The sequence below is a fragment of the Enterobacter cloacae complex sp. SHL022 genome, assembly GCF_049237785.1.
Lineage (GTDB): Bacteria > Pseudomonadota > Gammaproteobacteria > Enterobacterales > Enterobacteriaceae > Enterobacter > Enterobacter hormaechei_C.
Window position 1 is genome coordinate 230,021 of sequence record NZ_JBMKJH010000002.1, and the last position, 97,134, is coordinate 327,154.

89 protein-coding genes and 4 tRNA genes (1 of these 93 running past the window's edge) are annotated in these 97,134 nt (G+C 55.2%); 38 read left to right on the top strand and 55 right to left on the bottom strand.

The window, feature by feature from the left end; translation table 11 throughout:
* Together tcdA and mltA are read right to left on the bottom strand one after the other, a co-directional pair.
* Window positions 1-204 carry the 5' portion of a tRNA cyclic N6-threonylcarbamoyladenosine(37) synthase TcdA gene (gene tcdA / locus ACOTZD_RS05290; protein WP_006811804.1) on the bottom strand. It extends 603 nt beyond the left edge of the window, so 204 of the gene's 807 nt are visible here — the first part of the coding sequence; the start codon lies at window positions 202-204; its stop codon lies off the left edge, out of view.
* A 75-nt stretch (window positions 205-279) separates the two neighbouring features.
* Window positions 280-1,377, bottom strand: coding sequence for a murein transglycosylase A (gene mltA / locus ACOTZD_RS05295; RefSeq protein ID WP_003862765.1), 1,098 nt, complete (start codon window positions 1,375-1,377; stop codon window positions 280-282).
* 208 nt (window positions 1,378-1,585) lie between these two features.
* Here mltA and ACOTZD_RS05300 point away from each other — a divergent pair.
* The 3 genes from ACOTZD_RS05300 (at window position 1,586) to ACOTZD_RS05310 (ending at window position 2,031) form a co-directional block, all read left to right on the top strand.
* Window positions 1,586-1,662, top strand: a tRNA-Met gene (locus tag ACOTZD_RS05300).
* Between the two features lie 171 nt (window positions 1,663-1,833).
* Window positions 1,834-1,910, top strand: a tRNA-Met gene (locus ACOTZD_RS05305).
* A gap of 44 nt (window positions 1,911-1,954) precedes the next feature.
* Window positions 1,955-2,031, top strand: a tRNA-Met gene (locus ACOTZD_RS05310).
* 89 nt (window positions 2,032-2,120) lie between these two features.
* On the opposite strand, the gene amiC is transcribed toward ACOTZD_RS05310, so the two are convergent.
* Window positions 2,121-3,374 (bottom strand): N-acetylmuramoyl-L-alanine amidase AmiC, encoded by a 1,254-nt coding sequence (amiC, locus tag ACOTZD_RS05315; protein ID WP_003862766.1) that lies wholly within the window; start codon window positions 3,372-3,374, stop codon window positions 2,121-2,123.
* Between the two features lie 227 nt (window positions 3,375-3,601).
* On the opposite strand from amiC, the gene argA reads away from it, so the two are divergent.
* Window positions 3,602-4,933 carry an amino-acid N-acetyltransferase gene (argA, locus tag ACOTZD_RS05320; protein ID WP_003862767.1) on the top strand — a complete coding sequence of 444 codons (1,332 nt, stop codon included), beginning with the start codon at window positions 3,602-3,604 and terminating at the stop codon, window positions 4,931-4,933.
* Between the two features lie 33 nt (window positions 4,934-4,966).
* Here the strand turns inward: argA and recD are convergent, their stop codons facing one another.
* The 12 genes from recD to rppH all read right to left on the bottom strand — a co-directional run bounded on the left by recD (window position 4,967) and on the right by rppH (window position 23,328).
* Window positions 4,967-6,787 (bottom strand): exodeoxyribonuclease V subunit alpha, encoded by a 1,821-nt coding sequence (gene recD, locus ACOTZD_RS05325; RefSeq protein ID WP_023323692.1) that lies wholly within the window; start codon window positions 6,785-6,787, stop codon window positions 4,967-4,969.
* Window positions 6,784-10,326 carry an exodeoxyribonuclease V subunit beta gene (recB, locus tag ACOTZD_RS05330; protein WP_174401926.1) on the bottom strand — a complete coding sequence of 1,181 codons (3,543 nt, stop codon included), beginning with the start codon at window positions 10,324-10,326 and terminating at the stop codon, window positions 6,784-6,786. Before recB ends, recD begins: the two co-directional genes overlap by 4 nt.
* A complete protein-coding gene (gene ptrA / locus ACOTZD_RS05335) occupies window positions 10,323-13,205 on the bottom strand; it encodes a pitrilysin (protein WP_032610060.1) in 2,883 nt (960 codons plus the stop codon). Before ptrA ends, recB begins: the two co-directional genes overlap by 4 nt.
* A 139-nt stretch (window positions 13,206-13,344) precedes the next feature.
* The gene (gene recC / locus ACOTZD_RS05340; RefSeq protein ID WP_174401927.1) at window positions 13,345-16,719 is read right to left on the bottom strand and encodes an exodeoxyribonuclease V subunit gamma; all 3,375 of its coding nucleotides are present in this window, start codon (window positions 16,717-16,719) and stop codon (window positions 13,345-13,347) included.
* A 12-nt stretch (window positions 16,720-16,731) separates the two neighbouring features.
* Window positions 16,732-17,055: a prepilin-type N-terminal cleavage/methylation domain-containing protein gene (locus ACOTZD_RS05345; RefSeq protein ID WP_174401928.1), complete on the bottom strand. Its 324-nt coding sequence runs from the start codon at window positions 17,053-17,055 to the stop codon at window positions 16,732-16,734.
* Window positions 17,040-17,438: a DUF2509 family protein gene (locus ACOTZD_RS05350; protein WP_174401929.1), complete on the bottom strand. Its 399-nt coding sequence runs from the start codon at window positions 17,436-17,438 to the stop codon at window positions 17,040-17,042. The genes ACOTZD_RS05345 and ACOTZD_RS05350 overlap by 16 nt, the downstream gene beginning before the upstream one ends.
* Window positions 17,435-17,995, bottom strand: coding sequence for a prepilin peptidase-dependent protein (locus ACOTZD_RS05355; RefSeq protein ID WP_003862779.1), 561 nt, complete (start codon window positions 17,993-17,995; stop codon window positions 17,435-17,437). The genes ACOTZD_RS05350 and ACOTZD_RS05355 overlap by 4 nt, the downstream gene beginning before the upstream one ends.
* Window positions 17,986-18,450, bottom strand: a complete 465-nt coding sequence (locus ACOTZD_RS05360) for a prepilin peptidase-dependent protein (RefSeq protein ID WP_003862783.1) — start codon at window positions 18,448-18,450, stop codon at window positions 17,986-17,988. Before ACOTZD_RS05360 ends, ACOTZD_RS05355 begins: the two co-directional genes overlap by 10 nt.
* Window positions 18,451-18,634: 184 nt before the next feature.
* Window positions 18,635-19,429: a thymidylate synthase gene (gene thyA / locus ACOTZD_RS05365; protein ID WP_003862785.1), complete on the bottom strand. Its 795-nt coding sequence runs from the start codon at window positions 19,427-19,429 to the stop codon at window positions 18,635-18,637.
* 6 nt (window positions 19,430-19,435) lie between these two features.
* A complete protein-coding gene (gene lgt, locus ACOTZD_RS05370; protein WP_003862787.1) occupies window positions 19,436-20,311 on the bottom strand; it encodes a prolipoprotein diacylglyceryl transferase in 876 nt (291 codons plus the stop codon).
* A gap of 227 nt (window positions 20,312-20,538) precedes the next feature.
* Entirely contained in the window at window positions 20,539-22,785 is a 2,247-nt protein-coding gene (ptsP, locus tag ACOTZD_RS05375) for a phosphoenolpyruvate--protein phosphotransferase (protein WP_045894997.1), read from the bottom strand.
* Window positions 22,786-22,797: 12 nt separating this feature from the next.
* Window positions 22,798-23,328, bottom strand: coding sequence for an RNA pyrophosphohydrolase (gene rppH / locus ACOTZD_RS05380; RefSeq protein WP_003862791.1), 531 nt, complete (start codon window positions 23,326-23,328; stop codon window positions 22,798-22,800).
* A gap of 683 nt (window positions 23,329-24,011) precedes the next feature.
* Here rppH and mutH point away from each other — a divergent pair.
* The 3 genes from mutH to ACOTZD_RS05395 all read left to right on the top strand — a co-directional run bounded on the left by mutH (window position 24,012) and on the right by ACOTZD_RS05395 (window position 26,224).
* Window positions 24,012-24,704 (top strand): DNA mismatch repair endonuclease MutH, encoded by a 693-nt coding sequence (gene mutH, locus ACOTZD_RS05385; RefSeq protein WP_003862792.1) that lies wholly within the window; start codon window positions 24,012-24,014, stop codon window positions 24,702-24,704.
* 128 nt (window positions 24,705-24,832) lie between these two features.
* Window positions 24,833-25,051, top strand: a complete 219-nt coding sequence (locus ACOTZD_RS05390; RefSeq protein WP_003862794.1) for a YgdI/YgdR family lipoprotein — start codon at window positions 24,833-24,835, stop codon at window positions 25,049-25,051.
* Window positions 25,052-25,183: 132 nt separating this feature from the next.
* A complete protein-coding gene (locus tag ACOTZD_RS05395; RefSeq protein WP_003862795.1) occupies window positions 25,184-26,224 on the top strand; it encodes an NADP(H)-dependent aldo-keto reductase in 1,041 nt (346 codons plus the stop codon).
* 93 nt (window positions 26,225-26,317) lie between these two features.
* On the opposite strand, the gene lplT is transcribed toward ACOTZD_RS05395, so the two are convergent.
* Entirely contained in the window at window positions 26,318-27,511 is a 1,194-nt protein-coding gene (gene lplT, locus ACOTZD_RS05400; RefSeq protein ID WP_003862801.1) for a lysophospholipid transporter LplT, read from the bottom strand.
* A complete protein-coding gene (aas, locus tag ACOTZD_RS05405) occupies window positions 27,504-29,663 on the bottom strand; it encodes a bifunctional acyl-ACP--phospholipid O-acyltransferase/long-chain-fatty-acid--ACP ligase (protein WP_023314771.1) in 2,160 nt (719 codons plus the stop codon). Before aas ends, lplT begins: the two co-directional genes overlap by 8 nt.
* Before the next feature lie 617 nt (window positions 29,664-30,280).
* On the opposite strand from aas, the gene galR reads away from it, so the two are divergent.
* Window positions 30,281-31,303, top strand: a complete 1,023-nt coding sequence (galR, locus tag ACOTZD_RS05410) for an HTH-type transcriptional regulator GalR (protein ID WP_003862806.1) — start codon at window positions 30,281-30,283, stop codon at window positions 31,301-31,303.
* On the opposite strand, the gene ACOTZD_RS05415 is transcribed toward galR, so the two are convergent.
* The 4 genes from ACOTZD_RS05415 to ACOTZD_RS05430 all read right to left on the bottom strand — a co-directional run bounded on the left by ACOTZD_RS05415 (window position 31,258) and on the right by ACOTZD_RS05430 (window position 35,343).
* Entirely contained in the window at window positions 31,258-31,734 is a 477-nt protein-coding gene (locus tag ACOTZD_RS05415; protein ID WP_003862808.1) for a GNAT family N-acetyltransferase, read from the bottom strand. The genes galR and ACOTZD_RS05415 overlap by 46 nt on opposite strands.
* Window positions 31,731-32,504, bottom strand: coding sequence for a GntR family transcriptional regulator (locus ACOTZD_RS05420; protein WP_003862809.1), 774 nt, complete (start codon window positions 32,502-32,504; stop codon window positions 31,731-31,733). Before ACOTZD_RS05420 ends, ACOTZD_RS05415 begins: the two co-directional genes overlap by 4 nt.
* Before the next feature lie 78 nt (window positions 32,505-32,582).
* Window positions 32,583-34,010: a glycoside hydrolase family 1 protein gene (locus ACOTZD_RS05425; RefSeq protein ID WP_063401278.1), complete on the bottom strand. Its 1,428-nt coding sequence runs from the start codon at window positions 34,008-34,010 to the stop codon at window positions 32,583-32,585.
* A gap of 7 nt (window positions 34,011-34,017) precedes the next feature.
* The gene (locus ACOTZD_RS05430; RefSeq protein WP_003862812.1) at window positions 34,018-35,343 is read right to left on the bottom strand and encodes a PTS sugar transporter subunit IIC; all 1,326 of its coding nucleotides are present in this window, start codon (window positions 35,341-35,343) and stop codon (window positions 34,018-34,020) included.
* A gap of 299 nt (window positions 35,344-35,642) precedes the next feature.
* Here ACOTZD_RS05430 and ACOTZD_RS05435 point away from each other — a divergent pair, with 299 nt between their 5' ends.
* A complete protein-coding gene (locus ACOTZD_RS05435) occupies window positions 35,643-36,680 on the top strand; it encodes a LacI family DNA-binding transcriptional regulator (RefSeq protein ID WP_003862814.1) in 1,038 nt (345 codons plus the stop codon).
* Here ACOTZD_RS05435 and lysA read toward each other — a convergent pair.
* Window positions 36,650-37,912, bottom strand: a complete 1,263-nt coding sequence (gene lysA / locus ACOTZD_RS05440) for a diaminopimelate decarboxylase (protein WP_003862815.1) — start codon at window positions 37,910-37,912, stop codon at window positions 36,650-36,652. The two genes, ACOTZD_RS05435 and lysA, sit on opposite strands and share 31 nt — an antisense overlap.
* Before the next feature lie 120 nt (window positions 37,913-38,032).
* Between lysA and ACOTZD_RS05445 the strand changes: the two genes are divergently transcribed.
* Window positions 38,033-38,959, top strand: a complete 927-nt coding sequence (locus tag ACOTZD_RS05445) for a LysR family transcriptional regulator (RefSeq protein WP_023295367.1) — start codon at window positions 38,033-38,035, stop codon at window positions 38,957-38,959.
* Here the strand turns inward: ACOTZD_RS05445 and ACOTZD_RS05450 are convergent.
* Entirely contained in the window at window positions 38,954-39,646 is a 693-nt protein-coding gene (locus ACOTZD_RS05450; RefSeq protein ID WP_129329259.1) for an aspartate/glutamate racemase, read from the bottom strand. The genes ACOTZD_RS05445 and ACOTZD_RS05450 overlap by 6 nt on opposite strands.
* A gap of 135 nt (window positions 39,647-39,781) precedes the next feature.
* On the opposite strand from ACOTZD_RS05450, the gene ACOTZD_RS05455 reads away from it, so the two are divergent.
* Window positions 39,782-40,105, top strand: coding sequence for a cupin domain-containing protein (locus ACOTZD_RS05455; protein ID WP_003862821.1), 324 nt, complete (start codon window positions 39,782-39,784; stop codon window positions 40,103-40,105).
* Between the two features lie 33 nt (window positions 40,106-40,138).
* Here ACOTZD_RS05455 and wzz(fepE) read toward each other — a convergent pair whose 3' ends face one another.
* Window positions 40,139-41,275 (bottom strand): LPS O-antigen length regulator Wzz(fepE), encoded by a 1,137-nt coding sequence (wzz(fepE), locus tag ACOTZD_RS05460; protein ID WP_023314779.1) that lies wholly within the window; start codon window positions 41,273-41,275, stop codon window positions 40,139-40,141.
* 544 nt (window positions 41,276-41,819) lie between these two features.
* Here wzz(fepE) and ACOTZD_RS05465 point away from each other — a divergent pair.
* Genes ACOTZD_RS05465 through ACOTZD_RS05480 form a run of 4 tightly spaced genes read left to right on the top strand, consistent with a single transcriptional unit; the run spans window position 41,820 to window position 46,045 of the window.
* Window positions 41,820-42,710 (top strand): carbohydrate ABC transporter permease, encoded by an 891-nt coding sequence (locus ACOTZD_RS05465; protein ID WP_003862825.1) that lies wholly within the window; start codon window positions 41,820-41,822, stop codon window positions 42,708-42,710.
* Window positions 42,703-43,605, top strand: coding sequence for a carbohydrate ABC transporter permease (locus ACOTZD_RS05470; RefSeq protein WP_003862827.1), 903 nt, complete (start codon window positions 42,703-42,705; stop codon window positions 43,603-43,605). Before ACOTZD_RS05465 ends, ACOTZD_RS05470 begins: the two co-directional genes overlap by 8 nt.
* A 12-nt stretch (window positions 43,606-43,617) precedes the next feature.
* The gene (locus ACOTZD_RS05475) at window positions 43,618-44,745 is read left to right on the top strand and encodes an ABC transporter ATP-binding protein (protein WP_003862829.1); all 1,128 of its coding nucleotides are present in this window, start codon (window positions 43,618-43,620) and stop codon (window positions 44,743-44,745) included.
* A gap of 13 nt (window positions 44,746-44,758) precedes the next feature.
* A complete protein-coding gene (locus ACOTZD_RS05480; protein WP_003862832.1) occupies window positions 44,759-46,045 on the top strand; it encodes an ABC transporter substrate-binding protein in 1,287 nt (428 codons plus the stop codon).
* Window positions 46,046-46,127: 82 nt separating this feature from the next.
* Here the strand turns inward: ACOTZD_RS05480 and ACOTZD_RS05485 are convergent, their stop codons facing one another.
* The 3 genes from ACOTZD_RS05485 to kduI all read right to left on the bottom strand — a co-directional run bounded on the left by ACOTZD_RS05485 (window position 46,128) and on the right by kduI (window position 49,517).
* On the bottom strand, window positions 46,128-47,543 hold the full coding sequence (locus ACOTZD_RS05485; protein WP_003862834.1) for a sugar porter family MFS transporter: 1,416 nt from the start codon (window positions 47,541-47,543) through the stop codon (window positions 46,128-46,130).
* 312 nt (window positions 47,544-47,855) lie between these two features.
* A complete protein-coding gene (gene kduD, locus ACOTZD_RS05490) occupies window positions 47,856-48,617 on the bottom strand; it encodes a 2-dehydro-3-deoxy-D-gluconate 5-dehydrogenase KduD (protein ID WP_003862835.1) in 762 nt (253 codons plus the stop codon).
* 63 nt (window positions 48,618-48,680) lie between these two features.
* Window positions 48,681-49,517, bottom strand: coding sequence for a 5-dehydro-4-deoxy-D-glucuronate isomerase (kduI, locus tag ACOTZD_RS05495; protein WP_003862837.1), 837 nt, complete (start codon window positions 49,515-49,517; stop codon window positions 48,681-48,683).
* 300 nt (window positions 49,518-49,817) lie between these two features.
* On the opposite strand from kduI, the gene ACOTZD_RS05500 reads away from it, so the two are divergent.
* Complete coding sequence (locus ACOTZD_RS05500; protein ID WP_045895014.1) at window positions 49,818-50,993, top strand: oligogalacturonate lyase family protein; 1,176 nt, start codon at window positions 49,818-49,820, stop codon at window positions 50,991-50,993.
* A gap of 187 nt (window positions 50,994-51,180) precedes the next feature.
* Here ACOTZD_RS05500 and ACOTZD_RS05505 read toward each other — a convergent pair whose 3' ends face one another.
* From ACOTZD_RS05505 to ACOTZD_RS05515, 3 genes are all read right to left on the bottom strand, one after another.
* Window positions 51,181-51,864: an oligogalacturonate-specific porin KdgM family protein gene (locus ACOTZD_RS05505; protein WP_003862842.1), complete on the bottom strand. Its 684-nt coding sequence runs from the start codon at window positions 51,862-51,864 to the stop codon at window positions 51,181-51,183.
* 318 nt (window positions 51,865-52,182) lie between these two features.
* Window positions 52,183-53,361: an acetyl-CoA C-acetyltransferase gene (locus tag ACOTZD_RS05510; RefSeq protein ID WP_003862843.1), complete on the bottom strand. Its 1,179-nt coding sequence runs from the start codon at window positions 53,359-53,361 to the stop codon at window positions 52,183-52,185.
* 92 nt (window positions 53,362-53,453) lie between these two features.
* Window positions 53,454-54,320: a LysR family transcriptional regulator gene (locus ACOTZD_RS05515; RefSeq protein WP_032660228.1), complete on the bottom strand. Its 867-nt coding sequence runs from the start codon at window positions 54,318-54,320 to the stop codon at window positions 53,454-53,456.
* Window positions 54,321-54,421: 101 nt separating this feature from the next.
* On the opposite strand from ACOTZD_RS05515, the gene ACOTZD_RS05520 reads away from it, so the two are divergent.
* Window positions 54,422-54,886: a multidrug/biocide efflux PACE transporter gene (locus ACOTZD_RS05520; protein ID WP_022651793.1), complete on the top strand. Its 465-nt coding sequence runs from the start codon at window positions 54,422-54,424 to the stop codon at window positions 54,884-54,886.
* 115 nt (window positions 54,887-55,001) lie between these two features.
* The gene (locus ACOTZD_RS05525; protein ID WP_003862847.1) at window positions 55,002-56,231 is read left to right on the top strand and encodes an amino acid permease; all 1,230 of its coding nucleotides are present in this window, start codon (window positions 55,002-55,004) and stop codon (window positions 56,229-56,231) included.
* Between the two features lie 33 nt (window positions 56,232-56,264).
* On the opposite strand, the gene ACOTZD_RS05530 is transcribed toward ACOTZD_RS05525, so the two are convergent.
* Complete coding sequence (locus ACOTZD_RS05530) at window positions 56,265-56,537, bottom strand: GNAT family N-acetyltransferase (RefSeq protein WP_003862848.1); 273 nt, start codon at window positions 56,535-56,537, stop codon at window positions 56,265-56,267.
* Between the two features lie 10 nt (window positions 56,538-56,547).
* Window positions 56,548-56,778: a 4Fe-4S mono-cluster protein YjdI gene (gene yjdI, locus ACOTZD_RS05535; protein WP_003862849.1), complete on the bottom strand. Its 231-nt coding sequence runs from the start codon at window positions 56,776-56,778 to the stop codon at window positions 56,548-56,550.
* Window positions 56,779-57,231: 453 nt separating this feature from the next.
* Here yjdI and ACOTZD_RS05540 point away from each other — a divergent pair, with 453 nt between their 5' ends.
* The 7 genes from ACOTZD_RS05540 to ACOTZD_RS05570 all read left to right on the top strand — a co-directional run bounded on the left by ACOTZD_RS05540 (window position 57,232) and on the right by ACOTZD_RS05570 (window position 63,585).
* Window positions 57,232-57,420: a general stress protein gene (locus ACOTZD_RS05540; protein WP_022651794.1), complete on the top strand. Its 189-nt coding sequence runs from the start codon at window positions 57,232-57,234 to the stop codon at window positions 57,418-57,420.
* Window positions 57,421-57,510: 90 nt separating this feature from the next.
* Window positions 57,511-58,008, top strand: coding sequence for a ferritin-like domain-containing protein (locus ACOTZD_RS05545; RefSeq protein ID WP_003862851.1), 498 nt, complete (start codon window positions 57,511-57,513; stop codon window positions 58,006-58,008).
* 62 nt (window positions 58,009-58,070) lie between these two features.
* Window positions 58,071-58,577: a ferritin-like domain-containing protein gene (locus tag ACOTZD_RS05550; protein ID WP_003862853.1), complete on the top strand. Its 507-nt coding sequence runs from the start codon at window positions 58,071-58,073 to the stop codon at window positions 58,575-58,577.
* A gap of 17 nt (window positions 58,578-58,594) precedes the next feature.
* Complete coding sequence (locus ACOTZD_RS05555) at window positions 58,595-59,467, top strand: manganese catalase family protein (RefSeq protein ID WP_032610071.1); 873 nt, start codon at window positions 58,595-58,597, stop codon at window positions 59,465-59,467.
* A gap of 70 nt (window positions 59,468-59,537) precedes the next feature.
* Entirely contained in the window at window positions 59,538-60,941 is a 1,404-nt protein-coding gene (locus ACOTZD_RS05560) for a cytochrome ubiquinol oxidase subunit I (protein WP_003862857.1), read from the top strand.
* Window positions 60,941-61,951: a cytochrome d ubiquinol oxidase subunit II gene (gene cydB / locus ACOTZD_RS05565; RefSeq protein ID WP_015571779.1), complete on the top strand. Its 1,011-nt coding sequence runs from the start codon at window positions 60,941-60,943 to the stop codon at window positions 61,949-61,951. Before ACOTZD_RS05560 ends, cydB begins: the two co-directional genes overlap by 1 nt.
* 8 nt (window positions 61,952-61,959) lie before the next feature.
* Complete coding sequence (locus tag ACOTZD_RS05570) at window positions 61,960-63,585, top strand: alpha-amylase family protein (protein ID WP_032610073.1); 1,626 nt, start codon at window positions 61,960-61,962, stop codon at window positions 63,583-63,585.
* Here ACOTZD_RS05570 and ACOTZD_RS05575 read toward each other — a convergent pair whose 3' ends face one another.
* From ACOTZD_RS05575 to ACOTZD_RS05590, 4 genes are read right to left on the bottom strand one after another with little or no spacing between them, the layout of a single operon-like run.
* On the bottom strand, window positions 63,586-64,572 hold the full coding sequence (locus ACOTZD_RS05575; RefSeq protein ID WP_045346658.1) for an SDR family oxidoreductase: 987 nt from the start codon (window positions 64,570-64,572) through the stop codon (window positions 63,586-63,588). It lies immediately after the preceding gene.
* Between the two features lie 16 nt (window positions 64,573-64,588).
* Window positions 64,589-65,107 carry a 2-oxo-tetronate isomerase gene (locus ACOTZD_RS05580; RefSeq protein WP_003862863.1) on the bottom strand — a complete coding sequence of 173 codons (519 nt, stop codon included), beginning with the start codon at window positions 65,105-65,107 and terminating at the stop codon, window positions 64,589-64,591.
* 10 nt (window positions 65,108-65,117) lie between these two features.
* Window positions 65,118-65,564: a DUF421 domain-containing protein gene (locus tag ACOTZD_RS05585; protein ID WP_003862865.1), complete on the bottom strand. Its 447-nt coding sequence runs from the start codon at window positions 65,562-65,564 to the stop codon at window positions 65,118-65,120.
* A gap of 9 nt (window positions 65,565-65,573) precedes the next feature.
* Window positions 65,574-66,077, bottom strand: coding sequence for a hypothetical protein (locus ACOTZD_RS05590; RefSeq protein ID WP_032660240.1), 504 nt, complete (start codon window positions 66,075-66,077; stop codon window positions 65,574-65,576).
* Window positions 66,078-66,216: 139 nt separating this feature from the next.
* Here ACOTZD_RS05590 and ACOTZD_RS05595 point away from each other — a divergent pair, with 139 nt between their 5' ends.
* Both ACOTZD_RS05595 and ACOTZD_RS05600 read left to right on the top strand, forming a co-directional pair.
* Window positions 66,217-66,606 (top strand): YdeI family stress tolerance OB fold protein, encoded by a 390-nt coding sequence (locus ACOTZD_RS05595; RefSeq protein ID WP_003862868.1) that lies wholly within the window; start codon window positions 66,217-66,219, stop codon window positions 66,604-66,606.
* A 61-nt stretch (window positions 66,607-66,667) separates the two neighbouring features.
* On the top strand, window positions 66,668-67,552 hold the full coding sequence (locus tag ACOTZD_RS05600; RefSeq protein WP_003862870.1) for an SDR family oxidoreductase: 885 nt from the start codon (window positions 66,668-66,670) through the stop codon (window positions 67,550-67,552).
* A gap of 33 nt (window positions 67,553-67,585) precedes the next feature.
* Here ACOTZD_RS05600 and ACOTZD_RS05605 read toward each other — a convergent pair whose 3' ends face one another.
* Window positions 67,586-69,568 carry an alkyl/aryl-sulfatase gene (locus ACOTZD_RS05605; RefSeq protein WP_174401931.1) on the bottom strand — a complete coding sequence of 661 codons (1,983 nt, stop codon included), beginning with the start codon at window positions 69,566-69,568 and terminating at the stop codon, window positions 67,586-67,588.
* Window positions 69,569-69,739: 171 nt separating this feature from the next.
* On the opposite strand from ACOTZD_RS05605, the gene ACOTZD_RS05610 reads away from it, so the two are divergent.
* Window positions 69,740-70,138, top strand: a complete 399-nt coding sequence (locus tag ACOTZD_RS05610; RefSeq protein WP_023314790.1) for a hypothetical protein — start codon at window positions 69,740-69,742, stop codon at window positions 70,136-70,138.
* Between the two features lie 59 nt (window positions 70,139-70,197).
* On the opposite strand, the gene ACOTZD_RS05615 is transcribed toward ACOTZD_RS05610, so the two are convergent.
* The 5 genes from ACOTZD_RS05615 to ACOTZD_RS05635 form a co-directional block, all read right to left on the bottom strand.
* The gene (locus ACOTZD_RS05615; protein WP_003862873.1) at window positions 70,198-70,809 is read right to left on the bottom strand and encodes an outer membrane beta-barrel protein; all 612 of its coding nucleotides are present in this window, start codon (window positions 70,807-70,809) and stop codon (window positions 70,198-70,200) included.
* A gap of 100 nt (window positions 70,810-70,909) precedes the next feature.
* Window positions 70,910-71,539, bottom strand: a complete 630-nt coding sequence (locus ACOTZD_RS05620) for a winged helix-turn-helix transcriptional regulator (protein WP_003862875.1) — start codon at window positions 71,537-71,539, stop codon at window positions 70,910-70,912.
* A 63-nt stretch (window positions 71,540-71,602) separates the two neighbouring features.
* Window positions 71,603-72,778, bottom strand: a complete 1,176-nt coding sequence (locus tag ACOTZD_RS05625; RefSeq protein WP_032610079.1) for an OmpP1/FadL family transporter — start codon at window positions 72,776-72,778, stop codon at window positions 71,603-71,605.
* Window positions 72,779-73,001: 223 nt separating this feature from the next.
* Complete coding sequence (locus tag ACOTZD_RS05630) at window positions 73,002-73,670, bottom strand: isochorismatase family protein (RefSeq protein ID WP_032610080.1); 669 nt, start codon at window positions 73,668-73,670, stop codon at window positions 73,002-73,004.
* Window positions 73,671-73,929: 259 nt separating this feature from the next.
* Window positions 73,930-74,073, bottom strand: coding sequence for a hypothetical protein (locus tag ACOTZD_RS05635; RefSeq protein ID WP_015571788.1), 144 nt, complete (start codon window positions 74,071-74,073; stop codon window positions 73,930-73,932).
* Window positions 74,074-74,485: 412 nt separating this feature from the next.
* Here ACOTZD_RS05635 and ACOTZD_RS05640 point away from each other — a divergent pair, with 412 nt between their 5' ends.
* On the top strand, window positions 74,486-75,295 hold the full coding sequence (locus tag ACOTZD_RS05640; RefSeq protein WP_174401932.1) for a DUF4225 domain-containing protein: 810 nt from the start codon (window positions 74,486-74,488) through the stop codon (window positions 75,293-75,295).
* Here the strand turns inward: ACOTZD_RS05640 and ACOTZD_RS05645 are convergent.
* The 3 genes from ACOTZD_RS05645 to actS form a co-directional block, all read right to left on the bottom strand.
* Window positions 75,292-75,606 carry a hypothetical protein gene (locus tag ACOTZD_RS05645; protein ID WP_003862882.1) on the bottom strand — a complete coding sequence of 105 codons (315 nt, stop codon included), beginning with the start codon at window positions 75,604-75,606 and terminating at the stop codon, window positions 75,292-75,294. The genes ACOTZD_RS05640 and ACOTZD_RS05645 overlap by 4 nt on opposite strands.
* Window positions 75,607-76,126: 520 nt before the next feature.
* Window positions 76,127-76,200: transfer RNA gene (locus tag ACOTZD_RS05650), tRNA-Gly, on the bottom strand.
* Window positions 76,201-76,280: 80 nt separating this feature from the next.
* On the bottom strand, window positions 76,281-77,021 hold the full coding sequence (actS, locus tag ACOTZD_RS05655; RefSeq protein WP_174401933.1) for an amidase activator ActS: 741 nt from the start codon (window positions 77,019-77,021) through the stop codon (window positions 76,281-76,283).
* Between the two features lie 163 nt (window positions 77,022-77,184).
* Here actS and idi point away from each other — a divergent pair, with 163 nt between their 5' ends.
* The gene (idi, locus tag ACOTZD_RS05660) at window positions 77,185-77,727 is read left to right on the top strand and encodes an isopentenyl-diphosphate Delta-isomerase (RefSeq protein WP_045342392.1); all 543 of its coding nucleotides are present in this window, start codon (window positions 77,185-77,187) and stop codon (window positions 77,725-77,727) included.
* A gap of 48 nt (window positions 77,728-77,775) precedes the next feature.
* Here the strand turns inward: idi and lysS are convergent, their stop codons facing one another.
* From lysS to xerD, 5 genes are all read right to left on the bottom strand, one after another.
* Window positions 77,776-79,293 (bottom strand): lysine--tRNA ligase, encoded by a 1,518-nt coding sequence (gene lysS / locus ACOTZD_RS05665; protein ID WP_045895027.1) that lies wholly within the window; start codon window positions 79,291-79,293, stop codon window positions 77,776-77,778.
* A gap of 9 nt (window positions 79,294-79,302) precedes the next feature.
* Window positions 79,303-80,401 (bottom strand): peptide chain release factor 2 gene (prfB, locus tag ACOTZD_RS05670; protein WP_096147815.1). Its coding sequence is split into 2 segments (ribosomal slippage): window positions 79,303-80,325 and window positions 80,327-80,401, totalling 1,098 coding nucleotides; the frame shifts between segments, so codons are not numbered across the junction.
* Between the two features lie 90 nt (window positions 80,402-80,491).
* Window positions 80,492-82,225 carry a single-stranded-DNA-specific exonuclease RecJ gene (gene recJ / locus ACOTZD_RS05675; protein ID WP_174401934.1) on the bottom strand — a complete coding sequence of 578 codons (1,734 nt, stop codon included), beginning with the start codon at window positions 82,223-82,225 and terminating at the stop codon, window positions 80,492-80,494.
* Between the two features lie 5 nt (window positions 82,226-82,230).
* Window positions 82,231-82,944: a bifunctional protein-disulfide isomerase/oxidoreductase DsbC gene (dsbC, locus tag ACOTZD_RS05680; RefSeq protein ID WP_003863443.1), complete on the bottom strand. Its 714-nt coding sequence runs from the start codon at window positions 82,942-82,944 to the stop codon at window positions 82,231-82,233.
* 28 nt (window positions 82,945-82,972) lie between these two features.
* Window positions 82,973-83,869, bottom strand: coding sequence for a site-specific tyrosine recombinase XerD (xerD, locus tag ACOTZD_RS05685; RefSeq protein WP_023314794.1), 897 nt, complete (start codon window positions 83,867-83,869; stop codon window positions 82,973-82,975).
* A gap of 101 nt (window positions 83,870-83,970) precedes the next feature.
* Here xerD and fldB point away from each other — a divergent pair, with 101 nt between their 5' ends.
* Window positions 83,971-84,492: a flavodoxin FldB gene (gene fldB, locus ACOTZD_RS05690; protein WP_003863440.1), complete on the top strand. Its 522-nt coding sequence runs from the start codon at window positions 83,971-83,973 to the stop codon at window positions 84,490-84,492.
* Window position 84,493: 1 nt separating this feature from the next.
* Here the strand turns inward: fldB and ACOTZD_RS05695 are convergent, their stop codons facing one another.
* A complete protein-coding gene (locus ACOTZD_RS05695; RefSeq protein WP_022649305.1) occupies window positions 84,494-84,904 on the bottom strand; it encodes a protein YgfX in 411 nt (136 codons plus the stop codon).
* Complete coding sequence (gene sdhE, locus ACOTZD_RS05700) at window positions 84,885-85,151, bottom strand: FAD assembly factor SdhE (protein ID WP_003863437.1); 267 nt, start codon at window positions 85,149-85,151, stop codon at window positions 84,885-84,887. The genes ACOTZD_RS05695 and sdhE overlap by 20 nt, the downstream gene beginning before the upstream one ends.
* 294 nt (window positions 85,152-85,445) lie before the next feature.
* Between sdhE and ygfZ the strand changes: the two genes are divergently transcribed.
* Window positions 85,446-86,426: a tRNA-modifying protein YgfZ gene (gene ygfZ, locus ACOTZD_RS05705; RefSeq protein WP_174401935.1), complete on the top strand. Its 981-nt coding sequence runs from the start codon at window positions 85,446-85,448 to the stop codon at window positions 86,424-86,426.
* Between the two features lie 85 nt (window positions 86,427-86,511).
* On the opposite strand, the gene trhA is transcribed toward ygfZ, so the two are convergent.
* Entirely contained in the window at window positions 86,512-87,171 is a 660-nt protein-coding gene (gene trhA / locus ACOTZD_RS05710; protein ID WP_003863433.1) for a PAQR family membrane homeostasis protein TrhA, read from the bottom strand.
* Between the two features lie 266 nt (window positions 87,172-87,437).
* On the opposite strand from trhA, the gene ACOTZD_RS05715 reads away from it, so the two are divergent.
* The 6 genes from ACOTZD_RS05715 to ACOTZD_RS05740 all read left to right on the top strand — a co-directional run bounded on the left by ACOTZD_RS05715 (window position 87,438) and on the right by ACOTZD_RS05740 (window position 93,355).
* A complete protein-coding gene (locus tag ACOTZD_RS05715) occupies window positions 87,438-88,169 on the top strand; it encodes a MurR/RpiR family transcriptional regulator (RefSeq protein WP_003863431.1) in 732 nt (243 codons plus the stop codon).
* Between the two features lie 116 nt (window positions 88,170-88,285).
* Window positions 88,286-89,719, top strand: a complete 1,434-nt coding sequence (gene bglA / locus ACOTZD_RS05720) for a 6-phospho-beta-glucosidase BglA (RefSeq protein ID WP_174401936.1) — start codon at window positions 88,286-88,288, stop codon at window positions 89,717-89,719.
* Window positions 89,720-89,843: 124 nt separating this feature from the next.
* Window positions 89,844-90,203: a hypothetical protein gene (locus tag ACOTZD_RS05725; protein WP_003863427.1), complete on the top strand. Its 360-nt coding sequence runs from the start codon at window positions 89,844-89,846 to the stop codon at window positions 90,201-90,203.
* A 48-nt stretch (window positions 90,204-90,251) separates the two neighbouring features.
* The gene (locus tag ACOTZD_RS05730; protein ID WP_022651812.1) at window positions 90,252-92,261 is read left to right on the top strand and encodes a protein-disulfide reductase DsbD family protein; all 2,010 of its coding nucleotides are present in this window, start codon (window positions 90,252-90,254) and stop codon (window positions 92,259-92,261) included.
* Between the two features lies 1 nt (window position 92,262).
* A complete protein-coding gene (locus ACOTZD_RS05735; RefSeq protein WP_003863423.1) occupies window positions 92,263-92,865 on the top strand; it encodes a DsbA family protein in 603 nt (200 codons plus the stop codon).
* Entirely contained in the window at window positions 92,855-93,355 is a 501-nt protein-coding gene (locus ACOTZD_RS05740) for a protein disulfide oxidoreductase (RefSeq protein WP_003863422.1), read from the top strand. Before ACOTZD_RS05735 ends, ACOTZD_RS05740 begins: the two co-directional genes overlap by 11 nt.
* A 2-nt stretch (window positions 93,356-93,357) precedes the next feature.
* Here the strand turns inward: ACOTZD_RS05740 and ACOTZD_RS05745 are convergent, their stop codons facing one another.
* On the bottom strand, window positions 93,358-94,101 hold the full coding sequence (locus ACOTZD_RS05745) for an SDR family oxidoreductase (protein ID WP_032610085.1): 744 nt from the start codon (window positions 94,099-94,101) through the stop codon (window positions 93,358-93,360).
* A 70-nt stretch (window positions 94,102-94,171) separates the two neighbouring features.
* Window positions 94,172-97,045: an aminomethyl-transferring glycine dehydrogenase gene (gcvP, locus tag ACOTZD_RS05750; protein ID WP_129329264.1), complete on the bottom strand. Its 2,874-nt coding sequence runs from the start codon at window positions 97,043-97,045 to the stop codon at window positions 94,172-94,174.
* Window positions 97,046-97,134 lie beyond the last annotated feature (89 nt).

Here is a 97,134-nt window from a genome sequence, read left to right on the forward strand (position 1 = left end):
AGTCACGCAGACATCATCCATATCAATCAACGTAATTGCGCCAATGCCGGTTCTCGCCAGCGCTTCTGCCGCCCACGAACCCACGCCACCAATGCCCACCACGCAGACATGCGCATCCGCGAACAGTTGCAGGGCTTTTTCACCATATAACCGTGCCGTGCCGCCGAAACGCTGGCGCCAGGCATCGCTGATTACCACAGACATAAAACCTCAGATATAAAAAGGGTGAGGTATTCCTCACCCTGAACCGTAATCCGTCTTGCGCTCAGAATACCACAATCAGCCGCTGAATACGTTTCCGGTACCCGGCGCTGTCTTCAGCACCCACACGCGTCCGTAGTGGTTATACCAGCCTGCACGATGGCCGGCATCCGGGCCGATGCCCTGATAAATGTCGAAGTGCTGGCCTTTGATCGCCCCACCCACGTCCAGCGCCACCATCAGGCGTAATTCATATTTGCCGTTGAATTTGCCGTTGTTGTCGAGGAGTGGAACTTCCGCCAGCAGCGTGGTACCCGCCGGAATAATCGAACGATCCGATGCCACAGAAGCGCGGCCAATCAGCGGGACGGCGCTCGCCCCTTTCACCGGCGCAAAGTTCTGCGGTTTGAAGAAGACAAACGATGGGTTCTGCTCAAGCAGCTCACGCACTTCCGCTTCGCTGTGCTTTTCGCCCCATTCGCGGATAGCCTGCATCGACATATCTTCTCGTTTCACTTCGCCACGGTCGATCAGCACCTTACCGATGCTGCGATAGGCATGGCCATTTTTACCGGCATAGCTAAAGAAGTTCAGCGGCGAGCCGTCGCCAAAATCAATATAGCCACTGCCCTGCACGTCCATAATGAAGTTGTCCATCAGCGAGTTGCTGTAGGCCAGAACATAATTTTCGCTCAGCGCGCCGGCGTAGATCTCGGCGCGGGACGGCAGACGACCGCGTTTCGGCGGCATACGGTAAATGGGATACTGGAACTCGCCCTGGCGCGTGTGTCGCGCCTGGACAACCGGGGTGTAGTAACCGGTAAACTGGACGTTACCGTAGTTATCCGCCCCCTCCATCTGCCAGGCATCGATACCAAACTGGCGCATATTGCGGGTATCACCGCCTGCACGCAGCCAGTCCTGCACGGCACTATAAACGTTGTTCTGTGCGCCATACAGGCGCGGCGACGCTTTGCGGATCTGGTACACCTGCTCGGAGAAATCCCCGGCATTGATTGGAGCACCCACGGCATCGGGCTGGTTAACTAAAGAGAAAGGCTGGGATAATTTCCCGTCTTTATACTGTTGACCGCGATCGGTCGGTTTGGAAGAGCAGGCCGCAAGAATCGCCACCATTGCGCCTGTCATCAGATACTTCGCCCAACGTCCTTTCATTATATCTCGTCTTTTAGTTGCCCAATTCCGCGAGATGAAGATAACAAACCCACCGTGTTAATGAAATGCAATCGCCTTCCCTTTGGCAAATTCTGCACAAAAAATAGTCCAAAGTGGCTTTTGCCGTTCATTTTGCATACAAAATAATGAATTATGTGAAAAAGGGGTTGCATCACAAACCTATCCGAGTATAGTGCGCTTCCACGGACGCGGGGTGGAGCAGCCTGGTAGCTCGTCGGGCTCATAACCCGAAGGTCGTCGGTTCAAATCCGGCCCCCGCAACCAATTAAAATTTGATGAAGTATCTTCTACGACTGTAGAAGTTTTTGCGAAGTAGTTCGAATCACAGCAAGGCGACGACGCAGTGAATCCTTAGGAGCTTACTCCAGTAAGTGACTGAGGTGAACGAGGAAAGTCAACGCAGATGTGGTTTGAAATACGAAGCAAAAAGACGGACGCGGGGTGGAGCAGCCTGGTAGCTCGTCGGGCTCATAACCCGAAGGTCGTCGGTTCAAATCCGGCCCCCGCAACCAATCAAATTTGAAGAAGTAAGTTTCTACAAGTGTAGAAAGACGGACGCGGGGTGGAGCAGCCTGGTAGCTCGTCGGGCTCATAACCCGAAGGTCGTCGGTTCAAATCCGGCCCCCGCAACCAACACTTCTTAAAACAATAAACACCCTGAAGGGTGTTTTTTTGTATCTGGCGTTTGTGAAAATGCCGGGCATGATACCCGGCTTAATGCCCTACCCCCGCCGCGCCAGCGTTTCCCCGTCTGAGAAGTAGGCCCGGATCCCCGCCAGAATCGACTCCGCCACTTCCTGCTGGAATTTAGCCGTCTTGAGCTTACGTTCCTCTTCCACGTTACTGATAAACGCGGTTTCGACCAGAATGGAAGGAATATCCGGCGCTTTCAGTACCGCAAATCCGGCCTGCTCGACGCTGTTTTTGTGCAGCTTGTTGACCCGGCCCAGTTTGCCCAGCACCGCTTTACCAAACTTCAGGCTGTCGGTAATAGTCAGCGACTGCACCATATCAAACATCGTATGGTCGACGTAACGGTCGCCACTTTTGCTCACACCACCGATTAAATCCGAGGCGTTCTGCGTGTCCGCCAGGTATCTCGCCGCGGTGCTGGTCGCCCCTTTTGTTGACAGGGCAAACACTGAGGATCCGCTCGGCTGGCGGCTGGTGAAGGCATCCGCATGAATAGAGACAAACAGATCCGCGCGCTGCTTTTGCGCTTTTGCCACGCGGACCTTCAGCGGAATAAAGACATCTTCGTTGCGCGTCATATAGGCGCGCATATTGCCCTCTTTGTCGATCAACGCCTTCAGACGACGGGCAATTTGCAGCACCACATCTTTTTCGCGGGTGCGATATTTCCCGACGGCGCCGGAATCTTCTCCGCCGTGGCCAGGATCGAGCATGATCACAATCGGGCGATCGCGCCCCGCCTTGCCAGGCTTTGGACCACTTTGCGCTGGCGGAACCTGGCTGTCGAGATCGCCTTTGTTGTAATCCTCAAGTAATGCCAGGAGCGGATCCTGAATATCCGTCGCATTCGCCGGATAGAGATCCATCACCAGACGCTCCTTAAAGGCGGCAACAGGCGCAAGGGCAAAGAGCTGCGGTTTCACGTTCTGCTTCAGCTCAAACACCATGCGCACGGTTTGCGGATCGAACTGCCCGACGCGCGCCGATTTGATAAACGGATCGTCGCCACGGATTTGTGCTGCCATGCCTTTAAGCACGGAGTTGAGGTTCACACCTTCGAGATCAACCACCACACGTTCAGGATTGCTGAGGGCAAATTGCTTGTATTTCAGCACGCGATTGGATTCGACCGTCACGCGCGTATAGGTCGACGACGGCCAGACGCGCACCGCGACTACCTGGCTTGTGGCGGCAAGACCCACCTGGCTGACGCTAAGCAACCACATCGCCCCGGCCCCTTTTAACAGGCGGCGGCGGCTTATTGCTGAATTGGATCCCGACATGCTTCTCCCGAGCAAGAAATCTGATTGATGAACAAAACGCCCAAATTGACCGAAAACTTTAACGAATGACGCATAAACTGTCATCTATAAAAGGGTAAACAATCATACGTTAACGCACGGATTACTTATTATTTTCTGTGGGTCGCAGAAAATTTAGGCTTGCACACGCGGCCGCGATCGAATAAAAATACATAAATTACGAATAAACATTCACTAAGGGTTGTATCATGGTTAAGGAACGCAGAACCGAACTGGTCCAGGGATTCCGCCATTCTGTTCCCTATATCAACACCCATCGGGGAAAAACGTTTGTCATCATGCTTGGCGGCGAAGCCATTGAGCATGAAAACTTTTCCAGCATCGTCAATGATATCGGCCTGCTGCACAGCCTCGGCATCCGTCTGGTGGTGGTGTATGGCGCACGTCCGCAAATCGAAGCCAACCTGGCCGCCCATCACCATGAGCCGATCTACCACAAACACACGCGCGTGACGGATGCGAAAACCCTCGAACTGGTCAAACAGGCGGCGGGTCTGTTGCAGCTCGATATCACCGCCCGCCTGTCGATGAGCCTGAATAATACGCCGTTGCAGGGCGCGCACATTAACGTGGTGAGCGGCAACTTTATCATCGCTCAGCCGCTCGGCGTGGACGATGGCGTGGATTACTGCCACAGCGGCCGCATCCGCCGTATTGATGAAGACGCCATTCACCGCCAGTTAGACAATGGCGCGATCGTCCTGATGGGGCCCGTTGCCGTCTCCGTAACGGGTGAAAGTTTTAATCTGACCTCAGAAGAGATTGCCACCCAGCTGGCCATCAAGCTGAAAGCGGAAAAAATGATCGGCTTTTGCTCCTCGCAGGGTGTCGTGAACGATGAGGGCGTGATTGTGCCAGAACTTTTTCCGAATGAAGCCCAGGCGCGCGTGGAAGCGCTGGAAGCAGAAGGCGATTACTATTCCGGTACCGTGCGTTTTCTGCGCGGCGCCGTTAAAGCGTGCCGCAGCGGGGTGCGCCGCAGCCACCTGATCAGCTATCAGGAAGACGGTGCGCTGTTGCAGGAACTGTTCTCCCGGGACGGGATCGGTACGCAGATCGTCATGGAGAGCGCCGAGCAGATCCGCCGTGCCACCATCAACGATATCGGCGGCATTCTGGAGCTGATCCGTCCGCTGGAACAACAGGGCATTCTGGTTCGCCGCTCCCGGGAGCAGCTGGAGATGGAGATCGACAAGTTCACCATCATTCAGCGCGATAACCTGACCATTGCCTGTGCGGCGCTTTATCCGTTCCCGGAAGAGCAGATTGGCGAAATGGCGTGCGTTGCCGTGCACCCGGATTACCGTAGCTCCTCGCGGGGGGAACTGCTGCTTGAACGCGTGGCGGCACAGGCGCGCCAGATGGGTCTGAGCAAGCTGTTCGTGCTCACCACGCGCAGCATTCACTGGTTCCAGGAGCGCGGCTTCACGCCGGTGGATATTGATTCCCTGCCGGAAAGTAAGAAAGAGATGTACAACTACCAGCGCCGCTCGAAGGTGTTAATGGCGGACCTGGGATAACAGTCACCCTCTCCTGTTGGAGAGGGCGTTCACTCAGACAGATTCAAATATCGCGCTTAATCCGCTTCTGCGCTCGGTACGGGTGGCAATAGCCTGGCTCAACACGCGCTCATCCGCATATAGCGACAGGCGCTGGCGCGCACGGGTAATGGCTGTGTAGACCAGTTCGCGGGTCACTACCGGCGACAGCTGTGTCGGCAGGATCAGCGCCGCATGGTTGAACTCGGAGCCCTGAGATTTATGTACCGTCATCGCCCATGCCGTTTCATGCTCTGGCAGGCGGCTGGGCTGGACGGACTTCACGCTACCGTCCGGTAGCTGGAACCAGACGCGCAGACCGTTACCGCGATCGAGCGCAATGCCGATATCCCCGTTGAACAGCCCCAGCGCACTATCGTTGCGGGAGATCATCACTGGCCGGCCTTCATACCATCGCGAATGCAGCTGACGGTTAATTTTGCGTTTCTGCACCAGCAACTGCTCCAGCCTGTCGTTCAGGCCCGTGACGCCAAACGGCCCTTCCCGCAATGCGCACAGAAGCTGGTATTCGCCAAATGCGGCGATGACCTGTCCGGGCTGACTGCGCTGCTGCACGCAGCTCAGAAAATGCTGGTATCCCTGGAGAGCCTCCTCAAGCATAGCCTGATACTCTTCCCCGCTTTGCAGCGATTTCTTTTCAATGTCAGTGAAGGTACCGTCAAACACCGTGCGCGTGGCGTGCCTGTCGCCACGGTTGACCGCCGCAGCCAGCTGGCCGATGCCGGAGTCGCTACCGAAACGGTAGCTTTTTTGCAGCAGGCACAGGCTGTCACGCAGTGCGCCCGCGATCGGCGTGTGATCGGGTTCAAGCGAGCAGCCGGTCAGACGGGCGAGCTCCTGCGCCCGCGCGGCGGTATAACCGTAACTGGCGTAGGTACAGATATCTCCCAGCACCGCCCCGGCTTCTACAGAGGCGAGCTGGTCGCGATCGCCCAGGAAAACCACCCGCGCATGGGGTGGCAGAGCATCAATCAGGCGCGACATCATGGTCAGGTCGATCATGGAGGCTTCATCCACCACCAGCACGTCCAGATGCAGCGGATTACCCGCATGGTAGCGCAGCCGCTGGCTACCCGGCTGCGCGCCGAGCAGACGGTGCAGAGTACTTGCTTCACCCGGGAAAAGCGCAAGCTGCTCCTGAGTGAGCGGCAGCTGTTGCATCGCGCCGCCCAGTGATTCGGTCAGACGCGCCGCAGCCTTCCCGGTGGGCGCCGCCAGACGAATACGGCATCGCTGCTCTCCTGAAAGCTGTATCAGGGCTGCCAGCAGCTTTGCGACGGTCGTTGTTTTCCCCGTTCCCGGGCCGCCGGATATCACCGAGATCCGCCGCGTCAGGGCGACGGCCGCCGCCACTTTCTGCCAGTCTGTGTCCTCACCGGAGTCAAACAGCCTGTCCAGCGTCTGGCGAAGCTGTGCTTCGTCGCAGGGAAGCGGCGCATTGGTCTCACTAAAGAAACGCGCTACCGTCAGTTCATTTCGCCACAGGCGGTTCAGGTATAAGCGCTCCCCCGTCAGGATCAGCGGTGCCTGGTTGTCTCCCGGCCCAACGGCTGACGATTCCCGCAAGATTTTCTGCCAGTCCACCTTATCTCCCAGCAGCGCAAAGCAGGACTGGAGGACAGGCGGCATTTTCTCGTCAACCACCAGACGCGAGAGCGGCAGACACACATGCCCCTCTCCGGCATCTTTACTCAACAGGGCAGCGGCAAGCATCACGGCGGGCTGGTCAGCGGCAATCATCATGGCAAACTGCACGTCCAGCTGACGCAGCACGCGTTGCTCTACCGCATCCAGCAATAAGTCCTGCATCGTCATGCCATCTCCTCCGTGTTTGCTGCAAACAGGTTATCCATTTTATTAATCAATTCCGCATCCGGACGAGTGCTGAAGATCCCGGAGCGCGGATCGGCAGCGTCAACCCCGCGCAGGAACAGGTAGATGACGCCGCCAAAATGATCGTCGTAGCGGTAATCCGCAATACGGTGGCGCAAATAGCGGTGCAGCGCCAGGGTATAGAGCTGATATTGCAGATCGTAGCGATGCATTTGCATGGCGGCCGCCATCGCCTGCTGGGTATAGGCTGCGCTGTTCTCGCCCAGCCAGTTTGATTTGTAATCCAGCAGGTAGTACCGTCCTTCGTGACGGAAGACCAGGTCGATAAACCCTTTCAGCATGCCCTGCACCTGACGGAAGTTCAGCGGCGGGCAACCGGCTGACAGCGGATCGTACTGACGGATAAGCGCATCGAGCGCGTCGGCCTTAAGCGGGCCTGCGACGGGCAGATAAAACTCCATCTCAACCTGCTTATTTTTGGCCGTTAACTGGCGAAGAGAGAAGCCCTGCGCCGTCAGCGGCGCTTGCAAAATGGCGTTGATCCAGTCAGTGAGAACGGGCTGCCAGTGCGCGTCATAGCCTCCGCTCTGCAACATCTTCAGCACCCACTCCTCACTGACAGGCTGGGTGAAATCAAGCTCTTCAAAAAGGCTGTGCAAAAAGGTGCCCGGCGACGCGCCGCGTGGGAACTGATGCGGAGTTAACGTCGGTTCAACCGGAACATCGCCTACCCCTGCGGCATCCACGTCCAGCTTCGGCATGAGATCCTGCGCAATACTTTGCCCTTGCTGTTGCAGGCCAGAATAGCTGGTGACGCGCCAGTCGTCGGCAAGCACCCGTGTGATCTGGCGCGCGTTAAGATCGGTCACGGGCTCTTGCGCCATTTCCCAGCGGCTGTTGTCTGGCAGAGAAGGGATATGCAGGGCGATATCGTCTCCGCAAAGCGACTCAATACAGAGGCGCAACCCCGCCGCATCTTTCGGCTCACCACGCTGAATAAGCCGCCCTAAGGCGCTTAAATGGAAATCGCTCTCCCCTGTTTTCTCCCCGCGACGGCGGAAAACCGGCGCGACGCCCAGGCTGCAATGCCAGACAGAACGGGTCAGCGCCACGTAAAGCAGGCGCAAATCCTCCGCCAGACGCTCCGCTTCCGCCAGCTCAACGCTGGTTTCCGCCTTGCTGAGATCGAGCACCGCATCGAAAGTCTCGCGGTCATGATAATAGGCCTGATCCTGAACGCGGTAGTTGGCGATAAAGGGCAGCCAGACCAGCGGATACTCGAGACCTTTCGATTTGTGAATGGTGACGATTTGCACCAGATGCTTATCGCTCTCAAGACGCATCTGCTGGCTTGAGGCGTTACTGTTTGGATCCGCGATTTGCTGCGCCAGCCAGCGCACGAGGGCATGTTCACTTTCAAGCTGGGTGCCGGCTTCCTGCAACAGTTCGCTAATGTGTAAAATATCGGTAAGACGCCTTTCACCGCCGGATGACGCCAGCATATTTTCGGCAATCTGACGCCGCGTCATCAATTCGCGCAGCATCGCCATGACGCCGCGTTTTTGCCAGCGTTCACGGTAATGGACAAACTCTTCAACCACCGCATCCCATGCGTTTTCGTCATGGTTGAGCTCATCAATATCGCGCGCGTTCAACCCCAGCATAGAGCTGGCCAGCGCGCTTCGAAGCGTATTTTCGCGCTCCGGCGCCAGTACCGCCTGAAGCAGCCAGAGCATTTCCTGGGCTTCCAGCGTGTCGAACACGCTGTCACGGTTAGAGAGATACACTGACGGAATATCCAGCAATGTTAGCGCATCGCGGATTAACGCCGCTTCCTGACGACTGCGCACCAGCACGGTAATATCAGAGGCTTTAACAGGATTTGCCTGTTCCCCCTTCCACAGCAGCGCCTCGCCGCGGTTGCCTGCGCTCAGCCAGTCACGGATTTGCGCGGCGCAGTGCTGGGCCATCGCCGCCTGATAATCAGCAACGCCATAGCCTTCCCCTTCAAGCAGCCAGAAGGTCATGGCGGGCTGCTCCGCGCCACTGACTTCGAAGCGCAGGAATGCGTTTTTTGGGGCGGATTTCACCGGCAGAAAAGGGATTTCCTTGAACATGAACGCCGTCTCCATACGGCTGAACAGCGCATTGACGCTCTCAACCATCCCCGGAGCGGAACGCCAGTTGGTGTCTAACGTGTAATGCGCGACAACTTCACTACGGGCTTTCATATAGGTGAAGATATCTGCCCCACGGAAGGCGTAAATCGCCTGTTTAGGGTCGCCAATCAACAACAGGGCAGTGTCGGGCTGCTGTCGCCAGATGCGGCGAAAAATGCGGTACTGCTGGGGGTCGGTGTCCTGAAATTCGTCAATCATCGCCACCGGAAAACGGGTACGGATCGCGCTGGCGAGCGCTTCACCATTCTCGCTGGACAGGGCTTCGTCCAGGCGGCTCAGCATGTCATCAAACCCCAGCTCGCCCCGGCGACGTTTTTCGCGCGCGACGGCCTGGCGGATCTCCGTCATGGCGCGGGTGATCATCAGGTCATTGAGCGTTAATGGCTCCGCAAGCAGCGCTTCAATCGCCACAAACAGGGGATGCTCAGGCACAATACCGTCGGCTTTGGTTCGCTCGGTCAAAAAGCGTTGCGAAAATTTTTCCAGTGCGTCCGGAAGCTGGTAGCCCCGCGTCTCCTCCTGGGCCCAGGCGCTGATCTTTTCGATCCACTTCCCCTGGTTCCCACGGTTGAACTTGCGTCTGTCGATGCCTGAGTTTTCGATGATTGCATCAATTTCACCGACCGACTCATTCCACTTCTGCTTAAGCGCGGCAATTTTGGCGACGATCTTTTCATGGCGCGAGGCCAGCGTTTCATCGGCAGGCGGAGGAGATTTAATGACCGGCGCCTCGCCTTGCAGGTAACGGTCGATGGCGCGAAGAAGCTCTTCCGGACCTTTCCACAGGGCGTGAACCGCTTCGGCAATGTCGCGCTGCAACGGATAACAGTGTCGACGCCAGAAATCCGCACAGGCCTGATAGCGAAGCTCGGATTCATCTTCAATAAGCTGCTGCTCAAAGAGCATGCCGGATTCAAACGCATTCAGGCTCAGCATGCGCTGACAAAAACCGTGAATGGTGAAGACGGACGCTTCATCCATTTGCCGTTCGGCCAGCAGCAGCCATTGCGCGGCCTGTTGCTTATCCGCAATCTCGTCCAGCAGGCTCGCGTAGAGGGGGTTATCCGTCGTCTGACGCAGACAGGCAATGCGCAGCTCATGAATGTTGCTGCGAATACGGCCACGCAGCTCGGCAGTGGCCGCTTCGGTGAAGGTTACCACCAGCAGCTCTTCCACGCTTAACGGGCGCGAAAAAGCGGCGTTGCCGCCGAGCCCCAACAGCAGACGCAGATAGAGCGCGGCGATGGTATAGGTTTTTCCCGTTCCCGCTGAGGCTTCAATCAGTCGCTCACCCTGTAGAGGTAAACTTAGGGGATCAAGCGGCTCAGCGGTATGGGTCATTCTTTCTTACTCCAGGGCATTGTTTGTTGCAGCGCGCTGACGCTCTTCCAGACGGTCCACTCTTTTGATTTTACGTAGTCCGTTTTCCCGTTCTGGCTGCCAGAAACCTGAGACAGGATGGCCATACCCTGCGGTTTTACTACCGCCTGATGGAAGAAATCGGCAACCTTTTGTGGCGTCAGCTGTTTTATTTCGGCCACTATTTTATCACGCGAATCAAATTTCATATTACCGCGATCAAAATCTTTGCTCAGCTGCGAGGCCTCTTCACCCAGCGTCTGCGGCGGTTGCATCACCTGGGCGATAACCGCCTGCTGGATTTGGGCAAACTCTTCCGGCTTCATGGCGCGCAGTTTTGCTTCCGCCTGCGGGAAGAACGCCTGATAACGCTGCCACAGGTAAGCGGGTTGCTTGTCACTGCTTTGCAGAAGGAAGCCCAGCCCCCACTGACGGCCCACATTCATGGAGAAAGCGAACACCGCATAGCCCAGCTGCTCTTCGGTGCGCAGCTGGTTGTAAAACCACGGCTGAATAATTTGACCAAGCACAGCACTCTGGGCAGAGCTGGTAAATTCGTCATAACCGACAGGGACAAACACCGCGGCCAGCGCGGAATCCGTGCTGCTTCCCGCTTTTTCGAAGATCACGTTCTGCTTTTTCTCTACCAGCACATCCTGGTTACGGCACCACTCATCGCCTTTTGAACCCAGTTGCGCACGGACGTTTTGCGCCAGCGTTTTAGCCTGATCTTCGCTCATATTCCCTACAACCAGGAACTCCGGACGGGTATTGGTTTTCAGCGCATCACGGTAAGCCAGCACCTCTTTTAAGGTGACTGAGGGCAATATCGCGCGGCGATCTTCGCGCTGGAAGTACGGAATTTGCGACAGCATCTGTGCTGGCATAATCGCCTGATCGTAGGCTTTACCCTTCTCGGCAGAATCCATCATCTGGGCATACCAGGACTTAGCCTGCTCGAGCTGTTCTTCCGTAGGCGTATAGCTGAAATAACCGTCCAGCAGCGCCTGGAACAGCTGCGGCAAACGCTGGGTATAGCCGTTGGCATTCACCATCAGGCCGTTATTGGCGTTGGTGGAGAAACTGATACCACCAACGGCAGCCTGGTTGCTGAGCTGATCGAGGGCAATACCGGCCAGATAATCATTAAGCGCAAACAGCACCTGGTTTCTGGCGCTGTCCATTGCTTTGGGGTTACGCAGCACCACGCTGACATCCGCTTTTGGCTCGTCGGCGAAATAGCGGCTTGGGGTGTAGACCACGCGCAGCGTCGGCTCATCAACAATCAGCTCCGGGTGCGGATACGCCTTTGCGGGTTTGATCAGCGAGAAATCGTCCGGGATGTAGGGGTTAAGCTCCGGTAACTTCAGCGCAATTTCCCCCGCCTTTTTCTGCCAGCCCGCGAAGGTCTGTTCGCTGATTTTTTCAACCTGATACGGGGCATCAACGAAGTAGGCCATTTTGTTATGCGGTTCGTTCGGGCTGATATACCAGACGCGGGCATTCTGCGGAGTCATCATCGCCAGACGCGCTTTGAGCGCTCCGGCGTCAAACTGGTCGGCAATATTTACCGCATCCAGCGTATGTTCCACCGGCACGCGGATCATGGTATCTGCCAGCCACTCAACGTAGTCCATATCACGCGTGATAGAGGGATAGCGGAAATCGAGATCCAGCACATGCGCCAGCTCGTCAAAGTAGCGTTTATCGACGCCTTTGTCGCGCAGCAGAGAGAGATAACTGAAAATGGCCGCAACGACGTCGTTCCGGTGAGCCAGCCCTTTATCGGTCAGCGTCGCGGAGATGGCTAGCACGCCGCTATTCCCATTTACAACGGGATCGGAGTCAGCGCGAATACCTTCCACCAGCCCCTGCTTTTGCAGCCAGTCGGAGAGCGTACCCGGGCTGCGGTTGCCGATAAGATACGTCACCAGCTCGTCGGTTTTGCTGCGGAACTGCGCCGTGTTGTTATCAATACGGAATTCAACGCGTAACACCTTGCGCGGCAAGGCCGGCACATAGTGAATAACAATGCCTTTTTGCGCGTCCGTGACAACTGGCACGTTAATCTGCGGCAGATCGATATTTTTATTTGGCACCCTGCCGTAGGTCTGCGCGGCCATGTTTGCCAGCGTCGGCAACGGTTTATTGCTGTAGATAACCGCTTTCATCAGATTGGCGGAATAGTATTTTTCACGAAACGCATGCAGCGCATCGAGCACCGGGCTACCTGGCTTGTCGCTCAGCGTTTCAAGGTTGCCGCCTGAGAAGCGCGAACCCGGGTGCGCCGGATTGATGGTTTCAGCACTAACCTGCGCCATGCGCATACCGTCTCGCGTGCGCGCCATCGTCAGTTCGGCGTTCACGGCATTACGTTCACGGTCAGCGTATTTTTTATCCAGCAGCGGTGCGGCGATGGCATCCGCCAGACGATCCACCGCCCCATCAAGCGCATCATTTTCCACTTCCAGGTAAAACGCGGTGCGATACGGCGCGGTACTAGCGTTGTGGCTGCCGCCATGCATTTTCAGAAATTCGGACAGGCTGTCAGGCTGTGGGTATTTTTTAGATCCCATCAGCGTCATGTGCTCAAGGTAGTGCGCCAGTCCCGGATGGGCGTCAGGATCTTCCAGCGAACCCACCGGCACAACCAGCGCGGAGAGCGATTTCACCGCCTGAGGATCGGAAACCAGCAGTACGGTCATCCCGTTATCAAGACGAATCGCCTGATACTGACGGGTGTCCTTATCGCTCTTACGGATTGTTTCCTTGACAGGTTGCCAACCGGAATCGGCCTGTGTGACGGGAGCCCAAAGGGCGATAAACAAAACAAACGCTTTGAACAAGGTGCTGCCTGGCATTACGACCTCTTTATCACGGCTACATCATTAACAACGTGCGTGCTGGACACGCCAGCATCTCTTTCTTTGGGTACATCAGTCCGTGATAAGAGGTGCATCATAAATGAACACCTCATACTGCGCAATTTTTATACAGCACTCAGGACTGATTAAATTTGTATAACGGTAACAGGTAGCGTTGCGCCTCCTGGGTGATAATGTCGAAATATTCTGGCTCCAGCGTTCGCCATAAACGTTGATACCAGACATCGTCACCTTCGCCACGTACCATCATGTTCCCTTCGTAGGCCTGCAAAAACTTGCTGCGCGCTTTCTGGAGCGAAGCCTCATCCGTTAACATGGCATTATTCTGCGCGTCATAACAGGCTTTTATCCATGCCCCCCCACTTTCAGGCAGCAAAAGCAGGGGTTTGTTCATGCCCTGACGGTAACCTTCAATATAAAGCGACAGGTACGTCAACGCCTGCTCAGGCTCCATCCGCGGGAAGCGCCATTCGCCGTCCTTACGTACAAACAACCGGCTTTCACCTTCGTGACCACTCGCACTGTAGACAAGATGTTCGAGCCAGAGTTGCAGGCCATGTGAAACGCTGAGCATGGATGGGCGCCAGCGCAGCAGCCCGTCAGACTGCACGTGCGTGAGCCAGCCGCTAAGGTGCATACCGTTACAATCGAGATCGATTTCAATGCTGCTCGCCGGCTGCCGACACGCGATAACGCGGTCAGCTAGCGCTCGCATCTCCTCGCACTGGGCATCCCAGACGATTTCACCGAATGCACCATACGGAAGTAATCCCGACGCCCTGTAACGTCGGAACAGTTTACTGGCGTCTTCTTCGTCAACCAGCGCATTCAGAAGCTGGGAATTAAGCTTAAAACGCTCCAGCCCATCAAGAATAAACGGTTCCGCATCGGGGATTTCGCTCTCTTCAGAGCGGAAATTCACCTGCAAGCGTTGCTGGAAAAACGCCCGAACCGGGTGTGCCCAAAAGCGCTGTAGCTGCTCAAACGTGAGGGTGTCTATAGCGCGCGGTTCGAGCGCCTGAATAAAATCGGTTTGCGGCGTCCCCGCTTTCTTCGCGGCGGGAAGCCACTCGCGGGCATAGCTTTGCAGTTCATCAGGAACGTAGTTGACAGGATCGAACGGCATACGGCTATGGTGGCAAGTGATATGCGCTATCACCCGACGTTCGCTTTCGTCGCAGTTGCAGGCTTCATCGCCCGGCAGATAGTGGCTCTGTCCAATGTAGTCCACCAGCTCCTGCACCAGCACAGACGGGAAACGCTCGCTGTTATCCTGAATTGAACGTCCGATATAGCTGATATACAGCCTGCTTTGCGCAGACATCAGCGCCTCAAGGAAGAGATAACGGTCATCATCGCGGCGGCTGCGGTCACCCCGCTTCGGTTGTGCGCTCATAAGATCAAAGCCCAGAGGCGGCAGCGCACGCGGATAAATACCGTCGTTCATGCCAAGCAGACAGACCACTTTGAACGGGATTGAACGCATTGGCATCAGGGTACAAATATTCACCGGCCCCGCAAGGAAGCGCTGGCTGATGCGCTCCTGATCGAGACGTTGCGTCAGCTCATCACGCAGAAGCGAAAGGGGAACCGCCTCGTGATAGTGCGAATTAACCCCTTCATCAACGATGGCCTGCCACTGCTTCTCGATAAGCGCCATGGCGGCTTCAGTTTCGCTGTCCGGCAGGAAGAAATCATTCAGCATTTCGCGGCAAACTGGCAGCCACTCTTCGAGCAGGCGGGGCTGCATCAATGCACGGCGCCAGCGGTTGAGCTGCATAAGCAGCGTGGCTAAGTGACCAACCAGTTCCGCGATCAACCCACTGGATTCATCGTACGGCAGCACGTCATTCCATTCGCCGTGGATGCTCTCCATTGCATACCCCAGCAGCATGCGCGTCAGCCCAAACTGCCAGGTATGCTGGCCGGTTGCTGGCAGTTCGAACTCCTGGACGTTATCATCGTCGATACCCCAGCGGACACCGGATTCGTTGACCCACTGGCGCAGATAGCGCAACCCCTCTTCGTTAATGTTGAAACGTGCGGCCAGAACTGGCACATCCAGCAGTGCCAGCACATCCTCAGAGATAAACCGGCTATCAGGCAGCGAAAGCAGGCTGATAAAGGCCTGTAGCGCCGGGTGTGACTGACGAGCGCGACGGTCAGAGATTGCGTAGGGCAGATAGCGGTCGCCCGTTGCGCTGCCAAATACCGCCTGAATAAACGGGCTGTAGCTGTCGATATCCGCCACCATCACCACGATATCGCGCGGTGTCAGGGTTGGGTCGTCCTGCAACATGGCCAGCAGGCGGTCATGAAGAATTTCAACTTCACGCTGTGGGCTGTGACAAACGTGGATCGCGATACTACGATCGTCAGGATCCAGTTTTCGCTTCTTATCGCTTCGCGCAAACTCCTCGGCAGTGATCCCGGCAACGGCACGGTTCTCTAAATCCAGAATATCAAGCTGAATATTGTGCAGCAGGCTATCCGGCGTAATATCGGCAAACGCATCCACATCCCCTTCTCCCGAGGAGGTGATATCTGAAAGCAGATAAATATAGTCACGTCCGAGCTTGCCCCACGAGGCAAGCAGCGGGTTCGGCAGGTTCTGAATCCCCTCTTCATCAAAAAGCTGCGCCGCGTTTTCACTGTCTTTAAACAGCGGCACCGCGCGTTCTTCAAAGAGACGTTTTCTCTGACGGGTGACCAGCCGTGAAAGCCAGCGCGGATCCTGAATATCCCCCCAATAGTGCCGACACGGGTTGGTAAAGAGGATATGGATATCAGTGTGCTTACCGAGCGCTTTTAGCGCGTTCAGGTAGACAGGGGGCAACGCGGAGATACCGCAAATGAACACGCGTGACGGCAAACGGGCTGGCCGTTCTGCGCTGTTCTCAAGTATCGAGATAAAGCGATCGTACAGGTTAGCACGGTGCCACTTAGGCTGACCGAGTTTCCCGGTATGCTCGACCAGCGCTTTCCAGAGCGGCGCCTGCCAGATTTGCGCTTCCGGTAACCCATCGACTAATTCTCCTGCTTCCCAGCGAATCAGCCAGTCTGCACGGTAAACCAGATACTGGTCATAGAGGTCGGCAGTACGTGAGGCCAGCTGGAAAAGTTTACGCTTGTCGGTGTCGTCATTCAGGTAGTGCCGCAGCATGGCAAACTCATCACGCGCCAGCATGTCCGGCAGCAGCGTCATCAGTTTCCAGGCCATGCTTTGTTTGTTGAAGGCGCTCTGCTCAGGGATGTCCGGCAGGACGCGAACAAACATCTCCCAGATAAAGCTCGCGGGCAGCGGAAAATCGATGTTCGCCGCAATGCCAAATTTCTGCGAAAGGGACATTTGCAGCCACTGCGCCATACCGGTGCTCTGCACCAGCACCATTTCTGGCTCAAACGGATCGTCAAGACGCTCTTGCTCAACGATATACTCCATCAGTGCTTCCAGCACATCCAGACGATTTGAGTGGTAAACCCTTAGCATAAACGCTCCCGACTAGCGGCTAACCGGGCAGTGCAGACGCGTTAACGCGCCCTGCCGCCCCATAGGAGAAATAAGTGTGACCGTGATGCTGACACATCCGGACTGTGTTGTCTGCCCCCGACTGACTTGCCAGCCCGGCGGGAGTGTTAATGTTGAGATCTGCGATTGATTCCACGCATGATGCCATAGCTGACGATACTGGCTAAGCGCCGTATACCGGGCTGCCAGCGCGCGATGATATCCGGATAACGCCGTCACAACCACAACCAGCAACATCATTGCCAGCAAAACCTCCACCATGCTAAATCCTTTTTGTCTGCTCAGGGTAACTGACATAGCGTACTTTCCTTAAGGGGGCAGAAATCACTCCAGCCGTGGGCGGAAAAGCGTATCTGCCCTTCCGCGATGTCCCCGCCTTGCCATAGCAACAGATCGTCATTGCCGGCAATAAGCAAAACACGCTCCCCAAACAGCCTTACACAGACCCGCAAACGCTGTGTCTGTTTGCACTGAACCTCTGGCTGTAAAGCCCATTCCTGAACGCGCCCCCACTCCAGTGCAGATTGCACGGCAGCCTGCTGGCGAACAGACAAACTCTCGCCACTTACCAGCGTGCTAAAGGTTTGCAACCGCTGATTTAATCCGGTGAGGATCAGCGTGCCGAGCACCAGCAATAGCAGGACCAGCGCCAGCGATGACATGCCCCGCTGACGATTCACAGATTAAACCCCGTTACGGTATGGCGAGCCGAAAAGGGGGCGGTCAGTTCACCTTTACGGCGGGCACGCAGCTCGATACTGATGACCGGCGCAAAGCCAGCACGATCGGTTTTAGTGACCATAAATTGCTCTATCAGGACCCGATCCGGGTCGGTGAGCTTATCCCATCCCTTACCGTCACAGGATGTGGCGCCCCGCAGCGTTTCAAGCGATCCGGACTCAAGCCGGAATCCCGTACTGTCGTTTTCTGACGCGGTGCTATCCCACTGGCCGTTGCTGTTCGCATCCCATTGCACAATCGCACATCGTCCTTGCCTGCCGATGATCATCCCCTGTCCCTGGCAATGCCCTGCACAGTATCCTGCTCTCTGAAACTGTTTACCGACCGCGAACAGACGTTGCCAGACCTCATCCTCCAGCTCCTGCTGCCCGGATTGCAGTAAAACCCCCCGCTGTAGCCCCGGTAAAAAACGTGACGTGCTGAGTAACAGAATGCTGCTTATCGTCATCGCAATCAGCACTTCCAGCAGGGAAAACCCTTTTCGATTTACTGGCATGCACCTTCTCCTGCGGCATTACACAGCCTGATACGTCCGCCATTTGAGACAATAACCCACCACCCACCAGCGCGGCTCTGCACCCGGATATGTCCGGCCCACGCGGTATCTCTTAAACCGTAAAATCCCAGCGCAGGTGTTATGTCGCTTATCGTGACCCCTGGCCACATCGGCTTCATCACGAACGGTCCGCCGCTGTCACAACCGGTCACCGCTGAACTGGCCAGACAGTTCTTTTCACCGTCGTTATACAGCGCGATCCTGTGCTCGCTGTTGTGACGGTTGGCGTCATTGCGCAAAAACACCAGGTAATCCCGCACCTGGCAGGCGGTTTGCCAAAGCCGCTGCCGCTGCTGCCAGCTGTCCCAGCCATAGAGTCCTGTGGCGCTGAGGATCACTGCCAGCGAAACGGCGATAAGGGTTTCGATAAGCGTAAAGCCTTGTTCGTTTTTCATGGCGGGAGTGTGGAGGAATAGCAGAAAGGGTGCGAGCGTCAAACCAGAACTTTACGAGCCGCTTTCAGGAGAATTTCACCCGTTGCAACGCGTTGCATCATCTCTGGAAACAGGCTCGAAAAACAAAACGGGCGTGAAAAAAAACCGGCGCTAAAGAGCACCGGTTGTGTCAGGATTTGCCGTATCAGATGGCGACAGGAGCTTTAATGCCGGGATGCGGGTCGTAACCCTCAATCTCGAAATCATCAAAACGGTAATCGAAGATCGAGTCCGGTTTACGTTTGATCACCAGCTTCGGCAATGCACGCGGTTCGCGCGTCAGCTGGAGATGCGTCTGTTCCATATGATTGCTGTAGAGGTGGGTATCACCGCCCGTCCAGACAAAATCGCCCACTTCAAGATCGCACTGCTGCGCCATCATGTGCACCAACAGCGCGTAGCTGGCGATGTTAAACGGCAGGCCGAGGAACACGTCGCAGGAGCGTTGATAGAGCTGGCAGGAGAGCTTGCCGTCCGCCACGTAAAACTGGAAAAACGCGTGGCAAGGCGCCAGCGCCATTTTATCCAGTTCACCCACGTTCCAGGCAGAGACAATGATACGGCGCGAGTCCGGATCATTTTTCAGCTGGTTTATGACGGTCGTGATCTGGTCGATATGGCGGCCGTCCGGGGTAGGCCACGCGCGCCATTGCTTGCCGTAGACCGGACCCAGGTCGCCGTTCTCATCTGCCCACTCGTCCCAGATGGAGACATTGTTTTCATGTAGATAAGCAACGTTGGTATCGCCTTGCAGGAACCAGAGCAGTTCATGAATGATCGAGCGCAGATGGCAGCGCTTCGTTGTCACCAGAGGAAAGCCTTCTTGCAGATTGAAGCGCATCTGGTGGCCAAAAATGGAGAGCGTACCGGTGCCGGTGCGGTCGTTTTTCGGCGTGCCCTCGTCGAGCACTTTTTTCATCAATTCAAGATACTGTTTCATGATTCCTCAGGAAAGTTGTTGCTGTGGACGACGACGATACGCCCAAATCATCATAATGGCACCCGCGACAATCATCGGGATGGAGAGGATCTGCCCCATGCTGATGTACTGTACCCATTCACCGGTAAACTGCGCATCCGGCTGGCGGAAGAACTCGACGATGATACGAAACGCGCCGTAGCCAATCAGGAACAGACCGGAGACAGCCCCCATTGGACGCGGTTTGCGGATATAAAGATTCAGGATGATGAACAGCACCACGCCTTCCAGCGCCAGCTCATAGAGCTGTGACATATGGCGCGGCAGGACGCCGTAGGTATCGAAAATGGACTGCCACTCAGGATGCGAAGGCAGCAGCGCGATATCCTCTGCGCGGGAGCCCGGGAACAGCATGGTAAACGGCACGCTCGGATCGACACGCCCCCACAGCTCACCGTTGATGAAATTGCCCAGACGCCCTGCGCCCAACCCAAACGGGATTAACGGCGCAATAAAATCAGCCACCTGGAAGAAGTTGCGTTTGGTGCGTCTGGCGAAGATCACCATCACGAGGATCACACCAATCAGTCCGCCGTGGAAGGACATACCGCCGTCCCAGACGCGGAACAGATAGAGCGGGTCGTTCAGGAATACCGGGAAATTATAGAACAGGACATAACCGATGCGACCTCCCAGGAATACGCCGAGGAAGCCGGCATAAAGCAGGTTTTCCACTTCGTTCTTCGTCCATCCACTGCCCGGACGACTGGCGCGACGGCCAGCAAGCCACATGGCAAAAACGAAGCCCACCAGGTACATCAGACCGTACCAGTGCAGCGCTACAGGTCCTATTGAGAAAATAACCGGATCGAATTCCGGAAAATGCAGATAACCACTGTTCATCTGTCACCACAAGATGTTGTTATTCCGCTGAAAGTGGACAGCGGGTGAATTGCATTCCCGCCGTTGGCAGGTGCTCCAAAGTTGCGAATCATAGCATAAGGCAGGCGCGGAGGATGCGCCTGAGATGTAAAAGATGTGTATAGGGGTTCATGCGCGCAGTTCTCCCTCACCCCATCCCTCTCCCTCAAGGGAGAGGGGTCGTCCGAGCAGTCATTATTTTGTGGGGATCAGCGGCCACCGCGGATCAAACCGCCCATGCCGCGTCGCTCCATAAACGCAGCCACCTGATGGCGCACTTCGGCTGCCAGCTGTGCTTCCAGGCTACGCGCGGCCAGTTCGCGCGCCTCATCTTGTTCGATGTGACGTAACAGGTATTTCACACGCGCAACGGAACGTCCGTTCATTGACAGGTGACGGAAACCGAGACCAATCAGGATCGCCACGCACATCGGATCGCCGGCCATTTCACCGCACAGGCGCAGGTCGATATTATGCTGCTCGGCTTCGCGGGCGATCATCGCCAGGGCACGAAGCATCGCCGGATGCAGGCTATCGTAGATGCTGGCAACACGCGTATTGTTGCGATCGACTGCCAGAATGTATTGCGTTAAGTCGTTGGTACCAACGGAGATAAAATCAACGCGGGTCGCCAGCTGCGGCAACATAAAGACCATCGAAGGCACTTCAAGCATCACGCCGATACGGGGTTTAGGGATCGCATAGCCGATCATCTCTTCCACTTCGCGCCCTGCACGTTCTATCAACCGCCGCGCTTCGTCGATCTCGTCAATACTGGTGACCATCGGCAGCAAAATGCTGAGATTCCCCGTGGCCGCGTTGGCACGCAGCATGGCACGAACCTGGATAAGGAAGATTTCCGGCTGATCGAGGGTTATGCGGATCCCACGCCAGCCGAGGCAGGGATTCTCTTCACTGATGGGCATATAGGGCAGTTGCTTATCCGCGCCGACGTCCAGGGTGCGCAACGTGACGGGTTTGTCATTAAACATCTGCAACATGCCCTGATACTGCGCCACCTGCTCCTCTTCTGACGGGAAGCCGCTTTGCAGCATAAACGGTATTTCAGTGCGGTAGAGGCCGATGCCATCGATGCGGCTGCCGAGCTTCTCTTCATGCTCGGGGCTTAAGCCAGCGTTGAGCATCACCTTCACCCGCTCACCGCCCTTGAGCTGCGCGGGCAGGTTGACGTCATCTTCCGCCAGCTTGCTTAATTCATTCTCTTCGCTGATAAGACGCTGGTACTCCTGAAGGAGAACCGGTTCAGGATCCACCAGCAACTCACCACGGTATCCGTCCACCACCAGCGTACGGCGATGCAGTACGGAGGGCTGAATATCCGCCCCCATCACGGTCGGAATACCAAGCGCGCGCACCATAATGGCGGCATGGGAGTTAGCAGCGCCATCGCGCACCACCACGCCCGCCAGCCTGTCCTGCGGTAATTCAGCCAGCGTCGTCGCTGAGAGTTCATCGGCCACCAGCACAAACCGGTTCGGCCAGGCGTTCGCCCCCTGAATAGTATCATCGAGGTGGAACAGCAGACGTTGCCCAAGCGCGCGTAAATCGCCGGCGCGCTCTTTCAGATAACCGTCAGTCAGCACCGCAAACTGCTCAGCAAATTTTTCAATGACCTTTTTAACCGCCCATTCTGCCACCGACCCTTTATCGACCTCGGCAAATAACTCACGACGCAAACGCGCATCGGAAAGCAGGTGTGAGTAGAGATCGAAAATAGCCGCCGTCTCTTTTTGCGCGCCAGCGGCAAAGCGTTTGCTGTAGCGACGAAACTCATTCGCCGCCTCTTCCAGCGCAGCGGTAAGCCGTTCGCGCTCAAGCGCTTCATCCAGCGTCGAGGCTTCATAGACCTGCTCCATCAGCGGGAGCGTGGCATCCATCCAGCCTTCGGCAATCGCGACGCCCGGCGAGGCCGGAAGCGCGCGGATGCGGGTATGACGATACTGCCCAAAAAGGGCTGCCAGCTGAGACTGGGAGAGGATAGCAGCCATCTGCGTTGCCAGCGTGACGAGGAAAGACTCCTCGCTTTCGTCGTACTGCCGCAACTCTCGTTGCTGGACAACAAGCACGCCAAGCAGTTGGCGGCGCTGAATAATCGGCACGCCAAGGAAAGCGCGGAACCGCTCCTCTTTGACGGAAGGGATATATTTGAAGCTGGGGTGTTTTTGCGCATCGGCAAGGTTGATTGGCTCCGCCAGTCGCCCGACCAGGCCAACAATACCTTCATCAAACGCGAGCGTGACGGTACGTCCCCGTGGTTTTTTTAAACCGCGGGTTGCCATCAGGTAGTAGCAACGTCGGTCATGATCGGCCAGGTAGACCGAACAGACCTCGGTTTCCATCGCAAGACAGATGTCCGTCACCAGAATATTCAGCGCCTCGTTGAGGCGAGGCGCACTGGCAACCTTTTCAACTATTTCTCGCAAGCGGGTGAGCATGATTTGCGTAGCTTAACCTCTTTTACGTCGCCAGGCAGGTGCGCTCTGTGGCTTCGGAGGCGTCTCCTGAAGCTGCATCACGACACTTGCGAACTCTTTCATCACCCTACGATATACATCGCGCTTAAATGACACGACCTGACGAACCGGATACCAGTAGCTTACCCAGCGCCAGCCATCAAACTCTGGCGTGCTGCTGGTTTGCATATTGATATCTGAATCGTTGCCCACCAACTGCAAAAGAAACCACTTCTGTTTCTGGCCGATACAAACCGGCTTTGTGTCCCAACGCACCAAACGTTTCGGTAACTTGTAACGCAACCAGTTGCGGGTCGAAGCCAGAATACGAACATCTTTTCGGCTTAAACCAACCTCTTCAAACAGCTCCCGGTACATCGCTTGTTCTGGGGACTCTCCAGGATTGATCCCGCCTTGCGGGAACTGCCAGGAGTGCTGACCATATCGCCGGGCCCACATCACCTGGCCCTGACGATTACAAATTACTATTCCTACGTTTGGGCGGTAGCCATCGTCATCAATCACCGGACTACCCCAAACTAAATCTGATATATGAATGATTGTTTCACACTACAGGGAGGTGGTAAACCACTCTCTTACAGGCCTGCAACCTAATAACATTTGAATAACTCACAATTTAGTGAGGAGTTATAAACAGATGCGGGCGACAGAGACCATTTTTATTCACCTTTTCTGTGGATATAGTTGTGAAGAAGTGCGGAATTACCGATGAACAACCTTGTAACCCGACGAAACGCCAATTTACCCTGCCAATAATAAATCATTTAAATTCATAATATTAGATTGTAATTAAGGGTGCCAGAGGCGATTAACGTGACGATCGTCACATCAAAGATCCTCCTGCTGATGAAAGATCGAACAGCGTCGGTTTTATCCACAGATTGTGCCAATAAGTTAGGCACAATTTGTGTGAAAATTCGATTTTCATCGCACGTCAAGGCTGTAAATTGAAACAGTAGTGGCAGTTATTCCCAGTTATCCCATTTTTCTGTGGATAACATGGTGTAAGATCCTGTTTATTGTCAGTGACCAGAATTGCACAACCTGTTTTTTAGCCGCGGCGCGACGGGCTATAGTCTAAAAAAGATGAAATAAATCATACGCATGGGATATTCACTCAGAAAAAGGTAAACTCTGTCCACAAGGGATAAAATATCAGCTCATTTTTTAATCAAAAGGTTGTTAGTATGCATTCTCTCGCCCCACTGCTCTCCCCTCCCGTCAGTGAAGCCCAGTTGCTCCAGCAGGCGCAACGTCTGGCAGGCTATTCACTGGGCGAGCTGGCCGTGATGGCGGGGTTGACGATACCCAACGATCTAAAGCGTGATAAGGGCTGGATCGGCGTGTTGCTGGAACGCTGGCTGGGCGCAAGCGCGGGCAGTAAACCCGAGCAAGATTTTGCGGCGCTGGGGGTGGAACTGAAGACGATCCCCATCGATAGCCAGGGGCGGCCGCTGGAAACCACCTTTGTCTGCGTTGCGCCGCTCACGGGTAACAGCGGAGTGACCTGGGAAACCAGCCACGTCAGGCATAAGCTGAAGCGGGTGTTGTGGGTACCCGTTGAGGGCGACAGGCAGATCCCGCTGGCAGAGCGTCGCGTTGGCGCCCCGCTGCTCTGGAGTCCGAATGATGAAGAGGAGAGACTGCTTTCCCAGGACTGGGAAGAGCTGATGGACATGATTGTGCTGGGACAGGTTGAGCGGATCACCGCCCGGCATGGCGAAGTGCTGCAACTTCGTCCTAAAGCCGCCAATAGCAAAGCGCTCACTGAAGCGGTAGGCGCACAGGGCGAACCGATCCTGACGCTGCCGCGCGGTTTCTATCTTAAAAAGAATTTCACCGGGGCACTGCTGGCACGCCACTTCCTGTTGAAAACATAGTTTTTTACTAATTTTGCGCTCCGGCTAACATAATCTCCTCCTTTTTAAGATTTCCCCCCTTTCACCTGTCGTAATATCAGGTTATTACTACACTATGATTTGATACGAGCCAGGTGAGGATGAGAACGATGAAAAAATGGGCAGTAATTATCTCAGCAGTCGGTTTAGCGTTTGCGGTATCGGGTTGTAGCAGCGACTATGTCATGTCAACGAAAGATGGTCGTATGATCCTGACCGATGGCAAACCCGAAGTCGACGACGATACCGGTCTGGTGAGTTACCGCGATCGCGAAGGCAATCAAATGCAGATTAATCGCGACGAAGTCTCCCAGATCATCGAGCGTTAAACAGATAAAGGTCAGTAGCTTGCTGGCCTTTTTGATTTTTTCCTTCCCCTTTTGCCTTCCCTCTGCCATGTTTATATTCCTTTGTCGGGAGGCTCCTGACGCAGTCTGTATGTCTAAAAAAGGAAACCGGCTATGCATTATCATCGTATCCCCCACAGCGCTCTGGAGATCAGCCAACTGGGGTTGGGCACCATGACATTTGGTGAACAAAACAGCGAAGCCGATGCCCATGCACAACTCGATTACGCCGTCAGCCAGGGCATTAACCTGATTGACGTGGCGGAGATGTACCCCGTTCCTCCCCGCCCGGAAACACAAGGTCTTACTGAAACGTATGTCGGCAACTGGCTGGCGAAACGCGGCAATCGCGAAAAGCTGGTCATCGCCTCCAAAGTCAGCGGACCTTCCCGTAATAACGATGCCGGGATCCGCCCTAATCAGATCCTCGATCGCAAGAATATCCGTGCGGCGCTGGATGCAAGCCTCAAGCGCCTGCAAACCGACTATCTCGATCTTTATCAGGTGCACTGGCCGCAGCGTCCGACGAACTGCTTCGGTAAGCTTGGCTACACCTGGAACGAAAGTGCTCCGGCCGTTACCCTGCTGGAAACGCTGGAAGCGCTCACGGAGTGCCAGCGGGCGGGTAAGATCCGCTACATCGGCGTTTCCAACGAGACGGCGTTTGGCGTGATGCGCTATCTGCATCTGGCCGATAAACACGATCTGCCGCGCATCGTGACCATTCAGAACCCGTACAGCCTGCTGAACCGCAGTTATGAAGTGGGTCTGGCGGAGGTGACGCAGTACGAAGAGGTGGAGCTGCTCGCCTACTCCTGTCTGGGCTTCGGTACCCTGACGGGCAAATACCTGAACGGCGCGAAACCGGCTGGCGCGCGTAACACGCTTTTCAGCCGCTTCACCCGCTATAGCGGCGAGCAGACGCAAAAAGCCGTTGCGGCCTACGTGGATATCGCGAAACGCCACGGACTCGATCCGGCGCAGATGGCGCTGGCCTTCGTGCGTCGTCAGCCGTTTGTGGCGAGTACCCTGCTCGGCGCAACGACGATGGATCAGTTGAAAACCAATATTGAGAGTTTCAATCTGAACCTGAGTGAAGAGGTATTAGCGGAGATAGAAGCGGTGCATCAGGTTTATACCTACCCGGCACCGTAATAAAAGCAAAACGGCAACGCACGTTGCCGTTTTTAGGGTTTTCACCCTCTCTCTGTGGGAGAGGGCCGGGGTGAGGGCATCAGGCAGCACAATTCAACGACGACGCTGCCAGACCCACAGCCCGCTAATCGCCAGCGCGAACAGCGCGCCGAATCCTACCCCGATTGCCACGACCGGCGCACCTGCTTTTACCGCCAGCGAGTAAATCCCCAGCATCAGCAACATCGCCATGTTTTCACCAAGGTTTTGCACCGCAATGGCGTTACCCGCCCCAACGGTCTGCTTGCCGCGCTCCTGCAACAGCGCGTTTAGCGGCACCACAAAGAAACCGCCTAACATGCCGATCAGCAACAGCAGGGCATAGGCAGGCAATAGGGCATGTTGCAGGGAGAAGAACAGAACGCCGACGCCAATCAGGATCCCCGCAGGCATGCAGCGCGCGACGGTTTCCAGCGTCACCAGTTTTGCCGCAGCCCCGGCCCCGACAACAATCCCGACGGCGACCATGGCATTCAGATAAGTCGGCGTGGCGTTGTCAGTAATGCCCAGCGCCACCGGCACCCACAGCACCAGCAGGAAACGCAGCGTAACGCCGGCCCCCCAGAACATGCTGGTGCCCATCAGCGAGAAGCGTGTTTCACCGTTACGCCACAGTACGCGGCAGGCGTTGAAGAAGCTGCCGGTCATGGGCCCGAAGCGCCAGGATTGCCCCGGACGCGCCACGGCCAGTTTGGGGATAAACAGGTTGGCGATCACCGCGCCACCGTACATCAGGGCGCAGATGCCAAGCGCGGCGAGCACATGCCAGTCTGCCAGTACGCCACCCGCCACCGAACCCAGCAGAATAGCCGCAATGGTGGAGGACTCCATCAGGCCGTTGGCCTTCACCAGCTTATCACCGGTGGTGAGCTCACCCAGAATACCGTACTTCGCCGGGGAGTAGGCTGCCGCACCAATGCCCACCAGTGTGTAGCCGACAAACGGGTTGATACCAAAGCAGATACTTGCCGCGCCCAGAAGCTTAAGGCTGTTGGCAAACATCATGACACGACCTTTCGGGAAGCTGTCCGCCACCTGGCCGACAAACGGCGCAAATACGATGTAAGCACCCACAAACACCATCTGTAGGATCGGCTGGCTCCAGTCGGGATAAAACTCAGCTTTCAGCAATGCCAGCGTGGCAAACAGCAACGCGTTATCGCCGAACGCGGAAAGAAACTGGGCGGCGATAACCGCCATCATGCCTTTCGACCAGATTGAAGTGTTAGTGTGCACTGACTCACGCATTTTGCTGTTCTGCCTCTTCAACCATGCCCTTCAGGGTCACGAAATCGGGTTTACCGCTGCCCAGCACCGGTAACTGTTTGAGGTAACGAATATCGCGGGGGACCGCCAGCTCGGGGATACCGTGTTCGCGTGCATACCTGAGCAGCGCGTCACGCTTCAGTTCACCGTCTGTCGTGAAGAGCACCAGCGCCTCGCCTTTACTGGCATCACTTTTCACCACGGTCGCATGCATTTTCTCTGCTGAGACTGCGGTCGCCAGCGTCTCGACCATTTCAAGAGAGACCATTTCCCCGGCGATTTTGGCGAAGCGTTTTGCGCGTCCCTGGATCTGCACGAAGCCCTGATCGTCGAAGCGCACGATATCGCCCGTGTCGTACCAGCCCGTTTCAACCTCGCCATTGACGTTCTCAGCCGTCGGCGCCTCAAGCACCCCCGGGTTTTCCACACGCAAATAGCCGTTCATGACGTTCGGCCCTTTCAGCTGAAGACGTCCGCCGTCTTCAATACCCGGCACCGCCAGCAGACGCGCGTCCAGCCCCGGCAGAATGCGGCCAACCGTTCCGGGTTTTGCCGCCATCGGAACGTTGATGGAGACCACCGGCGCGCACTCCGTCACGCCATAGCCTTCCAGAATGCGCAGGCCAAACTTGTCCTGCCAGATTTGGCGCGTGCTGTCCTGGAGTTTTTCCGCCCCCGCCACCACGTAGCGCACGCGGAAGAAATCATACGGGTTGGCGAAGCGCGCGTAGTTTCCGAGGAAGGTGGACGTCCCGAACAGCACCGTGCAGTTACGGTCATAAACCAGTTCCGGCACAATGCGGTAGTGCAGCGGGCTTGGGTAGAGGAACACCTCGGCACCGGTCAGCAGCGGCGTAAAGAGCCCCACGGTCAGACCAAATGAGTGGAACAGCGGCAGCGCCGACATAAAGCGATCGTTGGCGGTAAAGTCAGCAATGGTTTTAATCTGTTCGACGTTCGCCAGAATGCTTTTGTGACTGTGAACCACACCTTTCGGGTTGCCTTCAGAGCCGGAGGTAAAGAGGATAATGGCATCATCCTCCGGCTGCTGCTTAACCTGCGCCAGACGCGGCATCAGCAGGTGCGCGAAAATCCACAGCTTGTCGGCGGTCGTGACGTCTGCTTTCAGATCTTCCAGGAACACCCAGCGCACCTGCGTCAGCTGTTCCGGCAGGTGCCACAGCTTGCCTTTATCCAGGAACTGGCGGGAGGTAAAGACGGTGTTGATTTGCGCCGCGGTAATCGCGCTGGAGAGCCCTTTCACGCCCGCCGTGTAGTTCATCATCGCCGGAATGCGGCCCCGGGAGACGGCACCAAAGATCACCGCCGCGCTGATACCCGCGTTTGGCAGCATCAGGCCGATCTTTTCACCCTGTTTGCTGTATTTTTCCAGGATACGCCCGACAAACAGCGTTTTGGTCAACAGCTTACGGTAGGTATCCGGCGTAAAGTTGATGTCTTCAATGCAGTTTTTCTTCGCACCGTAGCGATACTGGGCCGACAGCAACGATTCATACAGCGTCTCGCGCGGGCGAACGGCCATGCGCGCTTCCATCATAATCTGGTGCAGCATTTCCCCGGCGATTTTACGGCGGTCGCGCGCACGCGGCGCCTCGGGCATCGGCAGTGACGTCGGCGGTAATATATGCAGCGTAATTTTCGGGAACAGACGCTGCTTCACCAGCCCTTTCAGACGACTGAAAAAGGTCAGCTCAGCCCCGTCGATGCGTAGCGGCACGACGGTGGCCTGAGACTTCGCCGCGACAAAACCGGCCCCATCGTAAATTTTCATCAGGGAGCCCGTCACTGAAATCCGCCCTTCCGGGAAGATAACCACCGGACGCCCCTGCCCAATCAGACGCACCAGATGTTTAATCATCATCGGTTTGGTTGGATCGAGCGGGACAAAATCAATCAGCGGTTTGAGCCAGCGCATGTACCATTTTTCACTGATGGAGCTGTACACCGCGAAGACGGGCCGCACGGGCAAAAACAGCGCCAGCAATACGCCATCAAGAAAAGAGACGTGATTCGGTGTGATAAGAACACGCTCGCCATAGAGTGCCTGCGTATCGCCAGTCACGCGGATGCGAAACAGGACACGAAACAGTGTGCGGAAGAACCCAAAAAGCATTTCAACTCCCTTTGCCAGCCAGTGTGAAAGGTATAAATGGTGGCAGATTACACGAGAAGTAGTGAGGGAGCGATAGCAAAAACAGAGGCGAAAAAAAACCTGCGCATCCGCGCAGGTTGGTGCAAGAGAAGAGTACGAAAACGTACCAGGAATTCTCACCAATCAATACCTCTGGGATCTTGATTGTGGCCTCCGGCGACAGGCTTCGCCAGCGGGAAAACGCAAGGGAATGAGCCGAAGTGCAACCAGGTGTGAATATTCTCTTTTGCCGTTACAGGTTGAACTTACAGGCAAAAAAAAACCTGCGTAAAACGCAGGTTGGTGTAAATCGTGTTAATCAACCGAAGTTGATTCCACCTATCAATACCTCTGGGATCTCGACTCTAGCAATTCATAACGCATCGTTGCTAACGGACAATCGCAACAGCCTGAGGCAAAGTGTAACTAAAGGTTCAGATTACCATTATTCAGACATGACTGGCCGTGTAACGATTACACCGCGAGGGATGTTCTGCTTCACGTTTGCAGAGGACGCTCACCCGCTCCCCTTGAATGCGCGCCGCTTTTCCGCAACACTAGTTAGTGTGTAAACGCTTACCCCTATAAGAAGGTATTGAATGGCGACAATTAAGGATGTGGCTCGTCTGGCCGGTGTTTCCGTCGCGACCGTCTCCCGCGTAATCAACAACTCCCCTAAAGCGAGTGATGCATCGCGCCAGGCCGTGCAGGACGCCATGGAAAACCTGAATTATCACCCTAACGCCAACGCGCGCGCCCTTGCCCAGCAGTCGACAGAAACCATCGGGCTGGTGGTCGGGGATGTATCCGATCCGTTTTTCGGTGCGATGGTCAAAGCCGTAGAACAAGTCTCTTATCACACCGGAAATTTCCTGCTGATTGGTAATGGCTACCACAATGAACAGAAAGAGCGCCAGGCCATTGAGCAGCTGATCCGTCATCGCTGTGCGGCACTGGTGGTCCATGCCAAAATGATCCCCGACGCCGAGCTGATCCATCTGATGAAACAGATGCCGGGGATGGTGATTATCAACCGTATTATTCCCGGTTTTGAAACCCGCTGCGTGGCGCTCGACGACCGTTACGGCGCATGGCTCGCAACCCGTCACCTGATCCAGCAGGGCCATACCCGAATTGGTTATCTGTGCTCCAACCACCCAATTTCCGATGCGGAAGATCGCCTTCAGGGCTATTACGACGCGCTGCGCGAAGCCGGTCTGCCCTGCAACGATCGTCTTGTGGCGTACGGAGAACCGGATGAGAGTGGCGGCGAGCAGGCGATGACCGAGCTGCTGGGACGCGGGCGGAATTTCACCGCCGTGGCCAGCTATAACGACTCCATGGCCGCCGGCGCAATGGGCGTGCTGAATGATAACGGGATCGACGTCCCGGCAGAAATTTCGCTGATTGGCTTTGATGATGTGCTGGTGTCGCGCTACGTGCGTCCTCGCCTGACCACCGTGCGTTACCCGATTGTAACCATGGCAACGCAGGCGGCAGAACTGGCGTTAGCGCTGGCCGAGCATCGCCCGCCACCGGAAATTACCCACCTGTTCAGCCCAACCTTAGTGCGCCGTCACTCGGTGGTATCGCCCGCGGAAGCCGTGAGCGAACAGCGATAGAGATGGACGGTTTTATCCGGGTATTCCAGCGCATCGCCGATGTAGTGCCAGCCGTAACGTTCGTAGAAGTCGCGGCAGGCAGACCAGAGATGAAGCTCGTGATACCCGGCGCGTCGCGCGTAGCCGATAACATGCTGCTGAAGTTTTCCCGCCAGCCCGTTTCCCCGGGCGGCTTCATCGACATACAGCGCAGCCAGCCAGGGGTGGAGATCCTGTCGGGAAATTAAATCGCAACGCCACAACCCAACGGTGCCCAGCAGCTGGTCATCCTCAACGGCAATAAAGGTGAGCGGTAACTCGCCCGGCGTCAGGCTGTGCTCGACAATGCTCTGGAAAAAGGCACGCGGCATACCTTCACCAAACGCGTACCAGATCCAGTCGATCACCTGCTGTGTAAACTGCGGCGCAGCGTGAAGCGGCAGTATATTCACACCAGCTTCCCCTGGAAAAGAGGGACCGATTCGAAGAGATAGCCGTCGAAATCGGGTGCGTCTTCGTCTGACAGCTCAAGCAGGCTCTTTTTGACGTTTTCAAGATGCTGGAACATCGCCTGCCACGCCCCCATCACGTCGCGGCGGCGGAGCGCAGCGAGAATGGTTTGCCTGTCGCCGAGCCATTTCAGCCGCCATGCGCGGCTGGCGATGTGGCCGTTGAATTGCTGCCACAGTGGGCTGCTGTCCATGTGATGCCAGACGCTTTCAACGGTCGCCAGCAGCATCTGGTTTTGTGTGGCCCCCGCCAGTACAAGGTGGAACATTTTGTTGTTGTCCTGGCTGCGATCGTCGGCGGCAATCGCCCGTTGCTCCTGCTCGATGATGCGGCGCAGGTTGTCGATATCCGCCCGCGTCGCCATTTTTGCGGCAAAGGCGGCAATGTTGCTTTCAAGCAGCTGACGCGCCTGGAGAATTTCAAACGGCCCCACGTCACTGTTCAGAAAACGCTCTTCCTCGTTTTCATGCTCCTCCGGAATGCGCATCACGTACACGCCAGACCCCTGGCGAATATCCACCGTCCCCTGAAGCTCAAGCATCAGCAGCGCCTCGCGCACAATAGTGCGGCTCACGCCATACGTCTCGGCGATGTTGCGCTCCGGCGGCAGACGCGATCCCACGGGATAATGCCCCTGGATAATCTGCGCCCGTAAATCCTCGCCAATCTCCTGGTACTGTTTTTTTTCCGGCAGGATGACAGCCTTATCCACGTTTTCACCTGTGTTTTTCAGTTAATGCGCGGGCCGGACGTCCTCCCGGCCAGTTTGTGCGCTATTTTACCAGAAGGCTTACTTCCATTCATCGTCAACACTGAGCGTCAGCACACGCTCATCGCGCAGCTGGCGGAACCAGGACGCCGATTTCTTTGCCCGCCGTGCGCGATGGTTTTCAAGGTCGATCTCAATAAGCCCGTAGCGGTTTTTAAACGCGTTCATCGGCGAGACGTTGTCGGTGAAGGCCCACAGCATATAACCGTGACAGTTTGCCCCCGCCTCCCGCGCCAGCAGCGTGTAATAAAGATGTTCGCTGATAAACGCGATGCGGTACGCGTCATCGATAATGCCGTCGCGATTGCGAAACTGCGCTTCGTTCTCCACACCCATCCCGCTTTCCGCTACAAACCAGTCAATGTTGCGATAGTCGTTTTTAATCCGCATCGCCATGTCGTAAATAATGCGCGGGAAGATCTCCCAGCCGCGGGAGGTGTTCATCCTCCGCCCCGGCAGCTCGAACGGCTCGTAGTAATACGCCGGGTGGAACGGCGTCTCCGGGTGCCAGGCGCGGGACGGGGCTTTGACGCGATGCGGGTAATAGAGGTTAATGCCCAGCTCGTCGACGGTGTTGTCGGCAATCAGCGCCAGCTCGTCAGCCGTGTAGTCCCACTGCACCTGATGCTGCGCCAGCAGGGTAAAGAGCGCCTGCGGATAGCGCCCGTGCACCAGTGGGTCGAGAAAGACGCGGTTGTAGAACAGATCGTACATCTCTGCCGCTCGCACGTCATGCGGTGCGCGCGAGCGTGGATAGGTCACTTCCGGGTTAAGAATACAACCCACTGAGCCGTCATACCCTTTCTCGCGAAACAGCTTCACCACTTTCGCCGTCGCCAGCACTTTATGGTGGTTCCACTGCATCCAGGTGCTGGTGTTCTGCTCATAGGGCCAGCGCAGTGCGTCAAGGTAGACGCGCGTCTGGACCACAATCGGCTCGTTGAAGGTAAACCAGCGGGTGACTTTGCCGTGAAAGCGCTCAAACACTTTTTCCGCATAGCGAACGAACAGCTCGACGACGTGCTTCGACGCCCAGCCGCCGTAGGTTTCCAGCAGCACGCCCGGCAATTCGTAGTGTTCCAGGCAGATCATCGGCTCAATGCCCTGACGGTGCATTTCATCGAACAGCGCGTCGTAATAGGCGGCGTACTCTTCATCTACCGTCGCATTTTCATAGTCGGTTAAAAAGCGCGACCAGTTGATCGAGGTGCGATAGTGCGTCAGGCCCGCCTGCTTCATCAGCGCCACGTCTTCACGGAAGCGATTAATAAAGTCGGTTGCCACCGCCGGGCCATAGCCGTTGTGCCAGACGTGACGATCGTTCTTGAACCAGAGATCGATCCACGAATCCTGCCCTGGCTTTTTGCCGCTCCAGCCCTCGGTCTGCCAGGCCGATGCCGCCGCGCCCAGCATAAAATCCTGCGGTATAGTTATCTGTTTTATGCTCATCCGGTCCTCATGCGTTATCGGTGGCTTGTTGCAGCGCGGCCTGCTCTGCGCGGCGTGAGGCAATTTTCACAAACGGCAGATAGATAATCACCGCGGTCACGATGCAGATAAACTGGGTGATCACCGCCCCCATGGAGCCCGCGGTTGACAGCCAGGCGTTGATCAGCGGCGGCGTGGTCCAGGGCACCATCACCACGGCTTTCCCGGCAAATCCGGTCACGGTGGCAAAGTAGCCAATCGAGCCCGTCACCAGCGGCGTGATGATGAACGGGATAGCCAGGATCGGGTTGAGCATGATTGGCATCCCGAAGATCACCGGCTCGTTGATATTAAAAATACCCGGGCCGATGGAGAGCTTAGCGATCTCCTTCATTTCTTTACGTTTGGTGGCAATCATGACGGCGATCAGCAGGCCGATGGTCAGGCCGGAGCCGCCGATGCTCATATAGACGTCCCAGAACGGCATGGTGATGATGTTTGGCACCTCTTTGCCCTGCTCGAACGCGCTCATGTTAACGGTGATTGCCCCCAGCAACAGCGGCTCGCGGATCGGCTTGATCATCTGGTTGCCGTGAATACCAATCACCCAGAACAGCTGGGCGACAAACATCAGCAGCAGGATCCCCGGCAGGCTTTGCACCACGCGCTCCAGCGGCTGTTGCACCACCTGGTAAACCGCGTCGTAGAGATACATGCCGGTAATCTGATGAAACACGAAGCCAAAGGTGGCGATGGCGGTGGTAGTGATAATGGCCGGGATCAGCGCAGAGAACGACGCGGCGACGTTCGGCGGCACCGTGTCCGGCATCCTGATTTTCAGCCCCTTGCGGTTTTCCAGCCAGCAGTAAATCTCCACTGACAGGATGGCGATAAACATGCCGAGGAACAGGCTGCGGGTATCGGAGAACTGGCGCAGCAGCACGTCTTTCACCACGTGCATCTCGCCGTCCACCAGCATTTCCACCGTGGTTGGCGTCACGCAGATAAAGCAGATCACCGCCAGCAGGCCGGGGAACAGGGACTTAATGCCGTTAATACGCCCCAGCTCAATGCCGATTAAAAACACCGCACCGATGTTGAGAAAGTTAAGCGTGGCATAGTTGAGCGCGCTGGTGATCGGCTTTAACGCCGCCAGAAACGACAGCGACTGAAAGCTCGCCAGGCCGTTTTTCGGATCCAGCACCATATTGGAGATCAGTACCGAGAACGCCCCCACAATGATGACCGGCATTAAGGTAATAAACGCAGACTTGATCGCCTGGATATAGCGATAGCTGTTGAACGTGGTGGCAAAACTGCCCAGAGCGTCGATCAGTTTTTCCTGAAATGCCATAGGGTAATACCTCAGTAAAAGGGCTTTTATTGAATAAGATGGACAGCCGGATACTATTGGTATGCCAAAAATAGCGCCCACAGGCGCTTTGTTCTGTGATTAAGCTCTCAATGAGGTAAGAGGTATTCCAGATTGCGATTTATCACCATTTTGGCATGCCAATGACAGGCATTTATCCCGCTGGCGAGGATCGTTACCGAAAAGCGTGATCGTTATGGGGTTTTGCCCTTCCCACGTCGCTTATGCGCCGGATGGTCTGTGTTAAACTGCAAACCATTACGTGGAAACAGGAATTTCGAATGGCAACAATGCTGGATGTCTCACTGCGTGCGGGCGTGTCGAAGGCCACCGTTTCGCGCGTGCTGAACGGCACAGGTCAGGTTAAAGAGAGCACGCGTCAGCAGGTATTTCGCGCGATGGAGGAGCTGGGCTATCGTCCGAACTTTCTCGCGCGTTCGCTGGCTAACCAGACCAGCAACAGCATTGGTCTTGTCGTCTCGACGTTCGACGGTTTTTACTTTGGTCGTTTGCTACAGCAGGCGTCACGGCAGACCGAAAAGCACGGAAAACAGCTGATTGTTACCGACGGTCACGACGCCCCTGAACAGGAAGAACAGGCGGTGCAGATGCTCGCCGACCGCAAGTGCGACGCCATCGTGCTGTACACGCGATACATGAGCGAAAAGACGATCCTGAAGCTGATCAACAGCGTGCAGACGCCGCTGGTGATCATTAACCGTGAAGTGAGCCAGGCGGCGGATCGCTGCGTCTTCTTTGAACAGCAGGACGCGGCCTTCAAAGCGGTGGATTACCTGATAAGCCAGGGTCATCGGGAGATCGCCTGTATCACCGTCCCGATCCACACCCCAACGGGTAAAGCGCGGCTGATGGGCTACCGTAAGGCGCTGGAGAAGCACGGTATTCGTCTCGACGAGCGGCGGATTAAATACGGCGATGCAGGCATGACGCGGGGTTACGAGCTGTGCAAGGAGCTGATTGCGGAAAAGACATCGTTCAGCGCCCTGTTTGCCTGTAATGATGATATGGCCCTGGGCGCCTCCAAAGCATTACACCAGGCCGGGCTGAAGATCCCGCAGGATATTTCGCTGTTTGGTTTTGACGATGCCCCCAGCGCAAAGTGGCTGGAGCCTGCCCTGTCGTCGGTATATTTGCCGATCGACAACATGATCGTCACGGCAATCGACCAGGCGATCCGGCTGGCAAAAAACCAGCCGGTTGAAGCGATCCCGCCGTTCACCGGCACGCTGGTGTTACGCGATTCGGTGACAACAGGGCCGTGGTTTAATCAGACCAGCTCTAACGCCAGCAGCTCCTGAATGGTCTGGCGACGGCGAATCAGCCGCGCCACGCCGTTATCAAACAGCACTTCCGGCAGCAGCGGGCGGCTATTGTAGTTGGAAGACATAGACGCCCCGTACGCACCGGTATCATGCAGCACCAGATAATCTCCCGGTTTTACCTCTGGCAGCGAACGGGTTTCGACTTTCCCGCCTTCCTGCTGAGTAAAGACGTCACCGGATTCACACAGCGGGCCGGCAACAACGGTCTCGATGCGCGGCGCGTTGACCAGATCGCGGCCATCGGCGGCAAGCGCGGTAATGTGATGATAGCTGCCGTACATGGACGGGCGCATCAGGTCGTTGAAGCCAGCATCAATCAGCACAAAGTGACGGCTTCCCATCTCCTTCACGCTCCGCACCTGCGCCACCAGCACGCCAGCTTCGGCGACCAGGAAACGACCCGGCTCAATCTCCAGCTTCACCGCATGGCCCAGATGGGCAGCGATCCTGTCACGCGCGGCGCTCCACAGGCCGTAATAGTGATCCGTGTCGATCGCCTCTTCTCCTTCGCGGTAAGGGATCGAAAGCCCTCCCCCGGCGGAGATCGCCTCCAGATCCTGACCAAAATCGATAACCTGACGCACCATTGCGCCACAGACCTGCTCAAGATGGCCATAATCCACGCCGGACCCGATATGCATGTGAATGCCCACCAGCTTGAGGTTGTAGCGTTGTAAAACCTCCAGCGCCGCAGGCATATCGGCATACCAGATCCCGTGTTTACTGTTTTCGCCCCCGGTGTTGGTTTTCTGACTGTGGCCGTGACCAAAGCCCGGGTTGACGCGCAGCCAGACGCGATGGCCAGGAGAGACCTGCCCAAGCTGTTCCAGCATATCCACCGAACCAGCATTGACCGGGATTTGCAGCTCGTGCACGCGCGCCAGCGTGGCGTCGTCTATCAGGTCAGCGGTGAAGACGATCGCGTCGCTGTCGGCTTTCGGATCAAACCCGGCCGCCAGCGCACGTTCGATCTCACCCAGCGATACGGAATCAACCTTCACGCCCTGCTCGCGCATCAGGCGCAGAATATGAATATTGGAGCAGGCCTTCTGCGCAAAACGCACCACGTCAAACTGATGCAGCGCGGCGATCTTCTCGCGGACAATCTGCGCATCGTAAACCCACACCGGACAGCCGAATTCGGCAGGCAGGCGCAGCAGGTTATCGGCGTTTAAATCGGTTTCGGTCTGGTTGAGCGGGCGTGGCATGGTCGTCTCCGGAAATCTGTTTTTTATCATTACGCCATAGCCTGAAGAGAATAAAAAATATCGTTTTATCGTGAGTCTATGCAAAAATGATATGGAACACGCTCAGCCATCAGGTGCCCTATGCCCGCCGTTAACCTACGCCATATCGAGATTTTTCATGCGGTGATGACCACCGGCAATCTCACTGAAGCCGCGCACATGCTGCACACCTCGCAGCCGACGGTCAGCCGCGAGCTGGCGCGTTTTGAGAAAGTGCTGGGGCTGAAGCTGTTTGAACGCACCCGCGGCAGGCTGCATCCAACGGTGCAGGGTTTACGTCTGTTTGAGGAGGTTCAGCGCTCCTGGTACGGGCTGGACAGGATCGTGAGCGCGGCAGAGAGCCTGAGGGAGTTCCGCCAGGGCGAACTGTCCATCGTCTGCCTGCCGGTCTTTTCCCAGTCATTCCTGCCGGTACTGTTACAGCCGTTTCTGGCCCGCTATCCGGAGGTCAGCCTGACCATCGTGCCGCAGGAGTCGCCGCTGCTGGAGGAGTGGCTTTCGGCCCAGCGCCACGATCTGGGTCTGACTGAAACCCTCGTCACGCCAGCGGGAACGGAACGCACGGAGCTGCTGTCGCTGGATGAGGTCTGCGTGCTGCCTGCCAGCCACCCGCTTGCCCACAAAACCGTGCTGACACCGGCGGATTTTCACGGTGAGAACTATATCAGCCTGTCGCAGACCGACAGCTACCGGCAGCTTCTGGATGGCCTGTTTGCCGAACATCAGGTGAAGCGGCGGATGGTGATGGAAACGCACAGTGCGGCGTCAATTTGCGCGATGGTGCGCGCGGGCGTGGGTATTTCGGTGGTGAACCCGCTCACGGCCATGGACTACGCCAGCAGCGGCGTGGTTCTGCGCCGTTTTAGCGTTTCCGTTCCCTTTACCGTGAGCCTGATCCGCCCGCTGCACCGGCCCGCCTCAGCGCTGGTTGATGCCTTTAGTGAACATCTGATTGCGCACGCGCGTCAGGTGGCGCTTCGCTTACCTGACCTGCAAAAACCTTTATGACAGCATAAACTCCACCGCATCCGCGGCATGGATGGCGGCGGTATCGAAGACCGGTATCGGGCTTCGGTCTGCAGGCACCAGCAGACCGATTTCGGTACAGCCGAAGATGACCCCTTCCGCTCCCTGCTGCGCCAGTTTCTCTATCACGCTGACGTACCAGGCGCGCGAAGCTTCGCTGAAGGTGCCCAGACACAGTTCATCAAAAATAATCTGGTTAATGTGCGCCCGGTCAGCCTCCTCCGGGATCAGGCTTTCAATCCCGAACTGGCTGCTCAGCCGCCCGCGGTAAAAATCCTGTTCCATGGTGTAGCGCGTCCCCAGCAGCGCCACGCGCGTCATGCCGGCGGTACGTATGGCACGCCCGGTGGCATCCGCGATATGTAAGAACGGCAGCGAACAGCGGTCTTCAATGTGCGACGCCACCTTATGCATGGTGTTGGTACACAGCAGAATACCCTGCGCGCCCGCACGCTCCAGCCCGAGCGCGGCGTCCGCCAGTATCTGCCCCGCTTTGTCCCACTCCCCGCTCGACTGGCAGGCTTCTATTTCATGGAAATCCACGCTGTGCAGCAGCAGGCTGGCTGAATGCAGACCGCCCAGACGCTGTTTAACGCCTTCATTAATCAGGCGGTAGTACGGGATCGTTGATTCCCAGCTCATGCCCCCTAACAGACCGATCGTTTTCATCTTTCCTCCTGTGCGTTTCACCCAGTGAAGCAAACTTGTGATCGCCTTTCCAGTTATTTGGCTAAACGTTTCCTTTTCTCGGCGGGTGAGATAAGTTAATTGAAACAATGTTTCATTACATAACAGGGCGAAAATATGTTTATTTTCCATAAAGAGACCACGCTTGAGGATCTGGGCAACGGCGTGACGCGTCGTATTCTGGCGCACGACGGCAGGATGATGGCGGTGGAAGTGAATTTCGAGGAAGGCGCGATTGGCCCGATGCATAACCACCCGCATGAGCAACTCACCTACGTTCTCTCGGGGGAATTTGAGTTCACCATTGGCGAGGAGAAGCATGTGGTGACCGCGGGCGACACCCTCTATAAAGCGCCGCACGTGATGCACGGCTGCGTTTGCCTGAAACCCGGCACCCTGCTGGATACCTTTACGCCGGTACGCGAAGATTTCCTGAAATAAAAAAAGGCGCTCAGTTGAGCGCCTTTTTTGATGTTATTCCGTTACCGGCTCAGGAAGTTGTTCCGGCAGCGGGTTGCGGGTGCTCATAGCCTCGCGCAGCAGCACGCTGCCACAGGCGAACAGTCCACCCAGAATACACGCCAGCAGCACGATGAGGGCTTTGCCCGGGCCATCTTTTTTCACCGGCATAGAAGGTGAAAGCTGGTATTTGAACGGCTCCAGGCTCACATCTTCGAAGGAGAGTTTTTGCAGCTGTGCCAGATAGTATTCGCGGTTCTGGAAATCGGCGTTCAGCTCAGAAACGTCCTTGAGATTTTTTTCAATCTGCAATTTCTGCGCAATCCCGTCCGCACCGAGGGCGACGGAATAATCCGGATCGTCTTTCACCGCCTGTCCATTGCTGTAAACCGGCTTTTTGATCCCAGCCGCGTTCGCCACTTCCAGCGAGTAGTTCAGGCGTTGCAGGTTGGTATTGTGGATATTGGTCAGACGGACCCGATCCAACTCCAGCTGCTGCTGTACCGTTTTGGTTCTCAGGATCAGCTGATCGCGAATGTTTTGCATGGTCTCCTGCTCGACGATGCGGGAGATGTACTGAATGTAACCATTCAACACTTTCTGCGCATCCTCTGCCGTTGGGGCTGTGAAGCTTAACGTCCAGGAGAGGTATGGGGCTTTATCGGCATTTTTTTCCTGCGTGTTATCAACAGCCTTCATCTTTTCGGCAATATTGACCACCGCGCGGTGCAGCTCCAGCGGGTCAACCTCAGCGCCATCGAGCTGAGCCATCACGTAAGGTGAGCTCTTCATGTACTCTTCAAGCAGAGACTGGGACTGAAACTTTTTGATAAACAGATTAAACACATCCGCACGGGTAATTTTCACGTCGACATCAAGCACCTGGAGCGCCACCATCATCTGGCGCAGCGAACTCCACTGCGTCTGTTCCGCGGGCGTAATGACCGCTTTACTGGTCCATTTTTGCGGTATCAGAAAGGCGATTGCCAGGCCGACCAGTGCAAATGCAAAGACAATGGTGATGATGCGTTTTTTTGCTGCCAGCAGGACGTCCAGCAGACCCAGAAGATCTATTTCTTTAGCGCTGACCGCCGGGGGAGCATAGTGAGGAAAATTGAGATCCGTATGTTTTTTGAAATCCATCGCTGACATAACTGTTCTTCTTTTAAGGATGCAGTGAAATTCTGCCTGACTGGTTCCGGTGTAACAAATCATACAAGAATGTAAGAATTATCTGAATGACGAATTGGTACATCTGTAGACCTGCTATCAGATCTGGTAGTTAGCCACGCTGCGTGACTATTGTTATTCCTGCTCCCCTTTTGCTTCATTATCTCTTCCTCATGGGCCGCGGCGAACGTCCGTGGAAAGTCAAAAATGCCACTTCCCTCACTATATTGAAACAGCGTTTCGACGCTGATCACATTTCCACCATTAAGCGAATGACGCAGAAATAAATCGCAATAATATAAAATAAAACGATGTTTTAGTATCCAAGAACACCGGTTCAGCTCTTTTGAAACCCGAAGCGCTTACACCACGACGAAAGACAAAAAAGCGTTAAAAAACAAACGTAGGTTTTGCCGTTGCCAGACGTTGCACCCTGAATTTCAGCTCCCATGCCGCGCATCGCAGGCCTGGGAAAATGTAACAAAGCAGATTTCGTATTAAACCATTGATTGCCAGGTAGGTATGTATGAATGAAAACAAGCTGCTGGGGCTCGCATGGATATCACCCTATATCATCGGGCTGATACTCTTTACGGCATTCCCCTTCGTCTCATCGTTTTTCCTCAGCTTTACGGATTACGATTTGATGAGTCCGCCGGTGTTTAACGGCATCGAAAACTATCGCTACATGTTTACCGAAGACACGCTCTTCTGGAAATCCATGGGCGTGACCTTTGCCTATGTATTTTTAACCATCCCGCTAAAGCTCGCCTTTGCATTAGGAATTGCCTTTGTCCTGAACTTTAAATTACGCGGCATCGGCTTTTTCCGAACGGCCTACTATATTCCGTCGATCCTCGGCAGCTCCGTCGCCATTGCCGTATTGTGGCGCGCCTTATTTGCCATCGATGGCCTGCTGAACAGCTTTATCGGCGTTTTTGGCTTTGATCCGGTGAACTGGCTGGGCGAGCCGTCGCTGGCGCTGATGTCCGTTACCCTGCTGCGCGTCTGGCAGTTCGGTTCCGCGATGGTCATCTTCCTGGCCGCGCTGCAAAACGTACCGCAGTCCCAGTATGAAGCGGCAATGATCGATGGCGCATCGAAATGGCAGATGTTCATGAAGGTGACCGTGCCACTGATTACGCCGGTGATCTTCTTCAACTTCATCATGCAGACCACGCAGGCGTTCCAGGAATTTACCGGGCCGTACGTGATTACCGGCGGCGGGCCAACCTATTCGACCTATCTGTTCTCGCTCTACATCTACGACACCGCCTTTAAGTATTTCGATATGGGCTATGGCGCGGCGCTGGCGTGGATCCTGTTCCTGGTGGTGGCCGTCTTCGCCGGTATCGCCTTTAAGTCGTCGAAATACTGGGTGTTCTACTCCGCCGATAAAGGAGGCAAAAATGGCTGATATTCAACAACTCTCCACGGCAAGAAGCGTCGCCGAACGCGAAGTGGCCCGCACGCTGCGCAGAGAGAAAATCAACGCCTCCGTTCGCTATGTGATTCTGCTGGTTGTCGGCCTGCTGATGCTTTACCCGCTGGTGTGGATGTTCTCCGCGTCGTTCAAACCGAACCACGAGATCTTCACCACATTGAGCCTGTGGCCTGCCCACGCCACCTGGGATGGTTTCGTAAACGGCTGGAAAACCGGCACCGAGTACAACTTCGGCCATTACATGCTGAACACCTTTAAGTATGTGATCCCGAAAGTGATCCTGACCATTATCTCCTCCACCATCGTGGCGTACGGCTTTGCCCGCTTCGAGATCCCGTGGAAGAAGTTCTGGTTCGCCACGCTCATCACCACCATGCTGCTGCCCAGCACCGTGCTGCTGATCCCGCAGTACCTGATGTTCCGTGAAATGGGCATGCTCAACAGCTATATGCCGCTGTACCTGCCGCTGGCCTTCGCCACTCAGGGGTTCTTCGTCTTCATGCTGATCCAGTTCCTGCGCGGCGTCCCGCGTGACATGGAAGAGGCGGCGCAGATTGACGGCTGTAACTCCATTCAGGTGCTGTGGTACGTGGTAGTGCCGATCCTGAAACCGGCCATTATCTCCGTCGCCCTGTTCCAGTTCATGTGGTCCATGAACGACTTTATCGGGCCGCTGATTTACGTCTACAGCGTGGATAAATACCCCATCGCACTGGCGCTGAAAATGTCCATCGATGTCACCGAAGGCGCGCCGTGGAACGAAATTCTGGCAATGGCGAGCATCTCCATTCTGCCATCCATCATTGTCTTCTTCCTGGCACAGCGCTACTTCGTACAGGGCGTCACCAGCAGCGGAATTAAAGGTTAAGAGGGAAATACCATGGCTGAAGTTATTTTCAACAAGCTGGAAAAGGTCTACTCCAACGGCTTTAAAGCGGTACACGCTATCGATCTTAAAATTGCTGAAGGGGAATTCATGGTGATCGTCGGCCCATCCGGCTGCGCCAAATCCACGACCCTGCGCATGCTGGCGGGGCTCGAAACCATCAGCGGCGGCGAGGTGCGCATTGGCGACAAGATCGTGAACAACCTCGCGCCGAAAGAGCGCGGTATTGCAATGGTGTTCCAGAACTATGCCCTCTATCCGCACATGACGGTGCGCGAGAATCTGGCCTTTGGTCTCAAACTGAGCAAACTGCCGAAAGATCAGATTGAGTCTCAGGTGAATGAAGCTGCCAAAATTCTTGAACTGGAAGAGCTGCTCGACCGCCTGCCGCGCCAGCTTTCCGGCGGCCAGGCGCAGCGCGTGGCGGTAGGCCGTGCGATTGTGAAAAAACCGGATGTGTTCCTGTTCGATGAGCCGCTTTCAAACCTCGACGCCAAACTGCGCGCTTCGATGCGTATTCGTATTTCCGACCTGCATAAGCAGCTGAAGAAATCCGGAAAACCGGCGACCACCGTTTACGTGACACACGACCAGACCGAAGCGATGACCATGGGCGACCGCATCTGCGTGATGAAGCTCGGCCATATCATGCAGGTGGATACGCCGGACAACCTCTACCACAGGCCGAGGAACATGTTCGTGGCGGGCTTTATCGGCGCGCCGGAGATGAATATACGCAAAAGCGTACTGGTCGAAAAAGCGGGCCAGCTGCACATCGCCATTGGCGATGAAACCATGCCGCTGAACGCGGAGAAGCAGGAGAAAGTCGCGGCCTACGCGGGTCAGGAGATTTACTACGGCGTGCGTCCGGAATTTGTGTCGCTCTCTGATGAGCCCTTCCCGAACGGCGGCTGTAGCGGGGAGATGGTGCGCGTTGAGAACATGGGCCACGAATTCTTTGTGTACCTGAAGGTCGCGGACTACGAACTGACCGCCCGAATCCCGTCCGATGAAGCTAAGCCAATGATTGATAAGGGGCTTCATCGTAAGGTGTATTTCACGTTTGAGATGAACAAGTGTCATATTTTTGACGCAAAAACTGAACAGAACCTCTCTCTCTGATGGAGTGATAAAAATGAAAAAAGTGCTTTTAAGCGCAGCAATCTCCGCGACCCTGGGTCTTACCGCTTTGCCATCGATGGCGCAGAATGTGGATTTACGGATGTCCTGGTGGGGCGGCAACGGCCGTCACCAGGTCACCCTGAAAGCGCTGGAAGAGTTCCATAAGCAGAACCCGGACATCAACGTGAAAGCGGAATACACCGGCTGGGATGGTCACCTCTCCCGTCTGACCACCCAGATTGCGGGCGGCACCGAGCCGGACGTAATGCAGACGAACTGGAACTGGCTGCCGATCTTCTCGAAAACCGGTGACGGCTTCTACGATCTGAACAAGATGAAGGACGTGATTGACCTGTCGCAGTTCGATCCCAAAGAGCTGCAAACCACCACCGTGGACGGCAAGCTGAACGGCATTCCGATCTCGGTGACGGCGCGCGTGTTCTACTTCAATGACGAAACCTGGAAAAAAGCGGGTATTGCGTACCCGAAAACCTGGGACGAGCTGATGGCGGCCGGTAAAACCTTCGAGAGCAAGCTCGGCAAGCAATACTATCCGGTGATCCTGGAGCATCAGGATACGCTGGCGCTGCTGAATTCGTACATGATCCAGAAGTACAACATTCCTGCGGTGGATGAGAAAACCAAAAAGTTCAGCTACACAAAGGAACAGTGGGTAGAGTTTTTCCAGACCTACAAAAAGCTGATCGACAGCCACGTCATGCCGGACACCAAATACTATGCCTCGTTCGGTAAGAGCAACATGTATGAAATGAAGCCGTGGATCCAGGGTGAATGGGGCGGCACCTACATGTGGAACTCCACCATCAACAAATATTCCGACAACCTGAAGCCACCGGCGAAACTGGAGCTGGGCAACTACCCAATGCTGCCGGGCGCCACCGACGCAGGTCTGTTCTTCAAACCGGCGCAGATGCTGTCGATTGGTAAGACGACCAAAAACCCAGAGGCGGCAGCGAAGCTGATTAACTTCCTGCTCAACAGCAAAGAAGGGGTCGATACGCTGGGTCTTGAGCGCGGCGTGCCGCTGAGCAAAGTGGCGGTGCAGTATCTGACCGAAGACGGCACCATTAAAGAGGACGATCCTTCCGTGGCGGGCCTGCGCCTGGCGCAGTCGCTGCCGGCGAAACTCACTGTCTCGCCATACTTTGACGACCCACAGATTGTGGCGCAGTTCGGTACCTCATTGCAGTATATCGACTACGGGCAGAAAACCGTGGAAGAGACGGCCGCTGACTTCCAGCGTCAGGCGGAGCGTATTTTGAGACGTGCGATGCGGTAAAAACAAAGCCGGGTGGCGCTTCGCTTACCCGGCCTACACGGTATCGTAGGCCCGGTAAGCGAAGCGCCACCGGGCAATGACATTACACGCCGATATTACGTAGTTTCTCCCCTTTCATCAGCTTGCGTTCAATATGCTCCAGGGTCACGCCTTTGGTTTCCGGGATCAGCCAGAACGTCACGCCGATAAACGCCACGTTCAGCACCGTATACAGCCAGAAGGTGCCTGCCGCGCCAATCGCATCCAGCAGCGTCAGGAAGGTCGCGCCAATGATCATATTCGACACCCAGTTGGTGGTGGTGGAACAGGTGATACCAAAGTCGCGGCATTTCAGCGGCTGAATTTCAGAGCACAGGATCCACACCACCGGTGCGGCGCTCATCGCGTAACCGGCGATGCACATCATGGTCATGCCAACGGAGAGCCAGGAGAGGCCGCTTGACGCCGTGCCGTTATCGAACTGCATCAGGCAGTAACCAAGGATCAAGGTGCCGAGCGCCATTACGCTAAAGCCAATTTTCAGGGCCGGTTTACGTCCGGCCTTATCGACGGTGAACACCGCGATAAAGGTGGCGAACATAAAGGTCAGCCCCACCACCAGCGTGGCGATCATCTGCTGTTCGGTGGTGGTAAAACCAGCCATTTTAAAGATGCGTGGGGCATAATACATGATGATGTTCATCCCCGTGAACTGCTGCATCGCCTGTAACAGCATGCCGAGGAACACCGCGCGGCGCACGTTGCGGTTTGCCTTAAACAGGGACCAGCCGCCCTGCTTCAGCTTCAGGCTTTCGCGGATTTCGTTCAGCTCTTCACGCGCTTTTTCAGACGTGTCGCGCAGCATGCGCAGCACCTCTTCCGCCTCCACGTGACGCCCTTTTTGCGCCAGCCAGCGCGGGCTGTTCGGCAGGAAAATGACTAACACAATCAGCAGCACCGCAGGCAGCGCCAGCACGCCAAGCATTGCCCGCCAGTTGCCGCTGTAGCTGAAGTACGTATCCGACAGGAACGCCAGCACGATACCGAGCGTCACCATCAGCTGGTACATGCTGATCATCTTCCCGCGCACGTTTTCGCTCGCCATTTCGGAGAGGTAAAGCGGCGCTGTGTAGGACGCGATACCCACCGCCACGCCCAGCAGCACGCGGGAAAGCAGCAACACTTCAACGTTGGTGGCAAACGCCGAACCAAGAGAGCCAGCAACAAACAGGATCGCCCCGACCATCAGGCTGTATTTGCGCCCGAGACGGAACGACAGCCAGCCGTTAAACAGTGCGCCGATGGCCGCACCCAGCATCATGCTGCTCACCACCCACTCTTGCAGGCGGTTGCTTAACGTAAAGTGGTCGGTAATAAAGGGCAGTGCGCCCGCGATAACGCCGATATCCAGACCAAACAGTAAACCGGCTACGGCGGCCGCAACAGAAACAAACTGGTTCATGCGTCGGGTATCGCGCAGCGCAGCGGGCATAAGGGTAGAGTCATTTACAGATGTCATTGTTTCCTGCCTCAACAGCGAAATTCGTTAAGTGAAATTACGAGATACCGGAAGAAAGTGTCAGGCCGGAAATGGTGAAGATATGGATTATTTCGCTACGACACACCGATCTGTGATGGACATTACAATTTCAAATCAGGATGGTTTAACCTTATTTTTGATTAATTAGTTAATATTTAAGCAATAAATGTGTGACACCCGTCATTTATTCCTTTTCAGTATGGATTTTTCATCTTTAAGGATATGGATAAAGCCAATTTTGGCGCAAAAAAAACCTCTACCCGAGGGCAGAGGTTCTTTATTCGGGCTGACTTAACGTGCCAGCCAGCCGCCGTCTACGGCAACGGTGTAGCCGTTAATGTAGTCCGAAGCCGGGGACGCCAGGAATACAACCGGGCCCATCAGATCGCTCGGCAGACCCCAGCGACCCGCTGGAATACGCTCCAGGATTGCCGCGCTGCGCTCTTCATCCGCACGCAGCTGCTGGGTGTTGTTGGTGGCCATGTAGCCCGGCGCAATCGCGTTGACGTTGATGTTGTGCTGCGCCCACTCGTTCGCCAGCAGGCGGGTCACGCCCATCACGGCACTCTTCGATGCGGTGTAAGACGGCACGCGGATGCCGCCCTGGAAAGAGAGCATGGAGGCAATATTAATGATCTTGCCACCTTTCCCCTGAGCAATGAAGTGCTTCGCAGCCGCCTGGGACATAAAGAACACGCTCTTGATGTTCAGATTCATCACGTCGTCCCAGTCCGTTTCGCTGAAGTTAATCGCGTCTTCACGACGGATCAGGCCGGCGTTGTTGACCAGAATATCGATATGCCCAAACTCCGCCACCGCGCGATCCAGCAGCTCAGGGATCGCATCGATTTTGCGCAGGTCCGCGGTCAGGCTCAGGAAACGGCGGCCCAGCGCGGTGACGCGCTCGATGGTTTCCGTTGGCTCAACGATGTTAATCCCGACGATATCGCAGCCCGCTTCCGCCAGACCTAACGCCATACCCTGCCCCAGCCCGGTGTCACAACCGGAAACCACAGCCACTTTACCTTGCAGAGAAAATGCATCCAGAATCATGTTTGTTCCTTAATCGTTCAGCGCCTGTCAGCAACAGGCAGATGTATGCTTAACTGCCTGCGACTAGCGCAGATCCTTAACAGCGACGTGGTCCATGTCATCAAAGACCTGGTTTTCACCGACCATCCCCCAGATAAAGGTATAGGCTTTCGTTCCCACGCCAGAGTGGATGGACCAGCTCGGCGAAATGACTGCCTGCTCGTTGTGCATAACGATATGGCGCGTCTCCTGCGGCTGTCCCATCATGTGGAACACGCAGGCGTCTTCATCCATGTTGAAATAGAAGTAGACTTCCATGCGGCGCTCGTGGGTATGGCACGGCATGGTGTTCCACAGGTTGCCCGGCGCAAGCTCGGTCAGCCCCATGCTGAGCTGGCAGGTTTCCAGCACATCCGGAACAAAGTATTTGTTGATGGTGCGACGGTTGCTGGTGAGGTTATCGCCAAGGGTCACCGGGGCAACGTCCGCTGGCGTGACTTTTTTGGTTGGGTAAGTCGTATGAGCCGGGGCGCAGTTGTAGTAAAACTTCGCCGGTTTGCTGGCATCAATGCTGGCGAACACCACCTCTTTCGCGCCTTTGCCGACGTACAGCGCGTCGCGGTGACCAATTTCGTAGCACTGGCCATCGACGGTAATGGTGCCCGGCCCGCCGATGTTAATCACGCCCAGTTCACGGCGTTCGAGGAAGTAGCTCACGCCCAGCTGTTTGCCCACTTCACCGCCCACGGAGACGGTTTTCGCCACCGGCATAATCCCGCCTACAATAATGCGGTCAATATGGCTGTAGACCATGGTGTACTTGTCGGCTTCGAACACTTGCTCAACTAAAAACTCACTGCGCAGCCCCTGAGTATCCAGCATTTTAGCGTGCGCACTGTGGATGCTTTGTCTGACGTCCACGTAAACCTCCAGAATTGATCGTGCCCGAAGGCAAAGATAAATAACGAAACAACGTTCCGTTTTCGTGATGAACACATATTATCCCCTGACAACGGGGTTTTCAATTGCATTTAAAACAACGTTTCATTTTTTCTGCCTGTTTATGCCAGAAATGGAGTTTCGATCACGATAAATCTTTAAGACCCTCAATCTGGTTAATGAAAATGAGAAAGTGCGCTGTCAGTCACACATAATGAAACAACGTTTTGATAATTTATCACCTAGTTTTCAACCTACATTACGCGTTCAAAGGAGTGCATTATGGCTAAAGGTATGCGGGTCAAGCTGAACTATGAGGTCAGCCGCGATCCGGATACAGGCGTGGAAGTCACCCGCCTGACCCCACCGGAAGTAACCTGTCATCGCAACTACTTTTACCAGAAGTGCTTCTTTAACGATGGCAGCCACCTGCTGTTCGCCGGGGAGTTCGACGGTCACTGGAACTATTACCTGTTGGATCTGAAAAACGCCGAAGCGGTACAGTTGACCGAAGGCGCGGGCGATAATACCTTTGGCGGGTTCCTCTCTCCGGACGATAAATCCCTCTACTATGTGAAGAACGATCGCACCCTGCTGGAGGTGGATTTACAGACGCTGGCAGAGCGCGAAGTGTACCGCGTTCCGGAAGAGTGGGTCGGCTACGGCACCTGGGTCGCGAACAGCGACTGCACCAAACTGGTGGGTATTGAGATTGCCAGACGTGACTGGACGCCACTCAACGACTGGAAAATTTTCCACGACTTCTTCCACAAAGGGCCGCACTGCCGCCTGCTGCGCGTTGATCTGAAAACGGGTGAAAGCACCACCATTCATGACGAGAAGATCTGGCTGGGACATCCGATTTATCGCCCGTTCGATGACAATACCGTGGCCTTCTGTCATGAAGGGCCGCACGACCTGGTCGACGCCCGCATGTGGCTGGTCAACGAAGATGGCAGCAACGTGCGGAAAGTGAAAACGCACGCGGAAGGTGAAAGCTGTACACATGAATTTTGGGTGCCGGACGGGTCCGCGCTGATCTACGTCTCTTATCTGAAAGGTCAGCAAGGGCGTACCATCTCCCGCTTCAACCCGGACACCGGCGTGAATGAAGCGGTAATGAACATGCCCGCCTGTTCGCATCTGATGAGCAACGTTGACGGCAGCATGCTGGTTGGCGACGGTTCCGGTACGCCTGTTGACGTGAAAGACACCGGCGGCTACACCATTGATAACGATCCTTATCTGTATGCCTTTGACGTGGCGAAGAAAGCTTATTACCGCATCGCCCGTCATGACACCTCATGGGCTACGGTGGCGAACAGCCGCCAGGTAACCCACCCGCATCCGTCCTTCACCCCGGACGAAAAAGCGGTGCTGTACAGTTCCGATAAAGACGGCAAACCGGCCCTCTATATCGCGAAACTCCCCGAGCAACCTGAAATGTTGCATGCCTGAATGAGTTAGTGTTTCTGTAACTGGCCTTGCCCTCCGATTCGGAGGGCTTTTTTTTGGGTGATTGCGCGGCGCTTTTTGCCGGGTGGCGCTTCGCTTACCCGGCCTACGAAAAAATGGATTGGAAAGAATGTGTAGGCCGGGTAAGCGTTAGCGCCACCCGGCGGTTTTTAGCGAAGGAACTGAATTATCAGAAGGAGTACGCCACACCTAAACGGAAACGGGTCTGGCGTTCGTCCGTGTCTTTAACCCCCACGTTCCCCACCTCCACATACGGTGCCCAGTTTTTATCCCATTTGTAGGCCAGCTTGGCGTTATATTCGTTGGAATAATCTTTATTATTATTTCGGGCCACGCCTTCAGAACTTTTCGCGTAAACATAGTTCAGCTCGGTACGCCAGTCACCTAATACCCAACCGACCCACGCATCGCCACGGTTAACTTTATCATCGTCCTTATTTGAGCTTGACGGGTAGCGAGTATATTCGTAACGGTAACGCGCAGCCACGTAGAAGCCATTATCGAAGCTATATTGCACATGCAGATTCGGTTTATAAATGGTGCGACTGTCTGTGCTTTCAATCGTAAACGCAGGGGTCAGGGCGATATTGTCTGTCGCTTTCCAGCGCCAGCTAATCTGATCTTCGTGACCGTTCCCCACTACATCCGCGAATGGCTGATCTGCCTTGTCCCCGCCTGATTTCCACTTCGCCTCGACTGAAAAACCAAAGCCATTATCAAAGCGGTGCGAGACGGCAACACGGTCGGCATTCGAGCCGCTGTCAATATATTCGTGACGCAGATCGACGGTAACGGCGCTAGCCGCAAAAGAGGCACTAATAAGGGAAGCAAGGAGCAGAGATTTCTTAAACATGAAAAAACCCTCAATTAAAATAACGTTTCGTTTTTATGAAACTTGAGTTTATTTTTTATGCACCGTTATTTTAGTGACAAGGATCGAAATTATTTGTTTCATTTTTTTTGGCAAAGATCGACGTGAACCCCATCAACAAAAAAAGGGCATTAACCGTAAATTTCAGGGTGGAGATCACATTAAGCACTTCACAAAGCAAATAATTAACAGCGCAATAATTATTGCGGGCTTCAGAAAGAACGCAGAAGTGTTAAAAAAGGATTCTGCGGACACAAAAAAACCTCCCGTGGGAGGTTTTCTGTGCACAGAGAGGGGAAACTACCGTTCGATAGCCAGGGCCACCCCCTGCCCTCCGCCAATACAGAGCGTTGCGATCCCTTTTCGGGCGTTACGCTTTTTCATTTCGTGGACCAGCGACACCAGAATGCGGCAGCCGGAGGCGCCAATGGGATGACCCAGCGCAATTGCACCGCCGTTGACGTTGACCCGCAGCGGATCCCATTCCAGCATTTTCCCGACCGAGATCGCCTGTGCAGCAAAGGCTTCGTTGACCTCAATCAGATCCACATCGCTCAGCTCCCAGCCCGCCCGCTCCAGGCAGCGGCGCGTGGCATAGACCGGGGCGATCCCCATTAACGCAGGATCAACACCCACGCTGGCAAACGCTTTGATGCGCGCCAGCACCGGCAGCGCCAGCTCCTGGGCTTTGCTTTCACTCATCATCATCACCGCCGCCGCACCGTCGTTAATGGATGAGGCGTTGCCTGCCGTTACAGAACCGAGCGTTTCAAAGGCCGGATCGAGTTTTGCCAGCCCTTCTGCGCTGGCATCGGTGCGCGGCTGCTCGTCGGTATCGACGATGAGCGCTTCGCCGTTCTGGCGCTGGGTACTGACCGGGACAATTTCATCGCGAAAACGCCCTGAGTCGATCGCTGCACGCGCTTTTTGCTGTGAGCTGAGGGCATATGCATCCTGAAGCTCGCGGCTGATACCGTATTCGCGCGCCAGGTTTTCCGCCGTTACGCCCATATGGTAGTCGTTGAAGGCGTCCCACAGCCCGTCGTGAACCAGACTGTCAAGCAGCTGACTGTTCCCGAGCTGCGCGCCGGTCCGGCTGTCGGTCAGGACGTGCGGGGCGCGGCTCATATTCTCCTGCCCGCCGGCAATAACCACGTCCGCTTCACCGCACTGGATGGCCTGCGTCGCAAGATGGAGCGCTTTCAAACCTGAACCACAGACGTCGTTGATGGTAATTGCCGAAACGGTATTGGGCAGGCCGCCCTTCAGCGCTGCCTGGCGCGCAGGGTTTTGTCCCGCGCCAGCGGTCAGCACCTGGCCAAGGATCACCTCATCAATTTCATGTGCGGCAATCCCGCTGCGTTCCACCAGCGCTCTTACCACCACGCTGCCGAGATCAACCGCAGAGTGACGCGCAAGCGCTCCCTGAAAACAGCCGATAGCCGTACGTAACGCACCCACTATAACGACATCTTTCATCACGACCTCTGTGCAAAATGACATGACGATAGTAGAGGATTGTTATCAACAATTGACGCAAATGTTTAAAATTAGTGAGTTTAGTCACAGGATTATCGTGCGTCCTGCAAGTACTGGCGCAGCCAGCTTCCGGCGACGCCGGGCGGGGTTCGTTTGTTCCATACCAGATCGATGGCAATCGACCTCGGCCAGCCCGGCACGTTCAGCTGCACCAGCGATTTCGACGCGGCAAATTCGTCGACCAGCGCGCAGGGTAACGCGCACCAGCCAAAGCCCTGTACCGCCATACTCAGCAGTAACAGGTAATTCGGCGCAGACCAGACCGGCCCGCGCGCAAGGGGCGCTTCCCGTTCAAGATAGGTACTCAGCCGCAGCTCGCGCCAGCCATGCAGCTCGTCCGCCTGCGTCTCATGTTGCCCTGCCAGAGGATGTCCGGCAGAAACGTAAATAGCCATCCTTGTCTGCATAGGCAGACGGGTCGCGCCAATATCGGTCGGGTAGCTGTCGCGCGCTTCCGTCAGGCCAATTTGCGCCCGCTCCTTTTGCAGCAGATCGATCACGTCCTCCTCTTCACCAATCAGGCACTCAAATTCCGTGTGCGGAAAACGCTGGTCGAACTGGCTCATCATCTGTTCCAGCACGGCCGGGTTAAGCGTATCGGAGAGAACAAAGGTAAAACGCGCCTCCGTTTGCGCGGTTAAAGATACGGCCAGCTCATCCAGGCGCGCGCTGGCGGCGAGTATCGACTGGACATAGCCCAGCACCTGTTCACCCTGGGCGGTCAACGCCGGGTGACGCGCCGAGCGATCGAACAGCTCAAAGCCAAGGTCAGCTTCAAGGTTGGCGATGGAGGTGCTGATGGTGGACTGGCTTTTACGCAGCCGCCGTGCCGCAGCAGAAAACGAACCTGCGGCGACAGTTTCAACAAACGCGGTCAGTGCTTCGGGAGAATAACGCATGATGTATCTACTTTATCGATGGATACCATCTTTTATATATCACCTTAAACGATAAGAATAGACCGCATCAACGCCCATACTGGCGTCAATATGAGGTAAATATGCAACATCAGGATGCACTCCAACGTAAATTGCCGGAGCGGATCTTCCATGCCGTCTGTTTTGAAGGCATTGCTACGGCGATCCTCGCCCCGACGGCCGCGTGGCTAATGCAGCGCTCGGTGGTTGAAATGGGGGGTCTCACCATAATTCTGGCGACCACGGCAATGCTCTGGAACATTATCTATAACTTTGGCTTCGACCGTTTCTGGCCCGTCCAGCGGGTGAAGCGCACGGCGAAAGTGCGCGCCCTGCATGCGCTGGGTTTTGAATGCGGTTTTATTGTGATTGGCGTAACCATCGTTGCCGCCGTGCTGGGCGTGACGCTGCTCCAGGCCTTTACGCTGGAAATTGGTTTCTTCCTGTTCTTCCTGCCGTACACCATGCTCTACAATTGGGCGTACGACACCCTGCGGGAGAAAATCATCAAGCGCCGCCAGCAACGCCGCGCCCTGGCAAGCGAATAACCTTCCGGCCGGAGACCTGCTCCGGCCCACCCCTGCGAAGCAACGGCGACCTCAACGCATAATTATGGTAAATTGCACTCCTTTTTGTTCGTTTTATAGTTGATACGTTGCTCTAATGTCGAAAATTTGGTCAAAAGAAGAGACTCTCTGGAGTTTCGCCCTCTACGGCACTGCCGTGGGCGCAGGAACCCTGTTCTTGCCCATTCAGCTCGGCTCTGCTGGCGCGATTGTCCTGCTGATCACCGCCCTTGTGGCGTATCCCTTAACCTACTGGCCGCATAAAGCGCTGGCGCAATTTATTCTGTCGTCGAAGACGAAAGGCAACGAAGGGATCACTGGTGCCGTTTCCCATTACTACGGCAAAAAGATCGGCAACCTCATTACCACGCTCTATTTTGTGGCTTTCTTTGTGGTGGTTCTGATTTACGCGGTGGCGATAACTAACTCACTCACTGAACAGCTGGCGAAACGGATGACGGTGGATACCGGCATGCGGATGCTGGTGAGTTTTGGCGTGGTGCTGATTCTGAATCTGATCTTCCTGATGGGGCGGCACATCACCATTAAGGTGATGGGTTTCCTTGTTTTTCCGCTGATCGCCTATTTCCTGTTTGTCTCGCTGTATCTGACGGGCAGCTGGCAGCCGTCGCTTCTGACGAGCCAGATGGCCTTCGACCAGCATACGTTGCACCAGGTGTGGATTTCGATCCCGGTGATGGTTTTCGCTTTTAGCCATACTCCGATCATCTCGACTTTCGCCGTGGACCGTCGCGAGAAATACGGTGAAGAGGCGATGGGTAAATGCAAAAAAATCATGAAAGTGGCGTATCTGATCATCTGCCTCAGCGTGCTGTTCTTTGTGTTCAGCTGCCTGCTTTCGATTCCACCGTCGTATATCGTGGCGGCAAAAGAGGAAGGGGTGACGATCCTGTCCGCGCTGTCGATGATGCCTTCGTCCCCGGCATGGCTGGGCATTTCCGGCATTATCGTGGCAATTATAGCGATGTCGAAATCGTTCCTCGGCACCTATTTTGGCGTGATTGAAGGGGCAACGGAAATTGTGAAATCGTCTCTGAATCAGGTGGGTGTGAAAAAAAGTCGCGCCTTTAACCGCGCGGTTTCGATTCTCGGCGTGTCGCTGATTACCTTTGCGGTCTGCTGCATCAACCCGAATGCGATCTCGATGATTTACGCCATCAGCGGTCCGCTTATCGCCATGATCCTGTTCATCATGCCGACGCTGTCGACGTACCTGATCCCGTCGTTAAAACCGTACCGCTCCATCGGTAACCTGCTGACGCTGATTGTAGGTGTGCTGTGTGTGTCGGTGATGTTTGTCGGTTGAGTATGCTGCCCGGCGCAATGCCGGGCATCTGTTTTACGCCCGAATATCGTCATACTCCCGTGTATTATCAAACTCATGCTTCGCAAACGGACACAGCGGGATAATTTTACGGTTCTCCCCGCGCATCTTCTCTACCACCTTCGCCACCAGCTGCTTACCCACACCCTGCCCTTTCAGGCTTGGATCCACATCGGTGTGCTCAATGATGCTCAGATGCTCGCCGGTCGGGACAAAGACAATCTCCGCTACCTGATTGCCTTCGGCGTCGTTGACGTAAAACTTGTTATGGCCTTCAAGAATTTCCATGGTTCCTCACTTATTTTTGGCGGTACTTCAGCGCACCGCTCGGGCAGGTATCAATTACGCGCACAACCGTTTCTGCATCTACTTCATCCGGCGCGATCCATGGTTTACGCTTCAGGTCGAACAGCGCCGCGCTGCCGCGCACGCAGTTGCCCGAGTGTTTGCAGATCCCGGTGTTGAAGTAAACATCAATTTTCTCACCGGTGTAGGCCCGGTACCCCGCATCCAGTAGCTCCTGATCCATGATATTGCCTCTGTAATTATTGTGGTGACAAAAGAAGCATACCCTCAGCCGATCCGCCTGACCACGTCAAAAACGAGGTTTGGCCACCCTCTTTTCAACACGTTATTTCGCCAGACACTTAAGATTATTCCGAATACAGAAGCACCCGTTGCGACGATATATTTTTGCGCTATGTCAACTCTTGTAATAATTCACGCCACGTTCACATTAGGATTATTAGCTAAGCGAACTCCCAACATCCAGATTTATTTCGCCCTAACCAGTGGATTTACCGTCCGTTTTTAAAGTTCGTAACGAAGCGGTATTTCCTGAACACCTGCAAAATTACCGCAAAACAACCCAGACATGAAATTTGACTCTTCTCACATAACGACTAATGTTAATTCCTGAACGACAACTGATACGAATTACTTATCGTATCTCCTGACATAAACGCAACATGAGGGTTGATATATGGCAGAGCAACATCGTGGTGGTTCCGGTAATTTCGCTGAAGACCGTGAAAAGGCATCAGAAGCTGGACGTAAAGGCGGCCAGCACAGCGGCGGTAATTTCAAAAACGATCCGCAACGCGCATCTGAAGCGGGTAAGAAAGGGGGCCAGAACAGTCACGGCGGAGGCCGTAAATCTGATAACTCCTGATCTTATTTAAAGCTCTTATAAATATACCGAGAGCATGCTGCGGGCCCGTCGGCTCGCAGTACCTTCCCTTTATTTCACTGGAGCGAAAATATGAATATGAAAACTGTTGAAGATGTATTTATTCACCTGTTATCCGACACCTACAGCGCTGAGAAGCAGCTGACCCGCGCTCTAAGCAAGTTAGCTCGCGCCGCATCCAGCGAGAAGTTGAGTGCCGCGTTCACGGCCCACCTCGAAGAGACTCAGGGACAGATCGAGCGTATCGATCAGATTATTGAGCAGGAATCCGGCCTCAAACTGAAGCGCATGAAATGCGTTGCGATGGAAGGCTTAATTGAAGAAGCCAACGAAGTTATTGAGAGCACTGAGAAAAATGAAGTGCGTGACGCTGCATTAATTGCCGCAGCACAAAAAGTCGAGCATTACGAGATTGCCAGCTACGGCACCCTGGCCACCCTGGCTGAACAATTAGGCTATAAAAAAGCCGTTAAACTTCTTGCCGAAACGCTGGAAGAAGAAAAAGAAACCGATCTCAAATTAACCGATCTGGCTGTCGGCAATATTAATCAAAAAGCCCAGAAAGGATAAATATTAATTTGATGAGCATCAGCAACAAAAATTAACCAGATAATAAATCACAGGAGTTAATTATGAATCATGTAGAACACTACCATGATTGGCTACGCGATGCCCATGCGATGGAAAAGCAAGCCGAATCCATGCTGGAATCTATGGCCAGCCGTATTGATAATTATCCCGACTTACGTGCACGAATTGAACAACACGTTAATGAGACTAAACACCAAATTACCGTGCTGGAAGAAATTCTCGACCGCAATGATATTTCCCGTTCGGTCATAAAAGATTCCATGAGCAAAATGGCGGCGCTCGGCCAGTCCATTGGCGGCATGTTCCCTTCCGACGAAATTGTTAAAGGCTCCATCAGCGGCTACGTTTTTGAGCAGTTTGAAATTGCCTGCTACACCTCTCTGCTGGCTGCGGCCAAACAAGCGGGCGATACCGCCTCCATTCCTGCCATTGAGTCCATTCTGGAAGAAGAGCGCCAGATGGCTGACTGGCTGCTCCAGCATATTCCACAGACGACGGAACAGTTCCTGCTGCGCTCCGATGCGGACGGTGTTGAAGCGAAAAAATAACGAAAGAGGGAGAAACTATGTTTCGACACGTAAAACAGCTGCAATACACGGTACGCGTAGCCGAACCGAATCCGGGCCTGGCCAATCTTCTGCTTGAGCAGTTTGGCGGGCCACAGGGCGAACTTGCCGCGGCATGTCGTTACTTTACGCAAGGATTGAGCGACGACGATCCCGGTCGTAAAGATATGCTGATGGATATCGCGACCGAGGAGTTAAGTCACCTGGAAATTATCGGCACCCTGGTGGGTATGCTGAATAAGGGTGCGAAAGGTGAATTGGCGGAAGGCGTTGAAAATGAAGCGGAATTGTACCGCTCCATGACCGAGAACGGCAACGACAGTCATATCACCTCCCTGCTCTACGGCGGCGGTACGCCACTGACCAACTCCGGGGGCGTACCGTGGACGGCGGCATATGTGGATACCATTGGCGAACCTACCGCCGATCTGCGCTCTAACATAGCGGCCGAGGCGCGCGCCAAAATTATCTACGAACGGCTTATTAACGTAACGGACGATCCGGGTGTTAAAGATGCGCTGGCGTTTTTAATGACGCGTGAGGCAGCACACCAGCTCTCGTTTGAGAAGGCGCTCCAGTCGATCCGTAACAATTTCCCACCGGGTAAATTGCCACCAATCGAAGAGTACACCAACAAGTACTACAATATGTCTGAGGGGGGAGAAGTTCGCGGCAGCTGGAACAGCGATAAGCACTTCGACTACGTGGAATCTCCTCAGCCAGCGGTCGATGGCGGTGACGGCGGCGCAAGCGTAACGCTCACGACAGAGCAGGAAACGCTGGTCAAAGCGATGTGCGCACGTACGAAATCCGACCCTAACGCCGATCCGCTTACCGGTGCCGAGCTTGGCGCAGGTAAGAAAAAACCGTAACCGGTTTTGCCAGGCAGCCTGAGGCTGTCTGGCAATGCCTTGTGCGCTATCAGTTCCAGAGGTACGGAGCATGTTCGAGCTTGATGCGTTTCATCTGGCCAGGATACAGTTCGCCTTTACCGTCTCTTTTCATATTCTCTTCCCGGCGATCACCATCGGGCTTGCGAGCTATCTGGTGGTTCTCGAAGGCATGTGGCTTCGCACAAAAAATGATGTCTGGCGCTCGCTATACCATTTCTGGCTAAAAATTTTCGCCGTCAACTTTGGTATGGGCGTGGTTTCCGGGCTGGTGATGGCTTACCAGTTTGGGACTAACTGGAGCGGCTTTTCCCAGTTCGCGGGCAGCATAACCGGCCCTTTGCTCACCTATGAAGTCTTAACCGCCTTCTTCCTGGAAGCCGGTTTCTTAGGCGTGATGCTGTTCGGCTGGAACAAGGTTGGCCCCGGCCTGCACTTCTTTGCCACCTGCATGGTGGCGCTGGGCACGCTGATGTCCACCTTCTGGATCCTCGCCTCTAACAGCTGGATGCATACCCCGCAGGGCTTCAGTATTCAGAACGGTCAGGTCATTCCCGAAGACTGGCTGGCCATTATCTTTAACCCCTCATTCCCTTACCGACTGATCCATATGTCCATCGCCGCCTTCCTGTGCAGCGCCTTGTTTGTGGGCGCGTCCGGGGCATGGCATCTGCTGCGCGGTAACGATACGCCCGCGATCCGCAAGATGTTCTCCATGGCCATGTGGATGGCGCTGCTGGTCGCGCCCATTCAGGCCGTGGTTGGGGATATGCACGGGCTGAATACGCTTGAGCACCAGCCTGCCAAAATCGCCGCGATTGAAGGCCACTGGGAAAACCCGCCCGGCGAGGCCACCCCGCTGCTGTTGTTTGGCGTACCGGATATGGAAGAGGAACGCACCAAATACGGGCTTGAAATTCCCGCGCTCGGCAGCCTGATCCTGACGCACAGCCTGGATAAACAGGTCCCGGCGCTGAAGGATTTCCCGAAAGAGGATCGCCCTAACTCGCTCATCGTCTTCTGGTCCTTCCGCATTATGGTCGGCATGGGGCTGCTGATGATTACCCTTGGCGTACTGAGCGTCTGGCTGCGCTATCGCCGTCGACTCTATCACTCACGGCCATTCCACTGGTTTGCCCTCTGTATGGGGCCTGCCGGATTACTCGCGCTGCTCGCCGGGTGGGTCACCACCGAAGTGGGCCGCCAGCCGTGGGTCGTTTACGGCTATCTGCGCACGATAGATGCGGTGTCTCTGCACAGCACGTTGCAGATGAGCATCAGCCTGCTGGCCTTTATCGTGGTCTACTGTTCGGTATTTGGCGTGGGATATGTGTATCTCGCCCGGTTGATTAAGAAAGGTCCGCAGCCTGTGGGCACGCTAACGTCTAATACATCGGGCACCCCTGCCCGTCCGCTGTCCGCCGCCGAGTCTGTTCCGGAAGAGGAGAAGATCTGATGGGCGTCGATATCCCGGTCATCTGGTTTGCCATTATTGTCTTCGCCACGCTGATGTACATCATCATGGACGGTTTCGATCTCGGTATCGGCATGCTGTTCAGCTTTGTGGGTGATGCCAAAGAGCGCGACGTGATGGTGAACAGCGTCGCCCCGGTCTGGGATGGAAATGAAACCTGGCTGGTTCTCGGCGGCGCAGGGTTGTTCGGCGCGTTTCCGCTGGCCTACGCGGTAATAATCGATGCCCTGACCATCCCGCTGACGGCCATGCTGATCGGGCTTATTTTCCGCGGCGTGGCATTTGAGTTTCGCTTTAAGGCGACCCCTTCCCACCGCAAATTCTGGGACTATTCTTTTGCTGGCGGTTCCCTGCTCGCAACCTTCAGCCAGGGGATCGTGGTTGGCGCGATGATCAACGGCTTTGACGTGGAAGGGCGTCGCTTTGTGGGCTCCTCGCTGGACTGGTTCACCCCGTTTAACCTGTTCTGCGGGCTGGGCTTAATTGTCGCCTATACCCTGCTGGCCACCACGTGGCTGATCATGAAAAGCGAAGGCGCGCTGCAAAACCGGATGCGCGAGCTGACCCGCCACGTTCTGCTGGCGCTGATTGCCGTCATTGCGGTGGTAAGTATCTGGACCCCGCTCGGCTGGCAGTTTGTCGCCGAGCGCTGGTTTACTCTGCCTAACTTCTTCTGGTTCCTGCCGGTTCCGGTTCTTGTGGCGGTATTCAGCCTGTGGATCTGGCGGCTGACGCGTAATCCCGACAGCCATGCCCGTCCGTTCCTGTTAACGCTGGGCCTGATCTTCCTCGGCTTTAGCGGCCTGGGCATCAGCCTGTGGCCACACATAATTCCGCCGCACATCACCCTGTGGGAAGCCGCCGCGCCGCCTGCCAGCCAGCTGTTTATGCTGATCGGCACGCTGTTAATCATCCCGGTGATCCTGGTTTATACCGCCTGGAGCTATTACGTCTTCCGGGGCAAAGTGTCTGATACCGAAGGTTATCACTAAGGATTACTATGGCAGGCTGGCATACACGCGCCATTATTTACCAGATAGATACTGCCCTGTTTTACGATCTGAACGGCGATGGCTGTGGCGACATCGCCGGGATCGCCGCGAAGCTACGCTACATCCGCCGGATGGGCGCGACGGTTATCTGGATCACTCCGTTTTACCTCACGCCTTTTCTCGATGAAGGCTATGACGTGAGCGACCATTTGCAGGTCGATCCCCGCTTCGGCAAGCTCAACGATATCATCGCCTTTATTGAACAGGCGCGGGAGCTGGGGATGCAGGTCATTATTGAGCTGCTGATCCAGCATACCTCGGATGCGCATCCCTGGTTTCAACAGGCCCGCCGCAACCCTCAGTCACCCTATCGTGACTATTACCTGTGGTCCGACACGGACGACGACGATACGCCGCCGATGTTCCCCGGCGTGGAGAAGAGTATCTGGACATGGGACGACGAGGCGGGGCAATACTATCGGCATATGTTTTATCACCACGAGCCGGATCTCAATCTGGCCTCCCCTGCGGTGCTGAAGGAGGTTGAGAACATCATCATCTTCTGGCTAAAGCTCGGGGTGTCGGGCTTTCGCCTGGATGCGGCGTCGCACCTGACAAAACAGGCCGGACGTGGGGATGAAAAACGCGGCCTGTGGATCCTGGAGCATCTGCGCCGTCTTATCGAGCAGCGTAACCCGGATGCGATCCTGCTCGGCGAAGTCGACGTGGAGGTCGAGGCCTACAAAGATTATTTTGGTCAGAACGACCGGCTCAACCTGGTGCTGAATTTCTGGCTCAATAAGTACTTCTACGTCAGCCTTGCGGAGAAAAGCGCACGACCGCTGCGCAACGCGGTAAAGAAGATGATTGTGCCGCCTGACTCCTGCTGCTTCGCCAACTGGCTGCGCAATCATGATGAGCTGGATCTGGAAGGGATAGGAAAAAAAGCGAAGCAGACCGTCATTGATGCCTTTGCCCCTGACAAAGAAATGAGTGTGTATCAGCGAGGTATCCGTCGCCGTCTGGCGCCGATGCTTAATGGCGATCGTAAGCGGCTGGCCTTTTGCCATGCGGTCTTGTTTTCGCTGCCGGGCGTACCGGTCATGCGCTACGGGGATGAGATTGGCATGGGAGATGATTTGGAACTGGAGGAGCGTTACGCCGTACGCACCCCGATGCAGTGGGCCGGATCGCAAGGCGGCGGTTTCTCAGACGCCGACCCGGAAACTTTTATCGCCCCGATGATTGACCGCGGCCCGTACCGCTATCAAAAAATCAACGTGGCGGATTCGCTGTTGCACCGCAACTCACTCCTGCACTGCATTATCGATATCGCCAATACGCGCTCGGAGTTCCCTGAGATCGGCGTCGCGCCGTTTCGTCTTATTAATATCGACAGCGATGCGGTGCTGGGGATCTATTACGAAACCGACACGCGCAGCATTCTGACCTTCGTTAACTTTAGCGATAAGCCCGTTAATTTTACCGCCAGAGGGATCCGGCATGCGACCTGGACCGCCTGCCTGGCGGACAAACGCTACAACGACGCGCTGGTGTGCGGCAAAACCGTCGCGCTTAACCTCAGCGGCTATGGCTACCGCTGGTTCTGGACCGATCGTACCGCACTGCGCTGATTATCGTCTCCGCGAGAGCAGAAGACGCGCCACGATCGCGCCCGTGACGGCGAGGGAGCCGAGCAGCACTTTCCCCGGCATGCCGGAGGTAACGGTGGTGGCGCGCTCTTTTGCTTCGTCGGTGAAGTGCCCGTGGATTTTATGCAGATCGTTAACCGGCTGATCCAGATAGTCCTGACGGTCATCCGCATTTAGCGTATCGGTCATCTGCCCTTCCCAGGCCTTTTTAACCATCAGCCGATCCAGAAAGCCGGGAAAAAGAAATTGCCCGACAATCGACTGGAGGGTGCTGCTGCCCACCCACAGCTCCCGCACCGGTTTTTGCGCTACCTTGAAAATCGCGCTGGCAGCCACTTCCGGCTGAAACACGGGGGGAACCGGTCGCATCGCCCAGGCAAATTTATTCCTCGCCCACTCGAACTGCGGCGTATTGAGGCCCGGCATCTGTACCATTGCGATCTGCACCCGGCTGTTTTCATGCATCAGCTCGGTGCGCACGGCGTCGGTAAACCCGCGGATCGCGGCCTTCGCCCCACAGTAGGCTGACTGCAAGGGAATGGAGCGGTAGGCCAGCGCGGAGCCAACCTGAATAATCGTCCCCCGGTCACGAGGAGTCATTAACTCCAGCGCGGCGCGGGTACCGTTAACATAGCCCAGATAGGTCACCTCGGTGACGCGGCGAAACTCCTCAGGCGACATGGTGCGAAACGGCGCCAGCATCCCGCCCATGGCGTTATTCACCCACACATCGATGGCCCCAAGCCGGTATTCAATCTCGTTAGCAGCATCGGTCACCGCCTTGCTGTCCGCCACGTCGGCCTGAACGGCACAGGCGTTGATCCCGAAACGGCGCAACTCCTCTTCTGTGGAGCGCAGGCTCTGCTCATCGCGGGCAATGATGCCCACATCGTAGCCCGCTTTGGCAAAGTGCAGCGCCGTGGCCTTCCCCACGCCCGCCGTACCGCCGGTAATAACGATGACAGCCATAGCCTTTCCCCTTGTTTCAGACGTTATCCCAACCGGAGAGTATTTCGATCAGTTCAGACAGGGAATAACGCACCGCTTTATCCACCACATCCTGACATTCACCGGAAAACAGCACGGTGCGGGTTTCCGTCTGTCCGCGAATATTCCAGCCGAAGCAGACCGTACCGGCTGCGGTGCCATCGTCTCCGCCTTCCGGTCCCGCATAGCCGCTGATGGCAAGGCCAATATCCGCCTCGGCAATTTCGCGAATTTTAGCGGCCATCTCGGTCACCGTTTGTTCACTGACGGCGGTGAAGCGCTCAATGGTTTCGTGCCGCACGCCGAGGATCCTCTCCTTCGCCGCATCGCTGAACACCACCATGCCAACGTCATAAAATTCCGCCGTGTTCTCTTCGGCACAAAGCGCAACCGCGAGATTGCCGCCGGTACAGGACTCTGCGGTAGTTAACCGCAAACCTCTGTCCGTAAGCTGAGTGGCGAGCTTTTTCGTCAGCTCGCTGATGGTGCTGTTACTGTCGTGAATAAGATTGCTCATCGCGTTGCCCTTAATTTTCGTCAGGAATAATAGAAATATGACCATTACGCTCAAGAATAGCGTATTTTATCTTCTTCAATTCTGTAATACCGTGATTCTGGCGGGCTGATACCAATATATCATCACAGGATACATCGACCTTTTTCAGTTTATCGGCAAGGGGGACACCGTTCTCCACCAATATCACCGGCGTGCCATCAAGAATATTCTCAACAGTGGAAAAATATTTTTTCAGGAGGCCAAATATAATATCCACCACCACCAGCGTTGTTATTGTAATCATCGCACCGGTGATGGAAAAATCTTCGCCAAGCAGCGCCTGCTGTGTCGCCTCACTGATAATTAAGAGCAAAATAAGGTCAAAACTGGTCATTTGTAACAGGGCGCGCCGCCCGGCAACTTTAAACACAATGACCAGAAACAGGTAAATTGCCAGGGCACGAAAAACCATGTCCATATTCGACTCCTAGGGGTAAATAAACTGCCAGAAACGGATATCTGGCTCGTTGTTTACGCGGATGATGTTTGTCCACTTCCCTGCTTTTGACGGCGTGATGAATAATAGAACGGTAAATTTATCGGTCTGTTGTAAACGATCGTAGACGAGAAACAGGGTATTCCCCCGGCTGTACATGCTGTCCGGTTGTGGCCAGACGCTGCCGGGCTCATACGCGTCGCTGCTTTCGCTGGTCAGGCTGAAGGTATATTTCCCCTCAGACGTCACCGGAAACGTCAGCGCCATCCGCGATTCGGTCTGGCGGCGACCGAAGCGCTCATAGCTCAGGGTCAGGGATTTTGCATCGTTTGTTTTCTCCACGTCACTGACCACACCGCTTGAAAACAGCCCGGCAATTGCCGCCACGATAATAGCTAACAGCACAATAAAACCCACCTGACGAAATGCGTACTCAAACGTCAGTAAACGATAACTCTCTTTTATCCCAGGCACTTTTTCATTTTTTGGTTCCATGGCAGTCGTCACCGTTTCGCTTAATTGCCGAAATTTTTGATTTCTCTGTGAAAATGCTTTTAAGACTTATCACATTTGCCACATAAAGAAATAGCAACAATACTTAATAAGTCAAGACATCCAAAATGAAGGATATCAGATGAAATTATCAGTGATTTCAGCTTTGTTAATATTAATTATCCCTACTGCCTGGGCAGATAATAACGGCGGGTTACAAAAGGGTGACGCGCCGCCACCGCCGCATGCGTTGGACAGCGGTTATCGTGGTACCGATGATGCGCGCATTATGACCATTACTCAGGCGAAAGAGATGCATGATGGCGCCTCTATTTCACTGCGCGGCAATCTTATTGATGGCAATGGCGATAAATACGTATTCCAGGATAAAACCGGGAAAATCGACGTTATTATCCCGAAAGCCGTATTTGACGACAGAACCGTGGAACCTGACAACATGATCAGTATTAGCGGCTCGCTCGATAAAAAATCATCCCCACCCGTAGTCCGGGTCAGCCACTTGCAAAAATAATTCAGCGAAGCGTTAACGCTGTAACTATCCATCAAATCTCACCCCTAACAAGGAGTTAGCTATGAGTGATAATGAACAACGTACGAACGCTTACCCAACGCCACCTTTCCCGAAGCAACCCCAGACGCCGCCGGGCCTGTCCTCAGAAATGGAACCCGTACCCGACCACGGCGAGAAGAGCTACAAAGGGCATGGACGTCTTGCCGGTAAGAAGGCGCTAATTACCGGGGGCGATTCCGGCATCGGACGCGCGGTAGCCATTGCCTATGCCCGCGAAGGGGCAGATGTCGCCATTAACTATTTGCCGGAAGAGGAAGAAGACGCAGCGGAAGTCATCGCCCTGATTAAAGCGGAAGGACGGAACGCCGTCGCGCTTCCGGGCGATGTTCGCGACGAAACTTTTTGTCAGAACCTGGTGGAGCAGGCCGTCTCAAAACTGGGCGGGCTGGATATCCTGGTGAATAACGCAGGCCGCCAGCAGTATCGTGAGTCGCTGGAAGAACTGACTACGGAAGATTTTGACGCGACCTTTAAGACCAACGTCTATGCGCCTTTCTGGATCACAAAGGCGGCGTTGCGCCACATGAAAGCCCCTGCATCCATTATTAACACCTCCTCCGTTCAGGCGGTTAAACCGAGCGCCGTACTGCTTGACTATGCGCAGACCAAAGCCTGTCTCGCGGTGTTTACCAAAGCGCTGGCGAAACAGCTGGGTCCGAAAGGGATCCGCGTGAACGCGGTAGCGCCCGGACCTTACTGGACCGTGCTTCAGCCCAGCGGTGGGCAGCCACAGGAAAAAGTGAAACATTTTGGCGAGAGTACCCCTCTGGGACGCCCGGGACAGCCCGTGGAGATCGCACCGCTGTATGTCACTCTGGCCTCGGATGAGTGTTCATACACCTCCGGGCAGGTCTGGTGTTCAGACGGCGGCGACGGCGTCATTTGACGAAAAAGGCTGCGAAAGCAGCCTTTTTTACTTTTAAGGGGTGACGACAGGAAACCAGAAGCTGAAGCTCTCCATGCAGCGCAGCATTTCGTTCACCTTCGCGGCATTGCCGACGATCGTCACCTCTCCTGCCTGTTGCGCCTTTTTCAGCGTGGTTTCCTTAAGGATGATTTTGTTCAGCGTTTCGCGGCTGAGCGTAATGGTTGCATCCGGATCTTCTGCCTGAGCGTTGGCGCTATGGTTCAGCACGCCATTTTCCAGCTCCAGCTTATACCTGCCGCCCTCGCGGCCTAAATCAACGTTAAAAATGCCTCTGGCATTCGCCGCTCTGACGCCGTTAAGGTGAACGCCGAGGTAGTCAAAAATCATCTCAGTTGACATGGCACGGACCGCATCCGGGCTGGCGGTTTTGGGCGTCGGCTTTATCTTCACGCCGTTACGCAACTCTTGCGCACCGGTGAGGTAGGCGTTACGCCACGGCCCTGACTCCGCATGGTATCCCAGCTGTTCAAACGCGTCCGCTTCCAGTTCGCGCGTTGCCTTATTATTCGGATCGGCATAAACGACTTTACTGACCACCTGAGCCACCCAGCGATAATTCCCCCGGGCATAATCGACACGAGCTTTTTCAAGGATCGCGCGGGCTCCGCCCATGTAATCGACATACTTTTTCGCCGCCTCGACCGGAGGCAGTTCATCGAGCGTCGCCGGATTGCCGTCGAACCAGCCAAGATAGTAGACATAGGTGGCTTTGACGTTGTTGCTTACCGAGCCGTAATAGCCACGGCCTGCCCAGGATTTAGCCAGTCCGTAAGGCAGGGCGAAATTTGCGGCTATTTCATCCCTCGTCAGCCCCTTATTCGCCAGTCTGAGCGTCTGGTCGTTGATATAGCGGTAGATATCACGCTGGCTTTTCATCAGCTTCACCACTTTCTTATTACCCCATGTGGGCCAGTGGTGCTGCGCGATAATAATTTCCGCTTTATCCCCCCAACGATCGAGAGCGTTATTGATGTATTTTGACCATGCCAGCGGATCGTGTATCTTCGACCCGCGCAGCGAATAAGTATTGTGCAGGGTGTGAGTGACGTTCTCTGCTGCTTCAATCAGTTTTTTCTCTTCCACATACCAGAGCATTTCAGACGGCGCTTCCGACCCCGGCGCCAGCATAAAATCATAGGTGAGACCGTCGATGATCTCTTTCTGCCCGTCTTTGGTAATGGCGTGAGTGGGCGCGATAAGCGTGACCGTCCCCGCTGAGGTGGTCGTCCCCAGACCCGCCCCTATCTGACCTTTTACATTGGCCTTTAACAGGTTTCCGTAGATATAACTGGCACGGCGGCTCATGGCATTTCCGGCCATGATATTTTCCGATACCGCCTCTTCCATAAAACCTGCTGGAGCATAGACTTTCACTTTGCCGGTCATCACTCCCGCTTCATCGACCACGCCACGCACGCCGCCATAATGATCGACATGACTATGGGTATAAATAACGGCAACAACCGGGCGTTTGCCACGATGTTGAACGTAAAGATCCATGCCCGCTTTGGCCGTTTCCGCAGACACCAGCGGATCGATAACCGTGATCCCCTCTTTGCCCTCTATAATCGTCATATTCGACAGATCGAGGTTGCGGATCTGGTAGACGCCTTCCGTGACCTCAAACAGACCGCCAATATTATTCAGCTGCGCCTGACGCCACAGGCTCGGGTTGACGGTATCCGGCGCTTTTTGCCCTTCTTTGATAAAAGCGTATTTCTGGGGGTTCCAGATAACGGCGCCTTTTTCGTCTTTAATCACCGCGGCTGGCAGCGGGGCAATAAAGCCTTTGTGCGCATTTCGGAAATCGGTCTTATCAAAGAAGGGCAGTTGACCATAAAGTGCATCATTCATCTCTTTCGTATGGGCAGTGGCTCCCTTCCCTTCCTTTTGTGCCAGGACAGGCAATGAGGTCAACGAGACTAATAGCAGACCAGCAACGGCCATCGCACTAACGAGAGTTTTAAATTTCATACTTCCTCGAGGAGTTATATTTACGCTGGCGGTACATGGGGGGAAAGGAGGCTATCACCAGGCTTATCTTTAACCTATGAAATTAACGTTTATAAATAAATAAGTTAATTCTTTCGTCGCTGCGGCCTTCAGGGATAATGCTGAGTCCAGTTATTTCCCCGGAGTGATTCGATGAAGAGCCTGCCGTTCTTTTTCGCTGTATTAACCCTCAGCACATTAACAGCCTGTAGTTCTCCCCAACCAGACAATGTTGAAAAAATTAATCATCTGCAAATTCCACTGGTGTTGCCGGGGGAAAAACCACCGCAGGTACAGATATCGCATATCGCGTCTCTTTATCAGGAAAATAAACAGCAGATCGAGACCCTAACGCGCAGCGTAAAATCACAGTATCTACAGGACACCACCGCAAAAGAAATTTTTGTTGCGGACAGTGCCGTTCAACGCGTCTATGCCTCGCTGACCAAGCTGGAACAGCTAGATATGGTTAACCAGCAATACCTGAAAGATAATAATGTCACGGGCCTGCAAAATATTCATATCGTTCTTGAACCGTTATTCACCAGCTGAAAACAAAAAACCCGGCAACTTAAGCAGCCGGGTTTTTATTAATGGGCATATCACGGGCATCAGTCGTACTGACCAAAGCGATAGCTAAGCCCTGCGGTGACGGAACTCAGGTCGCTGCTCACGCCGATCTGGTTAACATTGCCCACGTTGCTTACCCACTGATACTCCAGGCGGCCCGCCCAGTTTTTATTGAAGGCGTATTCAGTACCCACGGCAGCAAGCGGGCGCACACCTGTTTCAAAACGATTGTGACCACTTACATCGGATTCAGCGCGATAGCCCATTGCGCCGGCACGGCCGTAAATATCCCAGTCATTGGTCAGGGCATAACTGGCCTTCAGAGACAGTTGCAGGCCCTGCGTCTTCATTTGCGCCCCTGCGCCATGCTGGCCTTTAATCTGCATGTTGCCTAAATAATCATAACCACCTTCTACCGCAAGCCATGGGGTAATCTGATAACCCGTATAAACACCCCCGCCGACATTATCATGGTCAAAATCGAAGTGATCGGAATGCGTGTTCTCAAACGCTTTTGAACCCATATTGGTATCAAAATAGTGAGACCAGCCGAATTTCGCCCCGCTATACCAGGTGCCCGCATCCGCGGCGGCGAAGGCGGAAGTGGCGGTAAATACATTAGCCACAATTAATGCGATAACTGTCTTTTTCATAAAAATACCGTTTACTTGATAAAGTTAAATCTGAGAAAGCAAACGATATAGAAAATTAACGGCAGCGTTAATTCCATTTCTGTTTAATTTTAAACTTCCGCTAGAATGATTCGGGTAAATGTCTGACTTCAAGCAGGTATCCGCCGCGCTTAAAGGAGATATATTCTCCCTGCTTAAGGGCGGATAATACATTGAGTATACTGCTGCGAGAGAGCAGTGTACGATCCTGAATATATTCCAGAATCGTGGTACGCAGACGCGTCTCTTCCGGGAGCAAAATCATTTCCTGAAGGTGGTTACGAATAACGGAATAGGTACGCTGCTGGAGTACCTGTGCATCACGAAATATTAAATAGGCCGTATGGTATGAAAGCAGCGCGGCGACATCCTCCCAGACGCCCTCGGCGCGAAACAACTCAGCCGCCTTGTCCGCATCGAGACGTAAAATAGTCGACTCCCTTTCCGCACGGAGAAGATGCCCCTGCGTAGGCTGGATCATCTCTGCAATACCAAACAAATGCGGCTCGTAAACGGTCACTACCACCAGTCCATCCGAAGCCCGCAGCAGGGATAACTCCCCTTCCAGAAAGAGGTACATCTGCTGTTTCCCCTTCCGTAACCAGGTGAGTCGCTTACGCGGAACAACGTGCACTTTCTCCGCTATCGGCTCAAGGATAGCGGTCAGTCGTTCGATGGATTTTTCGGGTCGAACAGGCGGTAAAATATGCATGGTACAACCTTCTGACATTCAATATCTGCCATTATAGACCATATATTTTAAGCGGTTAGCCGATCAAAACTGATAGCTGTAGTTGACGCTGGCAAACCAAAGATAAGGATGGTCGTAACTTCCGGCAAACGCCACCGGCGATTTCACATGCGACGACTGCATATGAAGATACGACACGGCAATACCAATATTGCTGGCCGGGGTGATCTGATACTGGGCCCCCGTGCCAAATCGCCACTCATCGCCGGTAGGTAAGGTTAAGGCCACATCGCTCTGGCTTTCATACGGCGAGCTGTCGAACGCCACACCGGCATTCAGTCGCCACTGAGGCGTTGGACGATACTGCACGCCCACCGCACCGTGCCACGTGTCCTTCAGGCGGCTGACGTTGTTCAGCTGCTGGTCCCCGACGACGATTTGCGGCGCGCCGAACTGGCTCCAGTCCTGCCAGCCGAGATCGCCCATAACCGACCACCGCGGGTTAATATCATGCACCAGACTGAGCATGATTTGCTGCGGCGCGCTGATCTGTGCCGACAACGGCAGGTCGTAGGTGCCGTTCTGTAGACGCGCGTTGCCGTCAATATTGAAGCTGAAGTCCGTTTCGCTGTTCCAGGTAATACCGGCTCGGGTCTGGTCAGTTAGCTGCATCAGCAGCCCAAGCCGATAGCTCATGGCCAGGTCTTCATCGCGTCGCTGGTAGTCATCATCGTTAACGCTGCGAGTCAGCGAGAAGTAACCGTAGTTAACGTTGGCGGACGCGCCAATCGAAAGACGGTCGTTAAGCTTATAGGCCAGCGAGGGGCTGAGCGTCATGGCTACCATGGTACTCTTTTTAATCAACCTGTCGCCCGCCCAGCTGCCGTAGTCGATCCCCAGGCCGTAATTACCGTAAAGCCCGATCCCGGCATAAAGATCATCGTTTATCTTCTGGCTATAAAAGGCGCTGGCATTCGGGATGGTTTTCATCACATCGCCGGGGCTTTGATGGGCATCGTTATCCAGCTGGTTGTCGATGGAGCCATCCATAACCTGTAACCCACCGGTGACCATATGATCCGGTAAGCGCGTCATGCCAGCCGGGTTGGTCATGATTGTCGAGGCGTCCTTCGCACGAGCCGCCTGCCCTGCTCCGGCAAGCGCGGTATCTTCGGTGCCGGCTTCATAAAAATAGAGGGCGCTGGCATGGGCACTGGAGACAGCTAATACGCCAGCGCACAGGAGGAGTCGTGTTTTCATCTGTGGTCCGGGAAATAAAAAATTTGCCGACAGATATAACAGGGGCGATTGATTACGTAAAAAGAAAGAGGGTTTAATTTTAAATTATGCGCGGTTCAGCCCCTCTTAATATCTCTGACAATTCAGCGACGTCCGGAATACGACGCCGCTACGTCCTGCACCTGTAATACGCTCAGGTACAGGACGATAAAATCCAGCAACTTTTATACATGTTTATTAGGACTTACTTATAATGCTCCAGATTGGTTTCCGGGCCCGTTCTGGCAATTTCCTGAGCTTTGCCGAAACTTTCAATCAGGCACTTATATTCCGGACAGACATGCTCTGCCAGGATCTCAGCAAAGCGAGAACCTTCCTCGCGGTTCCAGGTTCTCATTAATTCAGCGACAATGGCAAACGTATCGGTAGGGATCGCCCCCGCCTGAGCCACGCGCGCGATGGTGGTATCGGTCGCGATTTTGGACCAGTTCCCCGAGGCATCCACAACACAGTAAACCTTATACCCCTCGTGGACAGCGCTAACCGCAGGGAACGCCATGCAGACGCTGGTGAGCGTGCCGGCAATAATCAGGGTCTTTCTGCCCGTCTTTTCCACTTCCTTCACAAACGCCGGATTATCCCAGGTATTAATCTGCCCGGTGCGTGGAACATACACGGCATGGGGTGCATATTTGTGAATTTCCGGGATGAGCGGGCCATTGGGACCGTCAGGAACAGAGGCCGTGGTGATCACCGGGATATTTAAAAGCGTGGCAACTTTGGCTATCGCTGTCACATAATTACGAAGGTCTGGTACAGGCACATCACGTACCGTGTTGAATAAGCCACTCTGATGGTCGATGAGTAAAATTACAGCGTCATCAGTATCAATCATACCGTTTGTAGCAGCCATATTTCTTTCCTCATGATTTCTTTTACATTGCCGTCAACTCTCCCGGCTCCGCGATTTTACATGCACATGGTCAGGGTATAATGCATTGATAAATCATAATGAATAGTAGTTCGATCCGGTCTGAATACCGCATCATTTCAGGACAATTTCTGGCACGGTACGCTGAGCCATCGACGCTGACGGAAAGCCCTCGTGAGGAGAAAAAATCTTTACAATGCCGTTATGCGGCCATTCGTATTCGTTCGGCTGAAGGCAAGCGTTACTCACTACTGGGATCGCCCTTATCCTCCCGCATGGATTCGATAAACTCCCGTTGCTCCTCTGTGAGTTCAAGCTCATCCAGCAAGCGATCTAACTCTTCTTCAGGTGATTCCTTTTGGTTCTTTCTCTTCCCGGTAGCCATACTCACCCTTGAGTTATTAGGATTAATCTCAGGGTATCCAGGGTACAGGAAATGTGCAACTTAGCGTGTTATGCCATGGGTGATTCCTTGTTTAGCAAAAGAAGGCTTTTTACTACGAAAAGAGAGCTTTGTGCCTGTTGCAATAAAGCGAGGCAAATTGCAGCGTAAGCAAAGCGGTGTGACGCAGTGGCAACACCAGAATATTTCATGCAGATCCAGTGAAATTATTAGGCGGTTAATCGTTCCACTCAGCGGATCTATAATAGAGCCGGGGATATTTTAAGCAGGAGGAAGTAAACTGGGAGGATAAAGAGACGGGACACCCACGGGGGTGGGTTGTGAAAGTATTTCCTATGGTCTTCGACCTTATTGCACCTAAAATGACCAGACACATTTTGGGAAGGAGTCTTTAATGGATATTGCGTTGCTTAACAGGGGCTGGAACAGAACATGGTCAGATACCATGGTGAATCTAGAGGCCCGGAAACTCGTCGAAACAGCAAACCGGCTGTCAGCATTCTATTTGCAAGATGGTCTTACACGTATCAAGTTTGTCGAAGAGATAAAACAGGTTGTAGATAAAGAATTTGAAACAGCACGACGAGCTAAAACCGATGAAGAATGCATTGCATGCATCAAAAATCTGCGTGCTGAAACAGATAATCTACACGAACAAGAACGCCTGTTAAGAACCAGAGCCGCACAGCTTTACGCGAAGGTCGAGTTTGTTAAGGAAAATAATAAAATCGTCGGTTATGTTATATCCGCCGTAAACGTGGTGCTATCAGGCGTGGTTCTCTTTGGTGGCTTTATGATGTTATCCACTATGGGGCCGATTGGTATGCTGGCTGGGGCAGTCCTGATTGCCGATGGAATGAACGGATTAACGAAAGAAGTGCTCAACTTTGATCAGCCAGAAGGACATAAACCCTCGCAAGGTATCATTGCTGACTCCGCGATGCATACGGCCCAGTTCATGGGATTTAATCCTAACACGGGCTTGGCTCTCTATAGTGGTGTTACTCTCGGTGCCAGTGTGTACAGCATTGTAGGACTCGCTCGAAAAACTGGAGCCTGGAGATTATTTCGCTGGCTTCCACACGATTACTATCGCAAAGTCAGCACAATGAGCACTCCTAAGCTAACAATGAAGATTGTCGGTTATGGTGTTAAAGCAAAAGTGATTTACGATCTATTGACAACCGAAAATGGAACCAGTTAATCCTTGATAGTTTTTCGGTAACGCCAGGATTTATAGGAAATTACCGGCGGCTGCGCGAAGGACATAATGGCAACCCCAAAGATCATCGCCAGCCCCCATGCAACTGCTCTATCAGGTGAGCTGAAGACGATAAGTAGCAGTAGGATTAAGGCACACACAGCCACCACTCCCGCCAAGGTAACAAATCGCCTAGCGAGGTCATTTATGGCCTCTCCAAGCGTTCCTCCATATTTTTCAATGTTGCTTTTTATCTTCTGCAATTCGGGCTGCGTAAACCCTGAACGTAACAAAGCCTCATCAGTCACTTTCATATCGTCTCGTCCCTTATCTCCCAGAAGTGTTTTCCCAATCGCTGATTGTGCAAGCAATCATACTGATGAACTTTACAGCAATCCACATGATGTTTGTCCAATGAATCAGATTTCAGACAATAGAAGCCATAAAGCCCCGTTGGTGATACAGCAACAAGTGGAGCCGTTAGGCGACAACATCAGACTGTCAGAGGGATCACACCTTATCAGGATAACCGTGTACCCTTGCGGGAGCGTGGCTGAAACGCTGATAGATCCTACATGTCGTTTGTAGGTACGTTATCACCATAAACCTGTTTTCGGGAGTTATGCCAGATATGCGGCTTTTAGTTCGTTGTTGTGCTGTCGCGGTAAGAAACTGGAACCACCGCCAGCGTGGATGATATGTTTCCTTGTACTACAGACCCTGTCACGCGACGCCAGATACGGGCATAGAACATTGGGTAGTTTTAGTTGTACCTGCTAAAGCGGAGCAAAGTAACTAACTGATAAATTATAACTTGTTAATTTATGAGGAGACTGGAGCGGGCGAAGGGAATCGAACCCTCGTATAGAGCTTGGGAAGCTCTCGTTCTACCATTGAACTACGCCCGCTTTGAGGTGCGTAAGGCATTATAGACCTTACGCCTCTTCATACAAGCCTTTACCCCACTAAGTGGCGATTAAATAATCACTTAGCACTTCGGCTTACTGCCCTGCGCCGGAAGATAACGCTGCGGATCGATGGCTGTGGCCTTATAGCGGATCTGGAAGTGCAGCTTCACCGTATCCGTCCCGGTACTGCCCATGGTCGCAATCTTCTGCCCCGCCTTCACGTTCTGCCCGTTATTGACCAGCATCGTGTCGTTATGCGCATAAGCAGTAATGTAGTCCTCACCATGCTTAATCATGATCAGGTTACCGTATCCACGAAGCTGGTTACCGACATAGACCACCTTCCCGGCCCCTGAAGCGTAAACCGGCGTGCCGCGTGCGGCAGCGATATCAATACCTTTATTGCCACCTTCCGAGAGCGAGTACGGCGCAACCACTTTTCCGCTTGCAGGCCAGATCCAGCAGCGCTGACCGACCGGCGGCCAGGATGATTTAGGCACCTGATAGGATGGCGTGACTTTGGCTGTTTTACGCGTTGAGGACTTTTTCCCTGAGGAAGAACCGCCGTTAACCTTGAGGTTCTGCCCTACCTCAATAGTATACGGTGGAGAAATATTATTCAGGCGCGCCAGCTCCTTCACGCTGGTTCCCGTGGCGCGTGAGATGCGGTAGAGCGTGTCCCCGCGCTTAACGGTATAGACTGCACCGGAATAACTGCCCATATCCGAAGATTTACTCCCCGAGCATCCTGCTACAAGTAGCGTCAGCGTCAGGCAGAAAACGGCAATGATCGGGTTTCTCGTCAGGCTTCCTGCAAACAAAACAGCTCCTCGGTCAGCGTGAATGGCGCACTATGATAGCAGCCCAAACTGATGCGGGTCATGCCCTTTTCCGCTCTGTGGGCCAAACCGTTCGCATAAGAATGCAGTATAATAATTCCGCTGATGGTGCTGAACCATTAAGCATTTTGGCACTGGAGCATCAATGAGTATTCAAGAACACGTTATTTTGGTAAATGACCAGGGAAAAGTGATTGGCACTCAGGAGAAGTACGCCGCGCACACGTCACACACCCCGCTACACCTGGCCTTCTCTTCATGGCTGTTTAACGCTAACGGAGAATGTCTGATCACCCGTCGCGCCTTAAGTAAAAAAGCCTGGCCCGGCGTATGGACCAACTCCGTTTGCGGTCATCCACAGGCCGACGAAGCGACAGAGCAGGCGATTATCCGCCGCTGCCGCTTTGAAGTCGGCGCCGAAATCACAGACATCACCCCCATTGCCCCGGAGTTCCGCTACCGTGAAGCCGACCCGTCAGGGATCGTTGAAAACGAAATCTGCCCGGTCTATGCCGCCCGCGTAACGAATACCCTCGCAATCAATGAAGATGAAGTGATGGAATATCAGTGGGTGGAGCTGGACGCGCTATTCCGCGCGCTGGACGCCACACCGTGGGCATTTAGCCCGTGGATGGTGCAAGAAGCGAACACTGCGCGTGAAAAACTCAGCGCCTTCGCGGCGCAATAAAAAAGCCCCGGCGATAAACGCACGGGGCTTTTTTTACGTCTTAACGGCTTATTTCACCGGACGCATCGCCGGGAACAGGATCACGTCGCGGATGGTGTGGCTGTTGGTGAACAGCATCACCATACGGTCGATACCAATACCCAAGCCAGCCGTCGGCGGCAGGCCGTGCTCCAGCGCGGTCACGTAGTCTTCGTCGAAGAACATCGCTTCGTCATCGCCTGCCGCTTTCGCGTTAACCTGATCCTGGAAGCGCTGCGCCTGATCTTCTGCATCGTTCAGCTCGCTAAAGCCGTTACCGATTTCGCGGCCACCAATGAAGAATTCGAAGCGGTCAGTGATTTCCGGGTTCTCGTCATTACGACGCGCCAGCGGAGACACTTCCGCCGGGTATTCGGTGATGAAGGTAGGCTGAATCAGGTGCGCTTCGGCCACTTCTTCGAAGATCTCGGTCACGATACGGCCCAGGCCCCAGCTCTTCTCAACCTTAATACCGATGCTTTCAGCGATCGCTTTCGCAGAGTCGAAGTTATCCAGATCCACCATATTGGTTTCAGGACGGTATTTCTTGATCGCTTCGCGCATGGTCAGTTTTTCGAACGGCTTGCCGAAGTCGAACACCTCTTCACCGTAAGGTACCTGGGTGGTGCCCAGAATGTCCTGCGCCAGGGTGCGGAACAGGGATTCGGTCAGCTCGATCAGATCTTTGTAATCCGCATAGGCCATATAGAGTTCCATCATGGTGAACTCTGGGTTATGACGTACGGAGATACCTTCGTTACGGAAGTTACGGTTGATCTCAAACACGCGGTCAAAACCGCCGACCACCAGACGCTTCAGGTACAGTTCCGGCGCGATACGCAGGTACATGTCCAGGTCCAGGGCGTTGTGATGGGTGATGAACGGACGAGCGGAGGCTCCGCCTGGGATCACCTGCATCATCGGGGTTTCTACTTCCATAAAGTCGCGGTTAACCATGAACTGGCGAATGCCGGCCATGATCTGGGAGCGAATTTTGAAGGTCTTACGGGATTCATCGTTAGAGATGAGATCCAGGTAACGCTGACGATAGCGCGCTTCCTGATCCTGCAAACCGTGGAACTTGTCCGGCAGCGGGCGCAGGGCTTTTGTCAGCAGACGCAGCTCGGTGCAGTGGATAGACAGTTCACCGGTCTTGGTTTTGAACAGTTTACCTTTAGCGCCCAGGATGTCGCCCAGGTCCCACTTCTTGAACTGCTCGTTGTAGATGCCTTCCGGCAGGTCGTCACGAGAGACGTACAGCTGAATGCGGCCGCCAACGTCCTGTAAGGTCACGAAGGACGCTTTACCCATGATACGACGGGTCATCATGCGGCCCGCCACGGACACTTCAACGTTCAGCGCTTCCAGCTCTTCGTTCTCTTTACCGTCGAAGTCTGCGTGCAGTTGGTCTGAGGTGTGGTCACGACGAAAATCGTTCGGGAACGGCACGCCCTGCTCGCGCAGCGCTGCCAGCTTCTCGCGGCGGGTTTTCAGTTCGTTGTTAAGATCGACTACCGCGTCAGCGCCCTGTGCTTGTTGTTCAGACATGTTGGTTCCTCATAACCCTGCTTTCAAACTTGCTTCGATAAATTGGTCCAGGCTGCCGTCCAGCACCGCCTGCGTGTTACGGGTTTCAACCCCGGTGCGCAGGTCTTTGATGCGGGAGTCATCAAGGACGTAAGAACGGATCTGGCTGCCCCAGCCGATATCGGACTTGTTGTCTTCCATCGCCTGCTTCTCAGCATTTTTCTTCTGCATCTCCAGCTCATAAAGCTTCGCTTTCATCTGCTTCATGGCCTGGTCTTTGTTCTTATGCTGGGAACGGTCGTTCTGGCACTGTGTTACCAGCCCGGTTGGAATGTGGGTAATACGCACCGCAGATTCCGTACGGTTAACGTGCTGACCACCCGCGCCGGATGCGCGGTAAACGTCGATACGCAGGTCCGCCGGGTTGATGTCGATATCGATATCTTCATCCACTTCCGGGTAGACAAACGCGGAGCTGAAGGAGGTGTGACGACGGCCGCCGGAATCGAACGGGCTCTTACGCACCAGGCGGTGAACGCCGGTTTCAGTACGTAGCCAGCCGTAGGCGTAATCGCCAATAATCTTGATGGTGACGGATTTGATACCCGCCACTTCACCTTCGGATTCTTCGATAATCTCGGTTTTGAAACCGCGCGCTTCCGCCCAGCGCAGGTACATGCGCATCAGCATGCTCGCCCAGTCCTGTGCTTCGGTACCGCCAGAACCTGCCTGAATATCGAGATAGCAGTCAGCGCTATCGTATTCGCCGGAGAACATGCGACGGAATTCCAGCTGCGCCAGCTTCTCTTCCAGCACGTCGAGCTCTGCCACGGCTTCGTTAAAGGTTTCTTCGTCGTCGGCTTCGACAGCCAGCTCCAGCAGCCCAGAAACATCTTCCAGACCCTGCGCCATTTGATCCAGCGTATCTACGATGGCTTCGAGGGAAGAACGCTCTTTACCCAGCGCCTGCGCGCGTTCAGGTTCGTTCCAGACGTCCGGCTGTTCCAGCTCGGCGTTTACTTCTTCGAGACGCTCTTTCTTGGCATCGTAGTCAAAGATACCCCCTAAGAACGTCAGAGCGCTCCGTGAGGTCCTGAATGCGGTTTTTTACCGGATTAATTTCAAACATGGTCTGTTTTCTTTTATGAGCTTGTCAAAATGCGGTGATAAGAGCGGGATTGTACCGAATCCACGCCCTTTTTTATAGAGATTACTGACGCTAAATTGGCCAGATATTGTCGATGATGATCTGAAGGGAGCGGTTACCGCGGAACTCGTTAATATCCAGCTTATAGGCCAGCTCAACCTCGCGCACGCCGTTGTCCGGCCAGATGGAGGTATCAACGTTAAAGGCGATGCCGTCGAGCAGCGGTCCGCCGCCGACCGGTTCCACCATCACTTTGAGATGGCGTTCGCCCACGATGCGCTGTTGCAGCAAACGAAAACGTCCGTCGAAAAGCGGCTCCGGGAACATCTGCCCCCACGGGCCGGCATCGCGCAGCATCTGTGCCACCTCCATGGTCATTTCAGCCGGTGAAAGCTCACCGTCAGAAACCACTTCACCCTGCAACAGAGCCGGATCGATCCACTCGGTGACCAGTTCGCCAAACAGACGCTGGAACTCGTCGAACTTCGCCTCTTCCAGCGACAGGCCTGCCGCCATCGCGTGACCGCCGAACTTAATCATCAGGTTCGGATGCAGCGTATCCAGACGCTCCAGCGCATCGCGCATATGCAGCCCCTGAATGGAACGACCGGAGCCTTTCAGCGTGCCGTCCCCGGCGGGGGCGAACGCGATCACCGGGCGGTGGAAACGCTCTTTAATACGCGACGCCAGAATGCCCACCACGCCCTGGTGCCATTCGGGGTGATACATCGCCAGCCCGCCCGGCAGGGTGTCACCGCTGCGCTCCAGCTTTTCGCACAGGGTCAGTGCTTCGGCCTGCATCCCCTGCTCAATCTCTTTACGGGTCTGGTTGAGTGCGTCCAGCTCACTGGCCAGCACGCGCGCTTCGCCGATGTTGTCACACAGCAGCAGCGCGACGCCAACCGACATATCGTCCAGCCGCCCCGCCGCGTTCAGGCGCGGGCCGAGGGCAAAACCCAAATCGCTTGCCGCGAGCTTCAGCGGATCGCGGTTGGCAATTTCCAGCAGCGCCTTAATCCCCGGACGGCATTTACCTGCCCGAATGCGGCTTAAGCCCTGCCAGGTGAGAATACGATTATTGGTATCGAGCGGTACCACGTCCGCCACGGTTCCCAGCGCCACCAGATCGAGATACTCCGCGAGGTTCGGCACGGCAATCCCGCGCGATTCGAACCAGCCCTTATCACGCAGCAACGTGCGTAACGCCAGCATCAGATAAAACGCCACCCCTACTCCGGCCAGCGATTTCGACGGGAAATCGCAGTCGCGCAGGTTCGGGTTAATGATGGCTTCGGCGGCAGGCAGGGTTTCTCCTGGCAGGTGGTGATCGGTGACCAGTACCGGGATCCCCAGCGCATGGGCATGATCGACCCCCGCATGAGAAGAGATCCCGTTATCCACGGTCATGATCATCTGTGCGCCACGGGCATGGGCCTGATCGACCACTTCCGGGCTGAGGCCGTAGCCGTCTTCAAACCGGTTCGGCACCAGGTAAGTCACGTTATCACAGCCCAGCGCACGCAGGCTGAGCACGCTCAGCGCGGTACTGGTTGCGCCGTCGGCATCGAAATCGCCCACCACGACAATCCGCGTGCCTTCCCGGAACGCGTCGTAGAGCATTTCAGTCGCTTGTTCGATGCCACTCAGCGCTTGCCAGGGCAGCATGCCTTTGACGCTGCGCTCAAGATCGCTTGCCGTACGCACGCCACGGCTGGCGTACAGCCGCTTGAGCAGCAGCGGAAGCGTGTCTGGTAAATCCGCGGTTTCACCCGCATCGCGGCGGCGCAGTTTTATCGGGGCTTTCACGCGAATTATTTACCACCCATCTGTTTCTGGTGCTCGTCGAGGAACGCTTTCATCTCTTTTGGCCCCTGGTAGCCCGGCACCACATAGCCGTTACTCAGCACAATGGCTGGCGTACCGCTCACGCCAAACTGTACGCCCAGCGCGTAATGGTTAGCGATGTCGATATCGCAGGACGCGGGCTTCACGCCTTTGCCGTTCATCGCGTCATCAAAGGCCTTGTTGCGGTCTTTCGCACACCAGATCGCTTTCATATCCTGCTCAGGCTGGCTCTGCACGCCAGCGCGTGGGAAAGCCAGGTAACGCACGGTAATGCCCAGCGCGTTGTAGTCTTTCATCTCTTCATGCAGCTTGTGGCAGTAGCCGCAGGTGATGTCGGTGAAGACGGTAATAACGTGCTTTTCCTGCGCCGCTTTGTAGACAATCATCTCTTTTTCGAGCGCGTTCAGGTTTTTCATCAGCAGCTGGTTGGTGACGTTCACCGGCTGCGCGCCGCTCACGTCGTACATGGGTCCCTGAATGATGTGCTTACCGTCTTCGGTCACGTACAGCACGCCGCTGTTGGTCAGCACCGTTTTCATGCCAGCCACCGGCGCTGGCTGGATCTCGCTGCTGGCGACGCCGAGTTTCGTCAGAGACTGTTTAATGGCGGCATCATCCGCATGGGCAAAACCGGAAACCGAAGCTGCCAGCAGGGTGAACAGCGCTAAAGACTTTTTCATATATGTTCCTGTAACAATTCGTCGGCACTCACGCGCGAGGGTGGTGCTGTTGGTGTAGCTGCCGCAGGCGTTCCGTCGCGACATGGGTGTATATTTGCGTCGTTGAAAGATCGCTGTGTCCAAGCAACATCTGCACCACGCGTAAATCAGCGCCGTGGTTTAACAGATGCGTCGCGAAGGCGTGACGCAAAACGTGCGGCGACAGCTTCTCACTGTCAATACCCGCCAGTGTGGCGTAATGTTTAATGCGATGCCAGAACGTTTGTCGCGTCATCTGCTGCGCGCGCTGGCTCGGGAACAATACATCTATGGAGACGCCGTTCAGCAGCCACGGACGCCCGTGTTCCAGATACGTCTCCAGCCAGTAGACCGCCTCTTCACCCAGCGGCACCAGCCGTTCTTTGTTCCCTTTACCGATAACGCGCACCACGCCCTGACGCAGGCTGATATCGCTCATCGTCAGGCTCACCAGCTCGGAAACGCGCAAGCCCGTGGCGTACAATAGTTCAAGCATGGCTTTATCGCGTAACTCCAGCGGAAGGTCAACTGCGGGCGACTGTAATAATCTCTCAACTTGTGCTTCGCTGAGATCTTTTGGCAGCCGCTGAGGCAGTTTAGGCGATGCCAGCAGTGCGCTGGGGTCATCCGCGCGGATCTTCTCGCGGTACAGGTGCTGGAACAGGCGGCGCATGGCGCTCAGCAGACGCGCGGAGCTGGTGGCTTTGTACCCCCCTTCCATCCGCTCAGCCAGCAACCCTTGCAGGTCATCGCTTTGCGCGCTTTCAAGCGTCAGCCCCCGATGCGCCAGCCACTCGACCAGCAGCGTGAGATCCCGACGATAGGCGCTGAGCGTATTTTCAGCGAGGTTTTTCTCCAGCCACAGCGCGTCGAGAAACTGTTCGATGAGTGCGAGATCCTTTTCCACATCAGCCCCTTTGGTTCTGCAATCTGGCCATTATGCCTGATTGCCATCGGTTTCTGGTACACTACGCGCAAAGTCATAGCAAGAATTGAGATAGTTACGCGATGAATATTGGTCTGTTCTATGGTTCCAGCACCTGCTACACCGAAATGGCGGCGGAGAAAATTCGTGACATCATTGGCCCGGAACTGGTGACGTTGCATAACCTGAAAGATGACGCGGTTGCCTTGATGGAGCAGTACGATGTGCTGATTCTGGGTATCCCTACCTGGGACTTTGGTGAGATTCAGGAAGACTGGGAAGCCATCTGGGATCAGCTCGATTCAGTCAATTTTGAAGGCAAAATCATTGCGATGTACGGCATGGGCGACCAGTTGGGCTACGGGGAGTGGTTCCTCGACGCGCTCGGCATGCTGCATGACAAACTGGCGCCAAAGGGCGCGACGTTTATCGGCTACTGGCCTACGGAAGGCTATGAGTTCACCAGCCCAAAACCCGTCATTGCCGACGGCCAGCTGTTTGTCGGGCTCGCGCTGGATGAAACCAACCAGTACGATCTCAGCGACGAGCGCCTCCAGACCTGGTGCGAACAAATTCTGGGTGAGATGGCCGAGCAGTTTAGCTGATTTATTCCTGCGTCGGCTGTTGCACGATTAGCCGACGCAGATCCCGCCACTCCGCGGGATCCATACTGTCTGCGGCCAGCCACAGGTGCTGGCGACGGTTGTCCTCGACCCGACGCAGCCGTAGCATCATCCCGGTGTTGAGCATCCACGGCGTCCCTATCATTTCCCACTCTTTTCCCTGCCAGCGCAGGCGAGAATCCATCAGCAGCTTAATTTCACCCTGACGGGCGTTGATTCGACGCTGGCTGCGCACGCTATCAAACACCACAAACGACAGCAAAAGCAGCCACAGAGGGGTATAGCTTAGCGGCCACGGCACCAATAACACCATTGCCGCGACCAGACCGTGGAGCAGTAAGGACATCCACTGTGAGCGCCACGAGACGCGAAGATCAGATTGCCACAGGACCACGTTCCTGATTCCGTGTTTGAATTAATTGCACCATCCGTTGCAACTCGGTGTCGGCGGGCTTGCCGTGATTCATCAGCCAGTTGAATAAATCCGGATCGTCAGACTCAAGCAGACGGACAAACAGGCGCTTATCGTCATCGCTTAAGCTGTCGTACTCATACTCGAAGAAAGGCATGATGGAGATATCAAGTTCACGCATGCCGCGACGGCACGCCCAGTGAATACGGGCCTTGTTGTTAATATCCATGTTCTGTTTCCTGCATTACGTTTGGCACAGTCGGTATCCCGTTCGGTATTCATTATTGCTCTCCGGGAACACCTGCTAGTGTAACGTGTTTTTGACCGTTTCTTTACTGGAATATTGCGAACCTCGAGCAGGCTTCCTGAATAATCCTTATAAAGACAGCGGATTACACTATTTTGCGTAGCGCCACGCATAACCGCGTAATGGCACGAATGGCCTGCTGAAAGCGCTTGCATTGAATACAGTCTCTTTTACCATTAGGTATTATCAAAGCGTTAAGCAATTCAGGACATCACTATGGCATTTACACCATTTTCTCCTCGCCAGCCCGCCGCCTCTGCGCGTCTGCCGCTGACGCTGATTACTCTTGATGACTGGGCACTGGCGACACTGACCGGTGCGGACAGCGAAAAATACCTGCAAGGCCAGGTCACGGCGGACGTGGCGCAGTTGACTGAGCACCAGCATCTGCTGGCCGCGCATTGCGATCCAAAAGGCAAAATGTGGAGCAACCTGCGTCTGTTCCGCCGTCAGGACGGATTCGCCTTTATTGAGCGCCGCAGCCTGCGTGACGCCCAGCTTAAAGAGCTAAAAAAATACGCGGTCTTTTCTAAAGTCACCATCGCCCCGGACGATGAACACGTTCTGCTGGGGGTCGCGGGTTTCCAGGCGCGTGCAGCGCTGAAAAACCTGTTTGCCGAGCTACCGGATGCTGAAAAACAGCTGGTCAGCGAGGGAGCGACCTCCATTCTGTGGTTCGAGCACCCGACGGAGCGCTTCCTGCTGGTAACCGACGAAGCAACGGCGGAACGCGTCACTGACGCCCTGCGCGGTGAAGCACAGCTCAACAACAGCCAGCAGTGGCTGGCGCTGAACATCGAAGCGGGCCTGCCGGTCATTGACGCGGCAAACAGCGCGCAGTTTATCCCGCAGGCGACAAACATCCAGGCGCTGGGTGGTATCAGCTTTAAGAAGGGCTGCTACACCGGTCAGGAAATGGTGGCGCGTGCGAAATTCCGCGGCGCGAACAAACGCGCCCTGTGGACGCTGGCTGGTCACGCCAGCCGTGTGCCGGAAGCGGGTGAAGATCTTGAGAAGAAGATGGGCGAAAACTGGCGCCGTACCGGCACCGTGTTAGCCGCCGTCCAGCTCGATGATGGCCGCCTACTGGTGCAGGTTGTCATGAATAATGATATGGAGCCCGACAGCGTGTTCCGCGTGCGTGATGATGCAAACACGCTCAGCATTGAGCCGCTGCCGTATTCACTGGAAGATTGATGCTGTATCGCCCGGTGTTGATATTCACCCTCTCCCTGTGGGAGAGGGTCGGGGTGAGGGCATCAGACCGCACCTTACAAAAAAACTACACCTGCCCAACATACAGATAAATTGCCAGGAAGTGACACACGCTGCCGCCCAGCACAAAGCCGTGCCAGATGGCATGGTTGTACGGAATACGCTTGCAGACGTAGAAAATCACGCCCAGCGAGTAGACCACACCGCCCACCGCCAGAAGCGTCACGCCCCCCACCGCCAGCTTAATGGCTAACTGATACACCACAATCAGCGACAGCCAGCCCATTGTCAGATAGGTAACCAGCGACAACACTTTAAACCGGTGCGCAATGGTCAGCTTAAACAAGATCCCCAGCAGCGCCAGGCTCCAGATCACAATCATCAGGCCACGCGACAGCGGTGAGTTGAGCCCCACCAGCAAAAACGGCGTATAGGTACCCGCAATAAGAAGATAGATAGCGCAGTGGTCAAATTTCTTGAGCCATATCTTCGCCCGTTGATGCGGAATCGCGTGATACAGCGTTGAGGCAAGGAAAAGCAGGATCATACTCCCGCCATACAGGCTGTAGCTGGTAATGGCCATCGCGCTGGCGTTGGTATCCACTGCCTGTACCAGCAATAACACTAAGCCGACAATCCCAAAAACCAGGCCAATGCCATGGCTTATACTGTTGGCTACTTCCTCAGCCAGCGAATATCCCTGTGCGATTAATGGTCTGCTCACCATACTTAACTCCGGGAAAACAAAAGATGATTATTCATCGCCAGTCTATGCTAACTGAGAATGATTCCAGTGAACACCTGTTAGCTAAAATAAATCCATAATCAAGATTTATCCTTATAAATCAGTACAATGCAAAAGCAATCCACCGCACAGGTGTAAATGATTTTATTAACACCTGAGTAATCAAGGAGATAAATCCGTCTCCCGCCCTTCGTCATCATGGTATGCTTCAGGAATAGTGTCCGACAGCGAGTTTAGCCATTGTGAGTATGTTCAGCCATTCCGCCATTGCCAGCCTCAACAATCTGGAAATGATGGTCTACAACTATGTCATTAAGAACCGCGATAAAGTGATGTACATGACCATCCGCGAGCTGGCGGATGCGGTGGGCGTTTCCACTACCACTATCCTGCGCTTCTGCCGCAAGCTCAACTGTGATGGTTACTCGGAATTTCGGGTGCGCTTTAAACTCTATCTGGAGCAGAACGAGCCGCAGCAGGCGAATTTTGGTGCCAGTGAAATTATCAGCTTCTTTAAAAGCGTAAATAACGAAGAGTTTGATGCGCTATTAGATAAAGCCGTCGATATTATTTTATCATCTGAACGAATTATTTTTGTCGGTGCGGGCACCTCCGGATCGCTGGCAAAATATGGCGCACGTTTCTTTTCAAATATCGGCAAATTCAGTAACCATATCGACGATCCTTATTTCCCGGTCACTAACGACATGGCTAAAAATGCGCTGGCCATTGTACTCTCCGTCTCCGGCGAAACCGAGGAGATCCTGCGCTTCGCCAGCCAGTTCAGCCTGCATCACTGCAAGGTGCTCTCCGTCACCAGCCATGAACATTCTCGTCTCGCAAAGCTGGCGGACTTTAACCTCTCCTGGCATGTCCCGCAAACGCGTATTGGCGGCGTTTACGATATCACCACGCAAATTCCCGTCATCTATATTCTGGAATCATTAGGCCGAAAACTGGCGAAGAAATTAACAGAATAAAACATCTTGTTTTTTTGATGTGACAAATTACAATTTCCACAAATTGTTATATCGTGACATTTAATTCCGCTTTGCTAGACTCGAAATCAATAAGTCCTGAATTGAGAATAGCAAAGATGAAAAAACTCACCTTACCGAAAGATTTTTTATGGGGCGGCGCGGTGGCGGCGCACCAGGTTGAAGGCGGCTGGAACAAAGGCGGCAAAGGGCCAAGCATCTGCGACGTGCTCACCGGCGGCGCACACGGCGTTCCGCGTGAAATCACGCAGGAAGTGATTGAAGGCAAATATTACCCGAACCACGAAGCCGTCGACTTCTATGGCCATTACAAAGAAGATATTAAGCTGTTTGCCGAGATGGGCTTCAAATGTTTCCGTACCTCCATCGCCTGGACGCGCATCTTCCCGAAAGGCGACGAAACTCAGCCAAACGAAGAGGGGCTGAAGTTTTACGACGACATGTTCGATGAACTGCTGAAGTACAACATCGAGCCGGTGATCACCCTCTCCCACTTTGAAATGCCGCTGCATCTCGTTCAGGAATATGGCGGATGGACCAACCGTAAAGTGGTCGATTTCTTTGTGCGCTTCTCGGAAGTGGTATTTGAGCGCTACAAAAATAAGGTCAAATACTGGATGACCTTCAACGAAATCAACAACCAGCGCAACTGGCGTGCGCCGCTGTTCGGCTACTGCTGCTCTGGCGTGGTCTATACCGAGCACGACAACCCGGAAGAGACCATGTACCAGGTGCTGCACCACCAGTTCGTGGCCAGCGCGCTGGCGGTGAAAGCCGCACGCCGCATTGACCCGGAGATGAAAGTCGGCTGCATGCTGGCGATGGTGGCGCTCTATCCTTACTCCTGCAAGCCAGAGGACGTCATGTTTGCTCAGGAATCCATGCGCGAGCGCTACGTCTTTACCGACGTGCAGCTGCGCGGCTACTACCCGTCTTACGTACTGAACGAGTGGGAGCGCCGTGGGTTCTCCATCAGGATGGAAGCGGGCGACGAGCAGATCCTGCGTGAGGGCACCTGCGACTACTTAGGTTTCAGCTACTACATGACCAACGCGGTCAAAGCGGAAGGCGGCACCGGTGACGCCATTTCCGGCTTCGAGGGCAGCGTGCCGAACCCGCACGTCAAGGCGTCCGACTGGGGCTGGCAGATTGATCCGGTAGGCCTGCGCTATTCGCTTTGTGAACTGTACGAACGTTATCAGAAGCCGCTGTTTATCGTCGAAAATGGTTTCGGCGCCTACGACAAAGTGGAAGAGGACGGCAGCATCAACGATGACTACCGCATCGACTACCTGCGCGCCCACGTGGAAGAGATGATGAAGGCCGTGACCTGGGACGGCGTGGATCTGATGGGCTATACGCCGTGGGGCTGCATTGACTGCGTCTCCTTCACCACCGGCCAGTACAGCAAGCGCTACGGCTTTATCTACGTCAACAAGCACGACGACGGTACCGGTGACATGTCCCGCTCCCGTAAGAAGAGCTTTGAGTGGTATAAAACCGTGATTGCCAGCAACGGCGAAACGCTGTAATGGCTCGCCCTCTCTGCAAGCGGAGAGGGCAAACCGCTTATCTTCCAGACACTTCTTTACAGCTTTTGCGTTGCCAAAATATGTTCGCCCGATAATATAGGCGTCCTGAATATTTGAGGCGAACATGATCAAGCGACAACGCAACGCTATCCTGCTTGTAGCCCTGGCCTGCCTGGTGGTGCTGATATGCACCGCCCAGCGGATGGCCGGGATGCACGCGCTTGTCATGAACGTCACCGCCACGAGCCAGTCTGTCCAGCAGGGGCAGGAGAGTACCGACGCACCGGTAACCCCGTGTGAGCTTAGCGCCAAGTCGCTGATGTCGGTCCCGCCTGTTTTGTTTGAAGGCGCCCTGATTGCCGTCACCCTGCTGCTGGCGTTGCTGGCAGCCAGCCCGCCGCGCCGCGAACGGCAGTGGCCTCCCCGCGTTATCTCCCCGCCCCGGTTAAGGGTGCATCTGCGATTATGCGTCTTCCGTGAATGAGCCTTCGCCTGTTACTTCAGGTTAATTCATCATTTACGGAGATAATTTATGTTTACTGTATTCAGGCGACTGCTGGTCTGCCTGCTTTGGCTATGGCTGCCCCTCAGCCAGGCTGCCGACAGCGGCTGGCTGCGCGCCGCCGATAATCAGCACGCCAGCGTCAGGCTGCGTGCGCAACCCGAAAGCACTGGCGAAACCCGCCTGCTGCTGGACGTCGCCCTGCAAAAAGGCTGGAAAACCTACTGGCGCTCGCCGGGCGAAGGGGGCGTCGCACCCGCGATTAAATGGCATCAGCCCGTCGAGGTGAAATGGCGCTGGCCTGTGCCGCAGCGTTTCGACGTCGCGGGTATCACCACGCAGGGCTATCACGGCGATGTCAGCTTTCCCATCACCCTGCGGGGCGACGTCCCGAAGATCCTGAGCGGCGTGCTTACGCTCTCCACCTGTAGCAACGTCTGTATTCTTACCGACTACCCGTTTTCACTGAACATGACCGCATCCGCAGGCGCCGGTTTTGATTACGATTTCAGTCGGGCCATGGGCACCCTTCCGCTCAGCGGCGGGTTGACCTCAACGCTTAACGCCACCTATGCCCCCGGCAAGCTGACCGTAACGGCGCAGCGTGACGCAGGCTGGCAGGCGCCGTCCCTGTTTATCGACGGTATGGATGATGTTGATTTCGGCAAACCGGCCCTCACCGTGCGCGGTGATTCGCTGGTCGCCACCGTGCCCGTGACGGACAGCTGGGGCGAGGCCGCGCCCAACCTCAGCGGCAAAACCCTGTCGCTGGTTCTGGCCGATAGCGGGCAGGCGCAGGAGTCCAGCCTGAGCATTCAGCCGGGGAACGCCGCGCCGACGCTCTCGTTAGGCTGGGTGCTGCTGATGGCGCTGGCGGGCGGTCTGATCCTTAACGTCATGCCCTGCGTACTGCCCGTGCTGGCCATGAAGCTGGGCACGCTGATGCAAACCGAACGGCAGGCGCGGGGTCAGGTACGCCGACAGTTTCTTGCGTCGGTAGCCGGGATCGTGATCTCGTTCCTCGCGCTGGCGCTGATGATGACGGTTTTACGCTTAGGCAATCAGGCACTCGGCTGGGGGATCCAGTTCCAGAACCCGTGGTTTATTGGTGCGATGGCGATGGTGATGGTGCTTTTCAGCGCCAGCCTGCTGGGGTTGCTTGAAATCCGTCTCCCTTCCGGCGCCAGCACCTTCCTCGCCACGCGCGGCGGTAACGGGCTTGCGGGTCATTTCTGGCAAGGCGCGTTTGCCACGCTGCTGGCGACACCCTGCACCGCGCCGTTCCTGGGTACGGCGGTCTCGGTCGCGCTGGCGGCGCCGCTTCCCCTGCTGTGGGGGATCTTCCTGGCGATGGGTATCGGCATGAGCCTGCCGTGGCTGCTGGTGGCGGCCTGGCCGGGGCTGGCCCAGCGCTTGCCGCGTCCGGGACGCTGGATGAACGTCGTACGCGTAGTGCTGGGGATAATGATGCTCGGCTCATCGCTGTGGCTGCTGAGCCTGCTGACGGTGCACATTGGCAGCCTGCCCGTCATCACGCTGGGCGTGCTCCTGATCCTTACGCTGCTGCTGGTCACCGCCTGGCGCTACCGCTGGCAAACGGCACTGCGCGCCGGGGTATTAGCTGTAGTAGTGGCCGGAGCAGTCGCGTTTGTATCCGGCTCCGGCGGCGAGGGTTCCCGCCGCGATCGTATCCACTGGCAACCGCTCAGCGAGCAGGCCATTGCCCGCGCGCTGGCGGAGAACAAACGGGTGTTCGTCGACGTGACCGCCGACTGGTGCGTGACCTGTAAAGCCAATAAATACAACGTGCTGCTGCGCGACGACGTGCAGGATGCGCTCTCCGCCCCGGACGTTGTCGCCCTGCGCGGCGACTGGAGCCGCCCCTCAGATACCATCAGCCAGTTCTTAACCACGCGCGGCAGCGCCGCCGTGCCGTTTAACCAGATCTACGGACCGGGATTACCGCAGGGCCACGTGCTGCCTGCGTTGTTAAGCCGCGAAGCGGTGCTGAGCACCCTGTCCGATGCAAAAGGAAAATAACATGAGAGCCTTAATAGCCTTACTTCTGCTGTCGTTATCAACGTTCGGTTTCGCCGCACCGTCAGATGACGCTTCCAGCGACCAGCTGGCAAAACTGCTGTTTAACGACACCAACAGCCCGCGAACCGGCGCGGCATCGCCGAAGCTGACCATCGTCTCCTTCACGGACTACAACTGCCCGTATTGCAAGCAGTTCGACCCAATGCTGGAGAAAATCGTGCAGGAAAATCCCGACGTGCAGCTCATCGTCAAACTGCTGCCGTTTAAGGGACAAAGCTCGGTAAATGCCGCGAAAGCGGCGCTCTCGACGTGGCAGCAGGCGCCGGATAAATTCTGGGCGCTGCACCAGCGGTTGATGATGAAAAAGGGCTATCACGATGACGCCAGCATCGCCGCCGCGAAGGTCAAGACCGGAACGGACGGCATTAAAACGGATGATAAAACCATGGACAGCTTAAAGATGAACCTCATCCTGGCGCAGGTGCTGAATATTCAGGGTACCCCGGCGACCATTATCGGCGACCAGATGGTGGCGGGCGCCATTCCGTATGACGACCTGGAGGGGCTGGTCAAAGAACAGCTGGCAAACGTCCGTGGCAAGTAAGCTTCCGCGCCTGCTGCGCGAACTGGGCGTGTGGCTGCTGATTGGCATAGCCGTGAGCCTGGCGGTGGACTATTTCCGCCAGCCCGCGCTGCCGCAGAATTTCTCCGCGACGGCACTGCACACCCTCGACGGTCAGCCCGTCGATCTTATCGCCATGAGTAAGGAGCGACCGCTGCTGGTCTACGTCTGGGCGACATGGTGCGGCGTTTGCCGCTACACCACGCCGTCGGTGGCGGCGCTTGCCGCGGACGGGGGTAACGTGATGTCGGTTGCGCTGCGCTCGGGCGATAACGCGACGCTCGAAACATGGATGAGGAAGAAGAAGGCGATGATGCCCACGGTCAACGACGCCAGCGGAGAACTGGCGCGTGAGTGGGACGTTAAGGTGACGCCAACGCTGGTGGTGATCTCTCACGGTGAGGTGAAGTCGATCACCACCGGCTGGACCAGCGGCTGGGGAATGCGCCTGCGGCTGTGGCTGGCGTCTTAGCGTTACTTCCCGCCAGCCAGCTCCAGGAAGCTACCGGTAACATAGGAGGCTTTGTCGCTCAGCAGCCAGGCAATGGCCTGGGCGACCTCCTCCGGCTGACCGCCACGCTGCATCGGTAACATCGACTTCACCCGATCCACACGCCCCGGCTCGCCGCCGGAGGCGTGAATATCGGTATAAATCAGGCCTGGCCGCACGCCGTTAACGCGAATGCCCTGTGCCGCCACCTCCAGCGCGAGGCCGGTAGTCAGGGAATCCACCGCCCCTTTTGAGGCGGCATAATCCACATATTCCCCCGGCGCGCCCAGCCGTGATGCCGCCGAGGAGACATTCACAATCGCGCCGCCCTTGCCGCCGTGTTTATGCGACATGCGCTTCACCGCTTCACGGCAGCAGAGAAAATAGCCGGTGACGTTGGTAGCCAGCACGCGGTTAATACGTTCAGCGGAGAGGTTTTCAATGGTGGATTGTTCAAACAAAATTCCGGCGTTGTTCACCAGTGCGGCGAGCGGCTCACCTTCGCGATCGAGGCTGGCGAACATCGCCATCACCTGCGCTTCATCGCTGATGTCCGCGCGCATGGCAAAGGCTTTACCGCCCGCGTCCACGATCTGATTAATGACCTCTGTCGCGGCTTTGATGTTGTGATGAAAATTCACCGCAACGGTGTAGCCTTCGCTTGCCAGCTGTAGCGCGGTGGCTTTACCAATACCCCGGCTGGCGCCGGTGACCAGTGCAATTGCCATTCTTTTCTCCCAATAAAAAAGCCGGGTAGCGGCTTCGCTTTACCCGGCCTACGTTACTACAGGAACAACGTTACTGGTATTCGCTCATCGGTACGCAGGAGCAGAACAGGTTACGGTCGCCGTAAACATCATCAAGACGTTTCACGGTTGGCCAGTATTTGTTTACCACACCTGCCGGGAAGACAGCCAGTTCGCGGGTATAACCGTGGTTCCACTCTGCCACCAGTTCGTTCTGGGTATGCGGCGCGTTAACCAGCGGGTTATCTTCCAGCGTCCACTCCCCGCCTTTCACGCGGTCGATTTCGCTGCGGATCGCCAGCATGGCGTTGATAAAGCGATCCAGTTCCACCTTGCTTTCAGACTCGGTCGGCTCAACCATCAGCGTTCCCGCAACCGGGAAGGACATGGTTGGCGCGTGGAATCCGTAGTCGATCAGGCGCTTGGCAATATCCAGCTCGCTGATGCCCGTCTCTTCTTTCAGAGGACGAATATCGAGGATGCATTCGTGCGCCACGCGACCGTCGCGGCCGGTATAGAGCACCGGATAGGCGTCCTTCAGACGCGTTGCGATGTAGTTGGCGTTAAGGATCGCTACCTGGCTGGCCTGCTTCAGCCCTTCCGCGCCCATCATGCGGATATACATCCAGCTGATTGGCAGGATAGAGGCGCTGCCGAACGGTGCCGCGGAGACCGCGCCCTGACGGGTCAGCATGCCTTCAATCTGCACCACGCTGTGGCCCGGCACAAACGGTGCCAGGTGCGCCTTCACGCCGATTGGGCCCATACCCGGGCCGCCACCGCCGTGCGGAATGCAGAACGTTTTATGCAGGTTCAGGTGCGACACATCCGCGCCAATAAAGCCCGGAGAGGTGATGCCCACCTGGGCGTTCATGTTTGCGCCGTCGAGGTAAACCTGGCCGCCGAACTGATGCACCACTTCACACACTTCACGGATGGTCTCTTCGTACACGCCGTGGGTGGATGGGTAGGTCACCATGATGCAGGAGAGTTTGTCGCCCGCCTGCTCGGCTTTGGCGCGCAGGTCGGCCAGATCGATGTTGCCGTTTTTGTCGCACGCCACAACCACCACTTCCATTCCTGCCATCTGGGCAGAAGCCGGGTTGGTACCGTGGGCGGAGCTTGGGATCAGGCAGATATCGCGATGGCCTTCGTTGCGGCTTTCGTGATAGTGACGGATTGCCAGCAGGCCTGCATATTCACCCTGCGCGCCGGAGTTCGGCTGCATGCAGAGCGCGTCATAACCGGTCAGCTTCACCAGCCAGTCGGAGAGCTGGTTGATCATCATGTGATAACCTTCCGCCTGCTCAGCCGGGCAGAACGGGTGCAGCTCAGAGAATTCAGGCCAGGTAATTGGGATCATCTCAGCCGCGGCGTTCAGCTTCATGGTGCAGGAGCCCAGCGGGATCATCGCCTGGTTCAGCGCCAGATCTTTACGTTCCAGAGAGTGCATGTAACGCATCATCTCGGTTTCGCTGTGATAGCGGTTGAACACCGGGTGAGTCAGGATCGCGTCGTCGCGCAGCATGCTTTCCTGAATGGAGCGGCTGTCGAGCGCAACCTCTTTGTCGAGCGTATCAACGTCCAGACCGTGTGCGTCACCCAGCAATACGTTGAACAGGGTCAGGATATCGTCACGGGTGGTGCTTTCGTCCAGCGTAATGCCGACCGCATTGTGAATGTCGCTGCGCAGGTTGATTTGCGCTGCCTCGGCGCGCGCCAGCACGGCCGCTTTGTCTGCCACCTCGACGCACAGGGTGTCGAAATAGTGTTCATGACGCAGTCTGAGACCTTTCTGTTGCAGACCGCAGGCCAGGATATCGGCCAGACGGTGGATGCGGCTGGCAATGCGCTTCAGGCCAGCCGGACCGTGGAACACCGCGTACAGGCTGGCAATGTTAGCCAGCAGCACCTGCGAGGTACAGATGTTGGAGTTCGCTTTCTCGCGGCGGATATGCTGCTCGCGGGTCTGCATCGCCATGCGCAGCGCGGTGTTACCGGCGGCATCTTTCGATACGCCGATAATACGGCCTGGCATGGAACGTTTAAATTCATCTTTCGCGCCAAAGAACGCCGCGTGCGGGCCGCCGTAGCCCATCGGCACGCCGAAACGCTGGGCTGAGCCGAAGACAATATCCGCGCCCTGTTTACCTGGCGCCGTCAGCAGCACCAGTGCCATAAAATCAGCGGCGACGCTAATAATAACCTTACGGGATTTCAGCTCGGCGATCAGTGCGCCGTAGTCGTGCACTTCCCCGGTGGTGCCCACCTGCTGCAACAGCACGCCGAAGACGTCCTGGTGATCCAGCACTTTTTCAGCGTCGTCGACAATCACCTCAAAGCCGAAGGTTTCCGCACGGGTGCGCACCACGTCCAGCGTCTGGGGATGCACGTCCGCCGCGACGAAGAAGCGGTTGGCGTTTTTCAGTTTGCTCACGCGCTTCGCCATCGCCATCGCTTCCGCGGCGGCGGTGGCTTCATCCAGCAGCGAGGCAGAGGCGATATCCATACCGGTCAGATCCAGCGTCACCTGCTGGAAGTTCAGCAGCGCTTCCAGACGGCCCTGGGAGACTTCTGGCTGATATGGGGTATAAGCGGTGTACCAGCCCGGGTTTTCCAGCATGTTACGCAGGATCACCGGCGGTAACTGCACGTTGGTGTAGCCCATGCCAATGTAAGACTTATAGCGCTTGTTAAGGCCGGCGATGGCCTTCAGCTCCGCCAGCGCGGCGAACTCCGTCGTGGACTCGCCTACCTGCGGCGGCGTGGCAAGCTGGATGTCCTTTGGCACGATCTGGCCGATCAGTGCGTTTAATGAATCCGCGCCAACTGTCTTCAGCATCTCCTGCTGTTGCTGAGCATCCGGCCCAATGTGACGTTCAATGAAGGCGCCACGGTTTTCAAGCTGGCTTAAAGTCTGTGTCATGAGCGATGGTTCCTGAAACGTGCAGTGAATGTGTTTTCTCCCTCTCCCTAAGGGAGAGGGCTGGGGTGAGGGTATCGTCTGGGGGCCCC

Excerpts from the sequence above, each read along its gene's own strand:
- ACOTZD_RS05610 (WP_023314790.1), top strand. The coding sequence starts at position 69,740 with ATGAAGAGCCTGCCGTTCTTTTTCGCTGTATTAACCCTCAGCACATTA.
- ACOTZD_RS05595 (WP_003862868.1), top strand. The coding sequence starts at position 66,217 with ATGAAATTATCAGTGATTTCAGCTTTGTTAATATTAATTATCCCTACT.
- ACOTZD_RS05540 (WP_022651794.1), top strand. The coding sequence starts at position 57,232 with ATGGCAGAGCAACATCGTGGTGGTTCCGGTAATTTCGCTGAAGACCGT.
- yjdI (WP_003862849.1), bottom strand. The coding sequence starts at position 56,778 with ATGGATCAGGAGCTACTGGATGCGGGGTACCGGGCCTACACCGGTGAG.
- ACOTZD_RS05735 (WP_003863423.1), top strand. The coding sequence starts at position 92,263 with ATGAGAGCCTTAATAGCCTTACTTCTGCTGTCGTTATCAACGTTCGGT.
- mutH (WP_003862792.1), top strand. The coding sequence starts at position 24,012 with ATGCATTCTCTCGCCCCACTGCTCTCCCCTCCCGTCAGTGAAGCCCAG.
- ACOTZD_RS05555 (WP_032610071.1), top strand. The coding sequence starts at position 58,595 with ATGTTTCGACACGTAAAACAGCTGCAATACACGGTACGCGTAGCCGAA.
- ACOTZD_RS05560 (WP_003862857.1), top strand. The coding sequence starts at position 59,538 with ATGTTCGAGCTTGATGCGTTTCATCTGGCCAGGATACAGTTCGCCTTT.
- trhA (WP_003863433.1), bottom strand. The coding sequence starts at position 87,171 with ATGGTGAGCAGACCATTAATCGCACAGGGATATTCGCTGGCTGAGGAA.
- recB (WP_174401926.1), bottom strand. The coding sequence starts at position 10,326 with ATGACCCATACCGCTGAGCCGCTTGATCCCCTAAGTTTACCTCTACAG.
- ACOTZD_RS05470 (WP_003862827.1), top strand. The coding sequence starts at position 42,703 with ATGGCTGATATTCAACAACTCTCCACGGCAAGAAGCGTCGCCGAACGC.
- ygfZ (WP_174401935.1), top strand. The coding sequence starts at position 85,446 with ATGGCATTTACACCATTTTCTCCTCGCCAGCCCGCCGCCTCTGCGCGT.
- ACOTZD_RS05445 (WP_023295367.1), top strand. The coding sequence starts at position 38,033 with ATGCCCGCCGTTAACCTACGCCATATCGAGATTTTTCATGCGGTGATG.
- aas (WP_023314771.1), bottom strand. The coding sequence starts at position 29,663 with ATGCTTTTTGGGTTCTTCCGCACACTGTTTCGTGTCCTGTTTCGCATC.
- ACOTZD_RS05570 (WP_032610073.1), top strand. The coding sequence starts at position 61,960 with ATGGCAGGCTGGCATACACGCGCCATTATTTACCAGATAGATACTGCC.
- ACOTZD_RS05715 (WP_003863431.1), top strand. The coding sequence starts at position 87,438 with ATGTTCAGCCATTCCGCCATTGCCAGCCTCAACAATCTGGAAATGATG.
- gcvP (WP_129329264.1), bottom strand. The coding sequence starts at position 97,045 with ATGACACAGACTTTAAGCCAGCTTGAAAACCGTGGCGCCTTCATTGAA.
- ACOTZD_RS05725 (WP_003863427.1), top strand. The coding sequence starts at position 89,844 with ATGATCAAGCGACAACGCAACGCTATCCTGCTTGTAGCCCTGGCCTGC.
- ACOTZD_RS05435 (WP_003862814.1), top strand. The coding sequence starts at position 35,643 with ATGGCAACAATGCTGGATGTCTCACTGCGTGCGGGCGTGTCGAAGGCC.
- recC (WP_174401927.1), bottom strand. The coding sequence starts at position 16,719 with ATGCTAAGGGTTTACCACTCAAATCGTCTGGATGTGCTGGAAGCACTG.
- ACOTZD_RS05645 (WP_003862882.1), bottom strand. The coding sequence starts at position 75,606 with ATGAAAGTGACTGATGAGGCTTTGTTACGTTCAGGGTTTACGCAGCCC.
- ACOTZD_RS05630 (WP_032610080.1), bottom strand. The coding sequence starts at position 73,670 with ATGGCTGCTACAAACGGTATGATTGATACTGATGACGCTGTAATTTTA.
- ACOTZD_RS05620 (WP_003862875.1), bottom strand. The coding sequence starts at position 71,539 with ATGCATATTTTACCGCCTGTTCGACCCGAAAAATCCATCGAACGACTG.
- ACOTZD_RS05345 (WP_174401928.1), bottom strand. The coding sequence starts at position 17,055 with ATGTCAGTTACCCTGAGCAGACAAAAAGGATTTAGCATGGTGGAGGTT.
- ACOTZD_RS05580 (WP_003862863.1), bottom strand. The coding sequence starts at position 65,107 with ATGAGCAATCTTATTCACGACAGTAACAGCACCATCAGCGAGCTGACG.
- recD (WP_023323692.1), bottom strand. The coding sequence starts at position 6,787 with ATGACGATGCAGGACTTATTGCTGGATGCGGTAGAGCAACGCGTGCTG.
- ACOTZD_RS05355 (WP_003862779.1), bottom strand. The coding sequence starts at position 17,995 with ATGCCAGTAAATCGAAAAGGGTTTTCCCTGCTGGAAGTGCTGATTGCG.
- ACOTZD_RS05545 (WP_003862851.1), top strand. The coding sequence starts at position 57,511 with ATGAATATGAAAACTGTTGAAGATGTATTTATTCACCTGTTATCCGAC.
- ACOTZD_RS05425 (WP_063401278.1), bottom strand. The coding sequence starts at position 34,010 with ATGAGCATAAAACAGATAACTATACCGCAGGATTTTATGCTGGGCGCG.
- ACOTZD_RS05615 (WP_003862873.1), bottom strand. The coding sequence starts at position 70,809 with ATGAAAAAGACAGTTATCGCATTAATTGTGGCTAATGTATTTACCGCC.
- ACOTZD_RS05635 (WP_015571788.1), bottom strand. The coding sequence starts at position 74,073 with ATGGCTACCGGGAAGAGAAAGAACCAAAAGGAATCACCTGAAGAAGAG.
- ACOTZD_RS05360 (WP_003862783.1), bottom strand. The coding sequence starts at position 18,450 with ATGAAAAACGAACAAGGCTTTACGCTTATCGAAACCCTTATCGCCGTT.
- ACOTZD_RS05625 (WP_032610079.1), bottom strand. The coding sequence starts at position 72,778 with ATGAAAACACGACTCCTCCTGTGCGCTGGCGTATTAGCTGTCTCCAGT.
- ACOTZD_RS05590 (WP_032660240.1), bottom strand. The coding sequence starts at position 66,077 with ATGGAACCAAAAAATGAAAAAGTGCCTGGGATAAAAGAGAGTTATCGT.
- fldB (WP_003863440.1), top strand. The coding sequence starts at position 83,971 with ATGAATATTGGTCTGTTCTATGGTTCCAGCACCTGCTACACCGAAATG.
- ACOTZD_RS05600 (WP_003862870.1), top strand. The coding sequence starts at position 66,668 with ATGAGTGATAATGAACAACGTACGAACGCTTACCCAACGCCACCTTTC.
- ACOTZD_RS05500 (WP_045895014.1), top strand. The coding sequence starts at position 49,818 with ATGGCTAAAGGTATGCGGGTCAAGCTGAACTATGAGGTCAGCCGCGAT.
- kduD (WP_003862835.1), bottom strand. The coding sequence starts at position 48,617 with ATGATTCTGGATGCATTTTCTCTGCAAGGTAAAGTGGCTGTGGTTTCC.
- ACOTZD_RS05510 (WP_003862843.1), bottom strand. The coding sequence starts at position 53,361 with ATGAAAGATGTCGTTATAGTGGGTGCGTTACGTACGGCTATCGGCTGT.
- mltA (WP_003862765.1), bottom strand. The coding sequence starts at position 1,377 with ATGAAAGGACGTTGGGCGAAGTATCTGATGACAGGCGCAATGGTGGCG.
- ACOTZD_RS05430 (WP_003862812.1), bottom strand. The coding sequence starts at position 35,343 with ATGGCATTTCAGGAAAAACTGATCGACGCTCTGGGCAGTTTTGCCACC.
- ACOTZD_RS05520 (WP_022651793.1), top strand. The coding sequence starts at position 54,422 with ATGCAACATCAGGATGCACTCCAACGTAAATTGCCGGAGCGGATCTTC.
- bglA (WP_174401936.1), top strand. The coding sequence starts at position 88,286 with ATGAAAAAACTCACCTTACCGAAAGATTTTTTATGGGGCGGCGCGGTG.
- ACOTZD_RS05550 (WP_003862853.1), top strand. The coding sequence starts at position 58,071 with ATGAATCATGTAGAACACTACCATGATTGGCTACGCGATGCCCATGCG.
- amiC (WP_003862766.1), bottom strand. The coding sequence starts at position 3,374 with ATGTCGGGATCCAATTCAGCAATAAGCCGCCGCCGCCTGTTAAAAGGG.
- ACOTZD_RS05505 (WP_003862842.1), bottom strand. The coding sequence starts at position 51,864 with ATGTTTAAGAAATCTCTGCTCCTTGCTTCCCTTATTAGTGCCTCTTTT.
- ACOTZD_RS05480 (WP_003862832.1), top strand. The coding sequence starts at position 44,759 with ATGAAAAAAGTGCTTTTAAGCGCAGCAATCTCCGCGACCCTGGGTCTT.
- ACOTZD_RS05485 (WP_003862834.1), bottom strand. The coding sequence starts at position 47,543 with ATGACATCTGTAAATGACTCTACCCTTATGCCCGCTGCGCTGCGCGAT.
- galR (WP_003862806.1), top strand. The coding sequence starts at position 30,281 with ATGGCGACAATTAAGGATGTGGCTCGTCTGGCCGGTGTTTCCGTCGCG.
- ptsP (WP_045894997.1), bottom strand. The coding sequence starts at position 22,785 with ATGCTCACCCGCTTGCGAGAAATAGTTGAAAAGGTTGCCAGTGCGCCT.
- ACOTZD_RS05525 (WP_003862847.1), top strand. The coding sequence starts at position 55,002 with ATGTCGAAAATTTGGTCAAAAGAAGAGACTCTCTGGAGTTTCGCCCTC.
- lysS (WP_045895027.1), bottom strand. The coding sequence starts at position 79,293 with ATGTCTGAACAACAAGCACAGGGCGCTGACGCGGTAGTCGATCTTAAC.
- ptrA (WP_032610060.1), bottom strand. The coding sequence starts at position 13,205 with ATGCCAGGCAGCACCTTGTTCAAAGCGTTTGTTTTGTTTATCGCCCTT.
- thyA (WP_003862785.1), bottom strand. The coding sequence starts at position 19,429 with ATGAAACAGTATCTTGAATTGATGAAAAAAGTGCTCGACGAGGGCACG.
- ACOTZD_RS05605 (WP_174401931.1), bottom strand. The coding sequence starts at position 69,568 with ATGAAATTTAAAACTCTCGTTAGTGCGATGGCCGTTGCTGGTCTGCTA.
- ACOTZD_RS05455 (WP_003862821.1), top strand. The coding sequence starts at position 39,782 with ATGTTTATTTTCCATAAAGAGACCACGCTTGAGGATCTGGGCAACGGC.
- ACOTZD_RS05450 (WP_129329259.1), bottom strand. The coding sequence starts at position 39,646 with ATGAAAACGATCGGTCTGTTAGGGGGCATGAGCTGGGAATCAACGATC.
- ACOTZD_RS05390 (WP_003862794.1), top strand. The coding sequence starts at position 24,833 with ATGAAAAAATGGGCAGTAATTATCTCAGCAGTCGGTTTAGCGTTTGCG.
- ACOTZD_RS05530 (WP_003862848.1), bottom strand. The coding sequence starts at position 56,537 with ATGGAAATTCTTGAAGGCCATAACAAGTTTTACGTCAACGACGCCGAA.
- ACOTZD_RS05745 (WP_032610085.1), bottom strand. The coding sequence starts at position 94,101 with ATGGCAATTGCACTGGTCACCGGCGCCAGCCGGGGTATTGGTAAAGCC.
- argA (WP_003862767.1), top strand. The coding sequence starts at position 3,602 with ATGGTTAAGGAACGCAGAACCGAACTGGTCCAGGGATTCCGCCATTCT.
- ACOTZD_RS05395 (WP_003862795.1), top strand. The coding sequence starts at position 25,184 with ATGCATTATCATCGTATCCCCCACAGCGCTCTGGAGATCAGCCAACTG.
- idi (WP_045342392.1), top strand. The coding sequence starts at position 77,185 with ATGAGTATTCAAGAACACGTTATTTTGGTAAATGACCAGGGAAAAGTG.
- ACOTZD_RS05575 (WP_045346658.1), bottom strand. The coding sequence starts at position 64,572 with ATGGCTGTCATCGTTATTACCGGCGGTACGGCGGGCGTGGGGAAGGCC.
- sdhE (WP_003863437.1), bottom strand. The coding sequence starts at position 85,151 with ATGGATATTAACAACAAGGCCCGTATTCACTGGGCGTGCCGTCGCGGC.
- ACOTZD_RS05640 (WP_174401932.1), top strand. The coding sequence starts at position 74,486 with ATGGATATTGCGTTGCTTAACAGGGGCTGGAACAGAACATGGTCAGAT.
- cydB (WP_015571779.1), top strand. The coding sequence starts at position 60,941 with ATGGGCGTCGATATCCCGGTCATCTGGTTTGCCATTATTGTCTTCGCC.
- ACOTZD_RS05475 (WP_003862829.1), top strand. The coding sequence starts at position 43,618 with ATGGCTGAAGTTATTTTCAACAAGCTGGAAAAGGTCTACTCCAACGGC.
- lplT (WP_003862801.1), bottom strand. The coding sequence starts at position 27,511 with ATGCGTGAGTCAGTGCACACTAACACTTCAATCTGGTCGAAAGGCATG.
- ACOTZD_RS05465 (WP_003862825.1), top strand. The coding sequence starts at position 41,820 with ATGAATGAAAACAAGCTGCTGGGGCTCGCATGGATATCACCCTATATC.
- dsbC (WP_003863443.1), bottom strand. The coding sequence starts at position 82,944 with ATGAAAAAGTCTTTAGCGCTGTTCACCCTGCTGGCAGCTTCGGTTTCC.
- ACOTZD_RS05730 (WP_022651812.1), top strand. The coding sequence starts at position 90,252 with ATGTTTACTGTATTCAGGCGACTGCTGGTCTGCCTGCTTTGGCTATGG.
- lysA (WP_003862815.1), bottom strand. The coding sequence starts at position 37,912 with ATGCCACGCCCGCTCAACCAGACCGAAACCGATTTAAACGCCGATAAC.
- ACOTZD_RS05585 (WP_003862865.1), bottom strand. The coding sequence starts at position 65,564 with ATGGACATGGTTTTTCGTGCCCTGGCAATTTACCTGTTTCTGGTCATT.
- lgt (WP_003862787.1), bottom strand. The coding sequence starts at position 20,311 with ATGAACAGTGGTTATCTGCATTTTCCGGAATTCGATCCGGTTATTTTC.
- ACOTZD_RS05515 (WP_032660228.1), bottom strand. The coding sequence starts at position 54,320 with ATGCGTTATTCTCCCGAAGCACTGACCGCGTTTGTTGAAACTGTCGCC.